The 111,497-nt window shown below is 67.6% G+C and carries 121 protein-coding genes, 5 tRNA genes, 1 other RNA gene and 1 pseudogene (2 of these 128 running past the window's edge); 37 read left to right on the top strand and 91 right to left on the bottom strand.

Annotated elements, in window-relative coordinates; translation table 11 throughout:
- The 6 genes in view from ABD206_RS02855 to ABD206_RS02830 are tightly spaced (at most 2 nt apart) and all read right to left on the bottom strand, a layout consistent with a single transcriptional unit that may run on beyond the window.
- Window positions 1-748, bottom strand: partial view of an ABC transporter ATP-binding protein gene (locus ABD206_RS02855; RefSeq protein WP_228178107.1) — the 5' portion only. Its footprint begins 68 nt before the window's first position; 748 of the gene's 816 nt are visible here — the first part of the coding sequence; the start codon lies at window positions 746-748; its stop codon lies beyond the left edge, outside the window.
- The gene (locus ABD206_RS02850) at window positions 745-2,157 is read right to left on the bottom strand and encodes an amidohydrolase family protein (protein WP_195691670.1); all 1,413 of its coding nucleotides are present in this window, start codon (window positions 2,155-2,157) and stop codon (window positions 745-747) included. The genes ABD206_RS02855 and ABD206_RS02850 overlap by 4 nt, the downstream gene beginning before the upstream one ends.
- On the bottom strand, window positions 2,154-3,182 hold the full coding sequence (gene add, locus ABD206_RS02845) for an adenosine deaminase (RefSeq protein WP_228178106.1): 1,029 nt from the start codon (window positions 3,180-3,182) through the stop codon (window positions 2,154-2,156). The genes ABD206_RS02850 and add overlap by 4 nt, the downstream gene beginning before the upstream one ends.
- A gap of 2 nt (window positions 3,183-3,184) precedes the next feature.
- Entirely contained in the window at window positions 3,185-3,976 is a 792-nt protein-coding gene (locus tag ABD206_RS02840; RefSeq protein ID WP_195691672.1) for an ABC transporter permease, read from the bottom strand.
- Entirely contained in the window at window positions 3,973-4,755 is a 783-nt protein-coding gene (locus ABD206_RS02835) for an ABC transporter permease (RefSeq protein ID WP_195691673.1), read from the bottom strand. The genes ABD206_RS02840 and ABD206_RS02835 overlap by 4 nt, the downstream gene beginning before the upstream one ends.
- Window positions 4,752-5,798: an ABC transporter substrate-binding protein gene (locus ABD206_RS02830; RefSeq protein WP_195691674.1), complete on the bottom strand. Its 1,047-nt coding sequence runs from the start codon at window positions 5,796-5,798 to the stop codon at window positions 4,752-4,754. Before ABD206_RS02830 ends, ABD206_RS02835 begins: the two co-directional genes overlap by 4 nt.
- A 114-nt stretch (window positions 5,799-5,912) precedes the next feature.
- Here ABD206_RS02830 and ABD206_RS02825 point away from each other — a divergent pair, with 114 nt between their 5' ends.
- From ABD206_RS02825 to ABD206_RS02815, 3 genes and pseudogenes are all read left to right on the top strand, one after another.
- Entirely contained in the window at window positions 5,913-6,296 is a 384-nt protein-coding gene (locus ABD206_RS02825) for a histidine phosphatase family protein (RefSeq protein ID WP_267189647.1), read from the top strand.
- Window positions 6,182-6,703, top strand: coding sequence for a histidine phosphatase family protein (locus tag ABD206_RS13620; protein WP_374198017.1), 522 nt, complete (start codon window positions 6,182-6,184; stop codon window positions 6,701-6,703). The genes ABD206_RS02825 and ABD206_RS13620 overlap by 115 nt, the downstream gene beginning before the upstream one ends.
- Window positions 6,636-6,797 (top strand): annotated as a pseudogene (locus ABD206_RS02815) (gamma carbonic anhydrase family protein); the annotation flags it as partial. The gene ABD206_RS13620 and the pseudogene ABD206_RS02815, both read left to right, overlap by 68 nt.
- Here the strand turns inward: ABD206_RS02815 and ABD206_RS02810 are convergent.
- Complete coding sequence (locus ABD206_RS02810; RefSeq protein WP_195691675.1) at window positions 6,794-7,111, bottom strand: hypothetical protein; 318 nt, start codon at window positions 7,109-7,111, stop codon at window positions 6,794-6,796. The pseudogene ABD206_RS02815 and the gene ABD206_RS02810 sit on opposite strands and share 4 nt — an antisense overlap.
- A 10-nt stretch (window positions 7,112-7,121) precedes the next feature.
- Complete coding sequence (locus tag ABD206_RS02805; protein ID WP_195691676.1) at window positions 7,122-8,084, bottom strand: IS481 family transposase; 963 nt, start codon at window positions 8,082-8,084, stop codon at window positions 7,122-7,124.
- Window positions 8,085-8,124: 40 nt separating this feature from the next.
- Here ABD206_RS02805 and ABD206_RS02800 point away from each other — a divergent pair, with 40 nt between their 5' ends.
- Window positions 8,125-8,742 (top strand): aquaporin, encoded by a 618-nt coding sequence (locus ABD206_RS02800; RefSeq protein ID WP_344071390.1) that lies wholly within the window; start codon window positions 8,125-8,127, stop codon window positions 8,740-8,742.
- Window positions 8,743-8,823: 81 nt separating this feature from the next.
- Here ABD206_RS02800 and ABD206_RS02795 read toward each other — a convergent pair whose 3' ends face one another.
- From ABD206_RS02795 to ABD206_RS02760, 8 genes are all read right to left on the bottom strand, one after another.
- Window positions 8,824-9,297 carry a hypothetical protein gene (locus ABD206_RS02795; protein WP_344068949.1) on the bottom strand — a complete coding sequence of 158 codons (474 nt, stop codon included), beginning with the start codon at window positions 9,295-9,297 and terminating at the stop codon, window positions 8,824-8,826.
- Window positions 9,294-10,814 (bottom strand): YifB family Mg chelatase-like AAA ATPase, encoded by a 1,521-nt coding sequence (locus ABD206_RS02790; RefSeq protein ID WP_344068946.1) that lies wholly within the window; start codon window positions 10,812-10,814, stop codon window positions 9,294-9,296. The genes ABD206_RS02795 and ABD206_RS02790 overlap by 4 nt, the downstream gene beginning before the upstream one ends.
- On the bottom strand, window positions 10,811-11,173 hold the full coding sequence (locus ABD206_RS02785; RefSeq protein WP_344068943.1) for a YraN family protein: 363 nt from the start codon (window positions 11,171-11,173) through the stop codon (window positions 10,811-10,813). The genes ABD206_RS02790 and ABD206_RS02785 overlap by 4 nt, the downstream gene beginning before the upstream one ends.
- 94 nt (window positions 11,174-11,267) lie before the next feature.
- Window positions 11,268-11,591, bottom strand: coding sequence for a DUF2469 family protein (locus tag ABD206_RS02780; protein WP_344068940.1), 324 nt, complete (start codon window positions 11,589-11,591; stop codon window positions 11,268-11,270).
- 63 nt (window positions 11,592-11,654) lie between these two features.
- Window positions 11,655-12,308, bottom strand: a complete 654-nt coding sequence (locus tag ABD206_RS02775; protein ID WP_344068937.1) for a ribonuclease HII — start codon at window positions 12,306-12,308, stop codon at window positions 11,655-11,657.
- Entirely contained in the window at window positions 12,305-13,063 is a 759-nt protein-coding gene (gene lepB, locus ABD206_RS02770) for a signal peptidase I (protein WP_344068935.1), read from the bottom strand. Before lepB ends, ABD206_RS02775 begins: the two co-directional genes overlap by 4 nt.
- A 136-nt stretch (window positions 13,064-13,199) precedes the next feature.
- Window positions 13,200-13,547 carry a 50S ribosomal protein L19 gene (rplS, locus tag ABD206_RS02765; RefSeq protein ID WP_344068932.1) on the bottom strand — a complete coding sequence of 116 codons (348 nt, stop codon included), beginning with the start codon at window positions 13,545-13,547 and terminating at the stop codon, window positions 13,200-13,202.
- Window positions 13,548-13,710: 163 nt separating this feature from the next.
- Window positions 13,711-14,199, bottom strand: a complete 489-nt coding sequence (locus ABD206_RS02760) for an MFS transporter permease (protein WP_344068929.1) — start codon at window positions 14,197-14,199, stop codon at window positions 13,711-13,713.
- Between the two features lie 122 nt (window positions 14,200-14,321).
- Here ABD206_RS02760 and map point away from each other — a divergent pair, with 122 nt between their 5' ends.
- Window positions 14,322-15,104 carry a type I methionyl aminopeptidase gene (gene map / locus ABD206_RS02755; protein WP_344068926.1) on the top strand — a complete coding sequence of 261 codons (783 nt, stop codon included), beginning with the start codon at window positions 14,322-14,324 and terminating at the stop codon, window positions 15,102-15,104.
- Window positions 15,105-15,113: 9 nt separating this feature from the next.
- Here the strand turns inward: map and pyk are convergent, their stop codons facing one another.
- From pyk to rpsP, 5 genes are all read right to left on the bottom strand, one after another.
- Window positions 15,114-16,535 carry a pyruvate kinase gene (pyk, locus tag ABD206_RS02750; RefSeq protein WP_344068923.1) on the bottom strand — a complete coding sequence of 474 codons (1,422 nt, stop codon included), beginning with the start codon at window positions 16,533-16,535 and terminating at the stop codon, window positions 15,114-15,116.
- 97 nt (window positions 16,536-16,632) lie between these two features.
- Window positions 16,633-17,337 (bottom strand): tRNA (guanosine(37)-N1)-methyltransferase TrmD, encoded by a 705-nt coding sequence (gene trmD / locus ABD206_RS02745; RefSeq protein ID WP_344068920.1) that lies wholly within the window; start codon window positions 17,335-17,337, stop codon window positions 16,633-16,635.
- Window position 17,338: 1 nt separating this feature from the next.
- Window positions 17,339-17,959: a ribosome maturation factor RimM gene (gene rimM / locus ABD206_RS02740; RefSeq protein ID WP_344068918.1), complete on the bottom strand. Its 621-nt coding sequence runs from the start codon at window positions 17,957-17,959 to the stop codon at window positions 17,339-17,341.
- A gap of 1 nt (window position 17,960) precedes the next feature.
- Window positions 17,961-18,191, bottom strand: coding sequence for an RNA-binding protein (locus ABD206_RS02735; RefSeq protein WP_344068916.1), 231 nt, complete (start codon window positions 18,189-18,191; stop codon window positions 17,961-17,963).
- A gap of 5 nt (window positions 18,192-18,196) precedes the next feature.
- Window positions 18,197-18,616, bottom strand: a complete 420-nt coding sequence (gene rpsP, locus ABD206_RS02730) for a 30S ribosomal protein S16 (RefSeq protein ID WP_344068913.1) — start codon at window positions 18,614-18,616, stop codon at window positions 18,197-18,199.
- Window positions 18,617-18,850: 234 nt separating this feature from the next.
- On the opposite strand from rpsP, the gene ABD206_RS02725 reads away from it, so the two are divergent.
- Genes ABD206_RS02725 through ABD206_RS02710 form a run of 4 tightly spaced genes read left to right on the top strand, consistent with a single transcriptional unit; the run spans window position 18,851 to window position 21,187 of the window.
- The gene (locus tag ABD206_RS02725) at window positions 18,851-19,210 is read left to right on the top strand and encodes a DMT family transporter (RefSeq protein WP_344068910.1); all 360 of its coding nucleotides are present in this window, start codon (window positions 18,851-18,853) and stop codon (window positions 19,208-19,210) included.
- The gene (locus tag ABD206_RS02720) at window positions 19,207-19,527 is read left to right on the top strand and encodes a DMT family transporter (protein ID WP_344068908.1); all 321 of its coding nucleotides are present in this window, start codon (window positions 19,207-19,209) and stop codon (window positions 19,525-19,527) included. The genes ABD206_RS02725 and ABD206_RS02720 overlap by 4 nt, the downstream gene beginning before the upstream one ends.
- A 43-nt stretch (window positions 19,528-19,570) precedes the next feature.
- Window positions 19,571-20,731 carry a glutamate--cysteine ligase gene (locus tag ABD206_RS02715; RefSeq protein ID WP_344068905.1) on the top strand — a complete coding sequence of 387 codons (1,161 nt, stop codon included), beginning with the start codon at window positions 19,571-19,573 and terminating at the stop codon, window positions 20,729-20,731.
- A 3-nt stretch (window positions 20,732-20,734) separates the two neighbouring features.
- Entirely contained in the window at window positions 20,735-21,187 is a 453-nt protein-coding gene (locus tag ABD206_RS02710) for a methyltransferase family protein (protein WP_344068902.1), read from the top strand.
- Window positions 21,188-21,196: 9 nt separating this feature from the next.
- Here the strand turns inward: ABD206_RS02710 and ffh are convergent, their stop codons facing one another.
- Window positions 21,197-22,753, bottom strand: coding sequence for a signal recognition particle protein (gene ffh / locus ABD206_RS02705; protein ID WP_344068900.1), 1,557 nt, complete (start codon window positions 22,751-22,753; stop codon window positions 21,197-21,199).
- A 12-nt stretch (window positions 22,754-22,765) separates the two neighbouring features.
- Window positions 22,766-23,332 carry a TetR/AcrR family transcriptional regulator gene (locus tag ABD206_RS02700; RefSeq protein WP_344068896.1) on the bottom strand — a complete coding sequence of 189 codons (567 nt, stop codon included), beginning with the start codon at window positions 23,330-23,332 and terminating at the stop codon, window positions 22,766-22,768.
- A 103-nt stretch (window positions 23,333-23,435) separates the two neighbouring features.
- Here ABD206_RS02700 and lipB point away from each other — a divergent pair, with 103 nt between their 5' ends.
- A complete protein-coding gene (gene lipB, locus ABD206_RS02695; protein ID WP_344068892.1) occupies window positions 23,436-24,074 on the top strand; it encodes a lipoyl(octanoyl) transferase LipB in 639 nt (212 codons plus the stop codon).
- The gene (lipA, locus tag ABD206_RS02690; protein ID WP_344068889.1) at window positions 24,071-25,102 is read left to right on the top strand and encodes a lipoyl synthase; all 1,032 of its coding nucleotides are present in this window, start codon (window positions 24,071-24,073) and stop codon (window positions 25,100-25,102) included. Before lipB ends, lipA begins: the two co-directional genes overlap by 4 nt.
- Before the next feature lie 18 nt (window positions 25,103-25,120).
- On the opposite strand, the gene ABD206_RS02685 is transcribed toward lipA, so the two are convergent.
- The 3 genes from ABD206_RS02685 to smc are packed head-to-tail and all read right to left on the bottom strand — an operon-like array spanning window position 25,121 to window position 30,078.
- A complete protein-coding gene (locus ABD206_RS02685; RefSeq protein ID WP_344068886.1) occupies window positions 25,121-25,621 on the bottom strand; it encodes a DUF2004 domain-containing protein in 501 nt (166 codons plus the stop codon).
- A 53-nt stretch (window positions 25,622-25,674) separates the two neighbouring features.
- Window positions 25,675-26,547, bottom strand: a complete 873-nt coding sequence (gene ftsY / locus ABD206_RS02680; protein ID WP_344068883.1) for a signal recognition particle-docking protein FtsY — start codon at window positions 26,545-26,547, stop codon at window positions 25,675-25,677.
- Window positions 26,548-26,562: 15 nt separating this feature from the next.
- The gene (gene smc, locus ABD206_RS02675) at window positions 26,563-30,078 is read right to left on the bottom strand and encodes a chromosome segregation protein SMC (RefSeq protein WP_344068880.1); all 3,516 of its coding nucleotides are present in this window, start codon (window positions 30,076-30,078) and stop codon (window positions 26,563-26,565) included.
- Window positions 30,079-30,517: 439 nt separating this feature from the next.
- Here smc and ABD206_RS02670 point away from each other — a divergent pair, with 439 nt between their 5' ends.
- A complete protein-coding gene (locus ABD206_RS02670; RefSeq protein WP_344068877.1) occupies window positions 30,518-30,757 on the top strand; it encodes a hypothetical protein in 240 nt (79 codons plus the stop codon).
- Here the strand turns inward: ABD206_RS02670 and mutM are convergent.
- The 6 genes from mutM to ABD206_RS02640 are packed head-to-tail and all read right to left on the bottom strand — an operon-like array spanning window position 30,744 to window position 35,883.
- On the bottom strand, window positions 30,744-31,661 hold the full coding sequence (gene mutM / locus ABD206_RS02665) for a bifunctional DNA-formamidopyrimidine glycosylase/DNA-(apurinic or apyrimidinic site) lyase (RefSeq protein WP_344068874.1): 918 nt from the start codon (window positions 31,659-31,661) through the stop codon (window positions 30,744-30,746). The genes ABD206_RS02670 and mutM overlap by 14 nt on opposite strands.
- Window positions 31,654-32,340, bottom strand: coding sequence for a ribonuclease III (gene rnc / locus ABD206_RS02660; RefSeq protein ID WP_344068871.1), 687 nt, complete (start codon window positions 32,338-32,340; stop codon window positions 31,654-31,656). The genes mutM and rnc overlap by 8 nt, the downstream gene beginning before the upstream one ends.
- A 14-nt stretch (window positions 32,341-32,354) precedes the next feature.
- On the bottom strand, window positions 32,355-32,564 hold the full coding sequence (rpmF, locus tag ABD206_RS02655) for a 50S ribosomal protein L32 (RefSeq protein WP_127818873.1): 210 nt from the start codon (window positions 32,562-32,564) through the stop codon (window positions 32,355-32,357).
- Between the two features lie 35 nt (window positions 32,565-32,599).
- On the bottom strand, window positions 32,600-33,130 hold the full coding sequence (locus tag ABD206_RS02650; RefSeq protein WP_344071388.1) for a YceD family protein: 531 nt from the start codon (window positions 33,128-33,130) through the stop codon (window positions 32,600-32,602).
- 46 nt (window positions 33,131-33,176) lie between these two features.
- Window positions 33,177-33,674 (bottom strand): pantetheine-phosphate adenylyltransferase, encoded by a 498-nt coding sequence (gene coaD, locus ABD206_RS02645; RefSeq protein ID WP_344068866.1) that lies wholly within the window; start codon window positions 33,672-33,674, stop codon window positions 33,177-33,179.
- 25 nt (window positions 33,675-33,699) lie between these two features.
- Window positions 33,700-35,883, bottom strand: coding sequence for an ATP-dependent DNA helicase RecG (locus tag ABD206_RS02640; RefSeq protein WP_344068863.1), 2,184 nt, complete (start codon window positions 35,881-35,883; stop codon window positions 33,700-33,702).
- A gap of 47 nt (window positions 35,884-35,930) precedes the next feature.
- On the opposite strand from ABD206_RS02640, the gene rsmD reads away from it, so the two are divergent.
- Window positions 35,931-36,488, top strand: a complete 558-nt coding sequence (gene rsmD, locus ABD206_RS02635) for a 16S rRNA (guanine(966)-N(2))-methyltransferase RsmD (protein WP_344068860.1) — start codon at window positions 35,931-35,933, stop codon at window positions 36,486-36,488.
- A 5-nt stretch (window positions 36,489-36,493) separates the two neighbouring features.
- Here the strand turns inward: rsmD and thiL are convergent, their stop codons facing one another.
- Complete coding sequence (gene thiL, locus ABD206_RS02630; RefSeq protein ID WP_344068857.1) at window positions 36,494-37,477, bottom strand: thiamine-phosphate kinase; 984 nt, start codon at window positions 37,475-37,477, stop codon at window positions 36,494-36,496.
- A 33-nt stretch (window positions 37,478-37,510) separates the two neighbouring features.
- Between thiL and ABD206_RS02625 the strand changes: the two genes are divergently transcribed.
- Window positions 37,511-37,987 (top strand): DUF3515 family protein, encoded by a 477-nt coding sequence (locus ABD206_RS02625; protein WP_344068855.1) that lies wholly within the window; start codon window positions 37,511-37,513, stop codon window positions 37,985-37,987.
- On the opposite strand, the gene ABD206_RS02620 is transcribed toward ABD206_RS02625, so the two are convergent.
- From ABD206_RS02620 to ABD206_RS02590, 7 genes are all read right to left on the bottom strand, one after another.
- Window positions 37,988-39,076 carry a D-alanine--D-alanine ligase family protein gene (locus ABD206_RS02620; RefSeq protein ID WP_344068849.1) on the bottom strand — a complete coding sequence of 363 codons (1,089 nt, stop codon included), beginning with the start codon at window positions 39,074-39,076 and terminating at the stop codon, window positions 37,988-37,990. It lies immediately after the preceding gene.
- Window positions 38,982-40,112, bottom strand: a complete 1,131-nt coding sequence (locus ABD206_RS02615; RefSeq protein ID WP_344068845.1) for an NAD(P)H-dependent glycerol-3-phosphate dehydrogenase — start codon at window positions 40,110-40,112, stop codon at window positions 38,982-38,984. The genes ABD206_RS02620 and ABD206_RS02615 overlap by 95 nt, the downstream gene beginning before the upstream one ends.
- Window positions 40,102-40,866 carry a lysophospholipid acyltransferase family protein gene (locus ABD206_RS02610; RefSeq protein ID WP_344068843.1) on the bottom strand — a complete coding sequence of 255 codons (765 nt, stop codon included), beginning with the start codon at window positions 40,864-40,866 and terminating at the stop codon, window positions 40,102-40,104. Before ABD206_RS02610 ends, ABD206_RS02615 begins: the two co-directional genes overlap by 11 nt.
- Before the next feature lie 3 nt (window positions 40,867-40,869).
- Window positions 40,870-42,237, bottom strand: coding sequence for a UDP-N-acetylglucosamine 1-carboxyvinyltransferase (gene murA / locus ABD206_RS02605; RefSeq protein WP_344068841.1), 1,368 nt, complete (start codon window positions 42,235-42,237; stop codon window positions 40,870-40,872).
- A 52-nt stretch (window positions 42,238-42,289) separates the two neighbouring features.
- Window positions 42,290-42,886: a 3-isopropylmalate dehydratase small subunit gene (leuD, locus tag ABD206_RS02600; protein ID WP_344068838.1), complete on the bottom strand. Its 597-nt coding sequence runs from the start codon at window positions 42,884-42,886 to the stop codon at window positions 42,290-42,292.
- 1 nt (window position 42,887) lies between these two features.
- On the bottom strand, window positions 42,888-44,366 hold the full coding sequence (gene leuC, locus ABD206_RS02595) for a 3-isopropylmalate dehydratase large subunit (protein ID WP_344068835.1): 1,479 nt from the start codon (window positions 44,364-44,366) through the stop codon (window positions 42,888-42,890).
- A gap of 189 nt (window positions 44,367-44,555) precedes the next feature.
- Window positions 44,556-45,545: a TerC/Alx family metal homeostasis membrane protein gene (locus tag ABD206_RS02590; protein ID WP_344071386.1), complete on the bottom strand. Its 990-nt coding sequence runs from the start codon at window positions 45,543-45,545 to the stop codon at window positions 44,556-44,558.
- Between the two features lie 277 nt (window positions 45,546-45,822).
- On the opposite strand from ABD206_RS02590, the gene ABD206_RS02585 reads away from it, so the two are divergent.
- Together ABD206_RS02585 and ABD206_RS02580 are read left to right on the top strand one after the other, a co-directional pair.
- Window positions 45,823-46,380, top strand: coding sequence for an RNA polymerase sigma factor (locus ABD206_RS02585; protein ID WP_344068832.1), 558 nt, complete (start codon window positions 45,823-45,825; stop codon window positions 46,378-46,380).
- On the top strand, window positions 46,377-47,450 hold the full coding sequence (locus tag ABD206_RS02580) for a DUF4349 domain-containing protein (RefSeq protein WP_344068829.1): 1,074 nt from the start codon (window positions 46,377-46,379) through the stop codon (window positions 47,448-47,450). The genes ABD206_RS02585 and ABD206_RS02580 overlap by 4 nt, the downstream gene beginning before the upstream one ends.
- A gap of 173 nt (window positions 47,451-47,623) precedes the next feature.
- On the opposite strand, the gene ABD206_RS02575 is transcribed toward ABD206_RS02580, so the two are convergent.
- Window positions 47,624-47,699 (bottom strand) — tRNA-Glu (locus ABD206_RS02575).
- Between the two features lie 116 nt (window positions 47,700-47,815).
- Between ABD206_RS02575 and ABD206_RS02570 the strand changes: the two genes are divergently transcribed.
- From ABD206_RS02570 to ABD206_RS02560, 3 genes are all read left to right on the top strand, one after another.
- A complete protein-coding gene (locus ABD206_RS02570; protein WP_344068826.1) occupies window positions 47,816-48,454 on the top strand; it encodes an MBL fold metallo-hydrolase in 639 nt (212 codons plus the stop codon).
- Window positions 48,455-48,520: 66 nt separating this feature from the next.
- Window positions 48,521-50,491, top strand: a complete 1,971-nt coding sequence (locus tag ABD206_RS02565; protein WP_344068823.1) for an ArnT family glycosyltransferase — start codon at window positions 48,521-48,523, stop codon at window positions 50,489-50,491.
- Between the two features lie 88 nt (window positions 50,492-50,579).
- Window positions 50,580-51,446, top strand: coding sequence for an NYN domain-containing protein (locus ABD206_RS02560; RefSeq protein WP_344068821.1), 867 nt, complete (start codon window positions 50,580-50,582; stop codon window positions 51,444-51,446).
- A gap of 243 nt (window positions 51,447-51,689) precedes the next feature.
- Here the strand turns inward: ABD206_RS02560 and ABD206_RS02555 are convergent.
- The 16 genes from ABD206_RS02555 to ABD206_RS02480 all read right to left on the bottom strand — a co-directional run bounded on the left by ABD206_RS02555 (window position 51,690) and on the right by ABD206_RS02480 (window position 68,579).
- Window positions 51,690-51,761, bottom strand: a tRNA-Gln gene (locus tag ABD206_RS02555).
- 82 nt (window positions 51,762-51,843) lie between these two features.
- Window positions 51,844-53,361 carry a glutamate--tRNA ligase gene (gltX, locus tag ABD206_RS02550; RefSeq protein WP_344068819.1) on the bottom strand — a complete coding sequence of 506 codons (1,518 nt, stop codon included), beginning with the start codon at window positions 53,359-53,361 and terminating at the stop codon, window positions 51,844-51,846.
- A 38-nt stretch (window positions 53,362-53,399) separates the two neighbouring features.
- Window positions 53,400-54,269, bottom strand: a complete 870-nt coding sequence (locus tag ABD206_RS02545) for a formylglycine-generating enzyme family protein (RefSeq protein WP_486348063.1) — start codon at window positions 54,267-54,269, stop codon at window positions 53,400-53,402.
- Window positions 54,266-55,543, bottom strand: coding sequence for an MFS transporter (locus ABD206_RS02540; RefSeq protein ID WP_344068813.1), 1,278 nt, complete (start codon window positions 55,541-55,543; stop codon window positions 54,266-54,268). Before ABD206_RS02540 ends, ABD206_RS02545 begins: the two co-directional genes overlap by 4 nt.
- A complete protein-coding gene (locus ABD206_RS02535; RefSeq protein WP_344068810.1) occupies window positions 55,536-56,303 on the bottom strand; it encodes a fumarylacetoacetate hydrolase family protein in 768 nt (255 codons plus the stop codon). The genes ABD206_RS02540 and ABD206_RS02535 overlap by 8 nt, the downstream gene beginning before the upstream one ends.
- A gap of 20 nt (window positions 56,304-56,323) precedes the next feature.
- Window positions 56,324-57,430 carry a branched-chain amino acid aminotransferase gene (locus tag ABD206_RS02530; RefSeq protein WP_344068807.1) on the bottom strand — a complete coding sequence of 369 codons (1,107 nt, stop codon included), beginning with the start codon at window positions 57,428-57,430 and terminating at the stop codon, window positions 56,324-56,326.
- 48 nt (window positions 57,431-57,478) lie between these two features.
- The gene (locus tag ABD206_RS02525) at window positions 57,479-58,534 is read right to left on the bottom strand and encodes a 3-isopropylmalate dehydrogenase (RefSeq protein ID WP_344068804.1); all 1,056 of its coding nucleotides are present in this window, start codon (window positions 58,532-58,534) and stop codon (window positions 57,479-57,481) included.
- The gene (gene serA / locus ABD206_RS02520) at window positions 58,531-60,135 is read right to left on the bottom strand and encodes a phosphoglycerate dehydrogenase (protein WP_344068801.1); all 1,605 of its coding nucleotides are present in this window, start codon (window positions 60,133-60,135) and stop codon (window positions 58,531-58,533) included. Before serA ends, ABD206_RS02525 begins: the two co-directional genes overlap by 4 nt.
- 127 nt (window positions 60,136-60,262) lie before the next feature.
- Window positions 60,263-60,628, bottom strand: a complete 366-nt coding sequence (locus tag ABD206_RS02515) for a bacitracin resistance protein (protein ID WP_344068798.1) — start codon at window positions 60,626-60,628, stop codon at window positions 60,263-60,265.
- Entirely contained in the window at window positions 60,625-61,113 is a 489-nt protein-coding gene (locus tag ABD206_RS02510) for a DNA polymerase III subunit gamma/tau (protein ID WP_344068794.1), read from the bottom strand. Before ABD206_RS02510 ends, ABD206_RS02515 begins: the two co-directional genes overlap by 4 nt.
- Window positions 61,114-61,150: 37 nt before the next feature.
- Window positions 61,151-62,176, bottom strand: a complete 1,026-nt coding sequence (gene ilvC, locus ABD206_RS02505; RefSeq protein ID WP_344068792.1) for a ketol-acid reductoisomerase — start codon at window positions 62,174-62,176, stop codon at window positions 61,151-61,153.
- Between the two features lie 85 nt (window positions 62,177-62,261).
- Complete coding sequence (gene ilvN / locus ABD206_RS02500; protein ID WP_344068789.1) at window positions 62,262-62,771, bottom strand: acetolactate synthase small subunit; 510 nt, start codon at window positions 62,769-62,771, stop codon at window positions 62,262-62,264.
- A 3-nt stretch (window positions 62,772-62,774) separates the two neighbouring features.
- Window positions 62,775-64,577: an acetolactate synthase large subunit gene (locus tag ABD206_RS02495; protein ID WP_344068786.1), complete on the bottom strand. Its 1,803-nt coding sequence runs from the start codon at window positions 64,575-64,577 to the stop codon at window positions 62,775-62,777.
- Window positions 64,578-64,623: 46 nt separating this feature from the next.
- On the bottom strand, window positions 64,624-66,342 hold the full coding sequence (gene ilvD, locus ABD206_RS02490) for a dihydroxy-acid dehydratase (protein ID WP_344068784.1): 1,719 nt from the start codon (window positions 66,340-66,342) through the stop codon (window positions 64,624-64,626).
- A gap of 42 nt (window positions 66,343-66,384) precedes the next feature.
- Complete coding sequence (gene otsB, locus ABD206_RS02485; protein WP_344068782.1) at window positions 66,385-67,173, bottom strand: trehalose-phosphatase; 789 nt, start codon at window positions 67,171-67,173, stop codon at window positions 66,385-66,387.
- 5 nt (window positions 67,174-67,178) lie between these two features.
- Complete coding sequence (locus tag ABD206_RS02480; RefSeq protein WP_344068779.1) at window positions 67,179-68,579, bottom strand: alpha,alpha-trehalose-phosphate synthase (UDP-forming); 1,401 nt, start codon at window positions 68,577-68,579, stop codon at window positions 67,179-67,181.
- 95 nt (window positions 68,580-68,674) lie between these two features.
- On the opposite strand from ABD206_RS02480, the gene ABD206_RS02475 reads away from it, so the two are divergent.
- Complete coding sequence (locus ABD206_RS02475; RefSeq protein ID WP_344068776.1) at window positions 68,675-68,917, top strand: hypothetical protein; 243 nt, start codon at window positions 68,675-68,677, stop codon at window positions 68,915-68,917.
- Window positions 68,918-68,931: 14 nt separating this feature from the next.
- Here the strand turns inward: ABD206_RS02475 and ABD206_RS02470 are convergent, their stop codons facing one another.
- Genes ABD206_RS02470 through ABD206_RS02460 form a run of 3 tightly spaced genes read right to left on the bottom strand, consistent with a single transcriptional unit; the run spans window position 68,932 to window position 71,547 of the window.
- Window positions 68,932-70,116: an acetyl-CoA C-acetyltransferase gene (locus tag ABD206_RS02470; RefSeq protein WP_344068774.1), complete on the bottom strand. Its 1,185-nt coding sequence runs from the start codon at window positions 70,114-70,116 to the stop codon at window positions 68,932-68,934.
- Window positions 70,113-70,766, bottom strand: a complete 654-nt coding sequence (locus ABD206_RS02465) for a CoA transferase subunit B (RefSeq protein WP_344068771.1) — start codon at window positions 70,764-70,766, stop codon at window positions 70,113-70,115. The genes ABD206_RS02470 and ABD206_RS02465 overlap by 4 nt, the downstream gene beginning before the upstream one ends.
- A gap of 1 nt (window position 70,767) precedes the next feature.
- The gene (locus ABD206_RS02460) at window positions 70,768-71,547 is read right to left on the bottom strand and encodes a CoA transferase subunit A (RefSeq protein WP_344068768.1); all 780 of its coding nucleotides are present in this window, start codon (window positions 71,545-71,547) and stop codon (window positions 70,768-70,770) included.
- Between the two features lie 128 nt (window positions 71,548-71,675).
- Between ABD206_RS02460 and ABD206_RS02455 the strand changes: the two genes are divergently transcribed.
- The 3 genes from ABD206_RS02455 to ABD206_RS02445 all read left to right on the top strand — a co-directional run bounded on the left by ABD206_RS02455 (window position 71,676) and on the right by ABD206_RS02445 (window position 74,211).
- Window positions 71,676-72,464 (top strand): IclR family transcriptional regulator, encoded by a 789-nt coding sequence (locus ABD206_RS02455; protein ID WP_344068767.1) that lies wholly within the window; start codon window positions 71,676-71,678, stop codon window positions 72,462-72,464.
- Between the two features lie 674 nt (window positions 72,465-73,138).
- The gene (locus tag ABD206_RS02450; RefSeq protein ID WP_344068765.1) at window positions 73,139-73,879 is read left to right on the top strand and encodes a hypothetical protein; all 741 of its coding nucleotides are present in this window, start codon (window positions 73,139-73,141) and stop codon (window positions 73,877-73,879) included.
- On the top strand, window positions 73,876-74,211 hold the full coding sequence (locus ABD206_RS02445; protein WP_344068763.1) for a hypothetical protein: 336 nt from the start codon (window positions 73,876-73,878) through the stop codon (window positions 74,209-74,211). The genes ABD206_RS02450 and ABD206_RS02445 overlap by 4 nt, the downstream gene beginning before the upstream one ends.
- A 77-nt stretch (window positions 74,212-74,288) precedes the next feature.
- On the opposite strand, the gene ABD206_RS02440 is transcribed toward ABD206_RS02445, so the two are convergent.
- A tRNA-Lys gene (locus ABD206_RS02440) sits at window positions 74,289-74,361 on the bottom strand.
- Between the two features lie 106 nt (window positions 74,362-74,467).
- Between ABD206_RS02440 and ABD206_RS02435 the strand changes: the two genes are divergently transcribed.
- From ABD206_RS02435 to ABD206_RS02425, 3 genes are all read left to right on the top strand, one after another.
- Complete coding sequence (locus ABD206_RS02435) at window positions 74,468-75,304, top strand: inositol monophosphatase family protein (protein ID WP_344068760.1); 837 nt, start codon at window positions 74,468-74,470, stop codon at window positions 75,302-75,304.
- Complete coding sequence (locus ABD206_RS02430) at window positions 75,304-75,885, top strand: hypothetical protein (RefSeq protein WP_344068757.1); 582 nt, start codon at window positions 75,304-75,306, stop codon at window positions 75,883-75,885. The genes ABD206_RS02435 and ABD206_RS02430 overlap by 1 nt, the downstream gene beginning before the upstream one ends.
- A 77-nt stretch (window positions 75,886-75,962) precedes the next feature.
- On the top strand, window positions 75,963-77,612 hold the full coding sequence (locus ABD206_RS02425; RefSeq protein ID WP_344068754.1) for an MFS transporter: 1,650 nt from the start codon (window positions 75,963-75,965) through the stop codon (window positions 77,610-77,612).
- On the opposite strand, the gene ABD206_RS02420 is transcribed toward ABD206_RS02425, so the two are convergent.
- The 8 genes from ABD206_RS02420 to ABD206_RS02385 all read right to left on the bottom strand — a co-directional run bounded on the left by ABD206_RS02420 (window position 77,591) and on the right by ABD206_RS02385 (window position 83,689).
- Window positions 77,591-78,568: a squalene cyclase gene (locus ABD206_RS02420; protein ID WP_344068751.1), complete on the bottom strand. Its 978-nt coding sequence runs from the start codon at window positions 78,566-78,568 to the stop codon at window positions 77,591-77,593. The two genes, ABD206_RS02425 and ABD206_RS02420, sit on opposite strands and share 22 nt — an antisense overlap.
- Before the next feature lie 122 nt (window positions 78,569-78,690).
- Complete coding sequence (locus ABD206_RS02415) at window positions 78,691-78,915, bottom strand: tautomerase family protein (protein ID WP_344068748.1); 225 nt, start codon at window positions 78,913-78,915, stop codon at window positions 78,691-78,693.
- A gap of 150 nt (window positions 78,916-79,065) precedes the next feature.
- Window positions 79,066-79,436, bottom strand: a transfer-messenger RNA (tmRNA) gene (gene ssrA, locus ABD206_RS02410).
- Between the two features lie 139 nt (window positions 79,437-79,575).
- Complete coding sequence (gene smpB / locus ABD206_RS02405; protein ID WP_344068745.1) at window positions 79,576-80,052, bottom strand: SsrA-binding protein SmpB; 477 nt, start codon at window positions 80,050-80,052, stop codon at window positions 79,576-79,578.
- 59 nt (window positions 80,053-80,111) lie between these two features.
- Entirely contained in the window at window positions 80,112-81,026 is a 915-nt protein-coding gene (ftsX, locus tag ABD206_RS02400) for a permease-like cell division protein FtsX (RefSeq protein WP_344068742.1), read from the bottom strand.
- Window positions 81,023-82,069: a cell division ATP-binding protein FtsE gene (gene ftsE / locus ABD206_RS02395; protein ID WP_344068739.1), complete on the bottom strand. Its 1,047-nt coding sequence runs from the start codon at window positions 82,067-82,069 to the stop codon at window positions 81,023-81,025. Before ftsE ends, ftsX begins: the two co-directional genes overlap by 4 nt.
- A 59-nt stretch (window positions 82,070-82,128) precedes the next feature.
- Window positions 82,129-83,238, bottom strand: a complete 1,110-nt coding sequence (prfB, locus tag ABD206_RS02390; RefSeq protein ID WP_344068736.1) for a peptide chain release factor 2 — start codon at window positions 83,236-83,238, stop codon at window positions 82,129-82,131.
- Between the two features lie 79 nt (window positions 83,239-83,317).
- Window positions 83,318-83,689, bottom strand: coding sequence for a rhodanese-like domain-containing protein (locus tag ABD206_RS02385; protein ID WP_344068733.1), 372 nt, complete (start codon window positions 83,687-83,689; stop codon window positions 83,318-83,320).
- A 59-nt stretch (window positions 83,690-83,748) separates the two neighbouring features.
- On the opposite strand from ABD206_RS02385, the gene trxA reads away from it, so the two are divergent.
- Window positions 83,749-84,123, top strand: a complete 375-nt coding sequence (trxA, locus tag ABD206_RS02380; RefSeq protein WP_344068730.1) for a thioredoxin — start codon at window positions 83,749-83,751, stop codon at window positions 84,121-84,123.
- A 22-nt stretch (window positions 84,124-84,145) separates the two neighbouring features.
- Here trxA and ABD206_RS02375 read toward each other — a convergent pair whose 3' ends face one another.
- Window positions 84,146-84,871, bottom strand: coding sequence for an alpha/beta fold hydrolase (locus ABD206_RS02375; protein WP_344068727.1), 726 nt, complete (start codon window positions 84,869-84,871; stop codon window positions 84,146-84,148).
- A gap of 144 nt (window positions 84,872-85,015) precedes the next feature.
- On the opposite strand from ABD206_RS02375, the gene ABD206_RS02370 reads away from it, so the two are divergent.
- Complete coding sequence (locus ABD206_RS02370; RefSeq protein ID WP_344068724.1) at window positions 85,016-87,745, top strand: cation-translocating P-type ATPase; 2,730 nt, start codon at window positions 85,016-85,018, stop codon at window positions 87,743-87,745.
- Window positions 87,742-88,137, top strand: a complete 396-nt coding sequence (locus tag ABD206_RS02365) for a VOC family protein (RefSeq protein ID WP_344068722.1) — start codon at window positions 87,742-87,744, stop codon at window positions 88,135-88,137. Before ABD206_RS02370 ends, ABD206_RS02365 begins: the two co-directional genes overlap by 4 nt.
- On the opposite strand, the gene ABD206_RS02360 is transcribed toward ABD206_RS02365, so the two are convergent.
- Genes ABD206_RS02360 through ABD206_RS02320 form a run of 9 tightly spaced genes read right to left on the bottom strand, consistent with a single transcriptional unit; the run spans window position 88,109 to window position 94,857 of the window.
- A complete protein-coding gene (locus ABD206_RS02360) occupies window positions 88,109-89,809 on the bottom strand; it encodes an MDR family MFS transporter (protein WP_344068719.1) in 1,701 nt (566 codons plus the stop codon). The genes ABD206_RS02365 and ABD206_RS02360 overlap by 29 nt on opposite strands.
- 40 nt (window positions 89,810-89,849) lie before the next feature.
- A complete protein-coding gene (locus tag ABD206_RS02355; RefSeq protein ID WP_344068716.1) occupies window positions 89,850-90,446 on the bottom strand; it encodes a TetR/AcrR family transcriptional regulator in 597 nt (198 codons plus the stop codon).
- 46 nt (window positions 90,447-90,492) lie between these two features.
- Window positions 90,493-90,897, bottom strand: a complete 405-nt coding sequence (locus ABD206_RS02350) for a pilus assembly protein TadG-related protein (RefSeq protein ID WP_344068713.1) — start codon at window positions 90,895-90,897, stop codon at window positions 90,493-90,495.
- Window positions 90,898-90,917: 20 nt separating this feature from the next.
- The gene (locus ABD206_RS02345) at window positions 90,918-91,370 is read right to left on the bottom strand and encodes a TadE family protein (RefSeq protein ID WP_344068710.1); all 453 of its coding nucleotides are present in this window, start codon (window positions 91,368-91,370) and stop codon (window positions 90,918-90,920) included.
- The gene (locus ABD206_RS02340; protein ID WP_344068707.1) at window positions 91,345-91,698 is read right to left on the bottom strand and encodes a TadE family protein; all 354 of its coding nucleotides are present in this window, start codon (window positions 91,696-91,698) and stop codon (window positions 91,345-91,347) included. Before ABD206_RS02340 ends, ABD206_RS02345 begins: the two co-directional genes overlap by 26 nt.
- Before the next feature lie 47 nt (window positions 91,699-91,745).
- On the bottom strand, window positions 91,746-91,949 hold the full coding sequence (locus ABD206_RS02335; protein ID WP_344068704.1) for a hypothetical protein: 204 nt from the start codon (window positions 91,947-91,949) through the stop codon (window positions 91,746-91,748).
- Window positions 91,950-91,982: 33 nt separating this feature from the next.
- Window positions 91,983-92,858, bottom strand: coding sequence for a type II secretion system F family protein (locus tag ABD206_RS02330; RefSeq protein ID WP_344068701.1), 876 nt, complete (start codon window positions 92,856-92,858; stop codon window positions 91,983-91,985).
- A complete protein-coding gene (locus ABD206_RS02325; RefSeq protein WP_344068698.1) occupies window positions 92,855-93,712 on the bottom strand; it encodes a type II secretion system F family protein in 858 nt (285 codons plus the stop codon). The genes ABD206_RS02330 and ABD206_RS02325 overlap by 4 nt, the downstream gene beginning before the upstream one ends.
- Window positions 93,709-94,857: a TadA family conjugal transfer-associated ATPase gene (locus ABD206_RS02320; protein WP_344068694.1), complete on the bottom strand. Its 1,149-nt coding sequence runs from the start codon at window positions 94,855-94,857 to the stop codon at window positions 93,709-93,711. Before ABD206_RS02320 ends, ABD206_RS02325 begins: the two co-directional genes overlap by 4 nt.
- 116 nt (window positions 94,858-94,973) lie before the next feature.
- On the opposite strand from ABD206_RS02320, the gene ABD206_RS02315 reads away from it, so the two are divergent.
- A tRNA-Leu gene (locus ABD206_RS02315) sits at window positions 94,974-95,055 on the top strand.
- 49 nt (window positions 95,056-95,104) lie between these two features.
- Window positions 95,105-95,809 carry a DedA family protein gene (locus ABD206_RS02310; RefSeq protein WP_344068691.1) on the top strand — a complete coding sequence of 235 codons (705 nt, stop codon included), beginning with the start codon at window positions 95,105-95,107 and terminating at the stop codon, window positions 95,807-95,809.
- Here the strand turns inward: ABD206_RS02310 and ku are convergent.
- The gene (ku, locus tag ABD206_RS02305) at window positions 95,806-96,618 is read right to left on the bottom strand and encodes a non-homologous end joining protein Ku (protein WP_344068688.1); all 813 of its coding nucleotides are present in this window, start codon (window positions 96,616-96,618) and stop codon (window positions 95,806-95,808) included. The two genes, ABD206_RS02310 and ku, sit on opposite strands and share 4 nt — an antisense overlap.
- Window positions 96,619-96,663: 45 nt before the next feature.
- Here ku and ligD point away from each other — a divergent pair, with 45 nt between their 5' ends.
- A complete protein-coding gene (gene ligD / locus ABD206_RS02300) occupies window positions 96,664-97,563 on the top strand; it encodes a non-homologous end-joining DNA ligase (RefSeq protein WP_344068685.1) in 900 nt (299 codons plus the stop codon).
- Between the two features lie 3 nt (window positions 97,564-97,566).
- On the opposite strand, the gene ABD206_RS02295 is transcribed toward ligD, so the two are convergent.
- From ABD206_RS02295 to murI, 4 genes are read right to left on the bottom strand one after another with little or no spacing between them, the layout of a single operon-like run.
- Complete coding sequence (locus ABD206_RS02295) at window positions 97,567-98,481, bottom strand: cation diffusion facilitator family transporter (protein WP_344068682.1); 915 nt, start codon at window positions 98,479-98,481, stop codon at window positions 97,567-97,569.
- 9 nt (window positions 98,482-98,490) lie between these two features.
- Complete coding sequence (rdgB, locus tag ABD206_RS02290; RefSeq protein WP_344068679.1) at window positions 98,491-99,099, bottom strand: RdgB/HAM1 family non-canonical purine NTP pyrophosphatase; 609 nt, start codon at window positions 99,097-99,099, stop codon at window positions 98,491-98,493.
- 1 nt (window position 99,100) lies between these two features.
- Window positions 99,101-99,841 carry a ribonuclease PH gene (rph, locus tag ABD206_RS02285; protein WP_344068676.1) on the bottom strand — a complete coding sequence of 247 codons (741 nt, stop codon included), beginning with the start codon at window positions 99,839-99,841 and terminating at the stop codon, window positions 99,101-99,103.
- Window positions 99,834-100,670, bottom strand: a complete 837-nt coding sequence (gene murI / locus ABD206_RS02280) for a glutamate racemase (RefSeq protein WP_344068673.1) — start codon at window positions 100,668-100,670, stop codon at window positions 99,834-99,836. Before murI ends, rph begins: the two co-directional genes overlap by 8 nt.
- 63 nt (window positions 100,671-100,733) lie before the next feature.
- Between murI and ABD206_RS02275 the strand changes: the two genes are divergently transcribed.
- Complete coding sequence (locus ABD206_RS02275) at window positions 100,734-102,056, top strand: nicotinate phosphoribosyltransferase (RefSeq protein WP_344068669.1); 1,323 nt, start codon at window positions 100,734-100,736, stop codon at window positions 102,054-102,056.
- Between the two features lie 25 nt (window positions 102,057-102,081).
- Here the strand turns inward: ABD206_RS02275 and ABD206_RS02270 are convergent, their stop codons facing one another.
- The 7 genes from ABD206_RS02270 to ABD206_RS02240 all read right to left on the bottom strand — a co-directional run bounded on the left by ABD206_RS02270 (window position 102,082) and on the right by ABD206_RS02240 (window position 108,056).
- Window positions 102,082-102,348, bottom strand: a complete 267-nt coding sequence (locus tag ABD206_RS02270) for a DUF3039 domain-containing protein (protein ID WP_344068666.1) — start codon at window positions 102,346-102,348, stop codon at window positions 102,082-102,084.
- A gap of 42 nt (window positions 102,349-102,390) precedes the next feature.
- Window positions 102,391-103,959 (bottom strand): hypothetical protein, encoded by a 1,569-nt coding sequence (locus tag ABD206_RS02265; protein ID WP_344068664.1) that lies wholly within the window; start codon window positions 103,957-103,959, stop codon window positions 102,391-102,393.
- On the bottom strand, window positions 103,935-104,885 hold the full coding sequence (locus tag ABD206_RS02260; RefSeq protein WP_344068661.1) for an ABC transporter ATP-binding protein: 951 nt from the start codon (window positions 104,883-104,885) through the stop codon (window positions 103,935-103,937). Before ABD206_RS02260 ends, ABD206_RS02265 begins: the two co-directional genes overlap by 25 nt.
- Window positions 104,886-104,969: 84 nt before the next feature.
- Complete coding sequence (locus ABD206_RS02255; protein WP_344068658.1) at window positions 104,970-106,445, bottom strand: S1C family serine protease; 1,476 nt, start codon at window positions 106,443-106,445, stop codon at window positions 104,970-104,972.
- 122 nt (window positions 106,446-106,567) lie between these two features.
- Entirely contained in the window at window positions 106,568-107,377 is an 810-nt protein-coding gene (locus tag ABD206_RS02250) for a carbon-nitrogen hydrolase family protein (RefSeq protein WP_344068655.1), read from the bottom strand.
- Between the two features lie 79 nt (window positions 107,378-107,456).
- Window positions 107,457-107,533: transfer RNA gene (locus tag ABD206_RS02245), tRNA-Met, on the bottom strand.
- Window positions 107,534-107,606: 73 nt separating this feature from the next.
- Window positions 107,607-108,056 carry a MarR family winged helix-turn-helix transcriptional regulator gene (locus ABD206_RS02240; RefSeq protein ID WP_344068652.1) on the bottom strand — a complete coding sequence of 150 codons (450 nt, stop codon included), beginning with the start codon at window positions 108,054-108,056 and terminating at the stop codon, window positions 107,607-107,609.
- Between the two features lie 125 nt (window positions 108,057-108,181).
- Here ABD206_RS02240 and idi point away from each other — a divergent pair, with 125 nt between their 5' ends.
- The 4 genes in view from idi to crtI are tightly spaced (each overlapping or abutting the next) and all read left to right on the top strand, a layout consistent with a single transcriptional unit that may run on beyond the window.
- Complete coding sequence (gene idi / locus ABD206_RS02235; protein ID WP_344068649.1) at window positions 108,182-108,733, top strand: isopentenyl-diphosphate Delta-isomerase; 552 nt, start codon at window positions 108,182-108,184, stop codon at window positions 108,731-108,733.
- Complete coding sequence (locus ABD206_RS02230; RefSeq protein WP_344068647.1) at window positions 108,727-109,782, top strand: polyprenyl synthetase family protein; 1,056 nt, start codon at window positions 108,727-108,729, stop codon at window positions 109,780-109,782. The genes idi and ABD206_RS02230 overlap by 7 nt, the downstream gene beginning before the upstream one ends.
- The gene (locus ABD206_RS02225) at window positions 109,779-110,648 is read left to right on the top strand and encodes a phytoene/squalene synthase family protein (RefSeq protein WP_344068645.1); all 870 of its coding nucleotides are present in this window, start codon (window positions 109,779-109,781) and stop codon (window positions 110,646-110,648) included. The genes ABD206_RS02230 and ABD206_RS02225 overlap by 4 nt, the downstream gene beginning before the upstream one ends.
- Window positions 110,645-111,497: the 5' portion of a phytoene desaturase family protein gene (gene crtI / locus ABD206_RS02220; RefSeq protein ID WP_344068643.1), read on the top strand. It continues 725 nt past the right edge of the window; only the first 853 of its 1,578 coding nucleotides appear in the window; its start codon is at window positions 110,645-110,647; its stop codon lies off the right edge, out of view. The genes ABD206_RS02225 and crtI overlap by 4 nt, the downstream gene beginning before the upstream one ends.

The following is a 111,497-nucleotide window of genomic DNA, read 5'->3' as shown; positions in this document are numbered from 1 at the left end:
CGACGATGCGATGCAAGCGATCATCCCGCAGCAGATCCGGCTCACGGGGTCGCTCGAACCCCACTTCGACGACATCGGCGACCTGCGCCGGTCTGGCGCTCAGCACGACGACTCGGTCGGCGAGGAACACCGCCTCCTCGACGCTGTGCGTGACGAGGAGCGTCGTGATGCGCAACCGCGTCCACACCGCCTGCAGCTCCACATTGAGTCGTCGTCGCGTCACCGCGTCGAGCGCTCCGAACGGCTCGTCCAGAAGCAGAACGGAGGGATCCAGAGCCAGAGCCCGCGCGATCGAGACTCGTTGACGCATCCCGCCGGAAAGCTGGGACGGGCGCGCATCGGCGAAGCCCCGGAGTCCGACCAAGTCGATCAGATCATCTACCTGGTGCCGATCGACGTCACGGCCCGCGACTCGGAAAGGGAGCTCAATGTTCTTGCGCACCGTCAACCACGGCAGCAGTGCGTGGTCCTGGAACGCGACACCCAGGCGATGATCGCGCGCGAGGACTCGCGGATGCTCACCGGCGATCGTCACGGACCCCGAAGTCGGCTCGTCAAGTCCGGCAATCATCCGCAAGATCGTCGACTTCCCCGAGCCCGACGGGCCGATGAGCGCGACGAACTCCCCCTCGGCGATCTCCAGGTCTACCCGCTTGATCGCCTGGACCGACGCTCCGCGCTTCAGCCGGAACGACTTCGAGACCGCCTCGACCCGCACGCTGCGCCCGAGAGGCGCGCCGGCGTTCATCGGCCCACCTGGAGTCGTGCGCGGTCCGCGATGCCGCGGGAACGCTCCGAGGCCTCCCGCACCAGGGCCGCGAGGTCGCCGTCAGCGCCAAGGAAGGTAGGAACGCCGCGTTCGACGACGACCCGACCGTCGACTATCACGGTACGTACCGCGACCGTGGGTTGCAAGAATACGAGCGCCGCGTACAAGTCGGCCGCGGGCGTCATCCGCGGCTCCTCCAGATCAAGGATGACGAGGTCGGCGCGCTTGCCGACCTCGATCGATCCGATCAGGTCATCCATACCCAGAACCCGCGCTCCCTCGATCGTTGCCATTTCCACGACCCGCTGCGGACTGATCGCCCCCGGGTCACGACTCACCGCGCGGTGCAGGAGCGCCAGGAGCTTCATCGAACCGAAGAGATCGACCGCATCCGAGCAGTTCGCATCGTCCGTGCCGATCCCCATCGGGATGCCCGCCCGGAGCATTCGCGGAACCGGCGCGACCCCGGCGCCTAGAAAGGCGTTGCTCGCCGGCTGCGTCGATACCCGGGTGCCCGATTCTGCGAGCAACCGGATCTCACGATCGGAGACGTCGATGCAGTGCGCCGCGAGCAACCTCTCATCGAGCGCACCGACGCTGTCGAGATACTCGACCGCGCCCATCATGTGCTGCACGCGCTCCCGCTCGTCCTCGGCGACGTGCATCGTCCACATGGTTCCGCGCTCGCGCGCGATCTGTCGGCTCCGCTGCAGGGCGCGTCGGGAGACGATTCCGGGGATCGCCGGCGACGGCCACACTCGGATCCGACCCTCACCGGCCCTGTCGTACCTCCGCACGATCTCATCGAGGTCGGCCAAGACGCGATCGGTGTCGACGAAGATGTCGCTGTCCGGAACGTCCGGGGCCTTCGCACGGACCGCGCCGAGATAATCCTCGAAACCCGGCGCAGGCTGGTCGGCGAACATGCGAGCGTATACAGCGCGGATGCCGCTCTCGACGAGGGCCTCGACAGTGCTCGCCGCGGTGGAGACCATGGAACGCGTTCCAGCATCCTCGTTGTCAACGATCGTCGTCACACCGTTCATCAACGCCTCCGTCGCGAACAGCAAGGTCGCGCACCGGATGTCGTCGTTCTCGTACACGCTCAGGCCCGGGTACAGCACGTTGTAGAGCCACTCGTAGAGTGGCCGATCGTGGGAGTAGCCGCCGCGAAGCAGGATCTGCGGCACATGGGTGTGCGCGTTCACGAGTCCCGGGATCACCGCGCGCCCCGCCGCCTCGATCACCCGCGAGCCGACGGGAATCTCGACGTTCGATCCCACTGCGACGATCTCGCCGTCCTCGACCAACACGGTCGCCCGCTCGAGGTCGCGGCGCTCATCGTCCATCGTCAGCACTCGCGCGTCAACGATCGCCACCGCGCTCATGCCCGCGCCTCCTCGCCGGCTGCCACCGCATCGAGCTCCGCGAGCAGCGCGCTACGACGGTCATCGTCGCAGAAGGCCGACTCGATCGATGTTCGCGCGATGGCGAGAAGGTCATCGCGCTGCCAGCCGAACGCCCGCGCGGTCGCGGCGTACTCCTGGTCGAGAATCGATCCCAGGGCAGTGCCGTCGTCGGTGTTGAGGCTGATCCGCACCCCGGCTTGCCGCAACTCCTCGACTGGATGCGCGGCCCGGCTCTCGGTAAATCCAAGAGCGACGTTCGACCCCGGGCAGATGCCGAGCGGGATGCCTCGGTCGGCGATCTCGGCGACCAGCGCCGGTTCCTCGATCGCGCGGAAGCCGTGATCGATACGATCGGCCATCAGGAGGTCGATCGCATCGCGGACACCCTCGGGACCACTGGACTCCCCTGCGTGAACGGTCCGGTAAATGCCACGGGATGCCGCGCGGCGGAAAGTGTCAGCGAACCTTGCGGACACACGCCCGGCAACCGCTTCGTCGCCGTCGATCGACAGGGCGACCACCCGCGGATGGTCCCGCTCCAGCATCCAATCCAGCAGTTCATCGGCCTCAGCGGCGGATTGCTGGCGCAACAAGCTCAGGCACAGGCCAGTCGACGGGAGTCCGTCCTGTTCCGCCTCTCGCCATCCGGCGTCGAGGGCGTCGACGAGTCCCGCGATATTTCCGCGCCAGGCCTCCCAGTGGGTCGGGTTGATGATCACGTCGGTGTAGCGGATGCCGCTGGCCGCCTGCCTCTGGGCGAACCGATAGGCGACGGATGCCGCGTCGTCGGCGGTCCTGACCAGCGACGCACCCCAGTCGAGGAACTGGAGAAATTCGGTGAGTCCGTCGAAATCGAAGAGCTGCTCGGCCGGTCGGCGAAGGGGCACCCCGTACTTGCCGGCCAGTCGCATCAGCTCCTCCCGGTCGATGCATCCGTCCAGGTGCACGTGGACCTCGGCTTTGGGTACCGTCCGTACCCAAGCCTCGTCGATGTTGTCGTTCACGATCATCCCTTCCCATTACTGCCGTCGTGATAAGCCGCTTCGAGCCACCGCGTCACGGCCGAAGCCAGCCCGAAGAATGCGAGAGAGAGCACTGTGGCGACGATGGCGGCACCCCAGGATCGCGACATGTCGTAGGAGACCCGCGACACCACGAAGAGCTGCCCGAGACCCGACGACCCGACGACGAACTCGGCGAGCAGCACCCCGACCACCGACCCGACCGCAGAGAGCCGGAACGCCTCCAAGAGCGAAGGGACCGCGGCCGGGAGATCGAGCCGCCGGAACCTCGTCCATCTCGAGGCTCCCAGCACCGTCAGCAGGTCCTGCTTGCTGCGCGAGGCGGAGGCCAGACCGCGCGACACCAGGACGAACGCTGGAAAATACGCGACCAGTGTGGCGACGACCAGCACGGTCGGCGTTCCGTAACCGACAATCCGCGCGAAGATCGGAACCATCGCCACCATGGGAACAGCGCGGACGATCAGCACCGCGGGCCGCACCGCCGCACGCACGACTCCTGAGAGATGGGCCGCGATGGCGAGTCCGATGCCAAGCAGTTGTCCCAGGACGAGACCCGTCGCGGCCAGCCCGGCGCTCACCGTGAGGTCGGGAAGATACGCATCCGGATGTCCGACCAGGTCGGCGAGAACACTCGCCGGGGAGGGCATGACGACCCGGTTGACCTGCCCGATCACGACCCACAGCGCCCACGCGGCGACGATCGCCACGACCGCCACGTTGTCCCAGGCGAACCGGGCGACCGCTCGCCCGATAGCCGTCACGCGCGCGTTCACAGCCCGAACCTCGCCGCGCTCCGCCGGGCGAGTGACGCAGCGCCGCCGTAGACGATGCTGGCGGGCACTGCGGTCAGGACCCCCGCCGCCCACAGCAACGGGATGTCGTAGTTCTGCATCGAGTTGATCAGCAGGGGCCCGATGCCCCGGGCGGAGCCGAACCACTCGCCGATCACCGCCCCCAACAGGGCCGCGGGAATCGCCAGCTGAAGAGCCGCGAACACCGCTGGGAGCGCCGCGGGCGCTTCCAGCTGCGCGAGCACCGCGATCCGCCGGGCACCCAGTACGGCAAACAGGTCCTCCTGCGCCGCCCGTCGGGTCCACAGCGCGGAGCAGATGACGACAAAGGCAGCGAAGTAGGCCGCTGTCGCCGCCAGCGCCGCGGGCACGACGGCGCGGGGCAGAAGGACCATGAGCAGCGGGCCGAGGGCGACGACCGGAACCGCCTCGACGAGAACCGCGAAGCGCTCCGCCGGGCGACGCGTGACCGGCATCAGGCGGGAGAGCACCGCGGTCGCCACCGCGGCGCTGATTCCGATCACGCCGCCGAGAAGCCCCTCCTGGACGGTCACCCCGAGCGCCCCCCACAACCTCGGCGCACGCGCGGGATCGACGATCACCCACAACACGTCGGTGAGGGGTGGCCAGGAGGTGGAGAGGACCCCGGTCCGGCCGATGATCTCCCACGCCGAGGCGAAGAGGAGCACGCCGATCACGATCTCGATGGTCTTTCGGGACCGCGTCGCCGTGCCGACCGGACCGAGGTCCTGCACAGTCATCGGAGCAGGGTTGCCGATCCGCCGAAGACCTCGTCGAGCAGCGATTCGTCAACGTAAGTCGCGACATCAGGAAGATCGGTCATGCCCGCAGCCCGCAGGATCGGGTACATCTTCTGCTCGATGTCCTCCGCCGAGATCCGCAACAGACCCGACTCCGCGGTGAGATCGCTCGTCGTCATCGGGATCTGATTGATGTTCTCCTTGATCTGCTGGCTCAGCGAGAGTCCCAGGTCGGCTCCCCACACGTCGACCGCGAGCTGCGCGGCCACTTCGGGGTCGTCGGCGTTCTTCTCCCAGCCCTTCACGGTAGCCCGCAACCAGGCGACAACCAGGTCGCGGTTCTCTTCCAGGTAGGTGCGGTCGACGAAGATCATGTTGGAGTAGACATCCAGACCCAGGTCCTGCCACGACACGCTGGTGTAGTCCACACCCTGCTCTTCGAGGATGAGTCCCTGGTTGGTGGCGAAGGCGGTGATCCCGTCGACGTCTCCGTTCACGAGCGCTTGCACGTCGTAGCCGATCGGCACGAACTCGTAATCCGGCTCTAGCCCGTTGATGGTGAAGATGGCATCCAGTTCACGCTGCTGCCCCTGGGGGCTTCCGATGCGCTTGCCGATCATGTCCTCGACCGAGTTGATCGGGTTCTCGGAGAGCGACAGGATTGCCAATGGGCTCTCCTGGTAGACAGCACCGACGAGCACCACGTCGGCTCCCTCCGACACGGCGTCGATGAACGAGGTGAAGTTCGTATCGAGTCCGATCGGTGCGTCACCGGATGCGACGATCTGAACGGTGTTGGAGACGTTGGGGCCGCCCGGCAGCCATTCGGCGACGATGCCCTCCTCCGCGTAGTAGCCCTCGCTCTCGGCGATCCACATTCCGGCGAACTCCACGTTGGTGACCCAGTTCAGCTGTGTCGCCACGACCGGAAGGGACTCTTCCTCGGTCGATGGCTCCGCCGCACAACCGGCGATCGTCAGCATCCCCACCATGGTCGCACCCGCCCAGGCGAGACGCCTATCGCGGTGGCTTGAAGTCTTCATAAGCCTCTCAATTCTCGCGGCAATCATGACGAGATCTCTCGCGTTTTGTATACGATCCATGCTCGCTGGCTGTCGTTACGCGGGCATGGCCTGAACATTTCCAGCGTGTAAAAGATGCTGCGCCGCCCGCAGGGGCGGGTCACCGGCGCCGTTCCCGGCACTGAAGCGTTCGGCGAGCACCCCGAAGTCAGGCGGTCGCTGCGATCCTCAGGATCACAACGCCGACGATCGACGACCCCCGCGATCCGGGAATTCGCGCGGCGATACCTGGGCGTGCTGCCGTGGCGCCTCGCCCACCGGGCGCGGTTCCTCCTGCTGGTGGCGCCCGTGAGGCTCGTCGTCGTGGGCTCCGGGGCGGTCTGGACCCGTGGTCGGCGTGATCGGTGCCTTCACGTCATGATCGTCGCGTTCATCCGGCATTGTCAGGCCGACTGGAACGCCGAGGGACTCATCCAGGGATCGAGCGACATCCGGCTCAACAACACCGGACACCGATAGGTGGCGGATACCCCGATGACCCTGCGCTCACTGCCGTGGATGCGGTCGTGAACTTCCCGCTCCTGCGCGCCCGCGAGACGGCCCGCATCATCGCGGAAGGGCTGAACACCCCGTTCGGCACCGCGTATCCGAAGCTCGCCGAACGCGACTACGGCGAGCTGGAGGGCACCTCGGCCGCCGCCGCGATCGCGCGCTGGCCCGACCGGGAGTATCCGGGCGCAGCGTCGCTCGACTCCGTCGCTGTGCACGGGGTCGTGGCCCTGACCCGCATCGCCACCGACTTCCCGGCAAGGCGGTGCTCGTGGTCTGCCACGGCACGCGAGGTGGTGGTGCTCGAGGGGCACGATCGTGCCGCCGCAGTCGCTCGTCGCGGGCATCCCGGGCAAGGTGCGCCGCGAGCTCACTGACGAGGAGGTCGCGGGGTTGCTCGGCAACTCCGCGCGCTATGTGCCGCGGTCGAAGGTGTACAAGGCGGCGGAGGGTCAGGACGCCGCGGGTTAGGACACCGCCGCGATCCGCAGGATCACGACGCCGACGACCGGCACCAGCGCGACGACCAGCGCCAGGATCGCGATGCCGCGCGCGAGACCGCGCACGAGGCAGACGATCGAGATCACCAGCGCCGCCAGCACGAGCGCGGCTCCGGCGAGGAACAGCACGATGAATCCACCCGCTCCGCTGCCGCTGCCGTCGAGGGCGGCGGGAACCCCGAGCACGAAGCCGGCGTACATGGCGGCGGTGCCAAGCACGGCGAGCAGGAGGGCGATGCCGGCAGGGACGCGGGTGGGGCTGACGTAGACGTCGCTGTCACTCATGGCGACCACCCTAGGTGTAGCGACCCGTGAGGTTGTGAAGGCGGCAGGTGGGGGTGTGGCCTCCGAGGGCGGTGTGGGGTCGTCGGTGATTGTATTCCTCGAGCCAGTCGGCGTAGGTGGCTGATCTTGCCGCGTTCGAGAGGTAGGTCGATGCGTAGGCCCACTCGGCGGCGAGGGTGCGGTTGAATCTCTCCACTTTCCCGTTCGTCTGTGGCCGGTAGGGGCGGGTGCGGATGTGCCGGACTCCCTCGCCGAGGGCCGCGGCGAAGTCGTGGGAGCGGTAGCAGGAGCCGTTGTCGGTCATGACGGCTTTGACGGTGAGGCCGGCTTCGGCGAAGTGAGCGCGGGCGCGGATCCAGAACCCGGCGGCGGTGTCCTTCTGTTCGTCGTCGAGCTCTTCGGAGTAGGCCAGGCGGGTGCAGTCATCGACCGCGTGGTGCAGGAACGAGTAGCCGGTCCCGGCGCGGCGGTTGCGGCGTCCGGCGTGACGGCCGAGCATCCGGTGGCCGCCACCGTCAGGGATCCGACCCAGTTTCTTGATATCGACATGCACGATATCGCCCGGCGCGGCCGCCTCGTACCGGATCGGTTTCGGCTTCCGAACGGGCAGCCCGGTGTTGCGGTCCAGATGCGACAGCCGCGGCATCCGATAGCGGGCAAGCACCCGACCCACGGTCGCCGGGTTCAACCCCAGATGCCAGGCGATCCGCCGAGCACCCCACCGCCGGTTGAAGCGGATCGCGACGATCCGCCGCTCCGTGCGACGGTCAAGCTGGGTCGGCGATCGATACGGACGGGAACTGCGATCAGTCATCGGCTGACCCGCCCGGTATCGATCGGCCCACTTCTTCGCCGTCGCCTGCGAACACTGGAACCGTTCCCCAGCCCGGGCGAGCGACCAGCCGCCGACAACGACCGCACGAGCAAGCCGAAGCCGCCCCCTCGGCGTCAAATGAGCATTAGCGTGAACCACGAAGACCTCCGGTCACCGATGCGAGTTGTCAGATACCCACATCGTCCCGGAGGTCTTCACCTACCCGCGACGCACACAACGTCCCGGGTCGCTACAGCTAGGCCTCGGCGTCCTCATCGTCCTGCTCGCCCCGGTCTCCGGCGCACACTTCAACCCCGTCGTCTCCGCCGCCGACGCCCTCCTCAGCCGCCGCCCCGGCACCGGGCTGCCGGCACGGGAGCTCATGGTCTATCTGCCGGCGCAGGTCGCCGGCGGGATCGGCGGCGCGGTCCTGGCCAATGCCATGTTCGCCACCCCGACCGCGATCTCCACCACCGACCGCGCCACCCCGGCCACCTTCCTCGCCGAAATCGTCGCCACCGCAGGCCTCGTGCTCCTCATCATGGGGCTCACCCGCACCGGCCGGCCCGCACCCGTGATCGCGACGGCGGTCGGCGCCTACATCGGCGCCGCCTACTGGTTCACCAGCTCCACCTCGTTCGCCAACCCTGCCGTCACCATCGGCCGCATCTTCACCGACACCTTCGCCGGCATCGCCCCCACCTCCGTGCTCCCGTTCCTCGCCGCACAACTGATCGGCGCCGGCACCGCGATAACCCTCACCGTCGTGTTGTTCCCCCAGTCGCGGCAGTCGGTCAACGACCCGCTGGCCGACTGAGCATCGTCGCGGTCATCGCGCGAGCGGGAAGTCCGTCCCAATACGCCCGACTCCCAGCCACTCGGCGGTCCCCCACTACGGCTATAGCGCGAGTTCCAACTCCGCAACATGCCAGTCGGTGCCTGCGGTGCGTCGCAGCGCCTCCGGAACGCCGCGGGCCCAGAGGCAGACCGGCATGTGCGGTCCGAGGTCGGCGAGGGCGCCCGGCCATGCCGCGTCCTCGGGCACCAGCAGTTGTGCACGCGCCGCACGCGCGACGCGGAGGACGGATTCGAGCGCGGTGTCCGCCATGCGTGGTCGCCAGCGTCCGAGCGCGGCCTGCTGCGCCTCGGGGTCGATCCCCGCACCCGAGATATCGCCCGTGACTGCTCGCTCGAGCGCCTCGCGCGGACCGTGCGCGGCGATGAGCATCCCCGCTACCGCATCCCCCGGTTCGATCAGCACGCTCCACGCGGCTCGCGCCAGCCGATCGAGAGCCCTCTCCGCCGGCTCCGGCGCACCGAGCTCACCCAGCAGCTCGGCCGCCTGCGTCGGAGTCGCGTGCGCCCACCTCATGCCGCGATCCCTTTCTTCAGGAACAGTGCCCGCCCGATGTGGTCGGCGCTCAACCTGTCCGCGGCATCCAGATCCGCGATGGTCCAGGCCACCCGCAGGGATCTGTCGTAGCCGCGGAGGGTGAGACTTCCCCGCGCGAGAGCCGCATCGAGCGGGGCGCGCACGGGCGGCGGCGGGGCGTAGGGGCCGGTTCGCAGCCATGCCCCGGCCACCTCTGCGTTCGTGCGCCAGGGAGTCGCGGACAGTCGGTGGGCGGCGCGCTCGCGCGCTGCTGCGACACGGGAGCGCGCCTGTGCGGTGCTGGTGACTGCACCGTCAGCGATGTGCGCGTGGGTCACTCGCAACATGGTCACGTCGATGTCGACGCGATCCAGCAGCGGTCCTGACAACCGTCCGCGGTAGCGGCGAAGCGCGGCGGGCGGACACTCGCAGACCGCGGAGCGCAATCCGCGATTGCCGCACGGACACGGGTTTGTGGCGAGCACCAGCTGACAGCGCGCGGGGAACGTCGCGGTATACCCCGCCCGCTGAACGGTGACGCGCCCGGTCTCCAATGGCTGACGCAACGCGTCGAGCACATTCGTCGCGAATTCCGCAGCTTCGTCGAGGAAGAGGACACCCTCGCTGGCGCGCGCAATCGCGCCGGGCCGAGGCGATCGCGAACCACCGCCCACGAGAGCCGCTGCGCTCGCCGTGTGATGAGGGGACTCGAACGGCGGCGTCCGGGACAGCGAGGATACGCCGGTGCCCGCGAGCGAGCGGATCGAGGCCACGGCCAGGGCCGCCTCGTCGTCGAGATCGGGCAGGATTCCCGGGAGTCGCCGGGCAAGCATCGTCTTGCCCGCTCCGGGCGGCCCGGTCATGAGCATGTGGTGACCGCCGGCGGCGGCGACCACCAGAGCCTCGACGGCCTCGTCCTGCCCCACGACCTCGAGGAGATCCGGCTGCTCTTCTGCGGTCACCTCGGACACCCGGTCGGGCATCCGATCAACCTCTGGCACCTCGACGTCCACACCATAGTGCGCGGCGGCGGCGGCGAGGGTGTCCACGGCGACCACCGTGATTCCGGGCACGAGCGCCGCCTCGCTCTCATTGGCACGCGGCACGATGACCGTCCGCACACCAGCGCGCATGGCCGCGGCGACGGCGGGCAGCACGCCCACGACGGGGCGGAGCCTCCCGTCCAGGCCCAGCTCCCCGATGTGGGCTGTCTGCGCCAACCGCTCTCGCTCGATCGGCAGCTCCGTCGCCAACGCCGCCAGCGCGATCGCCACGTCGAAACCCGATCCATGCTTGGGAAGACTCGCCGGGGACAGGTTCACGGTGATGCGACGCCGTGGGAGGGGAAGATCGCTGTTCGCGCACGCGTTCCGCACCCGTTGCACGGCCTCCCCGAGCGCCTTGTCGGGAAGGCCGATGATGCGGAAGTCGGGAAGCTGATCGGACAGATCAGCCTCGACCTCCACCATCATGCCGTCGATACCGACGAGCCCCACGGCCCACGTGCGCGCGATCACGAGATGTCCGGGAGGTGTTCGATACGGCTGCTCCCGCCGGGCAGCTCGGTGATCGCGATCGCGTCGATACGGATCGATCGACGACCGACGGCGGCACCACGCACCTGCACCCACTCATGTGCGATCGCCCTCAAGCGCCGGCGTTTGCGCACGTCGATCGCCTCGAAGGGGTGGCCGAAACGCTCGCCCGAGCGTGTCTTGACCTCGACGAAGACGACCCAATCACGATCACGCGCGACGAGGTCGATCTCTCCTCGGCGACAACGCCAGTTACGATCGATGATCTCGTAGCCGCAGGCCCGCAGGTGTGCTTCCGCACGCCGCTCGCCCGAGCGGCCCAGTTCGTCTTTGCTCGCCATGCACCCAGAGTGGGCGCGACCGACAGCCGGATCGCCGGGAAACGATCAGCGCGCGCGGCGACCAGCGTCGTGGCGCGTTGGGGAGGAGGCGATGTCAGCTGTCGAGCGAGAGCTCGTCAGGAAGCTGGAAGTCCCGACGCTGCAGCTCTTCGACGTTGACGTCCTTGAACGTCAGCACGCGCACAGACTTGACGAAGCGATCGGCGCGGTAGATGTCCCACACCCAGACGTCGTTCATCGTGATCTCGAAATAGAAGTCGTGTTCGGTGTCCCGGCGCACGACATTGACGTCATTGGCGAGATAGAAGCGGCGCTCGGTCTCGATCACATACTGGAACTGCAGAACGACATCGCGATATTCACGGTAGAGCGCCAGCTCCAGTTCGCGGTCGTAGTCCTCGAAGACCTCGTCATCCATGGTGGTTCCAGTCTATGCGCCGAGGTGCGCTCTCATGCACGCTCGCCGATCGCGCCAGCGTGCTCAGAAGAGCGTCGGCGCATCCGCGATAGACCAGGACCGTCGATGATGGACGCTCACCCCGTGCGAACTGATGGCGGCACGATGCTCCGGGCTCGCATATCCCTTGTTTCGGGCCCACTGGTACACGGGCGCCCGCTCATGCAGATCGACCATGACGGCGTCGCGGGCCACCTTGGCGATCACCGATGCGGCGGCCGCCCCGGCGCAATCCCGGTCGGCTTTGACGACCGCCCGGACGGTGTGGCCGGGCTCCACCGGCGTGATGTAGTCGTAGTTGCCGTCGAGCACGATCACGGCGGAGTCCAACGCGACACCGGCTTCTCGCAGCGTGACCAGTGCGCGCGCACTCGCCAATCCCAGTGCTCGCATGATGCCGACCTCGTCGATCTCCTGGGCACTCGCCCACCCGACGCCGCTGGCCCCCGCCCACGCGGCCGCTCGCGCCGCGAGGTCCGCTCGTCTGCCCTCGGGCACCAGTTTGGAATCCCGCAGCCCCTCCGGAATCCGACGGCGCGCTCCGCGCGCGTCGAGCACCGTCGCCCCGACGGCGACTGGCCCCGCCAGTGCCCCGCGCCCCACTTCGTCGCACGACACCACGGCGTCGTACTCGCGCAGCAGTCGGCGCTCAAGAGTCAGGCGGGGGACGGATGTCATTCAGCGGTGTCCGGATCGGGGACGCCGGCGAAGACCTCGGGGTAGCTGCTGATCACCCCGAAGCGATCCAATGGCCACGTGATGAGGAAGGCGCGCCCCACGACGTTGTCCACGGGGACGAACCCGTTGGTGGGCTGGTCCTGGTTGTAACGCGAGTCCCGCGAGTGGTCGCGGTTGTCGCCCATCACCCACAGACTGTCGTCGGGAACGACGATGTCGAACTCGTACGGGTCGGCTGAGGTCTGCCCCTCGGCGAGCTTGATGTAGGGCTCCTCGAGCGGAACGCCGTTGACCGTGAGCTGTCCGATGGCGTTGCAGCACACGACGTGGTCACCGGCCACTCCGATGACACGCTTGACGAGATGGTCCTCGCTGTCCGAGACCGAGAGACCGACCTGGCTCAGCAGCCAGTCGACTCCCTCCGCGATCGGCGAAGACACGATGACAGGTGTGACCGGAAGCCACCCGCCGGGGTCTTCGAAGACGACGACGTCACCGCGCTGATAGCCGGTCCAGGTCGGAGTGAGCTCATCGACCAGGATCCGGTCGTTGATCTGCAGAGTGTTCTCCATCGACCCCGAGGGGATGTAGAACGACCGGACGAGGAACGCCTTGACCATGGCCGAGACCAGCACCGCTACGAGGATCACGATCAGCAGGTCGCGGACGAACACCCACGGGCCACGGCGCGCGCGTCGCCGCTGTGCCGAGGGCGGCATGAGCGAAGCGGACGCCGCCTCGGAGTCGGATGTCATCGAAGTCCCATCGGTCCGCAGCGCGCGGACGCACTTCTCAGGGTGTCATATGTTCGCCACGACCTCGTCGCCGCGGGGCACACAACAGCGCCTCGGGGCAGATGCCCGCGAGGCGCTGTCGTGTGAGGAAAACGCGTCAGTTGTCGCGCTTCTCCTTGATCTTGGCCTTCTTGCCCCGCAGCTCGCGCAGGTAGTACAGCTTCGCGCGACGGACGTCACCACGGGTGACGACCTCGATCTTGTCGATGACGGGGCTGTGCACCGGGAAGGTACGCTCCACGCCGACCTGGAAGCTGATCTTGCGGACGGTGAAGGTCTCGCGCACGCCGTCACCGGCGCGGGAGATCACGACACCCTGGAACACCTGGATGCGCGAGCGGTTTCCTTCGGTGATGTTCACGTGCACCTTGACGGTGTCACCGGGGCCGAAGGAGGGGATGTCGGACCGCAGGGATGCGGCGTCGACGGCGTCGAGGATCTGCATGATCGCTACTCTCTGCGGCCGCCACAGGTCGACCGCGGGTGAAAAGGAAAGGAAGTGGCGTGCCCTTCGCCGTGACGTTCGAGCAACGGCGGATTCCCCTGAGGCAGAATCGTCTCAGGCACAAACAGCTATTCTGCCATGCGCAAGGCGACGGACCAAACCGTCAGCTTCGCGATTCCTGCTCGGTGATGACGATCACTTCGTGAGGGCGCGCAGCCGGCGGCGGCGTGGCGGGCTTTGTATAGCTCATGCCACTCGAGCTGCGGAAGCTCACCATGCCCGGCTTCGCTTCGCGCCACAGCTGCCACAGCATGAGCCAGAAGAGGCTGATGCCCACCGCGACGGTCACCAGGAACAGCGGCAACCACCACTCCTGTGGGTAGAACCCCAGTGCGACCGTGAGCGCGTGCCACACCCCGAACCCGGCGACATCCCACCAGGACACCGCACGCTCGGTGCGCACAGTCGGTCGCGCGCGGACCAGGAGTGAAAGGACAAGCTGACCGACCAACACCGAGGGGACGGCGATGAACAGGACCCACAGCAACGCCCACGCGCCCGCGTTGAAGGCGATCCAGCCGACGAACAGCCACAGGGGCAGCAGAAAGGCCGCCGGCACGAGCCAGCCGTAGAACGCCCGTCTGATCCACATGCTTCGATGCTACGCCTCCCGCTTATGCATCTGCTGTGCCGCCGGCGACGCTCGGCATCCTCCCAGCGCCGGCGCGCGGTCGCCCCGACATCCGGGAGAATGGGTCCGACGAGAGGATGCCGATGATCGAGCTGCGCACAACGGATGAGATCGACGAGATGCGCCCAGCGGGGCGTTTCGTCGCCGAGACGCTGGCGACACTGCGCGATGAGACCCGCGTCGGAACGAACCTGCTGGACATCGACCGGCGCGCGCACGAGATGATCCGGGCAGCGGGCGCGGAATCCTGCTACATCGACTACCACCCGTCCTTCGGCGCCAGCCCGTTCGGGAAGGTGATCTGCACGTCGATCAACGACGCGGTCCTGCACGGGCTCCCCTTCGACTACGTCCTGCGTGACGGTGACCTCGTCTCGCTGGACTTTGCCGTCTCGGTCAACGGGTGGGTCGCCGACTCCGCGATCTCCTTCGTGGTCGGAACCCCGCGCGACGAGGATCTCGCCCTCATCGACACCACCGAGCGCGCGCTGGATGCCGCGATCGCCGCGGCCACGGTGGGCAACCGCATCGGCGACATCTCGGCCGCGATCGCCGCGGTCGCCCGCGGCGAGGGCCTGTCGATCAACACGGACTTCGGCGGTCATGGCGTGGGCCGGGTCATGCACGGTGACCCGCACGTTCCCAACGATGGACGCGCCGGTCGCGGCTACCCGTTGCGTCCCGGGCTCGTCATGGCGCTCGAACCGTGGTTTCTGCAGACGACCGATGTGCTGCGGACCGATGCCGACGGCTGGACTCTGCGCAGCGCCGACGGGTCACGCGGAGCACACGCGGAGCACACGGTCGCGATCACCGAGGAAGGGCCGATCGTGCTGACAGACCGTGCATTCCTCGGCGTAAGGTAGCGCGACCGATCAGGAGCCGTCGAGGGCTCCGACCACGTGCACGCGCACGTTGTTGGTCGACCCGGCGATCCCCGGAGGGGCACCGGCGGTCATGATGACCTTGTCTCCGTGGACCACGTGACCCGACTCGATGAGCACGCGGTCCAGAAGCTCGATCAAACCGTCGGTCGAGGTCGCCCGCGGGACGAGGAACGGCTCGACGCCCCAGGTGAGCGCGAGACGCGATCGTGTGCTCGGCAGATCGGTGAACGCGAGGATCGGCACGTGGTGACGCAACCGCGCCATCCGCTTGGCGGAGTCGCCGGACTGGCTGAACACGCACACGTACTTGGCATCCACGAAATCCGCGATCTTCGCGGCCGCGAGGGTCAGGGCGCCGCCTTGCGTGCGCGGCTTCGTCCCGAGCTCGGGGACACGTTCCAAGCCGGTCTCCTCCGTCGAGGAGATGATGCGGGCCATCGTCTCGACGACAGTGACCGGGTGGGCGCCGACGCTCGTCTCACCGGAGAGCATGACCGCGTCCGCGCCGTCGAGGACGGCGTTGGCGACATCCGAGGTCTCTGCCCTCGTGGGCACCGGGTTCTCGATCATCGACTCGAGCATCTGGGTCGCCACGATCACGGGCTTGGCCCAGCGTCGGGCCATCTCGATGGCGCGCTTCTGCACGATCGGCACCGTCTCCAACGGCAGCTCGACGCCCAGATCGCCGCGCGCGACCATCACACCGTCGAAGGCATCGATGATCTCCTGAAGGTTCTCCACCGCCTCCGGCTTCTCGATCTTTGCGATGACAGGCACGCGCCGGTCCTCTTCGGCCATGATCACCCGCACACGCTGGGCATCCTTGGGCGAGCGCACGAACGACAGGGCGACCATGTCGACGCCGAGAGCGAGCGCCCAGCGCAGGTCTTCCTCGTCCTTGGCGCTGAGAGCCGGCGCGCTCACCGCGACGCCCGGGAGATTCAACCCCTTGTTGTTGGAGACCGGACCACCGACGACCACCTCGGTGCGCACGCGCACGCCGTCGGTGTCGAGCACGGTGACACGGACCTTGCCGTCGTCGATCAGCAGGGTGTCCCCGGCCTTCACATCGGCGGCCAGCTGCGGGAAAGTCGTCCCCACGATCTCTTTGGTGCCCACGACATCCTCGGTCGTGATCGTGAAGACGTCGCCCGGCTCCAGGACGTGGGGCCCGTCGGCGAAGCGGCCGAGGCGGATCTTCGGACCCTGCAGGTCCGCCAGGATGCCGACGGCTCGGCCCGTGGCATCCGCCGCCTTGCGGATGTTCGCGTACGACCGCTCATGGACTGCGTACTCGCCGTGGCTCATGTTGAGACGCGCGATGTCCAAGCCCGCGCGCACGAGGTTCTCGACGACGGCGTAGTCGGAGGTGGCGGGACCGAGAGTGGCAACGATCTTGGCACGGCGCATGAGGGGTCCCTTCGAGACTGGTTCCGTCCCCATCCTGCCGTGCGTGGGCACCGCCCGGGTTTCCTGTACGTAACGCGGCGGTGACCGGCAGCGGGATTCAGACGGTCTCGTCCGGCAGCAGGTCGGGTCGGCGCGCACGAGTGCGCTCCACCTGCTGCTGGTGTCGCCACGCGGCGATCGCACCGTGGTTGCCCGACAGCAAGATCTCGGGGACCGAGCGCCCTCGCCAGTGCGCGGGCTTCGTGTATGAGGGGTACTCGAGCAAACCTTCCTCGTGCGACTCCTCGACGAGGCTGTCCGGATTGCCGACGACGCCGGGGATGAGGCGGCCGATGGCCTCGATCATCGCCATCGCGGCGACCTCTCCGCCGTTGAGGACGTAGTCCCCGAGACTGATCAGTCGCACCCGGCCTCGGACCGCCGCCTCTTCGAAGACGCGCTCGTCGATGCCTTCGTAGCGACCGCAGCCGAAGACGAGGTGGGGCTCCTGCACGAGTTCGCGCGCGAGTGATTGCGTGAACACCTCACCCGCGGGCGACGGGAAAATGAACGTCGGCGCAGCATCGGCACCGGCATCGGTCGCGATGGCATCCAGCGCCTCACCCCAGGGTTCGGGCTTCATCACCATGCCGGCGCCGCCACCGTAGGGGGTGTCATCGACGGTGCGATGTCGATCGTGCGTCCACGCGCGCAGGTCGTGGACCCGCACGTCGAGGATGCCGCGCTCACGCGCTTTGCCGAGCAGGGAGACCCCGAGCACATCGAAGAAGCTCGGGAAGATCGTGACGACGTCGACGCGCACGTCAGTCCTCGGCGACGTCGGGATTCGGCGTCGGAGCGACAGGCTCGTCCTCGGGAAGGTCCTCGAACAGCCCCGCCGGGGGCGTCACGACCACCCGCCCGGCGACCGGATCCACCTCGGGCACGATCGCCTTGACGAAGGGGACGAGAATCTCCGCGCCAGTGGCCGTGCGCACGACGAGCAGGTCCTGCGCCGGGAGGTGGTCCACTCGGATCACCCGCCCGATGGAACTCCCCTCACGCACGACCTCGAGTCCGACCAGCTGATGATCGAACCAGGCGTCGTCCTCGGCCGGGCTGGCTTCGGCATCCTGATCGATCCACAGGATGGCCCGCACGAGCGACTCGGCCGCGGTGCGGTCCTCGACATCCTCGAAGAACGCGACGGGGTGCGAGTTCATCCATTTGAATTCGCGGACGATCAGCGGCTTGCCGTGCCAGGGAGAGGACTCCGGGACCTGCAGCGTGAAGGTGGCACCGGGCGTGAAGCGCCCCTCGGGGTCGTCGGTGTACAGCTCAAGCTTGAGCGCACCCTTCAGCCCGTGCGCCTTCACGAGTCGGCCGACGCGCAACTGCGTCTTGGCCGATCGGGGCGGCAGCGCTCGCCCTTCGGACTCGGCCACGTCAGTCGTCCGCGACGTCGACCCGCACGCGGCGGCCGTCGGCGAGCGCACCGACAACGGTGCGCAGCGCCTTGGCGGTGCGGCCGCCGCGCCCGATCACCCGTCCGCGGTCGTCCTGGTGCACGTGCACCTCGAGGACCTCACCCCGCGGGGTGTCGGAAGACAGGATCCGCACGTCATCGGGGTGATCGACGATCCCCTTGACGACGTGCTCGAGCGCAGCAGCCAGCACGAGGATTACGCCTCGACGGTCTCTTCGGCAGCGGCCTCGGCCTCTGCCTCGGCCGGGGCCTCTTCGGCCTTCTTCTCGGCCTTGGGCTTGATGACCGACTTCTTGGTGGAGTCGGCCTCGAAGGCGGCCTTCGCCTCGGCGGTCTTGAGGGTCGAGGCGGCGCCCTTCTCGCCCTTGTAGGTGCCCCAGTCACCCGTGATCTTGAGGATCGCGAGCACCTGCTCGGTCGGCTGGGCACCGACACTCAGCCAGTACTGCGCACGCTCGGAGTCGACCTCGATGAACGAGGGCTCCTCGGTCGGGTGGTACTTGCCGATCTCCTCGATGACACGACCATCGCGCTTGGTGCGCGAGTCGGCGACGACGATGCGGTAGTAGGGCGCACGGATCTTACCGAGACGCTTGAGACGGATCTTGACAGCCACGATTCTCCTGTGGGGTCGATGCGAACGAACCGGACGCCTGGAGCGTGGGGTGCACACCCGGCGGAAGCTCAAAAGGAGGAGGCGGCACTGGATAGAGGGTCGAGTGCGCCGTCCGACCCTCTATTCTGCCAGATGTCGCGGTGAGGAACGAAACCATGACGACAGCAGCGGCGCGTCATGACTGTTCGCTACCGTGGAAGGCCGTTCCCCGCACGCAAAACCTGAGGTTCACGCATGACCAAGTGGCTCTATCTCCTCGCCGCCATCATCCTGGAGGTGACCGGGACGCTCTCGCTGAGGCTCGCGGTGGACGATCCGCTGTGGTTCATCCTGGTCGTGGTCGGCTACGCGGGCGCATTCGTCGCACTGACACTGCTCCTGCGCGCCGGCGCCCCGATCGGTGTGAGCTATGGCATTTGGGCCGCGTGCGGTGTCGCGCTCACGGCGGTTTTGGCATGGGTCCTCTTCGGCGATGCGCTGACCTGGATGATGGGGCTCGGGATTGTGATCGTTATCGGCGGCGTGCTGCTCGTCGAGATCGGCTCGGCCCGCGGCGAGACCCCGCGGGCGACGGCGAAGGACACAGCATCATGACCTGGCTTCTTCTCGCGGGCGCGATCGTGCTCGAAGTCGCAGGAACGATGTCGCTGCGCGCGTCCGAGGGCTTCCGCAAGCCGGTGTGGATCGCACCGGTCATCGGTGCGTATCTCGTGTCCTTCACGCTGCTGTTCTTGTGTCTGGAGAATGGGATGCCGGTAGGGGTCGCCTACGGCGTGTGGGCCGCCAGCGGCGTGGCCCTCACGGCGATCCTGGCGCGCATCCTGTTCAAGGAACCGTTCACCTGGGTGATGGGTCTCGGGGTCGTCGCGATCGCGGCGGGGGTGCTCCTCATCGAGCTCGGCTCACACTGACGCCGCTCGGATCCGTCGCCGCGTCACGTGTCAGACTGTGCGCATGGCGCTCGCGTTCGCGGACTCTGCCCGCTCGACGGTCGGCCTTGAGTGGGAGTTGATGCTCGCCGACGAGGCTTCGGGGCAGCTCGTGCCGCGCGCACCCGAGATCCTCGCCGACATCGAGCGCGCGAGCGCCACCGAGAACTTCACACTGACCGGTGAACTGCTCACGAATACGATCGAGGTCACCAGCGGCGTGGGACGCACCGTGGCCGACGCCGTCGACGACATCGAGGCGGGGGTGCGCACGCTACGCACGGCCACCGAGCCGCGGAGTGTCGGTCTGCTCTGTGCCGGCAGCCATCCCTTCGCCCAGTGGTACGACCAGCAGGTGACGGACAAGAATCGGTATCACTCGCTCATCGAACGCACCCAGTGGTGGGGGCGGAACATGATGATCTGGGGCATCCACGTGCACGTGGGGGTCGAAGACGTCACGAAGGTGTTCCCCTTGATCCGCGCTCTGTCCACCTACCTCCCCCACCTCCAGGCGTTGTCGGCCTCGAGTCCGTTCTGGGCCGGCGAACGTACCGGTTACGCCTCCAATCGCGCGCTGGTCTTCCAGCAGCTGCCCACCGCAGGCTTGCCCTGGCTGCTCGAGGACTGGTCGCAGTTCGAGGCCTACATGGACGACATGATCGGCACGGGCGTGATGGTGGATGCGACAGAGGTGCGCTGGGACATCCGCCCCGCGCCGCGCTGGGGAACGATCGAGGTACGGGCATGCGACGGCATGTCCACTCTCGCCGAGTTGGCCGCCGTCGCCGCGCTGGTGCAGGTTCTTGTCGAGCACTTCTCTCGGCTGTTGGATGCGGGGGCAGACCTGCACGGCATCCAGCCGTGGTTCCTCCGCGAGAACAAGTGGCGCGCCGCCCGCTATGGGTTGGATGCCGAGGTCATCGTGGACCGTGACGGTACCAGCTGGCCGGTCCGCGACCACATCCGCCACACCATCAGTGACCTGTTCCCGATCGCGGAGCAGCTCGACTGCGCCGAGGAGTTCTCCGGGCTCACCGCGATCATCGACGGCGGTGCGAGCTATGAACGCCAGCTGCGCTGCGCCCACGCGAACGAGGGCGACCTCCGTGCGGTCGTGCATCACCTCATCCGCGAGTTCCGCGAGGGCCCTTCCCTCCGGGACCACCTCCGCGCCACGAGGTGAACCGTGCGTCATCGCTCTGATTGGCTTGTGATCGCCCAATTCACGCTGCTCGCGCTGCTGCTTCTTCCCGGTGCGCCGCTGTGGTCGATGCCCTGGATGACGGCGCTGGCCGTCATCGCTGCGATCGCCGGTCTGGCACTCGCGGCTGCGGGTGTCGTGGCGCTCGGACGCGACATCGTGCCCTGGGTGGCACCGCGCGATCGCGCTGCTCTGCGCACGACCGGTGTCTTCCGGCTGACCCGCAACCCCGTCTACCTCGGCATCCTCACCGGATCTGCCGGGTGGGTCCTCTGGCGGGCACGGATCGAACTGATCGTGGTCTGGCTCCTGCTGGCGGCCGTGCTCATCGTGAAGGCGCATGTCGAGCAGCGCTACCTCGTCGAGGCGTTCGGCGACGACTACCGCGCATACGCCGCCCGCACCCCGCTGATCGTGTGGGGTCGCGGCATCCGCTGACGCGTCAACTCAGCCCTTGCCGAGCAGTTTCTGCAGTTCGGCGAAGTCGGCCTCGCTGGGTGCGGCGCCACCAGAGCCGAGTCCGAAGCCCGAGCCCGAGGGCGTCGCCGACTGGGCCGAAATACCGGCGTTCTCGGCCGCGCGCTTGGCGGGGTTGCCCGAGCGGGATCCCTGCGACTTCTTCTGCTTGCCGCGCTTGGACGACGACCCGGGGCGCCCACCGCCCGGCACCGGACCCATGCCCGGGATGTTGGGCACTCCCCCGCGGGCGACGGTCTTCATCATCTTCGCGGCCTGGTCGAAGCGTTGCACGAGCTGGTTGACGTCGGTGACGGTCATGCCCGATCCCCGCGCGATGCGCAAGCGTCGGGAGCCGTTGAGGATCTTGGGGTTTCGTCGCTCGATCGGGGTCATCGAGCGGATGATGGCCTCGGTGCGGTCGATCTCGCGCTCGTCGAAGTCATCGAGCTGCTGCTTCATCTGACCCATGCCCGGGAGCATCCCGAGCATCTTCTTCATCGAGCCCATCTTCTTGAGCTGCTGCATCTGATCGAGGAAGTCCTCGAGCGTGAACTGCTCCTTGGCGAGCTTCTCGGCGACCTTCGCGGCTTCTTCCTCGTCGAAGGCCTGCTGCGCCTGCTCGATCAGGGTGAGGATGTCACCGAGGTCCAGGATCCGGCTGGCCATCCGATCCGGGTGGAACGGCTCGAGGTCCTCGAGCCCCTCGCCGGTGGAGGCGAAGATGATGGGGCGACCCGTGACCGATGCGACCGAGAGCGCGGCACCACCGCGCGCGTCGCCGTCGAGCTTGGAGAGGACCACGCCGGTGAAGTCGACGCCCTCCTGGAAGGCCTTGGCCGTGTTGACCGCGTCCTGACCGATCATCGCGTCGATGACGAACAGCACCTCGTCGGGATTCGTCGCTGCGCGGATGTCGGCCGCCTGCTTCATCAGGTCGGCATCCACGCCCAACCGGCCGGCGGTGTCGATGATGACGATGTCGTGCTGCTTCTGCTTCGCGAACTCAACACCGTCCTTGGCGACCTTGACGGGGTTGCCCACGCCATTGCCGGGTTCGGGCGCGTAGATCGCGGCCCCCGCACGCTCCGCGACGACCTGCAGCTGATTCACGGCATTGGGCCGCTGGAGGTCACAGGCGACCAGGAGCGGAGTGTGCCCTTCCTTCTCGAGCGAGTGCGCGAGCTTTCCGGCAAAAGTCGTCTTGCCCGAGCCCTGGAGGCCGGCGAGCATGATGACCGTCGGCGGGTTCTTCGCGAACTCGAGGCGGCGCTGTTGCCCACCGAGGATCGCCACGAGCTCTTCATTGACGATCTGCACGACCTGCTGCGCCGGGTTCAGCGCCTTGCTGACCTCATCGCCCAGCGCGCGCTCGCGCACCTTGGCGGTGAAGTCTTTGACCACCGGGAGGGCGACGTCCGCGTCCAGAAGCGCGCGACGGATCTCGCGGACGGTGCCGTCCACATCCGCGGGCGTGAGCTTGCCCTTGGTGCGAAGGTTGCGGAAGGTCTCGGTGAGCCGATCGGAGAGCGTGCCGAAGGTTGCCATGATCGTCCGATTCTACGCGAGCGCTCCCGTCGTCCCGCCCTCCGATGCCGTCAGCAGCGAGCGCGCTAGCAGATCCGGCAGTGATGTCGTCCCGGCACCGGTCCGTGCCCATTGCCAGACCGCGGCGAACACGGCCGCCGCATGGGCGGCCGCGAAGACCTCTGAGCGGAGCGGATCGGACACGGCATCGTCGAGATGCGGCGCGATCAGACGCGCCAGGCGCAGCTGGCGGATAGCGCGTTCGCGCTCTAGTTCCTCCTCCAGGCCCATCGGCGCGGCGTGGACGATGGCGAGCGAGAGGCCGTCGGGCGTGAATCCGTCGGCGAACTCGGTCAGGCTCTGGGAGACCCCGCGCCCCGCGGCCAGCGCGGCGGCCGTCGCCCGCATGCGTTCATCGAATCCGGCCCACAGGATGTCGGACTTGGAGTCGAAGTAGTTGAAGAAGCTCGAACGGCTGACTCCCGCACGGCTTGCGATCTGCGAGAGGGAGGTCGATACGAAGCCCCGCTCGAGAAACAGCTCGCACGCCGCCTCGGCGAGGACCTCGCGCGAGGACGCGCGGGGACGTCCGACACTCACCCCCTCAGCGTACGGTGCGCCGTCGTCATGCCGAGCGGGCGTATTGTTGGACGCAGTGCATCTATCTGCGCCGCATCCACCCCCGATCCCAGGAGGCGAGCCCGTGCTCGACATCCGTATCGCCGGTCTCAACCCTGATTTCGTCCCCTATCAGCGGGGCTGGGATCTGCAGCGAGAAGTCCACGCGGATGTCCTCGCCGGGACCCGTCCCGACACGCTTTTGCTCCTTGAGCACGAGGCCGTGTACACCGCGGGAAAACGGACGGAGCCACAGGAACGTCCCACCGACGGCACTCCGGTCGTGGACGTCGACCGCGGTGGAAAGATCACCTGGCACGGCCCGGGCCAGCTCGTCGGGTATCCCATCGTGAGGCTTGCCGAGCCGGTGGATGTCGTCGCCCACGTCCGACGCCTCGAGCGGCTCCTCATATCGGCGCTCGCGGTGCACGGCGTCGACGGCTACCAGGTGGAAGGGCGATCCGGCGTCTGGGTGCGGCGCCCACTGTCGGAGGACAAGGTCGCAGCGATCGGGGTGCGGGTGCAGCGCGGCGTCACGATGCACGGGTTCGCGATCAATTGCAACAACACGCTCGCAGGATTCCGCGGGATCATCCCGTGCGGCATCACCGACGCCGGGGTCACAACGGTCAGCGAGATCGTCGGAGCCGATGTCGCGCCGCGCGACATCCTGGACACCGTCGTGTCGCGCTTCGCCGATGAGTACGCGGGGGTCGCGGCGTGAGCTCCTGCGGAACCGGCCCGATCAACGAGTCGCAGACCGCGCCCGAGGGACGAAAGCTCCTGCGGCTGGAGATCCGCAACGCCCAGACCCCCATCGAGCGCAAGCCCGAGTGGATCCGGACGAAGGCCAAGATGGGGCCGGAGTACACACAGCTGCAGAACCTCGTGAAGGGCGAGGGATTGCACACGGTGTGCCAGGAGGCCGGCTGCCCCAACATCTACGAGTGTTGGGAGGACCGGGAGGCGACCTTCCTCATCGGCGGATCGCAGTGCACCCGCCGGTGCGACTTCTGCCAGATCGACACCGGCAAACCCGCGGACTACGACACGGATGAGCCGCGCCGGGTCGCCGAGAGTGTGCAGCGAATGCAGCTGCGCTATGCGACCGTGACCTGCGTCGCACGCGACGACCTGCCTGACGGCGGCGCATGGCTGAATGCCGAGACCGTCCGCCAGATCCACGCGACGAACCCCGGTACCGGCGTCGAGCTGCTGGCGACCGACTTCAACGGCGAGCCGCGGCTGCTGGACGAGGTATTCGCCGCGCGCCCCGAGGTGTTCGCGCACAACGTCGAGACCGTGCCCCGCATCTTCAAGCGCATCCGTCCGGCTTTCCGGTACGAGCGTTCACTCGATGTGTTGACCCAGGCCCGCAATGCGGGTCTGATCACCAAGTCGAATCTGATCCTGGGCATGGGAGAGGATCCCGAGGAGGTTGTGCAGGCTCTTCAGGATCTGCGGGATGCCGGCACCGACATCATCACGATCACCCAGTACCTGCGCCCGTCCCCGCGTCACCTGCCGGTGGCGCGGTGGGTCAAGCCGGACGAGTTCGTCGCGTTCAAAGCCGAGGCGGAGCGCATCGGCTTCCTCGGCGTACTGGCGGGTCCGCTGGTGCGCTCGTCGTATCGGGCCGGGCGTCTGTGGGCCCAGTCGATGGTCTCGAAGGGTCGCGACATCCCCGAGAACCTCGCGCACCTGGCGGATGACATCGCGCGCGAGGGGCTCAGCTTCGCCCAGGCGGTCTGAGTCGGCGCGAGGTTCGTCTCAGTCGGCGCTGGTGACCGACAACACCGATCCATCCGAAGACAGGTTCACCAGCAGCACGTCATCGGTCGCGTCCGGATCGAGCGCGTACTCCAGCACGGCGAACGGGTCATCTCCCCCGTGTTCGTCGGCGAGAATCGTCATGCTCATGAACTGCAGCGCCTTGATGACGTCGATGTGGGTGTCACCCGAGACATCCACGAAGAAGTTCTCGATCTCCGCACCCAAGTCCTCCTGCTGCTGCAGGATGTACTCGGTCACCTCACTCGTGCGATCACTCAGCTGAGAGACCATGGCCTCACGCGACGTGCGGTCGATCAGCTCGATCGATGACACCAGAGCCGCGGCCACATCGAGCGCAGCCTGCGACACGTCGTCCTGATCGGGCGCGGTCAAATCGACCGTCACCGACTGATCGCCGAACTCGACGTTCTCGGACCAGAAGATCGACCCGTCGGGGCCTGACTCCAGCAGGCCGAAGAAATCGTGCTCGATCGCCATGAACCCATGAAACCAGCACGCGCCCGGATCGGGTAGTCCCGCGCCGAGAGTGCTCAATCCACGAGTGCGGATGCGAACACATGCGGGGTGAAACCGGTCAGATCCCCGATGCCCTCGCCCTGTCCGAGCAGCTTCACGGGAATGCCGGTGCGCTCCTGCACCGCCAGCACGAAACCACCCTTGGCAGAACCGTCCAGCTTGGTGAGCACGAGCCCGGTCACCCCGGCGTGCTCGAGAAACGCCTCGGCCTGCATGACGCCGTTCTGGCCGGTCGTGGCATCCAGAACGAGCAGGACCTCGCTGATGGGCGCCTGCTTCTCAATCACCCGGCGGATCTTGGTGAGCTCATCCATCAGCCCGCCCTTGGTGTGCAGGCGACCGGCGGTGTCGACCAGGACGATCTCGATGCCGTTCTGCTTGGCGAAGTCGATCGTCTGGAAGGCGACGGATGCCGGATCCTGACCCTCCTGCTGGGGACGGACGATCTGCGCACCGCCGCGCTCCGCCCAGGTCGCCAGCTGATCCACCGCCGCGGCGCGGAAGGTGTCCGCAGCTCCCACGACGACACTGCGCTGATAGCGCTTGAGGAAGTTCGCGAACTTGCCGATCGTCGTCGTCTTCCCGACGCCGTTGACGCCGACGACGAGGACCACCGCCGGGCGCTCGGTGAGCTTCAGGGTCGTGTCGAACTTGGCGAAGTGCTCCTCGAGAGTCTCGCGGAGCATCCGCTGAAGGTCCCGCGGGTCCTCCGTGCGGTACCGCTCCACCTTCTCGCGCAGCTCGTCGACGATGCGTTCGGTGATGTCCGGACCGAAGTCGGCCGTGAGGAGCGCCGTCTCGAGATCGTCCCACGTCGTCTCGTCGATCGTGGGCTTGACGAACATGCCACGCAGCGCGCGACCGAGCGACCAGGAGCTTTCCGCCATGACTCCAGCCTACGGTCAGCTCGCGGCGCGCTCGGCGATGCGCTGGCCGACGACGGCTGAGACACCGTCCTGCCGCATCGAGACGCCGTAGAGCGCGTCGGCGATCTCCATCGTGCGTTTCTGGTGGGTGATGACGATCAGCTGACTCGATGTGCGCAGCTGCTCGAAGACGCCGAGGAGGCGCCCGAGATTCGCGTCGTCCAGAGCCGCCTCGACTTCATCCAGGATGTAGAACGGGCTCGGACGCGCCTTGAAGATCGCGGTCAGAAGCGCGACGGCCGCCAGCGACCGCTCACCGCCGGAGAGCAGCGAGAGCCGTTCGATCTTCTTCCCGATCGGCCGTACCGATACCTCGATGCCCGTCGTCAGGGGGTTGTCGGGATCGGTGAGGGTGAGCGAACCCGTCCCCCCGGGGAACAGGATCGGGAACACATCGTCGAACGCCGCCCGCGTATCTTCGAAGGCCGCCAAGAAGATCGACTGCATCCGCTCGTCGAGCTCTTCGATGATCGTGAGCAGGTCAGCGCGCGTGCGGGTCAGATCGGCAAGCTGCTCCGTGAGGAAGGTATGACGCTGCTCGAGGGCGGCGAACTCCTCCAGCGCGAGCGGGTTGACGCGCCCCAGCTGCGCGAGCTTGCGCTCGGCCTCCTGGAGCCGACGCTTCTGCGTCGGCCGGTCGTACGACTCCTCGATGTGTTCTTCCCCCTCTCCGGAACGGAGGATCGGCTGATCAGGTCCGTATTCGGCGATGAGGACGTCTTCTTCAAGGCTGAGCTCGGAGCGCGCGCGCTCGACGATGCTCGTCGCGTGGAGGCGCTTTTCGTGCATCTGCAGCTCGAGGCCGTGGACGTTCTCGGTCAGCGTCGCGAGCCGCTCGCGCATGCCCGCATCCTCGGCGCGCAACGCCGCGAGCTCGGTGGTGATCGCGCTGCGGGCCGCCTCGGCGGCCTGGCGCTCGATCCGCGCCTCAGCGATCGAACGCGCAACGGAATCAAGCACGGCCGGGAGAGCGTCGGTGACCTCGGCGGCGACCGTCCGCTGACGGCGCCTGATGACGGCTCGCCGCGCGGCCTCTTCCGCCGCCGCGCGCTCCCGCTCGCGCTGACGCTCGAGCTGCTCGACGCGTGTCGTTCCCGCACGAACGCGTTCGCGAAGTGTCTCGACGTCGAGACGAGCGCGCATCTCCCCCTCGCGCGCCGCCTCGAGCGCTGCCAGCAGCCCGTCACGCGCGGAGGCATCCAGGATCGGCCGAGGCGCCTCCAGCGCGTGCTGCAGCTGCGCTTGGGTAGTGCGGGCCGCATCCATCGCCTCCTCGACGGCCGCCTGCGCCTGGGCCAAGCCTGCCGCGAGCCGATCACACTCGGCGACGGCGGACTCGTGACGCACAGTCGCGCGGTTGACCTGCTCGGCGTGGGCGGCGACCGCCGCATCGAACTCGCGCAGCCGAGTCAGGGCCGCGCGCGTCTGCTCCTTCGCGTGGGACAGCTTCGCGCTGGCATCTGTCAGCCCCTCGCGCAGCGAATCGACCACCACCACCAGCTCGTCCCGACGTTCAGCGGCAGCGTCCCGCTCGGCGACGAGTTCCAGACGAGAGCGGGATGACCCGGTGCCGGCGCGCAGAGTGGCGCCGGTGAAGATCTCACCGGCGCGGGTGACGACGGTCAGCGCCGAGCCCACATCCGACAGCCGCTTCTGATGCGCTCGAACCTCATCCAGTGACTCTGCGACAAGAACGTGCATGAGCAGGGAGCGGACGCCGTCCGGGCCGGTGACCACCTCTGCGGCGGGGCGGAGGTCGCCGATCGCGCCGACCGGACGCGCGCCGTGCCCGGCGTCGGCGATGACGATGTCGACCGTGCCTCGATTCGCGCCGCCGACGTCCGCCGCGAGCGCGAACCCGTCGTCGGCCGTATCGACCAAGACGCCCTCAGCCATGACACCCAGCACGGCTGCGATCGCCGCCTCGTAGCCGGGTGTGACCTGCACCGCGTCGCCGACGAGGCCGCGCACTCCCGCGGCTCCCTCCGCGATGAGGTCAGCGGCAGCGCTCTTGACGTCGAGCGCTCGACCAAGAGCCCTGGTCTGGGCCGTCAACGCCTCGGACTCGCGCTCGGCCGCATGCAGACGCTCTCGCAGCGAGGCGACCTCACCCTCGAGCGCATTGGCATGCTGCTGCGCCCGCTCGTACTCCGCGGCATGCTCGGCCGCGTCCCCCTGCGGCACGACATCCGGGTCGAGCCCGGCAAGATCGGCCGCAGTCTGTTCGCGGCGCGACAGGGCACTATCGAGCGCGCCCTGTTGGCGCTCCACCGCGCTCTGCACTGCCGACAGCGCGGATGCCGCCGCCTCCGCCGATCCTCGCAGCGCCGTGATCCTCATGTCGTGTTCCGAGACCAGCGCACTCTGCGCCGAGATGTCGGAGTCGAGGGCGTCCAGCTCGCCTCGGGCTCGCACCACCTCGCGGGCGGCGGCGAGGACAGCCTCTTCGGCGGCGCCGAGCCCTTCGGCGATCTCGTCGATCTCTGAGCGCGCGTCCTCGATCATCGCGGCCGACACCGTCGACACGCCGACCTGGTCCTGCTCGTCCGCCTCGGACAGGAGGGTGAGTCGCTGGCCGGCCAGCGAATAGAGTCCGCGCAGCCTTTCCTGCACACGTTCCAGTGAGAACAGCACCGCCTGTGCGGCATCCACCGCCTCGGACCGCTGATCGGCCTCCAGCTGGGCGACGCGCACCCGCACCTGGTCGAGGCGATCTTGCAGCACGACCTGCTCTGCGTGGTGCTCGTGTTCGGAGCGCGCATGATCTCCGAGCTGCGTGCGCAGCGCGACGAGGTCATCAGCGAGCAGGCGTGCCTTGGCGTCGCGCACTTCCGCGGCGATCGTCGCCGCCTCACGCGCCACCTCGGCCTGACGGCCCAGCGGCTTCAGCTGTCGCCGCAGCTCCCCGGCCAGATCGCTCACGCGCGTGAGATTGGCTTCCATGGCCTCGAGCTTGCGAACCGTCTTCTCTTTGCGTCGCCGATGCTTGAGGATGCCCGCGGCTTCTTCGATGAATCCGCGCCGGTCCTCGGGGGTGGCCTGCAACACGGTGTCCAAGCGACCCTGCCCGACGATCACATGCATCTCACGGCCGAGACCGGAGTCGCTGAGCAGCTCCTGCACGTCGAGAAGACGGCACGTACTGCCGTTGATCGCATACTCACTCGCACCGTTGCGGAACAGCGTGCGACTGATGCTGACCTCGCTGTACTCGATGGGCAGCACACCATCGCTGTTGTCGATGGTCAGCTGCACCTCGGCGCGGCCGAGCGGACCGCGCGTCGAGGTGCCGGCGAAGATGACGTCTTCCATCTTCCCGCCGCGCAACGTCTTGACACCCTGCTCGCCCATCACCCACGCAAGCGCATCAACGACATTCGATTTGCCCGACCCGTTCGGACCGACGATCGCCGTCACTCCCGGCTCGAAGGCGAACGTGGTCGGTTGGGCGAACGACTTGAACCCCTTGAGCGTGACGCTCTTCAGGTGCATTGGTCCTCCCCCACCCCGTTGGCCGACACCGGCTGGATCGATCCACGCTACCCCGGACCCGCGGGCTCGCGTGCGCGCCGAGCGGGCAACCGCTCATTGCGACACGCCCGGAGATCCGCGATTTCTGAGAGAACGCTTGACGCGCAGCCAGCCCGACCGCTAGCGTTCCATCTCGCAGATAGCCGTGAAAGGAGGCCAGCCATGATGATTCGTACGCTCACCGCAGGGATGACCCCGCGACGTCGCGACGTTGCGCTGACCCCGATCACCGCCGCTCCCGCCGTCGCCTGACGCCAGGTAGAGCCCGCCGAGATCCGCTGACTCGGCATCCGGACGATGTCCGGACCCCGCAGTACGGTGCCACCGCATCGCACCGTTCGACACTCCTCCCCTGGTGCGAGGAGTGCGCCTTCGTCATCCTCGACCGTCAAGGTTTCTCATGAACATCGCACTCGAACCGCAATCGATCATCTCGATCGATCCGACCATCCATCGACATCTCACTCTCGCCGAACGACTCAGCCTGCGCCTGACTCTGTGGCTGCTGGAGCGGCATCTCCGTCGCAATGCCGCCCGAGAGCGACAGCACCTGCGGCGACACTACGAAGCGCAGGAGGCACGCGCCTGTCGTCAACGCCAGATCGAGGCGCTCGCCGACTGGCACCTCAACGCACGGTGAGGCGCCGCTGGCATCGGCGGCAGAAGTGGCTGGATCGATTTGTGAATGCCACTCGGACCAGGGGCGTCCCGCACCGCGGACACGGGGCGCCCCCACGTCCGTAGACATTGAGCGACCTGGAGAAGTATCCCGACTGGCCGTTGACGTTCACGTACTGCGCATCGAAACTCGTGCCACCCTCGGCGAGGGCACGCGCCATGACCGCGCGGATCTTCGCGAGGAGGCGATTCACCGTCCGCGTCGACAACGCCCGCGCGGGTGTCTCCGGGTGCACGCGGGCGGCCCACAGCGCTTCATCGGCGTAGATGTTGCCCACACCGCTGATCACCGTCTGATCGAGTAGGACGCGCTTGATGGCGGAGTCCTTGCGCGCCACTGCGGCGCGGAACGCTGCGTCGGGGAACGCGGCATCGAGCGGGTCGCGCGCGATGTGGGCCACCTGTGAGGGCAGCTCCGCGCGGGAGGTCCCCCATCCGGCTGCAGCGCCGTCCGGCGTCGGGACGAGGGTGTCGACGGCGAGAGAGCCGAAAGTGCGCTGATCGACGAACACCACCGCCAGTTCGCCGTGCACCGAGTGGTGGATGTCGAGGCGGACGCGTTCATGACGCACCTCGGGCGCACCCGACTGACGGAGCAGCAGCTGTCCGCTCATGCCCAGGTGCCCGATCAGCGCGCGCGGCCGACTCTCGGCGGCCTCCACACCCAGCGGGATCCACAGGAACTTCCCGCGCCGCGCCGGCTGCTCCAGAACCCGTCCCGTCAGCGCGCGCTCGAAGTCTGCGGCGCCCGCGACATGACGCGTCAGTGCACGGGCATCCGCGATGGTGACCGCCTGGACGGTTGCGCCGGTGACGGCGGGCGTGAGGCCGGCGCGGACGACCTCGACCTCGGGCAGCTCAGGCACGCGCCGTCAGCGAGCGCCACGCATCGAGCGCGGCTGCCATCTCCGCCTGCTTCTTGCTCGTGCCTTCGCCGGTCGAGGTGTGCTCGCCGACTCGCACGGTCGCGACGAACCGTCGGTCGTGGTCGGGGCCGCTGGCGGTCACTTCGTACGCCGGCGGGGTCTCGCCGAGGCGCGCAGCGAGCTCCTGCAGGCTCGTCTTGGGATCGATCGCCGCCCCGTAGCGCTCAGAATCGGCCAGCAGCGGATCGACGAGCCGCAGGACGAAGGCCGTGGCCGCTTCGGGGCCGGCAGACAGGAATGCCGCACCGATGACCGCCTCGGTCGTATCGGCGAGGATTGAGTCCTTGTCGCGCCCGCCGGTCTGGTCTTCACCCCGACCGAGACGGACATACTCTCCCAGGCCGATCCCACGGGCGACCTCGGCGAGGGCGACGGTGGACACCACCGCCGCGCGTCGCTTGGCCAGCGAGCCCTCGTCGAGATCGGGATTTTCCCGGAACAGGCGAACCGTCACCGCTTGGCCGAGGATCGAGTCGCCGAGGAATTCCAGCCGTTCGTTGTGGGCAACACCACCGTTCTCGTACGCCCAGGAACGATGTGTCAGTGCGAGTGCGAGAAGCTCGAGGTCGAAATCGACCTCGAGCTTCTGCGCGAGCTCTTCAGGCCCGCGAGGTGTCACGTGTGAGACGGGTCTCAGACGTCGGCGACCTTGCGGCCCTTGTACTCCAGGAACAGCTCGGTGCCCTGCGAGTCGGTGACGACCTTGGCCTGGTGAGGACGGCTGTAGACGACCTTGCCGTTCTCGACGGTCTTGACGAGCGTGGGGGCCTCGGCCTTCCACTGCGCGCGGCGCGAGCGGGTGTTCGAACGCGAGACCTTGCGCTTCGGGGGGTTACCTGCCATGGTTCAGCTCTTCTCTGTCGTATCTCGGCGCACACTCACGCGGGTGAGTCTTCAGCGCCGTGGTCTGGGGTGTAGTCCTGCAACGCCGCCCACCGCGGATCGATGGGTTCGCTGCTCAGCACGCCGGTGCTCGTGGTCAAACGCTCGCCCGTAGCCGGATCAAGGCCGGGGCAATCCGGCTGACACACCGGCTGAAACGGAAGCGACAGGACAATCGCATCCCTGACCAGATTTTCAAGATCCACGTGGTCGTCTTGAACGTCGAAGTCAGTTGCTTCTCCACCAGGATACGCGAAAAGCTCTTGGAACGCGACGCGGACACGCTCCCGGATGTCGGTGAGGCAGCGCCCACACTCCCCCACGTACTCGGTGTCGGCGTCACCGGTGACGAGAATCCCCTCGTGGACGCTCTCGAGACGGACGTCCAGGCCGATCTCCGAGCCCTTCTCGATGGCGACCATCCCCTCTCCCCACTTCTCGGGGGCCGGGACGTCGATCGAGAATTCGCGCATCTCACCCGGACGGTGGGTGATGTCGCGAACGGGGAAGACGAACGGACCGGAGATGCGTGTGCTCACGGGGATCCATGCTACCCGCGACGCTCACTGCTGATCAGAGGTCGTGACCACCGGTGTCGAGGAAGCGCGCGACTGCCGGCGGGACGTACGGCGAGACATCGCCACCGAGCGCCGAGACCTGACGGACGAGCGAACTCGAGACCATGGTGTGCGCGGGATTGGGCAGCAAGAACACCGTCTCGATGCCGGCGAGGTCCCGGTTGACCACAGCCATCGGGATCTCGTACACGACATCCGCCTGCGAGCGGATCCCCTTCACCAGCACGCCCGCTCCGACGTCGCGCACGTAGTCGACGAGCAGACCCACACTCCATGAGGCGACCACGACCTCGGTGTCGAGATCGCACTCGTCGATCGACTGCTCGAGCAGGGCGAGGCGTTGCGCCAACGGCAGCATCGCCTCCTTGCCCGGGTTGTGGACCACGACGACGTGCAACTGGTCGTAGAGCTTCGCGGCACGCTGGATGACATCCAGGTGACCCAGGGTCGGTGGGTCGAAGGAACCCGGAACGACAGCGATCCGACTGTTCATGTCTCCACCCTATCGACCTGGCGGATCAGTTCTTCGCGAGCGCTGCCCGATCGCCGGAGGTCACGCGCCTGTCGATCTCGGCGGCCAGCGCACGATGCTGCAGCAGTGCCGGATCGCCGATCAGGATCTTCTCGGCCGCGGAGCGCGCCTCGCCGATCAGGTCGGCATCCTTGACAACGCGCAGCAGACGCAGCGATGAACGCACGCCGGACTGGGCCGCACCCAGAACGTCACCCTCACCGCGAAGGTCCAGGTCGGCCTCGGCCAGGGCGAACCCGTCGAGTGTGGCCGCGACCGCCTCGACGCGCGCCCGGCCTGTCGTGCCGGAGTGCGACTCGGTCACGAGCAGGCACAGTCCCGGCACGCTTCCCCGCCCGACGCGACCACGGAGCTGGTGAAGCTGCGAGACACCGAAACGATCGGCATCCAGGATCACCATCGTCGAGGCGTTCGGTACATCGACACCGACTTCGATCACGGTCGTCGCGATCAGCACGTCGATATCCCCGCGGGCGAAGGCCTGCATGATGGCATCCTTCTCCTCAGCGGGCAGCCGCCCGTGCAGCACCGCACGTCGAAGGCCGGTGAACTTCTCATGCGCGGCCAGCAATTCATCGACCTGCACGACGCCCCAACGCGGGCGACGGGGCGTCGCGTCCTCGCCCGCCGCCTCGCCGAGCGGTTCTGGCACATCGGGATCCTCCGACACCGCGGTGGCCGGGTCTGCGGCGTCGATCGCGGGACAGACCACGAAGGCCTGCCGTCCCTGCGCCACCTCTTCGGCCACACGGTCCCAGACCCGCGCGAACCAGGCCGGACGCTCCGCCAGCGGCGCGACGAAGGACTCGATGCCGGCCCTTCCGGTCGGCATCGTGCGGATCGTCGAAACGTCGAGGTCGCCGAACACGGTCATCGCGACCGTGCGCGGAATCGGCGTCGCCGTGAGTACGAGGGCATGCGGACTCGTGCCCTTCGCGCGCAGTGCCTCGCGCTGCTCGACCCCGAACCGATGCTGCTCGTCGATCACCACGAGCGCGAGATCGGCGAATGTCGTGGACGGGCTCAGCAGCGCGTGGGTGCCCACCACGATCAGCGACTGCCCGGATGCCACGCGCAATGCGGCGCGCTTGCGCTCGGCGGCGGTGAGCTGACCGGTCAGCAGCGTCGGGAAGATCTGCGCGGCCAGATCGGGCCCGAGCATCCGCGCAATCGACCGCAGGTGCTGACCGGCCAGAACCTCGGTGGGTGCGATGAGCGCGGCCTGCCCGCCGCTCTGTGCCACCTGGAGCATTGCGCGCAGCGCCACGAGCGTCTTGCCCGAGCCGACCTCGCCCTGCACGAGGCGATTCATCGGCCAGCTGCCGATGAGGTCGCGCGCGATCTCATCGCCCACGAGCACTTGATCGGGAGTGCGCTCAAAGGGAAGGGACGCATCAAAGCGCGTGAGGATCTCGCCGGCGGGCCGCGGGGTGGCGGACATGGCGCGTACGAACTGTCGCTGCTGCAGCAGTGCGGCCTGCAGCACGAATGCCTCGTGCCACCTGAGCGTCTCGACGGCCGGGCCAACCTGCTCGATGAAGTCCGGACGATGCACACGCTCCAGGGCGGTCCGGATGTCGAGCAGACGCCGGTCCTCACGCACCTCGACCGGCAACGGATCGTCGAGCTCACCCAGCCCGTCCAGCACCATCGCGATCAGCTGCGTGATCTTCCAGCTGGCCAGGGCCGACGTCGCCGGATAGATCGGGATCGGGAGATTCGCCTTCGCCTCGGCCGTCATCAGCGCCGTAGCGGTGTCTTCGAACAGTTCGTAGTCGGGATGCGCCAGCTGCAACGTGCCGCGATACTCGCTCACCTTGCCCGCGAAAACGCCACGGCGTCCGGGCGTGAGCTGATCGATCCGCCAGCGCTGGTTGAAGAACGTGAGGGTGAGCTCGCCGTTGCCATCGCTGATGACCACCTCCACGAGCGAGCCCGCCCGACCGCGCATGCGCCGCTCCGAAGCGCGTCGGACTTCGGCGACGATCGTCACCGGCTCACCGAGCGGCAGGGTCGAAATCTGGGTCAGCTCCCCCCGTCTGGCATACCGCCGCGGATAGTGCTCGAGCAGATCGCCGACGGTCAGCATGCCGAACGCGCGGAGCAGGGCCTTGGCGGCCTTCGCCCCCAGCGCGCCGTCCAGGCGCGTCGCAAGCGTGAAGGCGGGCATGGAACGAGTCTAGGGAGCGCCGCCGACGCACGTTCTATGGTGGGGAGGTGACCAGGATCATCGCGGGCGCGGCAGGCTCCCTCCCCCTCGAGGTTCCCGGATCCGGCACGCGTCCCACGAGCGATCGGGTCAGAGAGTCGCTGTTCGGGTCTCTGGAGACGAGGGGGCTCGACGACCTCGCCGTGCTCGATCTCTACGCCGGCTCCGGTGCGCTCGGGATCGAAGCGGTCAGCCGCGGCGCCGCATCGGCGGATCTCGTGGAGAAGGCACCCCGGGCCGTGGCTGTGATCGAACGCAACATCCGCCGGGTCGAACGCGCGATCGGGCCGGGGCGGCTCCGCCCCCATCGTGCCGCGGCCGATGCGTTCCTGGCGTCCACGCGGACGTCGTTCGACCTCGTCTTCCTCGATCCCCCCTACGACCTCGCCGAGACGGAGCTCGCCGACACGCTGACCCTCGTCGCCGAGCGGCTCGCACCCGAAGGCATCGTGATCGTCGAACGAGCGACCCGCTCAGGGGTTCCCGTACTTCCGTCCGGCCTCGTGCTCGAACGAGAGCGCCGCTACGGTGACACGACCCTGTGGTGGCTGCTGTCTGCTGAGTGACCCGCTCAGCCCAGCGTCGCGTCCCAATCGCGGTACGGGTCCCAGCCGCCGCGCCCGTCGAACACCTGCCCGTCGACCCGCACCGGGGCATCCGTCTGCGCGATGACCGTGCCGATCGCGCGAAAGTCGTCCGGGAGGGGGGTCGTCGACGGGAAGGTGGCCAAGAGCGCATGGTCCTCTCCGCCCACGAGCGCGGTCCGGGGATCGGAACCGAGCGCGTCGCTGCGCAGATCGATCGTGACACCTGAGGCCTGAGCCATCCGTTGAGCGTCCCGGACGAGACCGTCGGAGACATCCATCATCGCCGTCGCTCCGGCATCCGCCGCGCGCGGACCACGATCGACCGGCGGTCTCGGCCGCAGCTGCGTCGCGAGGTCGCGGCTCTCCTCGATCGTCAGCTCCTCGGGACGCACCGGGACGGGGTTGCCGTCCTCGTCTCGGAATCTGTCGAACAGCAGCGCGAGGCCGCGCCCCGCTCCCCCGAGATCGCCGCATACGGCCACGACGTCACCGACCCTCGCCCCCGAACGGAGCAGCGGCGCGCGTCCATCGAGCGAGCCCAGCGCAGTCACGGCGATCGTGAGCGTGTCCGATACCGTCAGGTCACCGCCCTCGACGTCGCATCCGGGAGCCAGCATGGCGCAGGCGTCGCGCAGTCCCCGCGCGAGGTCGGCGACGAACGACAGCCTGGTCGCATCGGGCATCGCCAGCGCCACCAAGAGCGCCGTCGGCCGGGCACCCATCGAGGCGACATCCGAGAGATTGACCGCCGCGGACTTCCAGCCGAGGTCGTAGCCACTGGACCAGGCGAGTCGGAAATCGGGGCCATGAACGAGTGTGTCGACGGTGGCGACGACCCGCGCGTCGGGAGCGGCGATCACAGCAGCGTCGTCACCGGGTCCCACCAGTGCCCGTGAGGCGCCGAGACTCCGGGTGATCGTTGCGAGGACCTCGGCCTCGGACAGGTCCCCGACGATCGGATCGTGCATCGTCCCACGCTATCGCGGAGGTAGCCTGGAGCAATGCCGCGCGCACGACGGTCGATCCTGGCCCTGCTCCTCACCGTCGGCGCCCTCACCCTGGCCGCGTGCACGCAGACGGTGTCCCTTCAGCCCGCGCCGGACGCGAACAACCCCTATTGCGCGGATGTCACGGTGCGATTCCCGCAGCAGCTGGACGGCCAGCCGCGACAGTGGACCGACGCCCAGGCGACCGGGGCCTGGGGGGATCCGACAGCGATCATCGTCTCCTGCGGCGTCGACGTCCCCGGCCCGACGACACTGCCGTGTCAGTCCTTCGGCGGCGTGGACTGGATCGTGGATGACAGCGAAGCCCCCTACTACCGGATCACCTCCTTCGGCACCGACCCCGCCGTCGAGATCTACCTCGACAGCGAACGCGTTGCCAGCGCCGAGGTTCTGGACACGTTGTCGGGCATCATGGTCACCACGATTCCGATCAACGGGCTGCAGTGCACGGAGGACGTTCCGGCGGCCTGATCAGCTGCGCTCGAGAGCGGTGTCGATCAATTCACTGATCAGCTCGGCGTAGGTCATGCCGCTCGCGATCCAGCACTTCGGGAACATCGAGATCGGCGTGAAGCCCGGCATGGTGTTCAGCTCGTTGACGAAGATGCCGCCGTCGGTCAGGAAGAAGTCGACGCGGGCGAGTCCGCGGCCACCGACCGCATCGAAGGCGCGGACGGCCTGCGACTGGAGCGCCGCGATCTCGCTCGCGCTGAGGTGCGCGGGACACACCACCTCGGCGCCGTCGCCGCCGAGGTACTTTCCCTCGAAGTCGTAGAACTCACGCGTGGTCAGCACGATCTCGCCCGGCAGCGAGGCACGCGCACCGTCGCCGCCGCGGCCCTCGAGCACGGCGACCTCGACCTCGCGCCCGACGATCGCCGTCTCGATCAGGGCCTTGTCATCCTCGACGAGTGCCGCTTCCACGGCCGCGTCGAACTCGTTCCAGTCGTGCACCTTCGAGACACCGACGCTCGAGCCGGCGCGTGCAGGCTTGACGAAGCTCGGCACGCCGATGGCCTCAGCCCGCTCGCGAACAAGCGCACGGTTGGCCGCCCACTCTGCGCGCGTGACGGTGACCCACGGGGCGACCGTGACACCGGATGCCTGCAGCACGATCTTCATGAAGTGCTTGTCCATGCACAGGGCGGAGTCGAGCACGCCACCGCCGGCGTAGGGGATGCCGAGCGTGTCGAAGAAGCCCTGCACGGTCCCGTCCTCGCCGTGCACACCGTGGAGGATCGGCAGGACCACGTCGACCTCGCCCAGCTGCTGGATCTCCCCGTCGGCGAGACGAACCCGCACGGTCCGGTCCGCGCCGCCTTCGGGCCAGAGCACGCGCGTGCCGTTGTCGACGACGTCGGGAAGGTGCGCGGCATCCAGGGCGAACTTGTCGGGATCGTCGGCCTCGAGCACGAAGATCCCCTCGCGGGTGATGCCGATGGGAATCACCCGGAAGCGCTCGCGGTCAAGCGCCCGGAGCACCCCGCCCGCCGTGACGGAGCTGATCGAGTGCTCGCTGGAACGACCGCCAAAAAGCACCGCCACCGTCGCCTGAGCCATTCTGGGTCCTCTCCCCCTGGGGTGTGTCGTCGTCAGTGGTCAGATGCGGAGCGATGTCCTTCGGGTTCATCGCGCCATCCAGCACCATCTTGACCTGCTCCACGATCGGCATCCCCACGCCCGACTCGCGCGCGAGGGTCAGGATGGGCGCGACCGACGCGAGACCCTCCGCGGTCTGCTGCATCTGCTTCACGACATCCTGGAAGCTGAATCCCTGCCCGAGCAGCCGCCCCGCCGTATTGTTTCGACTCAGCGGCGACTGACAGGTCGCGATGAGATCTCCCAAGCCCGCCAGTCCCTGCAACGTCTCGGGGTGAGCTCCCTGAGCGACGGCGAAGTCGGTCATCTCGACCAGTCCCCGGGTGATGATCGACGCCTTCGTGTTCTCGCCGTATCCCACGCCGTCCACGATGCCGATCGCCACCGCGATGAGGTTCTTGAGCACGCCGCCGAACTCGGTTCCGATCACGTCGGTGTTCACGAAGGAACGGAAGTAGAGATTCCGGGCTCGTCGGGCGACGGCATCCGCCGTCTCCTGGCTCTGCGAGGCGATGACGGCCGCCGTCGGCTGTTCTTTCGCGATCTCCAGCGCCAGGTTCGGACCCGACGCGACCGCGATGCGCATCGGATCGCAGTCGAGCTCCTGCTCGATGACCTGACTCATCCGCAGACCGCTCTCGCGCTCGACGCCCTTCATGAGCGAGACCAGCGGAACGTCGCTGCCCGCGACGAGCGGGCGGATCGTCGCGAGATTCTCGCGCAGCGCCTGGCTCGGAACCGAAAGATAGATCTGCTCGGCACCCGCCAGCGCCTCCTCGAGCGAAGCGGTCGCCGTCATCTGACGAGGCAGGTTGATGCCCGGCAGATAGCGGCTGTTGCGCTTGGCCTCGCTGATCTCCAGCGCGAGTTCGGGTCGCCGCGCCCACATCGTCACGCGCGCCCCACCATCGGCGAGGATCTTGCCGAACGTCGTTCCCCAGCTCCCGGAGCCGACGACCGTGACCCGAGGACGGGCGGCCTCTTCCCTACGACTCAAGGCGGCCCGTCTCCTTCTGCCCGTGCGCGCTCGGATCCCAGCGGTGTGCCGGTGGCTCCTGGTCGCGCAGGACGCCCTGCAGCTGCGAGATGCGCGCCATGACCAGATCGGTCGCGGCGTTCAGTGCCGAGGCCTCCTTCTTGTGTCCCGCGAACTCGCTGAGGTCGATAGGGTCGCCCACGAGCACGACCACACGCTTGCGCAACGGCCACAGGCTCAGCTTGCCGTAGCGCGGCAGCACCCGCTGCACACCCCAGTGCGCAACCGGGATCAGCGGGATGTCACCGGCAAGCGCGAGCCTCACGGCCCCGGTCTTGCCGCGCATGGGCCACAGATCGGGGTCCCGCGTCAGCGTACCCTCGGGATAGACGATGACACCGTGACCGTGTTCGACCAGCTGCTCGGCCTGCGTGATGGTCTGCTTGGCCGCGCTGGCAGAGGATGAACGCGCGACCGGGATCATCCCCGTCGCGCGCAGCACCCAGCCGAGGACCGGCACACGAAACAGGCTCTCTTTCGCCATGAAACGAGGAGCTCGCCCCATTCCCCACACCGCGCGCGCGACGATCACCGGGTCGATCTCGCTCATGTGGTTGGGGGCGAGCACGTACGCGCCTTCACGGGGCAGCTTGTGCGCGTCGCGCAGCTCCACCTTCACGAGGACAGCGAGGAGGGGCACGACGATCACCGCGAGCGGCCAGAAGATGCTGGGGCGCGTCTTCTCCCGCGACGCGCGCAGTCTGCCGGACCCCATCGCTCAGTCGAGAATGTCGAAGTCGGCGCCGAGGTCAGCGAGCTTGGTAAACAGGCGCTCGTACCCGCGGCTGAGGATACCGACATTGCGCACCGTCGACTCGCCGTCGGCGGTCAACGCCGCGATGAGATGGCTGTAGCCACCGCGAAGGTCCGGCACCACGACATCCGCACCGTGCAGCGCCGTCGGGCCGGAGATGACCGCGGCCTGCTCGAGCTCCCGACGGGGAACGCGTCGGTACTCGGCCTCCAGACCCTCATGGTGCACGACGATGTCGGCACCCATCTTGTTGAGGGCGTCGGTGAAGCCGAAGCGGTTCTCGTAGACGGTCTCGTGGACGACGGACCGGCCGTGCGCCTGGGTGAGCGCGACGATCAGCGGCTGCTGCCAGTCGGTCATGAAGCCGGGGTGCACGTCCGTCTCGACGGTGACGGGCTTCAGGTCGCCACCGCGGCGGAACCGGATGCCGTCCTCGCGTACGTCGAACCAGCCGCCCACCTTGCGGTAGACGTTGAGGAAGGTGAGCATCTCCTGCTGCTTGGCGCCCTTGACGAAGATGTCGCCGTCGGTGGCCAACGCCGCACACGCCCACGAGGCGGCTTCGTTGCGATCGAAGATGCACCGGTGGTCATAGCCCTGCAGGGTGTCGACACCCTCGATGAAGATGACCCGGTTGGGCTCGTACGAGATGATCGCACCCATCTTCTGCAGAACAGCGATCAGATCCATGATCTCGGGCTCGATCGCGGCTCCCCGAAGCTCCGTGACGCCCCGGGCACGCACAGCGGTCAACAGCACTTGCTCGGTCGCTCCGACGCTCGGATAGGGAAGCTCGATGTTCGCCCCATGCAGCCCCTCGGGAGCCGAGAGCCGGATGCCGCTGGGGAGCTTCTCCACGACTGCACCGAACTCCCGCAGCGCATCGAGATGGAAGTTGATCGGCCGGTCACCGATGCGGCACCCGCCGAGGTCCGGGATGAACGCCTCGCCCAGCAGATGCAGCAGCGGCCCGCAGAACAGGATCGGGATGCGGGAGGCGCCCGCGTGCGCGTCGATCTCCTCCATGTGGGCCGAGACGGCCGCCGAGGGATCGAGGATCAGGGATCCCGGCTCTGCGCCGTCGGTGACGCGAACGCCGTGCACCTCGAGCAGTGACCTGACGACCTGCGCGTCGCTGATCTCGGGGACATCGCGCAGCGTGCTGGGCGTGTCCCCGAGGAGCGACGCCACCATCGCCTTGGTCGCGAGGTTCTTGGCGCCGGTGACGGTGACATTTCCGATGAGCGGACGTCCACCGCGGACCAGGATCGTCTCCGACGATCCGCCCGGCGTAGGGGCGGATGCGGCGCCGCCGCTCAGGAGTGTCGTCATCCAGGGAACCTCATTTGCGTGTCGAGGGAGAAGGGCCGATGCCGGATCGCGGCTATCGGACCGGAAGGGTCCGGGGCCTCCATGCGGCGCGGCGCGCTTCGAATTGCGCGATCGCCTCTTCGTTCCGGAGGGTCAGGCCGATGTCGTCGAGCCCTTCCAGAAGCCGCCACCTAGTGTAATCGTCGATCTCGAACGGGACCCGGAGATCGCCGATCGTGGCGATTCGCTGCTCGAGGTCGACCGTCATCTGCACACCGGGATCGGCATCCACCGTGTCCCAGATCGCCTGACGGTCCTCCTCACTGATGACGCCGGCAAGGAGGCCCTGCTTACCGGCGTTGCCGCGGAAGATGTCGGCGAAGCGGGGGCTGAGGACGACGCGGAAGCCGTAGTCACGCAGCGCCCAGACGGCGTGCTCCCGGCTGGAGCCCGTGCCGAAGTCGGGACCGGCGACGAGGATCGTCGCACCGGAGAACACGTCCTGGTTGAGGACGAAGTCCGGGTCCTGACGCCAGCTGGCGAACAGCGCATCCTCGAAACCGGTCTTCGTGACCCGCTTGAGGTAGACGGCCGGGATGATCTGGTCGGTGTCGACCGCGGAGCGCTTCAGCGGCGCGACGACACCGGTGTGGGTGGTGAACTTCTCCATCTCAGGCCTCCGATCCAGGTGTCAGCGCGGGCTCTCGCAGCGGCTCGAGGTCGCTCGGACTCGAGAGCGTGCCGCGCACGGCTGTCGCCGCGGCGACCAGGGGCGAGACGAGGTGGGTACGGCCGCCCTTGCCCTGCCGCCCCTCGAAGTTGCGGTTGGAGGTCGACGCACAGCGCTCCCCCGGTGCCAGCTGATCGGGGTTCATGCCGAGGCACATCGAGCAGCCGGCGAATCGCCACTCGGCACCGAAGTCGGTGAAGATCTTGTCCAGGCCCTCGGCCTCGGCCTCGAGCCTGACCCGCGCAGAGCCCGGAACGACCATCACACGCACACCCTCCGCCTTCGTGCGCCCCTCGATGATCGAGGCGAACGCGCGCAGGTCCTCGATGCGGCTGTTCGTGCACGAGCCCATGAACACGGCATCCACCGGAACCTCCTTCAAAGGAGTTCCGGCTTCGAGGTCCATGTACTCCAGCGCGCGCTCGGCGGCGGCGCGTTCGTTCGCGTTCTCGAAGGACGTCGGGTCGGGGACGACATCGCTGAGGGATACGCCCTGGCCGGGATTGGTGCCCCACGTGACGAAGGGCTCCAGCTCGTTCGCGTCGATGTACACCTCGGCGTCGAACACCGCACCCTCGTCGGTCGGGAGGGTCCGCCAGTACGCGACGGCCTCGTCCCAGTCCGCCCCCTGCGGGGCGTGGGGACGGCCCTCGAGGTACGCGAAGGTGGTGTCGTCCGGCGCGACCATGCCCGCCCGGGCGCCGGCTTCGATCGACATGTTGCAGATCGTCATCCGGCCCTCCATCGAGAGGGCGCGGATGGCGGAGCCGCGGTACTCGAGGACGTAGCCCTGGCCGCCGTTCGTGCCGATCTTCGCGATGACGGCGAGGATGATGTCCTTCGCGGTCACGCCGGGCTTGAGGTCGCCCTCGACGGTGATCGCCATCGTCTTGAAGGGCTTGAGCGGCAGCGTCTGCGTGGCCATGACGTGCTCGACCTCGCTGGTACCGATGCCGAAGGCCATCGCGCCGAACGCGCCGTGAGTGGATGTATGCGAGTCGCCGCATACAACGGTGATGCCCGGCATCGTCAGCCCCAGCTGCGGCCCGACGACGTGGACGATGCCCTGCTCTTTGTCGCCGAGGGAGTGGATGCGCACGCCGAACTCGTCGGCGTTGTGGCGCAGCGTCTCGATCTGCGTGCGACTGGTGAGGTCGGCGATCGGCTTGTCGATGTCGAGGGTCGGCGTGTTGTGGTCCTCCGTTGCGATCGTGAGATCCACGCGACGCAGCGGCCGCCCCTCGGCACGCAAGCCGTCGAACGCCTGCGGGCTGGTGACTTCATGGAGCAGGTGCAGGTCGATGTAGATGAGGTCGGGCTGGCCGTTCTCGCCCTTGACGACGAGGTGGTCATCCCAGACCTTCTCTGCCAGGGTGCGGGGCCGATCAGGGACGACGACGTCGGAGATGGGTGCGCTCATTGCTCTTTTCGTTCCGAGAGTTGTGGGTTAGGGCCCGCGACGAACTCCGCGACGAGTGTGGCCTGAGGTTAGGACTCGCCGCGGCCGCTAAGGAGAAGACGAGCGATCCGCACCTGCCCAGGCTACCACCGGGTCATTCGAGGGGAGCGCCAAGCCGAGCCCCACCGACTCGGCGGGAGGCCCGCGGGGCTATTCGACGGGGGTGCGGCGTTCGCGGGCGGAGGCGATGAGACTCGCAACCGTGGCGACGGTCATCGACACCACGATCACCGCCAGCGACATCAGGGTCGAGATCTCCGGAGCCCACTCGATCGGCTCCCCGCCGTTGATGAAGGGCAGTTCGTTCACGTGCATGGCGTGCAGCACGAGCTTGACGCCGATGAAGGCCAGGATGAACGCGATGCCATAGTGCAGGTAGCGGAGGCGGTCCAGCAGATCGCCGAGCAGGAAGTAGAGCTGGCGCAGTCCCATCAGGGCGAAGATATTCGCCGTGAAGACGATGAACGCGCTCTGTGTGATGCCGAAGATCGCGGGGATCGAGTCGATAGCGAAGACGAGGTCGGTCACGCCGATCGTGACGAAGACGATCACCATCGGGGTGAACATCTTCTTGCCATCGACCATCGTGCGCAGCTTCGCTCCGTCGTAGTGATCCGCGATGTCGATCCCGCGACGCAGCAGTCTGACGAGGAAGTTCTCCTTCTTGACCTCGCTCTCGTGGTCGCCGCCCGGGAACGCCTGCCGATACGCGGTCCACACCAAGAACGCCCCGAAGATGTAGAACACCCAGCTGAAGTGCTCGATGACGGTCGCCCCGAGAAGGATGAAGATCAGTCGCAGGACGAGCGCGATGATGATGCCGACCATCAGCACTTCCTGCTGGTAGCGGCGCGGCACGGCGAACTGGCTCATGATCAGCACGAAGACGAAGAGGTTGTCGATCGACAGGCTGTACTCGGTCAGCCATCCGGCGATGAACTGCCCGGCGTACTCCCCGCCGGCGAAAACCCACATGAGACCCGCGAAGATCAGCGCGAGCACGACGTAGAACACGACCCACAGGGTCGATTCCCGGGTCGAGGGGATGTGGGGGCGCTTGAGGATCAGCAGCAGGTCAGCGGCGAGGATCAGCGTCAGCACGACGAGCGAGCCGATCTCGAACCACAGCGGAAGGGACAGGTCCAAAGGTGGGCCTTTCACGGTGAGGGGCACGGAAGATGCCGAAAGTCTCTCCCCCGCCGCAGCGGTGCACGCCCGGGGCTGTGAGCCCGTGATGACGAACGCGCAAGAACGGGATACTCCCTCTCGTCCCTCCAGGGTACCCGAGCCGCTCCGACCCCGCTCTAGCGAGCGATCAGCCCGGCGCGCGACTGTCGTGAGACGATCACGTCCCTCACGACACTTGCAGGGTGAGAGACAATGAGGCGCCGCATCCGGCGCACGGCAGGGGGCATCGATGACCGATACCGGCACGCAGACCGACGCAGAGCTCGTCGCGCGCGCAGCCGCCGGCAGCGACGCGGCCTTCCGGGCGCTGTATCGGCGATATGCGAAGCCCGTGTACTGGCTCGCTCACCGCCTGGTGGGCACGTCGACGGATGCCGAGGATGTCACACAGGAGACCTTCGTCGCCGCCTGGCGCAAGCTCGGTGCTCTGGAGTTGACCGGCGAATCAGCGCTGCCCTGGCTGTCGACGATCTGCCGATTCCAGGCGGCGAACCGGATCCGTCGCCAGCAACGGGATCGGGCACACACATCCGACGCCCTCGACGAGGCGCTGCCGTCGACGGTGGATGTCGAACGCCAGGTGATCGACGACGAGTACTTCCGTGCCATCGCCGCCCAGATTGCCACGCTGTCCGAGACCGACCGCGAGGTATTCCGCCTCTGTGCGGTGGAGGGCTTCGGCTATCAGGCCGCCGCCGACCACCTCGGGCTCGGCCACGGGGCCGTCCGCAACCGTCTCTCCCGCATCCGCACACAGCTGCGGACGACCGCCAAGGAGGACGCATGAACACCCCGAACACCCCCGAACAGGACGCCCCATTCCCCGAGCTCCCCGAATTCACCGCTGAGCGGGTCGACGCCGTCGAAGCGGCCGTGCTCGACGCGATCGAGCAGGATCGCGCGCTCGCGCTCCGCCGGGCCGTGCGTCGCGGCCGTCTCTGGATGGGCGGGGCCGCCGCCGCAGCCGTCGTCGCCGTCGCGGCGATCATCGCCCCGAGCGTGACCGCCGGGCTGTCAGGCTCGTCAGGCGACTTCTCCGCGGCATCCACCGGCGTCGCCGAGACCGAGATAACGGCCATCGACGGATCCGCCGGTGCGGCGGACTCCTCCGGCCTCGCCGAACCGGATCTTGCGTCGGGAAGCCTGGATGACGTGTCCCGCGAGGTCGTCGCCAATGCCTGGGCGTCGCTCATCGTGGACGACATCCGCGGGGCCGCCGACGAGATCGCGACCGCTGCCACCGAGAAGGGCGGCTACGTCGAGTCCCTCAGCCTCGGCACGGGCGTACCGATACCTGTGGATGTCATGTCCGAGAACGCCTCGACGACGGCGATCACCACCGGATGGATCTCCGTGCGCATCCCGGCAGACCAGCTCACGGATGCGGTCGCCGAACTCAGCGTTCTCGGCGAGATCACCTCCTCGAGCATCGACCGGTACGACGTCACCGACCAGGTCATCGACCTCACGGCACGAGTGGACGCCGCCCAGGCATCCGTCGACCGTCTGCTGGAGCTCGTCGCCCACGCAGACAACGTGTCCGACCTCATCGCCGCCGAGTCCGCTCTTGCCGAGCGACAGGCGACCCTCGAGTCGTACCAGCAGCAGCTGGAGAGCGTGCAGAGCCAGGTCGCCATGTCGTCACTGTCGGTCTCGCTGTCGACCACAGCCGAGAACGTGGATGCCGACCCGGCCGGGTTCTGGGATGGGATCGTCGCCGGGTGGAATGGCCTCATCGCCACACTCAACGGCGTCGTGCTCGGGGTCGGGTTCCTGCTCCCCTGGATCGCCGTGGTTGCCGTGCTCGGCGCGATCGTCTGGGGCGTCGTGGCCCTCATCCGCCGCGCCCGCTCCTGACGCGCGACATCGTGAAGATAGGAGAAATAGCCAGAACAGGATGCCACGCGGCGCGTCTGTCCTGTTCTGGCGATTTCTCCTACCTCGGCGAGATGGTCTCGGCGAGGTTCGCTCGCACCGCCGATGTCCGAGAAGAGGAAAAGCCCGGTCGGAAGACCGGGCTTTTCTGGTGTTGGTGACCCCAGCGGGATTCGAACCCGCGTTACCGCCGTGAGAGGGCGGCGTACTAGGCCGCTATACGATGGGGCCGCAAGACAACCGTTCGATTATGCCACGCCTCGAGCGCGCGAGACAAATCGGCCCGGGAACCGATGGCGTCGCCCTGTCGGCTTGCCCGAAGCTCCGCCTGGTTGTTGACTCAGGACATGCGGGTCACCAAACACGAGCACGCAGCTCTCACCCTGCGCGACTCCGGCAAGACGCTCATCATCGATCCGGGATCCTTCACGGATCCGATTCTGGATGCCGGGGACATCATTGCGGTCGTGGTGACCCACGAGCATGCCGACCACTGGACTCCCGAGCATCTGCGTCGCATCCTGTCGCGCGCGCCGATGGCGCGGATCTTCGCGCCCCAAGGGGTCGCGGATGCGGCCGCGGACTTCGAGATCCGCGTCGTCACCCCCGGCGAGCGCGTGGAGATCGGCCCGTTCACGCTGGAATTCTTCGGTGGCCTGCATGAGGTCATCCACTCATCCCTCCCCGTCGTGCAGAACGTGGGCGTGCTCGTGAACGACGGCTTCTACTACGCCGGGGATTCGTACGACCTCCCCACCGGGCATCCCGTCAAGCTTCTCGCCGCTCCTGCGGGCGCCCCGTGGCTGAAGCTCGGTGACGCGATGGACTTCATCCTCGCCATCGCGCCCCGCCTGGCGTTCGCGACCCACGACATGACGCTGTCGACGATCGGCCGCCGCATGGCACGGCAGCGGCTGACCTGGGCGACCGAGCAGGGCGGGGGCGAGTTCCTCGTCCTCGACCCCGGGATGTCGATTGACATCTGAGCGCACACAGGGGACGCATAGGAATCGGATAGCGGGCACCTGAGACCTCTCCCTACCGTCGGTTCCATGACCGCCGTGACAACTGCGTCCAGGCCGGCCAGCGCCACCGCCGCCGCACGCCATCCCCATCTCTCCCGCGCCGTATGGCCAGCGGGTCTCTTCCTCCTCACCATCGGAACCGCCCTGCTCACGATGTGGGCGCTGGATACGGCATCCGAATCGAACTACTACGCCGCCATCGCCGTGTCGATGAGCCAGAGCCCGAGCAACTTCTTCTTCGGCGCATTCGACCCCGCCGGCACCGTCACCCTCGACAAGATTCCCGGGTCCTTCTGGATTCCCGCGCTGTTCGTGGCCGTCTTTGGGTACTCCACCTGGGTGATCGTGCTCCCCAACGCGCTCGCCGCAATCGGCACCGTGCTGTTGGTCGCTTTCACCGGACGACGCCTGTTCTCACCGACCGCCGGCCTCATCGCCGGAGCGGTCGCCGCCACAACGCCGATCTTCATCGCCGTGTCCCGGTCGAACCAGCCCGAGACGTTCTTCGTCCTCTGCCTCGCTCTCACCGCGTGGGCAGCCGCGCGTGCCCTGACCACCCCCCGACTGCGGTGGATCATCCTCAGTGGGCTGTTCATCGCTCTCGCGTTCCAGACGTACATGCTCGAGGCCTGGGCGCTGTGGCCGGCGCTGGGGGTCGCATATCTGTTCACTGCGCAGCCCCTGTGGCGCAAGATCTGGCATCTCGCCGCCGCGGGTTCGATCAGTCTGTTCGCATCGCTGTGGTGGATCATCCTCGTCTCCCTGATCCCGGCATCCGATCGTCCCTACATCGGCAGCACGCTGAGCAACAATCCCTGGGAGATGGTGTTCGGCTACAACGGTCTCGGGCGCTTCTCTGCCACGGCGGACTCCAGCGACTATCTGTCGTTCACTCCCCCGTTCTCGGGTGACGCCAGCGTGTTCAGGCTGTTCAACGAACAACTGGCGGGTCAGATCGCGTGGCTGCTCCCGGCCGCCGTGCTCTCGATCGTGATCTTGTGGATGCTGCGCTTCCCTCGCGCTGTCACGGTGTTCCTCGGCCTGTGGTTGCTCGTGTTCGGCGCCATGTTCTCGGCCGTCGCCGGGATGCACCAGTTCTACACGGCCGCGCTCGCCGTGCCCGTCGCCCTGTCGGTGGGGCTCGCGTTCGGCCTCGCACGCCGTCGCGGCGTCCTCTGGCCGCAGATTTCCCTCGTCTCGGTCGCCGCTGTGACCGCGGTGCTCGTGAGCTTCTGGTATCCGGGCTACTCCACCGTCGTCTCGTGGGTCCAGGCACTCATCGCGGTCGGAGTGATCGTCCTGCTGATCGCCGAGCGCACCCTCACGAGCTTTCCCCGACTGGCGGTGACGGCAGCGGCGGCGGTCGCACTCGTGCTCACGCCCACGGTCTGGTCCGCGGTCACGATCGCGCACCCGAGCAACACCAACCCCGTCGCCGGCGGGGTGTCGGATTCCCCGAGCATGGGCGGGCTGGGCACCGGAGCGGGCGGGCAGAACGCCCAGGGGACTCCCCCCGGGAGCGCGAGCGGTCAGAGCGGGGCGCCCGGCCAGGGGGGCGTACCCGGCGGCGTGAGCGGTCAGGGCGCGGGCCCGGCCCAGGGGGGCGCAGACGGCGCTCTGGGACAGGGAGCGGGGCCCGCTGGAACCGGCGCGACATCCGCCGCATTCGTGGAGTTCCTGGAGCAGAACCAGGGCGACGCAGATTACCTTGTCGCCACCTTCGGCGCGCAGGCCGCATCGAGCATCATCCTCGCGACCGACGGGGGGTCGGTACTCCCGATCGGTGGGTTCAACGGCAACGACGCGGTGCCGTCGCTCGACGAATTCATCGCGATGGTCGACGACGGCGCGGTCCGGTTCGTCATGTCCTCCAGCGCGGCAGGCGGCCAGGCGGCGAGCACCGGATCCTCGACATCGGCCGAGATCCGCGCCTGGGTCGAGGTGAACTGCGAGACGACGGATGCCGCCGGCACCGCCATCTACGACTGCGCACCGTGACCTGATCATCCGATCACGTTCCCAGTTTCGGCTGAGCGCGCGAGACTAGGCTCAACAACCGTCCGACTCCTCATACCCAGGAGGTCCCGTGCCCGAGACATCCGAGGCGCGCGTCGCGGTGTACCTCGACTTCGACAACATCGTCATGTCCTGGTACGACACCGTCCACGGTCGCAACTCCTTCGGACGCGATCGACAGAAGATCGCCAAGGACCCGACCGATGAGGAGATCGCCGCACGCCTGGCCGATGCGACGATCGACCTCGGCGCGATCATCGACTACGCCGCGTCCTTCGGCACGCTCGTGCTCACCCGCGCCTACGCCGACTGGTCGGCACCGATCAACGCCGACTATCGTTCTCAGCTCGTGGCCCGCGCTGTGGACCTCGTCCAGCTCTTCCCGGCGGCGGCCTACGCGAAGAACGGCGCCGACATCCGACTCGCGGTGGATGCCGTGGAGGACATGTTCCGCCTCCCCGATCTCACGCACGTCGTGATCGTGGCCGGAGACTCCGACTATGTGCCTCTCGCCCAGCGCTGCAAGCGCCTCGGCCGCTTCGTGGTGGGCGTGGGAGTGGCGGGGTCCAGCGCCAAGTCGCTGGCGGCTGCCTGCGACAGATTCGACGCCTACGACGCCCTTCCGGGTGTGGATCGCCCGCAGAAGACCGAAGCAGCGGAGCCCGCATCCACGGGGCGTCGCAGCCGTCGCAAGGCCGCCGACCCCGGCGCAGAGCTGCTCGAGCGCGCGCTGCGCCTGGAAGGCGACAAGGAGGGCACCGACTGGCAGCATGCCAACGTCGTCAAGAGCCTCATCACCCGGCTCGACTCCTCTTTCAGCGAGCGCGCGCTGGGTTTCCGTAGCTTCACCGAGTTCGTGAAGGCGCACCCCAAGGTCGCCGAGATCGATGAGACCGAGAACATCGTCCAGATCCGGCTGGCGTCCGACGCCAGATAGGTCGGATGGGCAGGGCTCGTATCGCTACGCAGGCTCCGTCGTCCGCACGAGCCCGCAATTCACGCAGGACCACGCGATCAGGAATCGCTCGTCATCGAGGATCTCGAACCTGAGCCGGTCACCACACGTCGGACAGACCCACGCATCCGGTGTGCGACTCGACATGCGATCAGGCTAGACGACACCCTCGCCGCGAGCTCCCGAGATACGAGAAAACCCCCGGAATTCCGGGGGTTTTGCTTGCTGGGGTACCTGGACTCGAACCAAGAACAACTGAACCAGAATCAGCCGTGTTGCCAATTACACCATACCCCAAGGCGTCTCACCGAGATGAGCACCGAGGATCAAGTCTAGACCACGGAAGGGAGCGCTCCAAACCAGCACGCTCCCCCTCCCGTCACTCCGCGACCGGTCGTGCGGCAAGCGCGCCGAAACGAGCGAGGGAGACGGACTTGCCCAGCAACTCCATCGACTCGAACAGCGGCGGGGATACTCGGCGCCCACTGAGAGCAACCCGCAGCGGGCCGTACGCGACTCGCGGTTTGAGGCCGAGACCGTCGATCAGGGCCACCGAGAGCGCCTCCTGGATGACAGGCGCGGTGAACTCCGACGCGGGGATGCCCTCGATCGCCGCAGCTCCCGCTTGGAGCACCTCCACGGCGTTCTGCGGCAGTGACTTCAGAGCGTCTTCCTCGTAGGCGACCTCGTCGACGAAGAGGAAACCCAGGAGTCCGGGGACATCCCCCAGCAGCTGCACCCGCTCCTGCACGAGGGGCGCGGATGCCGCGATGAGGGCTCGCTCCGCCTCGGTGGGCGGGTCCGACACGATCCCGGTAGCGGCGAGGTAGGGGACGATACGCGCGGCGAAGACGTCGGCGTCGAGCATCCTGATGTGATCGCCATTGATCGACTCGGCCTTCTTCTGGTCGAAGCGGGCCGGGTTCGGGTTGACGTCGGCGATATCGAAGGCGGCGACAAGCTCGTCCAGGGAGAACACATCTCGATCGGCGGAGATCGACCATCCGAGCAGCGCGAGGTAGTTGAGAAGGCCCTCGTGGATGAAACCCTTCTCGCGCTGGAGGAAAAGATCGGCGCGGGGGTCGCGCTTGGAGAGCTTTTTGGTGCCGTCGCCGAGCACGAGCGGCATGTGGCCGAAGCGCGGCACGAAGTCGGTCACACCGGCCTTCACGAGTGCGTCGTAGAGGACCAGCTGGCGGGCGGTGGAGGGCATGAGGTCCTCGCCGCGCAGGACATGCGTGATGCCCATGAGGGCATCATCAACGGGATTGACGAAGGTGTAGAGCGGCACTCCCCCGGCGCGGACGATGACGAAGTCAGGGAAGGATCCTGCGGGGAAGGTCACTTCGCCGCGGATGAGGTCGACGAAGGTGACGTCCTCATCCGGCACCCGCAGGCGCCACGCTGGCTCGCGTCCCTCGGCACGGAAGGCCGCCTTCTGCTCGTCGGTGAGGTCGCGGTCATAGTTGTCGTAGCCGAGTTGCTTCGCTCGCCCGGCGGCCTCGTTGCGGGCGTCGATCTCCTCGCCCGTGGAGAAGCTCTCGTACACGACGCCGGCCGCGATCAGCTTGTCGAGCACACCCTGATAGAGGTCGTGACGCTGAGACTGCCGGTACGGCGCATGGGGACCGCCGACCTCGACGCCCTCGTCCCAGTCGATCCGCAGCCACCGCAGGGCATCCAGCAACTGCTGGTAGCTCTCCTCGCTGTCACGCGCGGCATCGGTGTCTTCGATGCGGAACACGAGCGTGCCGCCGTTATGGCGGGCGTAGGCCCAGTTGAACAACGCAGTGCGCACCAGGCCGACATGCGGGAGCCCCGTGGGCGACGGGCAGAAGCGCACCCGGATGTCAGAGCCGGATGCAGTCGTGGTGGCGGGGTGAGGCAGAGCAGGCATAGAGACCCAGTCTAGTTGGACCCGGCCCTCGGTCCCCGCTACGCCTGGGGCAGACTCACCGTGCGGAAACCGCAATTTCCTGCGGTTGAGTCCGGTGTGTTCCCCGTTCGCGCTGCCACGCGGTAGCGGTTGCAGTAGGAGTCATGGCACAGGTAGGAGCCGCCGCGCATGACGCGCCGCTCCTCCTGCACGATCGGAAGCAATGATCCGCCCCGCCCGGCGGGCGCCGGCGGAGTCGTCTCGAATCGATCGGCGCACCAGTCCCAGACGTTCCCCGCGACATCGAACACCCCGTACCCGTTGGGCGGGAATGCGCCGACCGGTGACGTGGCCAGCCAGCCGTCCTCGGCGGTGTTGTGGTCGGGGAACCTCCCCTGCCAGATGTTGCACATCCACTTTCCACCGGGTGTGAGCTCGTCGCCCCACGCGAAGCGCGCGCCCACGAGGCCGCCGCGGGCCGCCGTCTCCCACTGCGCTTCGGTCGGGAGTGCGCGCCCTGCCCACTCGGCGTACGCCACGGCATCTCGCCACGACACATGGACAACGGGGTGATCGCCCACGTCGGCGAGATCCGAGAGTGGGCCGTACGGCCGCCGCCAACTCGCTCCCCGCACAGCAAGCCACCAGGGACTCCCCGAGGCACGCCCCAACACATCGTCGGCGGAAGCCGCAACCGCCAGGTGGAACACCGCGGAGTCGCCGTACCTTTCGGCATCCGTGAGGTAGCCCGTCGCATCCACGAAATGGGCGAACTGGGTATTGGTGACCGGTGTCGCGTCGATGTCGAACGCCTCGAGGGTGACGTCGCGCTGCGGCCCTTCGGCGTCGAACGGGTATCCCTCGTCGAAGGCGTCGCCGAGCAGGTAGGTTCCCGCCGGTATCGCACACGTGCGGCGCGGCACGCTCACTCCTGCCCCGACACGACGGCGGCAGACCGTGCAGCACGTCCGAACGGCGAGATCACGACGACAACGACGACGACCGCGAGCGATACGAGCGCGAGCCCACCGTAGCCGATCCACCCGAGCAGGAACCCTGCGGCGATCGCCCCCGAGGCGCCCACGAGATTCATCACCAGATCGCTGCGACCCTGGCGGCGCGGGCGCAGTTTCTCGGATGACATCTCGGTCAGGAGCGCAGCACCGGCCACCGTAGCCGCGCTCCAGCCGAGGCCGAGCAGAATCAGTGCGATGGTCACCCCGAGGTTCGACTCCGCGAAGACCGCGGCCACAGCGAGGGATGCCGCGAGCAACGCCTGGCCGATGAGGATCGTGGTCACACGCCCGAGCTTGTCGGCGAGGATGCCGAAGACGGGCGCGAGCGCATACATGCCGGCGATGTGCAGGCTGATGGTCAGACCCACGATCGTGAGGGTCGCGCCGTGGTGCAGCAGGTGGACCGGGGTCATCGCCATGACGGCGACCATGACGCCGTGCGCGCCGGCGATCGCGATGATCGCGAACCGGGCGGCACGGGGGCGATCCTCGTGCGCGATGCCGGCGGTCCGGCGACTTTCGTGGTGCGCGGCGATCCGCTGCGCCAGCAGCAGGGGGTCGGGACGCAGGGCGAAGAAGTAGAGAGCGACGGCGAGGACCTGTGCGGCAACCGTGAACAGGTAGGGACCTGTCAGCGCCGGCATGCCGAGCATGTCACCCAGCACTGTGCCCGGCCCGACCAGGTTCGGACCGAGGACGGCTCCGATCGTCGTCGCCCACACGACGATCGACAGGTCGCGAGCACGGGAGCGGTCGTCGGCCAGGTCGGCCGCGGCGAAGCGGGACTGGAGGTTGGCGGCCTGGCCCGCACCGATCAGGGCGAAACCGATGAGCAGCACCGGGAAGGAAGCGATCGCCGCGGCGAGGATGACGACGCCGACCCCGAGCAGCGCGATGACCATTCCCGACGCCAGCGCCAGGCGTCGGCCACGACGGGCGGCGAGGGCGGCGAGCGGCACTGCCGTTCCCGCTGCCCCGAGGGTGACGAAGGCGGTAGCGAGCCCCGAGAGGGAGTCATCCCCCGCGATCTCGGCCGCCAGCACAGCCCCGAGTGAGATCGTGGCGCCGAACGCGATCCCCCCGAGCACCTGCCCGGTCGACAGCACCGTGATCGAGCGCTGCTGCGTCGCGCGCACCTGCTCATCGGAGGGTTGCCAGGACACCTCTCCCGACGGCGTCTCAGGCATTGCGGACGAGGTTGCGCAGAACCCCGATCCCCTCGATCTCGACCTCGATCTCGTCGCCCGCCTCGAACGGACCGACGCCCGCGGGAGTCCCCGTGAGGATGACATCTCCGGGCAACAGTGTCATCGCCGCTGACGCGTAGGCGACGATCTCCGGCACCGAGTGAATCATGTCTCCGAGCGGCGCACTCTGGCGGATCTCACCGTTGACCCGCGTGACCAGGGTCGCGTCGTCGTCGAGGTCGAACTCCGTCTCGATCACGGGGCCGAGAGGGCAGAAGGTATCGAAGCCCTTCGCGCGCGCCCACTGGCCGTCGGATTTCTGCAGGTCGCGCGCGGTCACGTCGTTGGCGAGCGTGTAGCCGAACACGTGGTCCAGCGCATCCTCGGCCGAGACGTTCTTGGTCACCCGACTGATGACGACCGCGAGCTCGCCTTCATGATCGGTGCGCTCCGACTGCGGCGGGCGCACGATGGCGTCGCCGGGTCCAATGACGGCGGTGTTGGGCTTCAGGAACAGCAGCGGCTGCTCGGGGGCGACCCCGCCCATCTCGGCCGCGTGGTCGTGGTAGTTCTTGCCGACGCACACGATCTTCGAGCGCGGGATGACAGGGGCGAGCAAAGTGACATCCGCGAGCGGGATCCGCTCTCCCGTCGGCTCGTAGCCCGCGAAGAGCGGATCCCCTTTCAGGACCACGACGTCACCCTCGTCGAGGATGCCGTAGGCGAGCGCGTCTTCGTGGCTGAACCGTGCGATCTTCACCGCGCCAGCCTACGCCGCGGTCAACCGTCGAGTCGGACGAGCCAGTTGTGGCGGTCCTCGATGCGGCCGTACTGGATGTCGGTGAGCTCCTGACGAAGCGACAGCGCGAGCTCTCCCGTGGGCTGCTCGTCGATGAAGTCGCGTCCCTTGAGCACGCCGATGGGGGTCACCACCGCTGCCGTGCCGCAGGCGAAAACTTCGACAATGTCGCCGGATGCCACACCCGAACGCCACTCGTCGAGGGAGACCGATCGTCCCTCGATGTGGTGGCCGCGGTCGGCCGCCAGCTGCAGCAGCGAGTCTCGCGTGATGCCCTCGAGGATCGACTCGGACTGCGGGGTCACGATCGTGCCGTCCTTGTAGACGAACACGACGTTCATTCCGCCGAGCTCCTCGACGTTGCGGTTCTTGTCGAGGAAGACGACCTGATCACACTCGTTCTCGTACGCCTCGGACTGCGGGAGCAGGCTCGCCGCGTAGTTGCCGCCCGTCTTGGCCGCACCGGTCCCGCCCTCGCCGGCACGGGCGTAGTGCTCGCTCAGCCAGATCGTCACGGGGTTCACGCCGCCGTGGAAGTAGGCGCCGGCGGGGCTCGCGATCACGTAGTAGCCGACCTTGTGTGCGGGGCGCACGCCCAAGAACGCTTCCTTGGCGAACATGAAGGGCCGCAGGTAAAGGCTCTGGTCCTCACCCGAGGGCACCCACGCGGCATCCACCGCGATCAGCTCGCGCAACGACTGCGTGAAGTATGCGACCGGAAGTTCCGGCAGTGCCAAGCGACGTGCCGAGCGCTGCAGGCGTCGTCCGTTCTGATCGGGACGGAAGGTGTGGATCGACCCGTCCGCATGGCGGTACGCCTTGATGCCCTCGAAGACCTCCTGGCCGTAGTGCAGCACGGCCGCGGCCGGATCCAGGGCGATCGGACCGTAGGGCGTGACGGTCGGGCTGTGCCACCCTCCCTGCACGGTCCACGTCAGCTCGACCATGTGGTCGGTGAAGTTGATGCCGAAGCCGGGGTTGGCGAGGATCTCTTCGCGAACCTCGTCGGGCTTGGCCGCGGGGTTGGGGGTGACCGTGAACTCGAGCGGGGAAAGTCCTGCGTCGGGGTCGGTGTCGAGAAGCGTCATGGCGATTCCTGAGGGTCTAGCGCGACGGCGTCGTGCGATTCGTCCAGGCTACGCCTGGAGACGCTCGACGATCGCGTCGCCGATCTGAGAGGTCGGGCGGACCTGGTCCCCGCGGGAAGCGATGTCGTCCTCGACCGCGCGTGTGACGCGGCCGGCTTCGTCCTGCAGCCCGAGGTGATCGAGCAACAGCGCGACGGACAGGATCGCAGCGGTGGGGTCCGCCTTCTGCTGACCTGCGATGTCGGGCGCCGAACCGTGGACGGGCTCGAACATCGAGGGGAACGCGCCGTCGGGATTGATGTTTCCCGAAGCGGCGAGGCCGATGCCTCCGGTGACGGCGCCGGCCAAGTCGGTGAGGATGTCGCCGAAGAGGTTGTCGGTGACGATCACGTCGAAACGGCTGGGGTTCGTGACCAGGAAGATCGTGGCCGCGTCGACGTGGAGGTAGTCTACGGCCACCTCGGGGTGCTCGGCCGCCACCTCGTTCACGATGCGCTGCCAGATGGCTCCGGCGTGCACCAGGACGTTCGTCTTGTGCACCAGCGTCAGTTTCTTACGACGCCGTTCCGCGAGCGCGAAGGCGTAGCGCACGACGCGCTCGACACCGAAGGCGGTGTTGACGGAGGTCTCATTGGCGATCTCGTGCGGGGTGCCCTTGCGGATCGCGCCGCCGTTACCGACGTAGGGCCCCTCTGTCCCTTCCCGGACGACGACGAAGTCGATCTCGCCCGGGTTCGCGAGCGGTCCTGCGGCCCCGGGATAGAGCTTCGATGGCCGCAGGTTCACATAGTGATCCAGCGAGAATCGCAGCTTCAGCAGCAGCCCGCGCTCGATGTTGGCATCCTTCAGCCGCGGGTCGCCGGGGACTCCCCCGACCGCGCCCAGCAGAATGGCATCGTGCGCGGCGATCGCGACGAGGTCGTCGTCGGTGAGCGTGTCGCCGGTGTCGAGAAAGCGTCCAGCTCCGAGCGAGAACGTCGTCTTCTCGAAATGGACGTCGCTGGTCGCGGTCGCGGCATCCAAGACCTTCTCGGCTTCGGCGACGACCTCGGGGCCGATGCCATCACCGGGGATCAGCGCGAGCCTGACGGTACGCGCGCTCACGGCTCGACGATCTCGATCTGGCGAAACACGTCCGCCCCGACGGCTGTGCGCATGTTCTCGAGAATCACCTCGGGAACCTCCGCATCGACGGTCAGGACCGACAGAGCTCGTCCGGCGGCATCGGAGTGCGCCACCTGAAGGCCCTCGATGTTGATGCCCACCTCTCCGAGCTTCTGACCATAGAGCCCTATGATCCCCGGCCGGTCCGGATAGCGCATGACGACATGGTGCCGGGCGATCGGCACCTCGATCTCGTAGCCGTTGATGTCGACGATCTTGGGGACCATCCGCGTGCCCGCCAGGGTGCCGGCCACGGTGAGGACGGCACCGTCGGAGAGCGTGCCGCGCAGGATCGTGATGTTGCGGTACAGCGGACTCTCGGTGTCGACGATCATCCGCGTCTCGATGCCGCGCTGCTCGGCGAACAACGGAGCGTTCACGTACGAGACGTTCTCGCTGACGATGTTGGTGAAGATGCCCTTGAGCGCGGCGAGGCGGTAGACGCTGACGTCATAGTTCGCGAGCTCCCCGCGCACTTCGATGTCCAGGCTCGTCAGCGCCCCTGCGGCCAGCCCCGAGAAGAACTGTCCGAGCATCTCGACGAGAGCGATACCGGGTCGCACGAACGGGTCGATGACGCCGCCGGCGACGTTCACGGCATCCGGGACGAGATCCCCCTCGAGCGAGAGCTTGACCGACTTGGCGACCGAAATGCCCGCTTTCTCCTGCGCCTCTTCGGTCGAGGCGCCCAGGTGCGGGGTCGCGACAACATTCGGGAGAGCAACGAGCTGCGCGGCGACAGAGTCGGGCTTGGGCGGCTCGCTGGTATAGACGTCCAGTCCCGCCCCGGCGATGACACCCTCGCTGAGCGCGGTGAACAGCGCCTCCTCGTCGATGAGACCACCGCGGGCGACATTGACGACGTAGGCGGAGGGTTTCATGGAGGCCAGCTGCTCGGTGCTGATCATGCCGGTGGTCTCAGGGGTCTTGGGCATGTGGACGGTGAGGAAGTCCGCCTGAGCGACGACCTCGTCGAACGAGAGCAGCTCGACGCCCAGCTGCTGCGCCCTGGCGGGCGTCACATACGGGTCGTAGCCGACCAGGCGCACACCGAAGGCGCGCACACGCTCGGCGACGAGCGCGCCGATGCGGCCGAGGCCCAGAATGCCGATGGTCTTCTCGTACAACTCGGTGCCCGTGAACGAGCTGCGCTTCCACGCCCCCTGGGACAGCGACTCGTTCGCCGCCGGGATGTGGCGGGCGAGGCTCAGGATGTGTCCGACCGTCAGCTCGGCCGCCGAGATGATGTTGGACGTCGGGGCGTTGACGACCATGATGCCCGCCGAGGTGGCGGCCTTGATGTCGACGTTGTCGAGTCCGACGCCCGCGCGGGCGATCACCTTCAGCTTCGCGGAGGCTGCGATCGCCTCTTCGTTCATCTTCGTCGCCGAGCGGATCAGAACGGCGTCCGCGTCGGCCAGAGCGGCGAACAGCGCGGGGCGATCGGTGCCATCGACGGTGCGGACGTCGAAGTCGGATCCGAGAGCCTCGACGGTGGCGGGTGAGAGTTCTTCAGCGAGCAGGACGACCGGCTTGGACACGGGTGGATCCTTCGGAGCGAGGCGCAATTTCGTGCGCGGGTGGATGTTGCGTCGAACGTGCGACGGCCGTCGCCAGCCTATCGCGGGCAGGGTCCCGACCTTTCGGCCGGGGTCCCTCCGGTGCCAGTCAGCCGACCAGCGAACTGGTGTTCAACGCCGTGTAGGCCACGACGTTGAGCCAGAGGACGGCCACGACGGCGAGGCCGGTGACCATGATGAGCAGATGGGCGCCGAGGCGTCGATGCGCCGCCACCGCGAGAGCGATGACGAAGACGACGATCGGCACGAGGATCGCGATGAGCCACACCACCCAGCCGAGCAGTGTGAGGCTGAGCCCGACATCGGATGCCGCGGCGAGGGACTGCACGAGGTTGCCCACGGCGTTCCACACGGCATACGCGTAGAACAGACCGAAGACCCCCGCGACCACGGCGCGGGCGACGGGAGCCATGCCCCGACGCGGTGCGTCGACGGCAGCGATCGGATCGGTCACGCGCTCACCCCCAGCATCGCGAAGGGCCACGGCATGAGCAGGACCATACCTGCAACCAGCGCGACGAAGGACACCCATCGCGGGCGCCCCCGGGTGAGGACGAGGCTCGTCGCGAACCACAGTGCTGGCGCGCACACGGCCAGCCAGAAGCTGCCCTGGAACATGACGTCCGCGACAAGGTAGGACGCGTAGCCCTGAAGGCGCAGACCGCCGACGATCCAGCCCACCGTGAACAGCAGGTAGATGCCCCCGAGCACGCCGAACGACACCAGTGCCGTGTTGCTCAACGTCGGCGACGCCTCGTCGAGGTCAGCTGTGGGGACGTCAACCACCGGCGGCTGGGTCGACGGCGACGGTGCCGCACCGGATGCGGCGACGCCGCTCTCGCGGGGAGTGTCCCCGGCGCGGACGGCGGCAGTGCCGCTGTCCAGCGTCGGATCGTCATCCCCCCACGAGAGGGCGTCGTCGTCGCGGTCCGTGCTCACGTCCCGTCAAGTCCCGTTCGTCGTGTCGAGCCGTCGGTCAGCGCGCCGCGCTGCCCTCGGTGTAGTCGCTGTCCTGCTGCTTCCAGGCGAACAGGGCACGCAGGTCCTTGCCGACGGCCTCGATCGGGTGAGCGGCGGCCTTCGCGCGCAGCTCCTGGAACTCGACGGCGCCGTTATCCTGGTCGGTGATGAACCGCTCGGCGAAGGCACCCGACTGGATGTCGGCGAGCACACCCTGCATGTTCTCCTTGACGCGGGCGTCGATGACGCGCGGGCCCGACACGTAGTCGCCGTACTCAGCGGTGTCCGAGACGCTCCAGCGCTGCTTGGCGATGCCGCCCTCCCACATGAGATCGACGATGAGCTTGAGCTCGTGCAGCACCTCGAAGTAGGCGATCTCGGGCTGGTAGCCGGCCTCGGAGAGCGTCTCGAAGCCGTACTGGATCAGCTGGGAGACGCCGCCGCAGAGCACGGCCTGCTCGCCGAACAGGTCGGTCTCGGTCTCTTCGGTGAAGGTCGTCTTGATGACGCCTGCGCGGGTGCCACCGATGGCCTTCGCGTACGACTTGGCGAGGTCCCAAGCCGACCCGGAGGCGTCCTTCTCGACCGCGATGATGTCGGGGATGCCACGACCGGCGACGTACTCGCGACGCACCGTGTGTCCCGGGGCCTTCGGGGCGATGAGGATGACGTCCACGCCCTCGGGGGCCTCGATGTAGCCGAAGCGGATGTTGAAGCCGTGCGCGAAGGCGAGCGTCTTGCCGGGGGTCAGGTTCGGCTTGATCTCGTTGTTGTAGATACCGCGCTGGTGCTGGTCGGGCGCGAGGATCATGATGACGTCGGCCCACGTCGTCGCCTCGGCGACGGTGAAGACCGGGAACCCGTCCTCTTCGGCCTTCTGGATGGACTTCGACCCCGCCTTGAGGGCGATGGCGACCTCGACGCCGGAGTCGCGCAGGTTCTGCGCGTGCGCGTGTCCCTGCGAGCCGTACCCGACGATCGCGACCTTCTTGGCCTGGATGAGCTCCAGGTCGGCGTCGTCGTCGTAGAACATTTCGGCCATGTCGTGTGTGCTCCTTGTATTGGTGTGTGGTCGTTTCGTCTCGCTGCACTCCCTCAACGACCGGCAGTGAGGCAGCGTGGATCTCTCAGCCGCGCAGGACGCGCTCGGTGATGCTCTTGGGCCCTCGCCCGATCGCGAGAAGGCCCGACTGGGCCAGCTCCTTGATGCCGAAGGGCTCGACGGCGTTCAAGAACGCCTCGACCTTGCCACGATCGCCGGTGACCTCGACGACCAGGGCGTCAGGCGCGTAGTCGACGACCGATGCGCGGAACAGGTTGATCACCTCGAGGACGTTCGAGCGGGTCGAGTTGTCGGTGCGCACCTTCACGAGCATGTGCTCGCGCTGGACGGAGGACACAGGATCGAGCTCGACGATCTTGATGACGTTCACGAGCTTGTTCAGCTGCTTGGTCACCTGCTCGAGGGGCAGACCCTCGACATCCACGACGACCGTGATGCGGGACAGGCCCGGCACCTCGGTGACGCCGACAGCGAGCGACTCGATGTTGAATCCACGGCGGGCGAACAGGCCCGCGACGCGGGTGAGAAGGCCCGGCTTGTCCTCGACGAGGAGGCTCAGCACGTGTTGGGACATGGCTCAGTCCTCTCCGTCGAAGCTCGGCGCGTGCTCGCGCGCGTACTGGATCTCGCTGTTGCCGACACCCTGCGGGACCATCGGCCACACCATGGCATCGGCCGACACGACGAAGTCGATCACGACCGGTCGATCGTTGGTCGCCAGGGCCAGGCGGATGGCGTCATCGACCTCGTCTTCCTTCTCGACCCGGATCGCCAGACACCCGTATGCCTCGGCGAGCTTGACGAAGTCGGGAACGCGCGCCGTGCCGTGGCCGGTGTTCAAGTCGGTGTTCGAGTGTCGGCCCGCGAAGAACAGCGTCTGCCACTGGCGCACCATGCCCAGAGAGGAGTTGTTGATGATCGCGACCTTGATTGGGATGTCGTTCAGGACGCAGGTTGCCAGCTCCTGGTTCGTCATCTGGAAGCATCCGTCGCCGTCGATCGCCCAGACCACACGGTCGGGCTCGGCGACCTTGGCACCCATCGCCGCCGGAACCGAGTAGCCCATCGTTCCGGCGCCGCCGGAGTTCAGCCAGGCGTTGGGGCGCTCGTACTTGATGAACTGCGCGGCCCACATCTGGTGCTGACCGACACCGGCCGCGTAGACGGCCTCGGGCCCAGTGAGCTCGCCGATCCGCTGGATGACCTGCTGGGGAGCGAGCAGCCCGTCGGTGGTCGGGGCGAAGCCGAGGGGGAACTCCTCGCGCAGACCGTTCAGATACGCCCACCACTGGGTGAGGTCAAGCGCCTCTCCCCCGGTTGTCGAGCGGAACGACGCCTCGAGGTCGATGAGGACCTCGCGCAGGTCGCCCACGATCGGCACATCCGCCGTGCGGATCTTTGAGATCTCGGCCGGGTCGATGTCGACGTGCACGACCTTCGCGTTCGGAGCGAAGTGCGAGGCCTTGCCCGTGACGCGGTCATCGAACCGCGCGCCGAGCGCGACGATGAGGTCGGACTCCTGCAGCGCGAGCACGGCGGGCACGGTGCCGTGCATGCCGGGCATTCCGAGCTGCTGGGGATGCGAGTCGGGGAAGGCGCCGCGAGCCATGAGCGTGGTCACCACGGGGGCTCCGGTGGCCTCCGCGAGCGCCAGGAGCTCCTTCGACGCCTTGGAGCGGATGACACCGCCGCCGACGTAGAGCACGGGTTTCTCGGCGTCGGCGATGAGCTGGGCGGCAGCCTGGATCTGCTTGCCGTGGGCCTTGGTGACCGGACGGTAGCCGGGCAGGTCGATCTGCGGCGGCCAGACAAAGGGCGCACTGGCCTGCTGGGCATCCTTCGTGATGTCCACGAGGACGGGGCCTGGCCGACCGGTCGAGGCGACCTCGAACGCCGCTGCGATCGCGCCAGGGATGTCCTCGGCGCGCTTGACCAGGAACGAGTGCTTCGTGATCGGCATCGTGATGCCCACGATGTCCGCCTCCTGGAAGGCATCCGTCCCCATGAGTGTGCTGAAGACCTGGCCGGTGATGCACACCAGCGGAACTGAATCCATGTAGGCATCGGCGATCGCGGTCACGAGGTTGGTGGCGCCGGGACCGGACGTCGCGATGGCGACACCGACCTTTCCGGACGCCGCTGCGTATCCTTCCGCGGCGTGACCGGCACCCTGTTCGTGGCGGACAAGGATGTGGCGGACCGCCTCGTCGTCCATGAGCGGGTCGTAGACGGGCATGATCGCACCGCCGGGCAGACCGAACACGTCGGTCACGCCGAGGAGATCGAGCGAGCGGACAACCGCCTCAGCACCCGTGAGCACGGGCGCGGACGCGGTGCGGGCGGGTGGCCGGGGCACGGCCGTGGCGATGTCGGACGACATGGTGAGCTTTCCTTGCAAGATCGATGGAGGGAATCGAGAGAACGCCTCAGCCCGTCGTCGCACCCTCGGCTGCGGAGCGCACGAGACGGGAGTACTTGGCGAGAACGCCACGGGTATAGCGCGGGGGAAGGGGCTCCCAGCCTTCTCGGCGGGAACTCAGCTCGGTCTCATCGACGAGTAGGTCGAGAGTGCGAGCCGCGATATCGACCCGTATCAGATCACCATCGCGCACGAAGGCGATGGGACCAGCGTCCACCGCTTCGGGTGCTATGTGGCCGATACACAGGCCGGTTGTGCCGCCTGAGAATCTGCCGTCCGTCAAGAGTAGTACATCTTTGCCGAGCCCAGCGCCCTTGATGGCGGCGGTGATGGCCAGCATCTCGCGCATGCCGGGACCACCCTTGGGACCCTCGTAGCGGATGACGACGACATCGCCGGCGTTGATCTCGCCCGCCTCCAGCGCATCCATCGCACCACGCTCGCGCTCGAACACACGCGCGGGGCCCTCGAAGACGGCCGCGTCGAACCCTGCCGTCTTGACGACGGCGCCGTCGGGCGCGAACGATCCGTGCAGGATCGTCAGGCCGCCCGTTGCATGGATGGGGTCGTCGAAGGAGTGGATGACCGTGCCGTCGACCGGATCCGGGTTCAGGTCGCGGAGGTTCTCGGCGAGGGTCTTGCCGGTGACCGTCAACGCATCACCGTGCAACAGGCCCTCGTCGAGCATCGCCTTCATGATGACCGGGATGCCGCCATGGCGGTCGACATCGTTCATGACGTACTGACCGAAGGGCTTCATATCCGCCACGTGCGGCACCTTGTCGCCGATGCGGTTGAAGTCGTGCAGGTTGAGTTCCACCTCGGCTTCGCGGGCAATCGCGAGCAGGTGGAGCACAACGTTGGTCGAACCGCCGAGCGCCATCGCGAGGGCGATCGCGTTCTCGAACGCCTCGGGGGTCAGGATGTCCCGCGTGGTGATGCCGAGCTTCAGCAGGTTCACGACGGCTTCGCCCGAGCGGTGGGCGTAGGCATCGCGGCGACGGTCGGCGGCGGGCGGCGCGGCCGACCCGGGAAGGCTCAGCCCGAGGGCCTCGGCGACGGAGGCCATCGTGTTCGCGGTGTACATTCCGCCACACGCACCCTCACCCGGCGCGAACGCGCACTCGATGCGCTTCAGGTCCGCCTCGCTCATGCGGCCCGACAGGCACGCTCCCACGCCCTCGAACGAGTCGATGATCGTGATGTCCTTCTCGGTGCCGTCCGAGAGTTTGACCCAGCCAGGGGCGATCGAGCCTGCGTAGAGGAAGACGCTCGACAGATCGAGGCGGGCGCTGGCCATGAGCATCCCGGGGATCGACTTGTCGCATCCTGCCAGCAGAACAGTGCCGTCCAGACGCTCGGCCATGACGACGGTCTCGACGGAGTCGGCGATGACCTCGCGCGAGACCAGCGAGAAGTGCATGCCCTCGTGACCCATCGAGATGCCGTCCGACACCGACACCGTTCCGAACTGCAGCGGATAGCCACCACCGGAGTGCACGCCCTCCTTCGCACCCTGCGCGAGGCGATCCAAGCTCAGGTTGCACGGCGTGATCTCGTTCCAGCTGGAGGCGATCCCGATCTGGGGCTTCTCCCAGTCCTCGTCGCCCATGCCGACAGCGCGCAGCATGCCACGCGACGTCGTTGCTTCGATGCCGTCGGTGACGACCCGGCTACGGGGCTTGATGTCGACGGCGTCGCTGGATGTCGAGGAGGTTTCAGGCATGCGTCGAGTCTATTCCCGCGCGGCACCCTCCGTGCGGCGCTGCTACGCCTGCGCGGCGGCGCGGAGTTCCGCGAGCCTCGCGAGCAGGAACGCCATCGAGGGAATGTCGGCCACCGAGACCGTCGCGGCCGTCTCCCCTGCGCCGACATGGACACCCAGATCCTGTGCCTGCAGACTGCGCAGCGCATCCTCGTCTGTGACGTCGTCACCGGCGAAGAGCACCGCGTCGGCACCCAGTCGGGCGCGAAGATTGGCGATCGCCGAGTCTTTCCCCTCCTGCCGGAAGGCGTACTCGACGATCTTCTTTCCGGTGCGTCGACGCCAATCCGGCGCGGCGTCCGCAATCATCGCGTCGACGGCGGCGGACGCTTCGGCACCGTCCTGCTCTGTGGCCGTGCGGGTGTGCACGCCGAAACCGAACGTCTTGGGCTCGATCCACACGCCCGGGAAGTCGGCGACGATCTGCTCCGCCCGCGCGCGCAGGCGGTCGCGCAGATCACGCTCGGCATCGTCCTCGGTCGGCTCGACCGCACCGACGCCCGGAAACCAGAACTCGGCACCGTGCGAGGCGGCCAGAAGGATCGGCGAGTCCTCCGTGTGTTCGGCGATGATGCGCAGGTCTGTGAGGCTGCGTCCCGAGACGAGCGCGACGGGTGTGTGCGCCAGCGCCCCGAGCGCATCGACCGCCCGCCGCGCTGCGGGAAGCATGCGCGCGGTCATGGGATCTTCGACGTGGGGCGAGAGCGTCCCGTCGAAATCCAGGGCGATCAGAAGCGTCGGAACCCCGGCGATCTTCGCGAGGGCGTCATCGAGCGCGGGGGCGGCGGTCATTCGTCTCACACCTTCTTCGTGGCATTGCTGAGGGCGTCGAGGAAGAGCCGCGACCAATCGCGCACGTCGTGGTCGAGCACCCTCCTGCGCAGCGCGCGCATCCGGCGGCCCTGCTCCGCGCGCGGCATCTCGACCGCGCGCATGATCGCATCCTTGAGGCCGTCGATGTCGTGCGGATTGATCCGAACGGCCGACCCCAGCTCGTCGGCCGCGCCCGCGAACTCGCTGAGCACCAGTACACCCTTGTTGTCGATGCGGCTGGCCACGTACTCCTTGGCGACGAGGTTCATGCCGTCGCGCAAGGCTGTGACGAGCATGACGTCGGCGGCCAGATAGAGCGCCACCATCTCTTCTCGCGGGAAAGCCTGATGCAGATAGCGGATCGCCGTATGGCTCATGGTGTCGAAGTCGCCGTTGGTGCGCGCGACCGTGAGTTCGATCTCGTCGCGCAGCTGGACGTACGCCTCGACCCGTTCGCGGCTGGGGCTGGCGACCTGGACGAGGGTGGCGTCCTCGACTCCGAGGCGCCCGTCCTCGAGGAGCTCACCGAACGCTTTCAGCCGGTGACGGATCCCCTTGGTGTAGTCGAGCCGGTCGACGCCGAGCAGAACCGCCCGCGGATTTCCGAGCCCCTCGCGGATCTCGCGTGCCCGCGCTTGGATGTCCGGACGCTGGGCGAGCTCGATGTAGGACTGCGCGTCGATGGAGATCGGGAAGGCCTTCGACAACACGTTGCGGACCGACCCGTCCTCCTGCGGCACGTGGATGCCGGTCGACTTCGTCGTGTAGTGGAACTGGCGTCTGACCGCACGAGCGAAGTTGCCGGCATCGGCGACGCGCTGGAATCCGACCACGTCTGCTCCCAGGAGGCCCTCGAGCACCTGCTTGCGCCAGGGCAGCTGGGAGAAGAGACCATATGCCGGAAACGGGATGTGGTGGAAGTAGCCGATCGTCAGGTCGGGGCGTTTCTCGCGCAGCATCCGCGGAACCAGCTGCAGCTGATAGTCCTGCACCCAGACCGTGGCCCCCGGCGAGGCCGCCGCCGCCGCGGCGTCAGCGAAGCGCTCGTTGACCTCGACGTAGGTGTCCCACCACACACGGCGGTACCGCGGCGCCGCGATCACGTCGTGGTAGAGCGGCCAGATCGTGTCGTTCGAGAAGCCCTCGTAGTAGTTCTGCACATCGTCGGCACTGAGGGTCACGGGAATCAGCCGCGTGCCGTCGAAATCGAAGGGCTCCAGCGTGAGATCGGCCTTACCCGGCCAGCCGACCCAGGCACCGTCGACGCCCTTCATCACCGGTTCGAGGGCGGTGACCAGCCCCCCCGGTGAGCGCCGCCATCCGCCGTTGTCGTCGCGGTCCACAGGGAGGCGGTTGGCGACGACGACAAAGCTGGCTTGGGACACGCGGGCTCCTCTTCGGTGGCGGTTCGCGGTCTTCCCAGGCTATCCGCTCGCAGCCGGGACTGGACACGGTGGCCGGCACCGGTAGCGTGGAGCAGGTGGGCAAGTACATCTTCGGAACCGGCATCATCACCGTCCTGATCACGGGCTTTTCGCTCGTCAGGGAACTGCGCGACGGCGTCTTCGGATGGCGCACGATCCTTGCGTGGGCGAGTTGGGCGATCACGCTCGTGCTCGCCGTCGGCGCAATCGTCGACCTCCGCCGCATCGACAAGGGACTTCCCGTGTCTCCCGACTCGCCGTTCGCCGACGAGATCGAAGCGTCGGTCAAGAAGAAGTAGTCTCCTGCGCTACGTCAGCGGCGCAGGATGAGTGCGTCGCCCTGACCGCCGCCGCCGCACAGGGCGACCGCGGCCGTGCCCCGGCCCCGCCGGACGAGCTCATGCACGGCGTGGACCACAAGGCGGTTGCCGGACGCGCCGATCGGGTGCCCCATCGCGATCCCGCCACCGTGTGGGTTCACCACGTCGTCTGAGAGCCCGAGCACCGCCTGGGAGCGCGCGACCACGGCACCGAAGGCCTCGTTGATCTCGACGACATCCAGATCGGATGGCGCGATCCCCGCCTTCTCGCAGGCCGCCGCGATCGCTCGTGCGGGCTGCTCGTGCAGCGTGTTGTCGGGACCTGCGACCTGTCCCGCCTCCCCCACGACGGCGAGCACCGGCCACCGGTTCTCGTCCGCGTGCGCCCGGGTAGTGAGCACGACCGCGCTGGCGCCATCCGAGATCTGCGACGAGTTACCCGCCGTGATCGATCCGTCCGCGGTGAACGCGGGACGCAGCTTCGCCAGGGTCTCGATCGTGGTCTCGGGTCGGATGCCCTCGTCGCGCGTCGCGAGCACCGGGTCGCCCTTCCGCTGCGGGACGGGCACCGGGACGATTTCGGCGTCGAACACCCCTGCGTCCCAGGCGGCGGCCGCGCGCTGGTGGGATCGCGCCGACACGGCATCCTGCGCCTCGCGGGTGACCGCGTAGCGCTCATTGTGGTGCTCGGTGGATGCTCCCATGCTCTCCCGGTCGAAAGCATCGGTCAGCCCGTCGTAGGCCATGTGGTCCAGCACCTCGATCGAGCCATAAGACCAGCCCTCGCGGGATCCCACCATCAGGTGGGGTGAGCGCGACATCGACTCCATGCCGGCGGCAACGACCACCCGCGCGTCGCCCAGGCGCAGCATCCGCGCCGCATCGATGATCGCCGTCAGGCCCGACAGGCACACCTTGTTGACCGACGATGCCGGGACATCCCAGCCGATGCCGGCGCCGATCGCGGCCTGCCGTGCGGGATTCTGACCGGATCCGGCCGGGAGGACCTGTCCGACGATGACGGCGTCGACCTCTTCCGCCGGGATGCCGCCCTGCTCCAGAGCGCCGCGGATCGCGATGCTGCCGAGCTCGGTCGCGGGAAGCGACGAAAGTTGGCCCTTCAGACGCCCCTGCGGCGTGCGCGCGGCGGCGACGATGACGACGTCTTCGTGGTTCATGAGACAACCCTAAGCTCGTCCGAGATCGTCAGCGGCGGCTCGGTGGCGGCGACCACCTCGTCGACGGTGACACCGGGCGCGAGCTCCACCAGGACCAGCCCGGCGGGAGTCACGTCGATGACGGCGAGGTCCGTGATGATGCGATCGACGACGCCGCGGCCGGTGAGCGGCAGCGAGCATTCGTCGACGATCTTGGCGGTCCCGTCCTTTGCGACGTGCTCCATCAGGACGATGAGCTTTCCGGCGCCGTGGACGAGGTCCATCGCGCCGCCCGGGCCCTTGACCATCTTCCCGGGGATCATCCAGTTCGCGAGGTCTCCCCCGACCGACACCTGCATCGCTCCGAGGATTGCCGCGTCGATCTTCCCGCCGCGGATCATCCCGAAGCTCGTCGCCGAGTCGAAGAACGACGAGCCCGGAAGCGTGGTGACCGTCTCCTTGCCGGCATTGATGAGGTCGGGGTCGACATCCGCTTCCCGCGGATAGGGACCGACACCGAGGATGCCGTTCTCGGACTGCAGGACGACAGTGACGTTCTCGGGAACGAAGTTGGGGACGAGGGTCGGGAGGCCGATGCCGAGGTTCACGTAGGCGCCGTCGGTCAGCTCCTGCGCGGCGCGCGCGGCCATCTCGTTGCGGGTGAGAACCATGTCAGTTCGCTTCCTCCGGTGCGGTCACGGTGCGCTTCTCGATGCGCTTCTCGATGCGGGGGCCGACCTCCACGATCCGGTGCACGTACACGCCCGGCAGATGAACGGTGTCGGGGTCGATCTGTCCGGGTTCGACGAGTTCCTCGACCTGGACGATGCACACGCGCCCTGCCATCGCGGCCAACGGGTTGAAGTTGCGGGCGGCCTTGGTGAAGACCAGGTTGCCGTGACGGTCGGCCCGCCAGGCGTGCACGAGGGCGAAGTCGGTGACGATCGCCTCTTCGAGCACATAGTCGCGGGCAGTGCCGGTGACGTCGAAGCTACGGATGTCCTTCGCGGGCGATGCCACCGCGACCCCGCCCGATCCGTCATATCTGCGGGGAAGCCCGCCCTCGGCGACCTGCGTGCCGACACCTGTCTGGGTGAAGAACGCGGCGATGCCCGCTCCTCCGGCCCGGAGCTTCTCCGCGAGCGTGCCCTGGGGGGTGAGTTCGAGTTCGAGCTCACCCGTGAGGAACTGGCGCTCGAACTCCTTGTTCTCCCCGACGTACGACGAGGTCATCTTTCGGATGCGCTTATCGGCGAGAAGGATCCCGAGGCCCCAGTCATCCACCCCGCAGTTGTTGGACGCGATGGACAGGTCGGATGTCCCCTGCGCGTGCAACGCACGGATCAGTTCCATCGGATTGCCGGAGAGTCCGAATCCGCCGACCGCGATGCTCGCGCCGTCCGGGATGTCCGCCACAGCCTCCTGCGGCGTGGCCCACGTCTTGTCGATCACAGAGAGTCCTTCCTCCGGTCCGAGGTCGTCGCTGCGGTGCGTCGACGTCCCCCATCGTCCGCGCGCCGCCATCGCGTCGGCAATCGGGTGCTTGCCATGTGGACACCCGGGGTCGTAACGTCCACATTATGAACACACCCGCACCCGTCGTCGGCGCCCAGGCTGTCGCGCGCGCGGCGCGCCTGCTGCGCCTGGTCTCCGCGGGAGGGTCAGCGGGGCTGACCGTCACCGACCTCGCCCACCGTGCCAACCTGACCCGCCCCACGACCTACCGGCTCCTGTCGGCTCTGCGCAGCGAGGGACTGGTCGACCAGGACGACGTGCGAGGCACATGGCTCCCCGGTCCGGAGCTCTATCTCATGGGAACAGCGGCGGCGAACCGCTATGACGTGACCGCGGTCGCTCGCGACATCGTGCGCTCCCTCGCCGTGCGGACCGAGGAGAGCGCATTCCTCTCCGTGCGGCGCGGAGATGAGACGGTGTGCCTCCTCCGAGAGGAGGGAAGCTTTCCCATCCGCTCCTTCGTGCTGTCCGAAGGGGTGCGCTTCCCGCTCGGCGTGGCCTCCGCAGGCCTTGCCATCCTCGCGTTCCTGCCCGACCATGATGTGGACGCGTACTTCGCACGGCACACCGACCTCGGCGAGCACTGGGGCAGGCCGCACGGGGAGTCGCGACTGCGTGCCCGCCTTCAGGAAACGAAGGAACGCGGCTACGCCGTCAATCCCGGCCTCATCGTCGAGGGCAGCTATGGAGTCGGCGCCGCCGTCTTCACGCCGGACGGACATCCCCAGTGGGCGTTGAGTCTCACGGGCGTGCACTTCCGTTTTGGGCCCGACCGGCAGGCAGAGCTGGGGCGCACGCTGCTCGCGCATGCCCACCAGCTCACGACGCGACTCACGTCCTCACGCGTCGGCTGAGTCGGCGTGTAGCGGCAGCGCGATCTCGGAAAACTCGCGAGCATGAGATGGGTCGCACGGGCTCTTCTTGTGGTGCGCCTCCTAGGACGCTACTTGAATTCTCAAACAGAGGTGGAACGGATTCGCGACCTCTGTAGGCGGGCGGCATCGGAACACGTGGAGCGCACGCACTCCCCCACTCCTCGAGCACGAGCCCGTCGTTACAGCAGTGACGAGATCGATGAGATCGTCGCGATGTATCACCAGCTTCGTAATACCCATGAGGTCGCCCGCGAACTGGGGGGGGTCACGAACTACCGTGCTCAAGTACCTGTCGGAGCGCGGCGTACGGACCGCCCGCCACAAGAGTGAACCCGAGATCGACCGTGCCGTGCAACTCCATCGCGAGGGTCTGTCGCGTGCGGCGATTGGACGGCAGCTCGGATTCGATGGCAAGACGATCACTAAGGAACTCCGCGGCCGGGGTCGCGTGAGATAGGCGCGGACGTCGGCTGCGGCCCGCCCATCGAATCAGCAGCAGCGGTCCGATCAGCGCTCGCCGACGTGCTTGTGAATGGGTCGGACGACCGCCGCCATCGAGCGGGTAAACCCGCTGTTGCCCACCGAAGAAACATGCTGCTAGATTCTGCTCGCCGAGAGTTCATCGGGGGCGAACCGGCACTGGGGGAGCAACAATGTTCCAAGGATTTGTCGCGTTCGCGGTAGCCATTTCGCTGGGAGTCTCGTTGTCGGCATCGCCGTCGATCGGCCACCTGGACCAGTCGGCGGAGGACACGGCGCTCATCGTCACCGAACCGACTTCCGTAACTGTGCTCGGCATGGACGAACTCGATCTCGGTGAGACCGTGTCCGTCGAAGAGCTCATCACCGAAGCGGAAGACGTCGGTCAGCCCGTCGACGAGGAACTCGCGGAAGTGCTCGAAGAAGTCACCTCGGACAAGCTTGAGGAACTAAGTGATGCGGGAGCGGACCACCTTGCAGACGCGGGCGATGCCACGCGGCCGCGGATGATGGCGACGGTCTACAAGTCAGCCATCGCGAAGACGGCGTCCGATCCAGCCTACGGAATCGTGTCGCAGTGGTGGGATAACAAGAGCATCAGGGTTACCGTACGCAAGGGCACCAGCACCTGGGGGTGGACCCATGTTCAGAAGCACAACGTGAGCATGACAATGATCCAGAAGACGACCAAGTTTCCGAAGACCCGGTCGGTATCCGGCTCCACAATCACATACCAGACTCCCGCGATGAAGTTCACCTGCTGGCTTGCGACGTGCTGGGTCGAGAAGTCGATGGATGTCCGAGTGGTATCTAACAACACGCGCCTTACCGACGGCTCACCGAAAGGTGTAATCACCGCGTATTGCGTGGGACCCACCGTTTGCCCGGCCTGGGTACGCCAGGTGGCCGGATGAGCTATGACCTCGACTTCGTTGACCCGGTGAGGTCGGAGTTCGATGTGGCGGGATATCTCTCCGACTTGCAGCTGATCCGGGTGGATCAAGACGGACACCAACTTAGGATCGAGTTCCGGGCTGATCGCCTTTTCCCAGGTCAGTATGTCGTCGACGTTCCCGTTCCATCTGCCATCGGTGATGACAGATGGAACATGTTCGATAGCGACACCACAGACATCAACGAATGGACGCGGTGGGGAATCGCAGTCCCTTTGATGGAAGCGTTCCATACGCAGGGCGAGCAGACGGAAGGTCGCTCCGACACCCCTATCCACTTCGTCCTCGAATAGTTCACCCGAGCGAACCGTCACGACCCACCGGGATCCTTCGAACCAATTGCAGTTGGCCCTGGAAGGTACCGAGATTGTGCACCCCCAGGGACTTGAACCCTGAACCCACTGATTAAGAGTCAGTTGCTCTGCCGATTGAGCTAGAGGTGCAGATGGTTGCGCGGCGCAGATCGCGTGGCGAACCGAGGGTCAACTCTAGCATCACGATTGCGTCATCTGGAAATCGAGGCAACGACCGCCGCGTATCGTTGACCGGGTGACCGTCTCCCCCGGCGACAGCCCCTTCTCGTCCCCGTTCGATGGCGACCTCTCCGCCGACCTCGCGCTCGCGCTGCGACTGGCCGATGCGGCCGATGATGTCTCGATGTCCCGCTTCGATGCCGCCGACCTCGAGATCAACATCAAGCCGGACGCCACGCACGTCACCGAGGCCGATGTGGCGACAGAGCGCGCGATTCGCGACATCCTCGCCGCGGAGCGGCCAAGCGATGGGATCTTCGGGGAAGAGTTCGGCGCAACCGGCAGCACCCAGCGACAGTGGATCATCGATCCGATCGACGGCACCGCCAACTATCTCAAGGGCATCCCGATGTGGGCGACGCTCATCGCCCTCGCGATCGACGGTATTCCCCGCGTCGGCGTGGTGAGCCAACCCGCGATCGGCCGCCGCTGGTGGGGAGCGACGGGCCTGGGCGCGTGGACGCACTCCCCCGCGGGAGCAGCGGTGCGCTTGCAGGTCTCCGACGTCGACCGGGTGGATGCCGCGAGTGTGAGCTTCCAGAGCATCCAGCAGTGGGACGACGCGGGCCACCTCGATGACCTTGTCCGGCTGAGCCGGGCCGTCTGGCGCGACCGCGGGTATGGAGATGCGTGGCCGTACATGCTGCTCGCCGAGGGGCGCGTGGAGATGGTCGCTGAGTTCGATGTGAAGGAGTACGACATCGCCCCCTACGCGCCGATCGTGCATGAGGCGGGCGGCCGCTTCACGGCGTTCGACGGCACCGACACCCTCTCGGCCCGGTCGAGTCTGGCCACCAACGGGGTGCTCCACCAGGAGTTCCTGTCGCTGCTGCACGCGGATCAGAAGAACTGATGCGCCGCCCTTCTATCGCGGCTTGTGCCGCGCTCACGCTTCTCCCCCTGCTCGCTGCGTGCTCCACCACCCCCGATTCCACGGTCACCGCGACCCCCACGAGCGCGCCGTCGGCGGATGCCGATCCCGCCGCAGCGCCGACACCGACACCGACCGCCACAATGGCCGCGGACGCGGAGCCCACGTGCGAGACGATCATTCCGCCCAGCCTCGTGGAAGAACTCACCGCCGCGGGGTGGACTGCCCGCGAAGATGACTTCTACGCGGTGGATTCGGTGCTCGATGGCGGCATCCTGTGCCAATGGGCCGACTACGACGCTGCGGCCAGCGACCACGTCCTCGTCTACGGCTGGGCGCCGCTCGGGTCCGGCGACAAGACGCGCCTGCAGTCCGAGCTGGTCGCGCAGGGGTGGATCCGTGAGGACGGGCCGGACGGCGTGTACATCACCGAGGACCCGTCGTACTCGGTATCCGTTGACGAGAACGGCTACGGCATGACCTACCTGTTCGGCGAGGACTGGGTGAAAGTCTCGGACACCAAGCAGGGGCTGGTCCTCATCGATTGGCCACCGTCGAGTTGAGCAAGCCCCGCATGGCGGCGGTGTTTCTGCCAAGCTGAAGGTCATCCCCGCACCGCAGTCGAGAGGATCCGGTTCGGATGTCTGAATCCCCCGCAGCCCCACCTGCCGCCCCCGATCGCAAAGCGTGGCTCGCGCTCACCGTCCTGTCGATCGGACTGGGACTCATCGTGCTCGACGGCACGATCGTGGGAGTCGCTCTCCCCGACATCATCGCCGACCTGCAGCTCGATCTCACGGACGCGCAATGGGTCAACAGCCTCTATGCGGTCCTCCTGGCCGCTCTTCTGTTGTCCACTGGACGACTGGCCGACAGATGGGGTCGAAAACTCCTCTTCCTCGTCGGAGTGGTGGTCTTCATCGGAGGCAGCGTCCTGGCCGCAGCGTCCGGGACTGCGGACGCGCTGATCGGCGCCCGAGCGGTGCAGGCGATCGGTGCCGCGCTGATCATGCCCTCGACGCTTTCGACGGTGAACGCGACGTTCCAGGGCCGCTACCGCGCGGCGGCATTCGGGATCTGGGGAGCTGTGATCTCCGGCGCAGCCGCCGTCGGCCCGCTCGCCGGCGGCGCACTCACGCAGTGGGCGAGCTGGCACTGGATCTTCCTGGTCAACATCCCGATCGGCCTGCTGGTCTTCGCGGCCGCGGTGTGGGTGGTACCCGAGACCCGAGGAGTGAAGGGACGCCCCGGCGCGGACGTCGACGGCGCCCTCCTCAGCGCGATCGGCTTCGGAGCGCTCGTGTTCGCGATCATCGAGGGTCCCGACCTCGGCTGGTGGACGCCGAAAGCGGATCTGAACCTGTTCGGGTGGGTGTGGCCGCAGACGGCACCGATCTCGGCGGTGCCGGTCGCGTTCGCCATTGCCGCCGTCGCGCTCTTCCTCTTCGTCATCTGGGAGCGCCATCGCGAGAAGGTGCGCAGATCGGCGCTGCTCGATCTGAATCTGTTCCGACTTGCGACCTTCTCCTGGGGGAATGTGACGGCCGCCGCTGTCGCGGTCGGCGAGTTCGCCATCATCTTCGTGTTGCCGCTGTACCTCGTGAACGCCCTGGGACTGGATGTCATGGGGGCCGGCCTGGTGCTGGCCGCGATGGCGATCGGCGCCTTCTTCTCGGGCGCCTCGGCACGCCACCTCGCCGCGCGCTTCGGGTCACCCGGCACGGTCCTGATCGGACTGTCGCTCGAGGTGATCGGCGTGATCGTCGTCGCCCTCGTCCTGGGCGCGAAGACCTCGCCGTGGCTGGTGGCGATTCCGCTCGTCATCTACGGGCTCGGGCTCGGGCTCGCGTCCGCGCAGTTGACGGGGACCGTGCTGCGTGACGTGCCTGTCGAGGTCTCGGGACAGGGCTCGGCGACCCAGAGTACGGTGCGTCAGATCGGATCCGCCCTCGGCACGGCGTTCGCCGGCGCGGCGCTGTCAGTTGCGCTCGCGATCACACTCCCGTCATCCCTGTCATCCGCGGGCATCACCGGCGACACCGCGACCCAGCTCGCCGACACCACCCGGCAATCGGCGGGGACCACCATCTCCCAGCTGCGCGCCGAGGGGTCCTCCAGCCCGCTCGGCGATCAGACGGCGAGCGCCATCGACGCCCTCGCGAACGGCTTCGCCGACGCGACCCGCTGGTCGCTCCTCGTCGCGTCGCTGTTCCTCGTTCTCGGGCTCGCCGGCGCGTTCCGGCTGCGCAAGGCGGCCGACAGCTCAGATCACTCCGAGCCGCGATCCTGATCCCACCATCGCAGCACACGCAGCGCGATCATGGTCAGCCACGGGGAGGCCTGACCGGCTGCAACGTCGATGTCGATCCATGTCCGACCCGGCAGGCGACGCGACTGCATCCAGGTTCCGTCTGCCTGGCGCTGCGACCTCACCAGATGTACGGCATCGGTCATCCGTTCATCGGGCGCGGACCGGTCCCACTGCGCCGCATCCCGGAAGTAGTCGAGCGTAGCGAGCGCGCTGTAACGATAGCGGTTCGGGTAGAGGAACTCGGCGACGAACGGGGCAACCAATGCGCCGGTCGAGGCTCGGTACATCAGGCGGCGTGACAGCAAGTACTCCTCGCCGCTCTTGCGCGCGTCGCGCAGCGAGGTGTCGCCGGTCGACTTCTCGTACGCGAGGATGCCTCGGAGCGCATTCAGCGTCGAGTGGAAAGACGACCGCACGGAGTCTCCCTCCTCGGCCTCGCAGTTCCATCCGCCGTCGGCGAGTCGGTGTTCATCGAACCAACGCACGAGCTGCGAGATGTCCGCTCCGAGCCATGCGCCCGACGCAAGGGTGAATGCGTTGATGCAGACATCGACCTCGCCGCCCCAGTACGGAAGGTCGTCGTAGTCCCAACGACTGTTGGCGTCGAGACGCGCCGCCGTATCGCCGAGTGCGGATGCCTCCACACCCCACTCGCGAAGATCTTTCAGCGACCAGGTCGTTGCGATCCACGGTTGCCCCGGTGCATCGGCCTCGGGCGATCCGAAATATCCGGCGGGGAAATAAGACCCACCCGCCCACTGACCATCAGCATCCTGATGCGAGAGCAGCGCTGCACCGAGGCCCTCGCGGGTGACGAGGGCACGGGTCGACTGCCAGATGGACGCGTCCTCATCGAGGATGTCGCGCTCGACTTGCCAGCGCAGTGCCGGGTCTGTGTCGAGGAGCCACGCAATGAGCTCAGGTGTCGGGGTCATGCCGGCACCATAACCTGACCTTCCGACCTCGCGTCACGCTGTCCTCACGCGGGCGCCACCCGCGCGCGGAGGACCAGAGACGAGAAGGAGCTTCGTGCTCCTCTGCGCCAGCGTGAGGTGCGTCAGGACGCCTCAGCGGCAGCGGCGGCCTCGCGGGCGCGCTTCTTGTCGGCGAGGGTGACTCCCCCGTTTGCCCAGTGTGTTCCCTCGACCTGCGTGACGATGACGCTGACGGCCTCACGGCGCGCGCCGATCGCCCTCACAGTGGCGTCGGTGAGCTCGGTCACCAGGGTGCGCAGCTGATCTTCGTTGCGGCCGGCGCCGATCGAAATCTGGATGAGCGGCATGTCATGCTCCTTCGCGTGTGGATGCCGGCAGCCCCGGCGTCCCCAGCCAGCCTAGGGACACTCCACCGCGCGAGGGCGGACACGGCGTGCACGCAAAGCCGCACAGATCCTCAGTGTGACAGCGGCATCGGCATCCATCTTCTGGCGCCGTGGTGGAGATGGGGGGAATCGAACCCCCGTCCATCGCTGGGTCATCGCGCCTTCTCCGGGCGCATTCTGTGCGTGCGTTCTACTCGGCCCCGACCTTTGTCACAGACACCTAAGTCGACGGGCCCAGCCTGGGAAGAGTCCCGCGTGATGTCCAGACACCATCACGCAGCAAGATTCCTAGATGACGCCAGGAACCGTAGCGGAATCACCTACGGACTGACGGACTCGGGCTCGCTGCTCAGGCAGCGAGGGCGAAGTCGGACTGCTTCTTTTCGGCAGTTATATTTTTGCGGGGGGCGTTCACGAGATAACCCCGCATCCTCGGCCCGCTTCTCGCGAATTCGCAGACGATGTCGAAACCGATCATCCCCATGGTCTCCGAAAAACTCGGAGGTGTCCCTCGAGTGAGGGGCCGCTGTCACACTGTGGAGTTACCAAAGCCCGGCACGGAAGTACCGGAGCATCCCAGGATACAACGGATGACGACATCCGCGCATTCCTGACGCGGCGTCACTCCCCCATGCGGTTGCGGGTGCGCATCGCCCGCTCGGCTTCGCGCTTGTCCTGACGTTCACGCAGAGTCTGGCGCTTGTCGTACTCGGCCTTTCCCTTTGCCACCGCGATCTCGACCTTCGCGCGTCCATCCGAGAAGTAAAGCTTCATCGGGATCAGCGTGTATCCACCGGCCGAGACAGCGTGGCTGAGCTTGACGATCTCTTCCTTGTGCAGCAGGAGCTTGCGCACCCGCTTCGCGGAGTGGTTGGTCCAGTGACCCTGGGAGTATTCGGGGATGTGCACGGCATCGAGGTAGGCCTGCCCGTTGTCGATGTACGCATAGCCGTCCGCGAGGTTCGCTCGCCCCTGACGCAGCGACTTGACCTCGGTTCCGGTCAGGACGAGCCCTGCCTCGTACGTCTTCTCGATCGAGTAGTCGTGGCGGGCGCGCCGATTGGTCGCGATGACCTTCTCTCCGCGTTCGCGTGGCATGACTGACTCCCTGATCGATGCACCGACACGGACTCCGCGCGGCGCAGCCCGTCAGTCTATCAAGCGCGCAGCCACCGACGGATCGCGAAGCCGGCAGAGAACGCGGCCAACAACACGCCAATCCCGATGATGACGGGGATCACCAGCGCGACGTCCCCGTAGTCCACCCACGTGGCGACGAATGTCACGCGTGAGCGCAGGTACTCCTGCACCCCGAAGCGCACGCCCGCGATGACCGCGAGACTGGCGAGCACCGATCCGATGAGGGCGGCGAACACGCCTTCGAGGATGAACGGCGTCTGGATGAAGCGGTTGGACGCCCCGACCAGGCGCATGATGCCGAGTTCGCGACGGCGGGCATACGCCGACAGGCGGATGGTGGTCGAGATGAGCAACACGGCCGCGACCAGCATCAGGGCGGCGATGCCGACCGCGACGTATGTCGCCACCGTCAGCGCTGAGAACAGCGGGTCGAGGTACTGCAGCTGGTCCTGCACCTCTTCGACGCCGTCCGCGCCGCTGAATGCTTCGGTGATGACATCCGACTGGCTCTGATCGACGAGGTTCACCCAGAACGTCGCGGAGATCTGATCGGCAGTGAGCAGGCCTTCGTATTCATCGCCGAGCAGGTCGAGTGCATCCTGGTAGGCCTCTTCCGCCGTATCGAAGCGCACCTCGCTGATCAGCGGCGCCAGCGCGTCACTGTCGAGGGTCGCCTGCACCGCATCGATCTGCTCCTGCGTGGCCACACCGTCCGCGCAGGTGGCAACCTGAGAGACGGAGCTGCACATGAAGATCTGTACCTGAGCGCGGTCTGCCCAGAAGTCCTGCATCGTGGTGATCTGCAGCTGCATGAGCATCGCCGCCCCCACGAAGGTGAGAGAGACGAAGGTCACCAGGACGACGGAGATCACCATCGAGGCGTTGCGACGCAGGCCGCTGAGCGCCTCGCCGATCACAAGGCCCACTCTCATGAGGTCGGCCCCACTTCGTCGTCCTGCGATCCGCCGAGCCCCAAGCGGTCCGCCAACCCCAACTCAGCGACATCCGCTTCCGCGCGGTCGACGAGCGGGACGGGTTGGGTACGCGGGCGGGCTTCTTGCCCCTCCGGTGTCGCGTGTTGCGGCTCCCCGGTGCCGGCGCTGTGCGAAGGCGGCACCGGAGCGGAAGAAGCCACGGCGTCGGCGACGCCGTTCGCAGAGGCGGTGGCGATCGCGGCGTCAGTGACGGTCGGCTCGATGCCGACCTCGCGCTGCAACTCCAACACGGCGGTGAGCGCCGCGGCTGCGGCCGCACCACGGATCTGCTCGGGCTGCAGCTGGGGCAAGCCCGATGTGTCGCTGTAGCGTCCGTGGCGCTCGTCACGCAACATGACACCGCCGCGCAGCTCGATCACGCGTCGCTGCATCTGGTCGACGAATCCGGCCTCGTGCGTGGCCATGACGATCGTCGTGCCGTTGGCATTGATCCGCGCGAGCAGCTGCATGATGTCGATGGATGTCGCGGGGTCGAGGTTTCCGGTCGGCTCGTCGGCCAGCAGCACCTGCGGGCGGTTGACCAGAGCACGAGCGATCGCGACGCGCTGCTGCTCACCGCCGGAGAGTTCGTGTGGCATGCGCTTCTGCTTGTCGCCGAGCCCGACGAGGTTCAGCGCCTCGGGCACGGCCTGGCGGATGAAGGCGCGAGAGGACCCGATCACCTGCAGGGTGAAGGCGACGTTCTGGAAGACGGTCTTGTTCGGCAACAGCCGGAAGTCCTGGAACACGGCGCCGACGTGGCGGCGAAAATAGGGGACCTTGCGGTTGGCCAGAGTGCGCAGGTCACGCCCGAGCACCATGACATTGCCGCTGCTGGGGGTGTCCTCGCGAAGGATCAGCCGCAGACATGAGGACTTGCCCGAGCCGGACGCACCGACCAGGAAGACGAATTCGCCGCGCAGCACCTCGAAACTCACCCGGTCGAGGGCGGGTTTGGCGGTGCCACGGTAGCGTTTGGTGACGTTCTCGAACCGGATCATGGCCATCTGAGCCTAAGCACGGCGCGACTGGATCCGGGCTGCGACACCCGCTGCGGGATCTACTCGTCGTCTTTGCGCTTGCGCCAGCGGATGCCGGCCGCGATGAAGCCATCCAGGTCGCCATCGAAGACGACCGCGGGGTTGCCGACCTCGTGCCCGGTGCGCAGGTCCTTGACCAGCTGCTGGCCGTAGAGGAAGTACGAGCGCATCTGGTCGCCCCAGCTGGCGGTGATCGTGCCCGCGAGCTCCTTCTTCTTGGCCGCTTCCTCTTCGCGCTGCAGCAGCATGAGGCGCGTCTGGAGAACGCGCATAGCCGCGGCGCGGTTCTGGATCTGCGATTTCTCGTTCTGCATCGAGACGACGATGCCGGTCGGGAGGTGGGTGATGCGCACGGCAGAGTCCGTTGTGTTCACCGACTGGCCGCCGGGACCCGAGGAGCGGAAGACGTCGACGCGGATGTCTCCTTCGGGGACCTCCACCTCCTGCGCCTCTTCCATCACCGGGATGACCTCCACGGCGGCGAAACTGGTCTGACGTTTGTCCGCGCCGCCGAACGGGCTGATGCGGGCGAGTCGGTGGGTGCCGGCCTCGACCGAGAGCGTGCCGTAGGCGTAGGGCGCGTCGACTTCGAACGTGGCGGACTTGATTCCGGCACCCTCGGCATACGAGGTGTCCATGACCTTGACGGGGTACTTGTGACGCTCGGCCCAGCGCAGATACATGCGCATGAGCATCTCGGCGAAGTCGGTGGCGTCGTCGCCGCCGGCGCCGGAGCGGATCGTGACGACCGCCGATCGCGCGTCGTACTCGCCGTCCAACAGCGTCTGGACCTCAAGCTGGCTGATGACGTCTTCCAGATCGGCGATCTCGCGCTTGGCCTCTTCGACGGACTCTTCGTCCTCCATCTCGTTGGCAAGCTCCACGAGCACTTCGACGTCATCGAGACGACGGCCGACGGCCTCGATGCGGGACAGCTCGGACTGACGATGACTGAGGGCGCTGGTCACCTTCTGCGCGTTCTCGGTGTCATCCCAGAGGTCGGGAGCACCAGCCTGCTCGCTCAGCTGCTCGATCTGCGCCTTGAGCGCATCGATGTCGACGACCGCGCTGATCTCACCGAACGTGGTGCGCAGCGCCTGGATCTGGGAAGAGGGATCGAACTCGAGCATGACAGTCCAGAGTAACGCGGATGCCGGACGACGGTGACCCGAGGTCACGGCCGTCCGGCAGTCCGTGCGTACGCAGGCGTCAGTCGGTGACGATCGGTAGCCCCGTGGCCGAGGATGCCGCACTGACCCCGCCGGCGTCGGTGACATCGGTGAACCCGAGCTGGTCCATCGCGGCCACCGCCTGCGAGGACCGGTTGCCCGACTTGCAGTAGACGACGTAGGTGCCATCCACGGGGTAGGCGGCGATGTCGTCGGTGAACGTGCCTGACTGGAGATTGACGTTCACGGCCCCCGCGAGATGGCCCGCGGCGTACTCTGAGGGCGTTCGCACGTCGATGATCACCGTGTCGGAGGTCACCTCGATCGAGGATCCTGCGCTCGAGCAGGCCACGAGAGAGGTGGCCAGCAGCACGGCGGCCAGCGCGGCGAACAGCAGTCGAATGCGTCGCATCGGACGTCCTTTCGTTGAAGAATGCCCGCCCACTATACCCCAGGGGGTATGCTTGGATCATGAGCACGAAAGAAATCACCCTGCAGAACATCGAAGAGACGATCTCGGGCAGTGGCATCGTGCTGCTCGACTTCTGGGCAGCCTGGTGCGGCCCGTGCCGAATGTTCGCGCCTGTCTTCGAGAAGGCGTCTGAAGAGCACCCCGACATCGTCTTCGGAAAGGTGGACACCGAAGCCGAGCAACAGCTCGCCGCCGGATTCCGCATCACGTCGATCCCGACACTCATGGCCTTCCGTGACGGCATCCTCGTCTTCTCCCAGCCCGGGGCTCTCCCCGAGGCGGGCCTGAAGCAGGTCATCACGGCCGTCGAGGGTCTGGACATGGATGACGTGCGTCGGCAGGTCGCGGAGCAGAAGGCCGCGCAGAGCTCGTAACCGCACCATGCGGTCATCGCACTCAGGCCAGAGCGAGCGGCCGCACGTGCAGGACGTCGTCCAGCAGCGCGAGGAGCTCCTGCGGCTTGAGCAGGTGCATCTCGTGGCGGCTGACGAACTGACGGACATCCCACCCGAGCGAGGCAAGCCGATCGAGGTAAGGCACGCGCAACAGCGACGACTGCGTGGCCTTGACGATGGTCGACGGGACCGCGGGTGCGCTCGGCACCACGCGGCGGGCATCCAGCTCCTGCGCCACCTTGCGAGCCATACCGCGGTCCCAGCGACGCGTGCTCGCGCGTAGGCGACGCTTGCCGGCAGCAGGAACGGCCGGGTCGATGATCGAGAGCATGCGCGCCACGATCGGGCCTGTCACGGGCCAGGTCAGCAGGTGGCGACCGGCGGGGCCCGCATCCACATCGAGCGCGGGATCCAGGTAGATCGCCCGTCGCGGGTTCAGGGCATCCACCGCATCGGCCAGCGCGCGGCCGCCCAGCGAGTGCCCGATGGCGACATCCAGCCCCTGCGGGAGTGTGTCGATCAGGTCCTGGCGGAAATCCTGCAGACGGTACTGCTCGGCCCGCGGGCTGCTGCCGTGTCCGCGCAGGTCGACCGCAAGCACGCGCATGCCATGTCGATGCGAGAGACGCTCGGCGAAGTCCTGCCACAGCAGACCCGAGCCGCTGATGCCATGGATGACGGCGGCCGTCCGTTCTCCGGAGCCGAATTCATGGATGGCCAAGCGCATGGCGCGACGCTACGCCGCCACGCTTCGAACTTGCCCAGAGCCGGCTCTGCGCCAGATGGGGAAACGCTCCTTACCGCCACGCGCCACGGGGAGTCCCGCTGGACAGCTCGAGTCACTAGGATCGGCCCCGGCGAAGGGATCCGCATGACCGACCAGACAGCCGCACACAGTTCCGCTCCACCGACCGGGCACGAGACCGCCTGGTGGACGCAGTCGCCCGATGCCACGGTCACGGCCCTGCGCACATCGGCGACCGACGGGCTTTCCCCGGAGGAGGCGGCGCGCCGCCTGGCCGAGACCGGCCCCAACACGATCCCCGCTCCGCCGTCGCCGAACGCATGGACGATCGCCTTCCGGCAGTTCGTCGAGCCGATGAACCTCATGCTGGTGGCCGTCGTCGTCGTCAGCCTCATCATCGGCCAGTTCGCGGTGGCCGTCATCGTCGCGGCCCTCATCGCGCTGAACGTCGTGCTCGGCACCCGTCAGGAGCTCGCCGCCCGCGCCAGCGTGAACGCGCTCTCGAACATGCAGATCCCCCAGGTGCGCGTCGTCCGCGGCGGATCGCTGCGCGAGGTGCCCGCGCCTGAGATCGTTCCCGGCGATCTCGTCCAGCTCGAGGCGGGAGACCTCATCCCCGCCGACGGCAGACTCATCCGCGCGGCCACACTCCAGACGCAGGAGGCGGCCCTCACGGGCGAGAGCGCCCCCATCGACAAAGACACCGCCGTCATCGACCAGGCGGATGTCGCGCTCGGCGACCGCGACAACATGTTGTTCCAGAACACGACCGTCACACGCGGCACCGCATCCCTCATCGTCACCGGCACCGGTATGCAGACCCAGATGGGCCGCATCGCCGCCATGCTGACCTCCGTCGCACCCTCCAAGTCACCGCTGCAGCGCGAGCTCGACGGGCTCACGAAGGTGCTCGGGTTCGTCGCCTGGGGTGCGGTGGCGATCATGATCATCATGGGGCTCCTGCGTGGCGAGACCCTCGCAACCGTGCTGCTGGTCGGCATCGCGATGGCCGTCTCTGCCATCCCCTCCGCCCTCCCGACCTTCGTGCAGGGCATGCTCGCCTACGGCGCGAAGCAGCTGGCCGAACACCGCGCGGTCGTGAAGAACCTCTCGGACGTCGAGACCCTCGGCGCGACATCCGCGATCAACTCCGACAAGACCGGAACCCTCACCCTCAACCAGATGACCGTGACCAAGCTGTACGCGCTCGGCCACTGGTACACCGTGGAGGGCGAGGGTTATCGCAAGTCGGGCGCACTGCGCCATGCCGCCGGCACCACCGTGCCGGACTTCACCTCACTCGCCTACGGTCTGTGCCTGAACTCCGACGCGACGGTCAGCGATTCCGGCGTCGTCGTCGGAGACCCGACCGAAGCCGCCCTCGTCGTACTCGCCGCGAAGCTCGGCGTCGACGCGGAAGAGAGCCGACGGACGTACCCGCGATTCGCCGAGGTGCCCTTCGATTCCGCCTACAAGTTCATGGTCACCTTCCATCACGCGCCCCTGCAGCAGGAAGAGACGTTCCTGGCGACGATGAAGGGCGGCCCGGACGTCGTGCTGGACCGGTGCACGAGCGCCGTCACCGACGATGGCGTGGTGCCGATCGACGAGGTGCGCGAGCAGATCCTCGCCGCCAACGCGGAGCTCAGCGGCAACGGACTGCGAGTGCTCGCCTTCGCCGTGCGCGCCCTCCCGGGGCGCGAAGCGGATGCCGAAGCAGACCCGATGGCACTGGCAGAGGAGTTCACCTTCGTGTCCCTCGTGGGCATCATCGACCCGCTGCGCCCCGAGGCGATCGAGGCAGTACGCGTCGCCGGCGAAGCCGGGATCGAGGTCCGAATGATCACGGGTGATCATGCCGTGACGGCGGCGGCCATCGGTCGGGAGCTGGGCCTCGGCCCCGGCGCGATCAGCGGACCAGAACTTCGCGCGCTTTCCGATGAGCAACTCACCGAGCGACTTCCGGATCTCCATGTCTTCGGCCGGGTCACCCCCGACGACAAGCTGCGCATCGCCCGCCTCATGCAGCAGCGCGGTGACGTGGTTGCCATGACAGGCGACGCCGTGAACGATGCGGCCGCCCTCAAACAGGCCGACATCGGTGTCGCGATGGGATCGGGTAGTGAGGTCACCAAGCAGGCCGGCAAGATGATCCTCACCGATGACAACTTCGGCACCCTCGTCGAGGCGATCAGACTCGGGCGCACGATCTACGACAAGATCGTCAGCTACGTCCGTTACCAGATGGCGACACTGTTCTCTCTCGTACTCCTGTTCCTGGTCTCGAGCATTCTCGACATCAACAGCGGTGTCCCGATCACCCCGCTCATGGTGCTGTTCCTGAGCTTTTTCATCACGTTCTTCCCGGTGCTGATGATCACCCTCGATCCGAGTCCTGCGGGGCTCATGCAACAGAAACCCCGGGACACCAAGGTGCCGCTGGCCAACGCGCGCTCGGTGACCCAGTGGCTCATCTACGGTGTCGCCATCTTCGGTGTGGCCCTGGCTGCGATGCTCCTCTCCCCCGGCACCCCGAGCCAGACCGAGGCGAGCGTGCCGGTGACGATGACCTTCGTCGTCATCAGCCTCGGGTCGGTCTTCGCCGGGCTCGCGATGCGCCGTGATCCCGGATCCGGTTTCGTCTCGCCCATATCGAACGCTTTCAAGTGGCTGTGGATCCCGGTCGTGCTGACGGTCTGCTCAGTCGAGATCGACTTCATGCAGGCAATGCTCATGACGACCTCACTGGATGCCGCGCAGTGGTGGCTGGCTCTCGGTCTGTCGGTGATCCCCGCGCTCGTGGTCGAACTCGACAAGGCGATCCGCCGCGCGGTTCGCCGCGCCAAGACAGCATGAGCGGGCCTGTCCCCTACCTCCATTTCGCCGGTGACGCCCGCGAAGCGCTCACGTTCTACCGCGATGTCTTCGGCGGCGAACTCCAGCTCCACACGTATGCAGACTTCTCCCGCGACGATGGTCCGGCCGAGGCCATCGCCCATGGCGAGCTCGCGGGAGCCGTGACGTTGTGCGCCGCGGATGCCGCCCCCGGCGAGACGACCCTGGCATTGTCGGGGGTCGAGTTCTCACTCCTGGGGACTGCGCCCGCCGACGAGCTCAGCCGGTGGTTCGAGAGCCTGTCAGCGGGCGGCTCCGTCATCGACCCGTTGCAGCGGCGACCGTGGGGAGATCACGACGGCGTCGTGCGGGACCGGTTCGGCGTCAGGTGGCTGATCGGGTACCAGGGCTGAGGTCACCCTCGTCCGCGGCGGCCGACTCCGGGTCCACGACGGCGACACCGTCCTGGCCGGCGATCACCGGCACCTCGCCCGCGCGCTGCGCGGCCTCCAGTCGCTCCGCTTCTTCTCCACCGACGGCTTCTCCACGCGCGACAAGGCCCGCGACATCCGAGAGCGGGATCTGCTTGAGGAACAATGCCAGGACGAAGGCGATGCCGATGAATGGCAGCACATACCAGAACACCGGCGACAGGGCATCGGCGTAGGCGTTGACGATGCCCTCCCGCACCGGGTCGGGAAGCTCGCTCATCACCTGCGGATCGATGGTGGCGGTCGCTTGCGCGGCCTCGTCGGGGCTGACCCCTGCCGCGGTGAACACCGAAAGCAGGTTCTCGCTCAGGCGGGTGGTGAACAGTGTGCCGAACACCGCGGTGCCCAGGGCCGCTCCTACCTCGCGGAAGTAGTTGTTCGTGCTCGTTGCGGCACCGATCTCTGCGGCCGGCACGGCGTTCTGCACGACCAGGATCACGACCTGCATGATGAAGCCGAGCCCGGCGCCGAAGACGAGCAAGTACGCACAGATGAGCCAGATCGGTGTCGTGGCGGTCATGCCCGCCAGCAGCACCAGCGCGCCGGCGGTGATCAGTGTGCCGAGGATGGGATAGATCTTGTAGTGCCCCGTACGGGTGATGAGCAGACCCGATGCGATCGAGGTTCCCATGAGGCCCACCATCATCGGGATCATGAGCAAGCCGGATGCCGCGGCGGAGGTCCCGGAGGCCATCTGCAGGAAGGTGGGGATGAATCCGATAGCCGCGAACATGGCCAGACCCAGCATGAGGCCGATGGCGGTGGCGTTGACGAAGACGGGATTGCGGAAGAAGCTCAGCGGAATGATCGGGTCTTCGGCGCGCGCCTCGACCACGATGAACAGGATCGCCGCCATGACCAGGCCCGCTCCCCACATCCAGGTCGCGAGCGAGTCCCAGCCGTACTCGGCGTCGCCGCCGAAGTCGGTGAAGAAGATGAGGCAGGTCGTCGCGGCGGACAACAGCACGACCCCGAGGATGTCGATCCGCTTCGTGGCCTTCTTCGACGGGAGCTTGAGGGCGACCAGCGCGATGATGAACGCCGCGATCCCGACCGGGATGTTGATGTAGAACGCCCACTGCCAGGTGAGGTGGTCGACGAAGTAGCCACCGAGGAGGGGACCTGCGACCGCGGCGAGGCCGAAGATGCCGCCGAGGGGGCCGAGGTACTTGCCGCGCTCCGAGGCCGGGACGATGTCGGCGATGATCGCCTGCGAGAGGATCATGAGGCCGCCGGCACCGAGGCCCTGCATGGCTCTGAAGGTGACGAACATCCAGAAATCGCCCGCGAACGCGCAGCCGATCGAGGCGAGGGTGAACAGGCCGATCGCGATGAGGAAGAGATGGCGGCGTCCGAGGACGTCGCCGAACTTGCCGTAGATCGGCATGACGATGGTCGTGGCCAGGAGGTAGGCGGTGACGATCCAGACCTGGTGCTCGACGCCGCCCAGTTGGCCGACGATGGTCGGCATGGCGGTGGACACGATCGTCTGGTCGAGGCTCGAGAGCAGCATCCCGGCGATGAGGGCGCTGAAGATGATCCAGATGCGTCGCTTGGTGAGCAAGAACGGCTGTTCTGGTGCCGTGGTGGTCATGCGGTGTCCTTTGTGGGGCTCGATCGGTCGTGCGGGGAGGTCAGGCGGCGGCGAACAGCGCGCGGGCCGCGGAGAGGTGGCGGCGAAGGATGTCGACGAAGGCGGTCTCGCCGTCGGAGCGGAAGAACTCCTCGCCGGTGCTCTTCATGAGCGCCCCGACGATGCGCACCGCCAGGAGGGCGCGATCATCGTCGAGCGCCCACCCCTGACGCTCGACGATGAGAGCGGCGTCGCTGCGCTCGGCATCCAGCAGGTGGGCCATGAAGTGGCGGTGGAGCGCCGGTTCGCGCTCGACGGCGGCGAAGACCAGCGGGATCTCGTCGCGCGTCATGTCGCTGGATTCCCACCGCGCGACCAGCAGCACGACCAGGTCGTCGAGCAGGTCACCCGATCCCTCGACGAACGCCCGATCTTGCTCGGCGGAGTCGGCGCGCACCGGCAGTCCGAGCACCGCATTTTCCTTCGTCGCGAAGTAGTTGAAGAAGGTGCGACGGGAGACACCGACATCCGTGCACAGCTCGTCCACGGTGAACCCGCCGAGGCCGCCCTCGGCGGTCAGCTCGCGGGCGCGGCGCCTCAGGGCGCGCTCGGTCTCGCGAACGCGCTGCTCACGCAGAGAAACTGCACTTTCTGACACATAGTGCAGTTTTGCACGATCTGGCCAATGGTGCAAGAAGTTTGGGTCATCCGAGTGCGTTGCGCGCGGTCGCCGACGAGGTGAGAGAGAGCCCGTCGGAGACGAAAGGCGACAGGATCGGCGGCTTCCACACCGCTCCGACCGTGACCCGCGCCGAAACCCCGTCGGGCGTGGACGCCGAGACCAACCATGCATCGTCGCCCGCATCGGCGATGAACCCCGCCGCGGCGTCCTGTATGCCGCCAGCGGTGAGCACCGCCCGCGGGACGCCCTCGTCGAGCTCGATCTGGAACGAATCGGCGGCGGCGAGCGCGGCGGCATCAGCGAGACTGTCCAAGCGCTTGTGGGCGAGGTAGAGGCTCGTGGCATCCACCGTGACGACAATCAGTGCGAGCGCGAGCACTCCGTAGACCAGGATGAGCGGCAGAATGCTTCCCTCGTCTCTGGACATCACTGCGTCGACACGCCGCATCACTGACCCGAGTAGCGAGAAACGCGCTGCTGCGCGGTCGCCGCAATCGGCACACTCGCGACCTCGGCCATGAACGCAGGAGCGAGGGGCAGCGGGACGCGCGTGGTGACGCGCACGGACACGGTCGCGCCGTCTTGTGGACACGCCCCGGTGGCGGGAGCGCACGTCACCGCGAGGTCGAGAGCGTCCGGGTCGAGATCGTAGGCGTCCGAGACCTCCGCAAGGATCATGCGGGCCCGCGCGTCGGCGCCGACGTGATCCGGCGCCATCGACAGTGCCCGCGCAATGTGGCGCGCGGCCGCCTCGACACCGAGCGCGTGTCCCTGGATCTGTCCGAGTGCGACGATCAGGTAGACAAGCGGCACCAGCAGCAACAATCCGACGGTGAGGAACTCGAGCGTCGCGGACCCACGATCGTCCGTGGCGTCAGCCCAGATATTCGCGCGGGGCATCGCCCACCACCTCCATCGCGATCGGTCCGGACCAGAGACCGACCACAGGAACGGCCGTGCGGACCGTGACGCGAACGGTGCCGTTGACACCCTCGGCCACCAGGGCCGCCTCGACATCCCGCGCGTAATCGGGCCCCACGGCACGCGCGATGAGGTCGGAAGTACGCGCTGCGGCCGCGCCCGGATCGACGTCGGCGAGCGCCCCGTAATACGCCCCCTCGACGGCGGCATCGTGTACGACGTTTCGCACGTAGACGGCGATGCCGAACTGGACCACCCCGAGCGTCAACGCCGTGAGCAGTGCGGCCACCATGGTGAACTCGGCCACGGCCGAGCCGCGCTCGTCAGCGAGACGAGCCCGACCGCGGTGACTGCTCAGAATCCGCTCACGCGCGAGATCGCCTGCTCGAACACCCCGACCAGCGCAGGCCCGGCCAGCGCCCAGATCACGACGACCAGACCTGCGGTCATGAGCGTGATCAGCACCCAGCCGGGGACATCTCCCCTCTCGTCGCGGGTCAGGGCTGTGCATGCCGAGCGCAGCCGCCGCAGAGCGGGAACAGCGAGTGTGAGGGACATGGGTGATTCCTTTCATCGGCGGATCGAACACGGTCACCCCAGGCGCAACATGACGACGCCGGGAAAGATGGCAAAAAGAACACTCACCGGCAGGATGAGGAAGACCACGGGAAGCATCATGAGGATTTCCTTTCGGCCGGCCTGCTCGATCAGAGTGCGCTGCGACCGCGATCTGGCATCCTGCGCCTGCGCGTGCAGGACCTCGACCAGCGGTGTACCCCGATCGATCGCGGCAACGAGGTGATCGACCGCTCGGGTCATCGCGGGACTGCCCAGTCGCGCCGACGCCGATCCGAGTGCGGCCGGGAGCGACTCACCGGTCCCCACCTCGATCGTCGCGGTGCGCAACGCCCCGGCCACGGCACCCCTGCCTCTCTCGCTCACGCGGCGGAGCGCGTCGATCAGACTCTCCCCCGCCGACAGACACAGCGCGAGAAACTCCAGGACGACGGGCACCTCGTCCTCGATGCTCGCCGCACGGGCGCGCTCGCGCGCCGAGGCGATGAACTTCCGGCACATCACGCCGGCAGCACCGCCGAGGATCGGCAGAGAGACCATCACGAGGGGTGAGGTCATCCCACCCGAGGCCGCGACCATGATCAGGATCGCGGCACCGGTCGCGACTCCCCCGCACGTCCAGATCAGCACGTCCGAGCGCACCCAGCGGGCCCGCAGAAGATCCCCCTGCAGCAATCTGTCGGTCGGCACACGGCGATCTCTCGCATCGTCCACGAGCACCGTCGTCGCCAGGCGCGGATCGCCGTCACTGACATCACGGAGGTACGGAGCGAGTCGAGCCGGAAGCGCCCGCGCTCGCCACATCGGGATACATGACAAGAGCAGCATCAGCCCTGAGGCGAGCGCCACTCCGAGCACGGCGGCGGTCGCCGCATCCACCACACCGCTCACGCGAACCACCGCCGAGACTCGGGAAGCCGCCCCACACGAATCATCACGCGATAGGCGACGGCGGTCACCACCGCGCCGGAGAGCACGAGCAGCACCCCGACCGTGGAGGAGTACGCCGCTGCCGCCTCGGGTCGCAGCGCCAACAACGCCAGGATCACCCACGGCGCGAGCGCGGCGAGGATCGCCGCACCCCGGATCCACGACTGGCGGGAAGCCACCTCCGCGCGCAGAGCTGCCTCCGCCCGCACCGCCGCCGACAGCGCGCGCAGGGTCGGGACAAGCTCGGTGCCGCCGACATCCCGCGCCATCCGCAGCGTCTCCATCACGCGATCGCCGACAGGATCGGCAAGGCGACGCTTGAGCTCGACGATGCTCGCATCGAAGTGCCCCGATGCGGCGACATCCGCCGCGAAGTTCGCGAAGGCGTCGCGCAGCGCGAGCGGGCCACTCGCCGCAAGTGCGGCGACGGCATCGGGCAGCGACATGCCGGCACGGATGGAGGAAACGAGAAGGTCGCACACATCCGGCCACAGCGCGCGGTGTTCGGCGCGGCGCCGATATGCGCGCGACCGAAGCCAGACCGTAGGTGCGGCACCCGCGGCGACCCCGGCGAGCACCCAGAGCGGCACCCCCGGGGCGAGCAGCCAGGCGAGGGCCGCAACCATCACAGATCCGCTGACAGTGATGAGGGCGACGGTGCGCGACGAGACAGTGCGAGCCAGCCCGGCGTCATCGATCAGACGCGACAGCACCGTCGTGCGCGCCGCGCGGGCGACCGGCGGCCGCTGCCAGAGCCAGGGCGACACGACGAGGAGCATTCCGCAACCGAGCGACGCCCCGAGAAGGAGGATCATCGCCCGACCCCGTCGATCACCCTCGTCCGGTAGCGGCCCTCATGGACATCCACCGGCTCGGCGACTTCGGCCACCCGTCGTGATCCGTCCGCTGCACGCGTGCAGTGCACGACCAGGTCGACAGCGTCAACGACGGCGGGTGCCACGAAGCCGTGATCGATGTTCTGACCCGCCAGCAGCGGCAGCGCGGCGAGCTTTCGCAGCGCGTCCGCAGCGGAATTGGCGTGGATCGTCGCCGCTCCCGGCACACCGGTGTTCAGCGCGAGGAGCAGGTCGAGCGCCTCCGCGCCGCGGACCTCACCGATCACGAGGCGATCGGGACGCATACGCAGTGCCTCCTTCACGAGGCGTCGCAGCGAGATCTCGCCCGTCCCCTCCAAGCTCGGCTGTCGCCCCTGAAGCGCGACGAGATCGGGCGCCGTCACGGCGAGCTCGAACGTTTCCTCCACCGTGACGATGCGCTGAGCGCGAGCGCACTCCTGCAGCAGCGCGCTGAGCACGGTCGTCTTGCCCGCGTGCGTGGCACCCGAGACCAGGATGCTCCGGCCGGTCCGCATGGCGTCTGCGAGCACCTCGGCGGTAGACGGGCGCAGCGAGCCCCCGCGCACGAGATCATCGAGCGTGCGAAATCGCGGCAGGAACCGTCGGATATTCACTGCCCAGTGCGCTCTGGTGACGTCCGGGATCACAACGTGAAGCCGACTCCCGTCAGGCAGGGCGGCATCCACGAAGGGCTGACTGAGGTCGACGCGACGCCCGGTCGAGTGCAGCATACGCTCGACGAGATCGCGGACGACGGCGTCGGTGAGGACCACCGGAACACGCGACGCCACCCCCGCGCGGGCGATGTAGACGGCGTCGGGCGCGTTGATCCAGATCTCCTCGACCTCGGGGTCTTCGAGGTACGCCTGGAGCGGGCCGAAGCCCGACACCTGCGCGAGGATGTCGCGCACGTGGAACACCTCGTCGTCCAGGAGCGCGCGGCCCTGCGCGAGCGCGGCATCGTTGTGCCGCCGGATCTCGTCGCGCACGATCAGCCGCGCCCGCTGCGGGTCACGACCCGGATCGACCTCGGCCGCGCGCAGCAGGTCCCGCACGCGCTCGATGACATCACCGGCAGCGGAGGCGGGGGCGGAAAGTGTCACGCGAACATGCTCACAGGCCCCCGCCGCACGCATGCGAGTTATCCACATCGCCGGCTCGCACAGCGGTGTCGCCGCCTGAGGCCGGCCGGGTGATCATCAGTAGACTGATGCCACTCGCGGGAGTGGTGAAATTGGCAGACACGCAGGATTTAGGTTCCTGTGCCTCCGGGCGTGTGGGTTCAAGTCCCACCTTCCGCACGACTGACGCAATGCCGCTCCGCTGCCCCTGACACACGACGGGACCCCCGTGCACTCACTGGCTCTCATCCCCTGGCTCGATCCCGAGACGATCATCGAGGCGGCAGGCCCCTGGGCACTGCTCGTGGTGTGCCTGATCATCTTCGCCGAGACGGGTCTGCTGGTCGGGTTCCTGTTCCCGGGTGACACACTGCTGATCATCTCGGGGCTGCTCACCCACACCAACGATGTGTTCGGGGTGAACATCTGGGTCGTCTGCGCGCTGATCGCTCTCGCCGCGTTCCTCGGCGGTGAGCTCGGCTACTACATCGGGCACCGCGGCGGCCCGTCGATCTTCGAGCGCAAGGACTCCGGGATCTTCAGCAAGCGCAACGTCGACCGCACGAACGCCTTCTTCGAGCGCTTCGGGCCGCTCGCCGTCATCCTCGCCCGCTTCGTCCCCGTGGTGCGCACCTTCACCCCCCTCGCAGCGGGGGTCGGACATATGCCGTGGCGGAAATACTCCCTCTACAACGCCATCGGTGCCATCCTGTGGGCGTTCGGGATGACGCTGCTGGGCTACGTCATCGCCTACATCCCCTGGGTGCGGGATCTCGTCACCCAATACATCGACCTCATCCTTCTGCTCGCCGTCGGCGGGACCGCCGCGGTGATCGGTGGCCACTACTTCTACGAGCGCTGGAAGGCGGGCACGTCGCGCACTACTGACGAGAAGGGCGCCGCGGAGACCGAGGAGACACCAGCCGGGTCCTAACCGGTCTCCTCCTGCGCGGCACGGCTCGCGCGCGTGCGCTCGACGCTGGCCTGGAGCGCGGCCATGAGATCGATGACCTCGCCACCCTCCTTCAGACCGCGATCGCCGAAGGTGGCCGCGGTATCGATGGCATCGCCGTTCTCGAGCTTCGCCTCGATGAGGGTGCGCAGCTCCTGCTGATACTCATCGACGAAGGCATCAGGGTCGAAGTCGCCCGAGAAGCTCTCGACAAGGGATGCCGACAGCTGCATCTCCTTCTCGGAGATCTTCACCGGCTCGTCCAGGGCGGGAAAGGCCGCCTCGCGCACCTCGTCCGCCCACAGCAGGGTCTGGAGCACGAGGACATTCCCGCGTACGCGCAGGGCGGCCAGCCGGGTCTTCTGTCGCAGCGAGAAGCGCACGATCGCTGTCCGCTCGGTCTGCTCGAGCGTCTGCCGCAGCAGGACGTAGGCCTTCGGCGAGAGGGAGTCGGGCTCAAGGTAGTACGCCTTGTCGAAGGTGAGTACGTCGATCTGGTCGCTGGGGACGAACTCGACGACGTCGATCTCTCGGCTGCGCTCTGACGGCAGGGATGCGAGGTCCGCCCCGGTGAGCACGACCGTCTGCTCCCCGTCGTCGTACGCGCGGTCGATGTCCTGGTAGGCGACGACCTCACCGCAGACCTCGCACGTGCGCTTGTAGCGGATGCGCCCGCCGTCGGCGGCATGCACCTGGTGGAGTGAGACATCGTGGTCCTCGGTCGCCGAGTACACCTTCACGGGCACATTCACCAGTCCGAAGGTGAGCGCACCCTTCCAGATCGTCCTCATCCCCCCAGTACACACGTACCCGGGCCTGAGGGCTAGCCTGAGCGCATGGCCGGGCGCGAGCAGACCGTGCAGATCGATGGGCGTCGTGTGCGCCTGACGAACCTCGACAAGGTGCTCTACCCCACCACCGGCACGACCAAGGCCGAGGTCATCGAGTACTACACGCGCATCGCACCCGTGATCTTGCCGTTGCTCGCGGGACGCCCCCTCACCCGCAAGCGCTGGCCCGATGGGGTGGGCACCCCCGAGGCATCCAGTGATTCCTTCTTCACCAAGAACATTGAGCAGGGCGCTCCCGAGTGGGTGACACGGATGCCGATCGCGCACTCCACGGGCACGAAGCACTACCCGATCGCCGACTCCGTCGCGACCCTGGTCTGGCTCGCCCAGGTCGCGAGTCTCGAGCTGCACGTGCCGCAGTGGAGATTCGGCTCGGACGCGCATCCGCTCGCGCCGGATCGGATGGTCTTCGATCTGGATCCGGGACCCGGCGTCTCTCTGGCCGACTGCGCGGACGTCGCGCGCATGGTGCGCGACATCCTGCACGGCATGGGAATGGCGGCTGCCGCCGTGACCAGCGGCAGCGCCGGCATCCACCTGTATGCGCCGCTGGGCGGGAGTGTTTCGAGCGACGCGGCATCGACGCTCGCCCACGAGCTCGCCCGGGCGTTGGAGGCAGATCATCCCGACGCGGTCATCAGCACGATGAGTAAGGCCGCTCGCCCGGGGCGGGTCTTCATCGACTGGAGCCAGAACAACGGCAAGAAGACGACCATCAGCCCCTATTCGCTCCGCGGGCGGGTGGCGCCGACTGTCGCCGCACCGCGCACATGGGAGGAGCTCGAAGACCCGGCACTCGGGCAACTCACGATGACGCAGGTGCTCGCGCGCGTCGACGCGGGTGTCGAGCCGTTCGGCGATGCGCTCGCATCGCGGGAGGCGTGAGCGTCAGTCGTGGGTTGCCTCGCCGGCGTCGACATGCCCCGCGGGCTCGAGCTGGAAGGTCGAGTGCTCGACGTCGAAGTGGTCGGCCAGGCACTCCTGCAGGCCGGTGAGGATCTCGCCTGAGCGACCCGCAGCGAACGCCGCCGGTTCGACGACGACGTGCGCGGTGAACACCGGCGCGCCGCGGGTCAGCTGCCACACGTGCACGTCGTGGACATCCACGACGTCGGGCGCCGACAGGATGTGGTCGCGAATCTCGGTGACCTGCGTCCCCTGCGGTGCCGCCTCGGAGAGCACGTGGAACACCTCGCGCAGCAGGCCGATCGCTCGCGGCACGATGAGCGCCGCGATCAGCAGCGAGGCGATGGCATCCGCTGCGTCCCACCCGGTGATCAGCAGCACGACGGCGGCCACGATCACCAACGCGGAGCCGATCAGGTCGCCGAGAACCTCCAGATACGCGCCGCGGACATTGATGCTCGTCTTCTGCGCCGCGCTCAGCAGCCACATGGCCACGGCGTTCGCAAGGAGCCCCACGATCGCGACGACCAGCATGACCCCGCCGAGCACATGCTCGTCGTCGGGCTGCAGCAGGCGACCGATGGCCTCGATCACGACCCAGATCGACAGGCCGATGAGCAGGACGCCGTTCACGAGCGCCCCGAACACCTCCGCGCGCTGATAGCCGTATGTCTGGCGATCCGTCGCCGGACGCGCCGCGATGGTGCTGGCGATCAGCGCGATCACCAGGGCCGCGGCATCGGTGAGCATGTGGACGGCGTCTGCCAGCAGCGCGAGCGAGCCACTCCAGATCGCGCCGATCACCTGAACGACCAGCACGACGGATGTCACGCACAGCGACGCGGTCAGCAGGCGCCGGTTGCTGGCGCCGCGAACACCGGGGGCGTGATCGTGCATGGGCCCAGGCTAGAGTGCGGCCAGCAGGGGCACGAGCGCGTCGAAGGCGCGTGCTCGGTGCGAGGCGGCATCCTTTTCCGCCGGTGACCACTCCCCGACCGTCCGCTCGGCGCCCGGTCGCTGGCCGTCGGGGATGAAGATCGGGTCGTAGCCGAAGCCACCGGCACCGGCGGGCGCGAGAGCGAGTCGTCCGGGCCACCGACCTTCCACCGTATGCTCGCCCTCTCCCGGGACCACCAGCGCGATCGTCGACACGAATTGTGCCGCGCGATGCGGGTCGCGGATGTCGGCGAGCTGGTCGAGCAGCAGCTCAAGGTTGGCGACGGCATCCTTGCGCTGGCCCGCCCAATATGCGGAGAAGATCCCGGGCGAGCCGCCGAGCACATCGACGCAGATGCCGGAGTCGTCGGCCACAGCGGGAAGCCCCGTGTGGATCGCCGCCGCGCGCGCCTTGATGAGCGCGTTCTGCGCGAAGCTCACCCCGTCCTCGACCGGCTCCGGTCCGTCGTAGGCGACGATCTCGACCGGCAGCCGTGCGGCGGTGGCCATGCGCTGCAGTTCTTCGACCTTGTGCGCGTTGTGCGTGGCCAGCACGACCCGCCGGGGTTCGGCACCCACGTCAGACCTCGGCGGCGAGCGTTGCGGCCTGGATGTCGCGCAGGGACGCGCATCCGGCAACGCCGAGATCGAGCAGGGCGTCGAGCTCCCGCTTGTCGAACGGCGCGCCCTCGGCGGTGCCCTGCACCTCGACGAACAGGCCTCGTCCGGTGACCACGATGTTCATGTCGGTCTCGGCACGGACGTCCTCGACGTAGGCAAGGTCCAGCATCGGTTCGCCGTCGATGATGCCGACCGAGACGGCTGACACGGAGTCGATCAGAGGCACCGACTTCTGGCCGATGAACTTCTTCTCGCGGCCCCAGGCGATGGCGTCGGCGAGTGCCACATAGGCGCCTGTGATCGCCGCCGTGCGGGTGCCGCCATCGGCCTGCAGCACATCGCAATCGATGACGATGGTGTTCTCGCCCAGTGCCTTGGTGTCGACGACGGCACGCAGCGCCCGGCCGATGAGGCGAGAGATCTCGTGGGTGCGGCCGCCGATCTTGCCCTTGACAGATTCTCTGTCGTTGCGCGAGTTGGTGGCCCGCGGCAGCATCGCGTACTCGGCGGTGACCCATCCCTTGCCCTTGCCGGTGAGCCAACGCGGGACGCCATTGGTGAACGAGGCCGTGCACAGCACCTTCGTCCCACCGAAGCTCACCAGGGCCGAGCCCTCGGCCTGTGCGCTCCACGCGCGCTCGATCGTCACGGTTCGCAGCTGGTCAACGCTGCGTCCGTCGGCTCTGGTGGTCTCAGTCATGGGTCTCCTCAGATGTGGGGATGTCGATGGCGCCGGTGTGGACAAGGCGGACGTCGCGCACCTCGCGCCCGAGTAGGCGGTGCGCAAGCCTGATGAACTCGTCGGGCGAGCCACCGGTGGTCTCGTAGACATGCGTGGGCTCGGCGTCCGGTCCCGCGAGAAGGTCGCGGCTGACCAGCTGCCGGTATACGTCGTTCGCGGTCTCGGTGTCACTGGCCACGAGCGAAACGTCCGGTCCCATGACGTAGCTGATCGCGCCTTTGAGGAACGGATAGTGGGTGCACCCCAGAACCAGCGTGTCCACGCCCGCATGCCGAAGCGGGGCGAGATACTCCTCGGCGACGGCCAGCACCTCGGGCGAGTCCGTCACGCCGGCTTCGACGAACTCCACGAAGCGCGGGCACGCCTGTGCGTGGACGGTGAGCCGAGCGTTGACCTCGAGCATGTCCTGGTAGGCGCGCGAGCCGATCGTGCCGACAGTTCCGATCACCCCGACCCGCCCGGAGCGCGTGGTGGAGATCGCGGTGCGCACGGCCGGGTTGATGACCTCCACGACGGGGACGTCGTAGCGCTCGCGCGCGTCGCGCAAGACCGCGGCGGATGCCGTGTTGCAGGCGATCACGAGCATCTTGACGCCTTGCGCGACAAGGTCGTCGAGCACCTCGAGCGAGTACCTGCGGACATCTGCAATGGGCTTGGGGCCGTACGGGGAGTGCACGGTGTCACCGATGTAGAGGATCGACTCGCGCGGGAGCTGGTCGGAGATCGCACGAGCGACTGTGAGCCCACCGACCCCGGAGTCGAAGATCCCGATCGGTGCGTTGTCCACGATCCCTCAGCCTACGCCAGCCGATCCTGCCGCCCCGGCGGCCTCGCTCACTAGGCTGACCCCATGACGCCCAGCCCCAGCACGGCACTGCTCACCGACCGCTACGAGCTGACCATGCTCGACGCGGGTCTGCACGACGGCACGGCGCAGCGGCGCTGCGTCTTCGAGGTGTTCGGTCGGCGTCTGCCCGGCGAACGCCGCTTCGGCGTCGTCGCGGGGACCGGCCGGCTGCTGAGCCTGCTGCGCGATTTCCGGTTCGGTGACGACGAGCTGCGGTTCCTGCGCGACAACCGCGTGGTGGATGCCGAGACGCTCACCTTCTTGGAGAACTACCGCTTCTCGGGCACGATCTCGGGATACCGCGAGGGAGAGGTCTACTTCCCCGGGTCTCCGATCCTCACGGTGGAGGGCACCTTCGCCGAGGCGGTCATCTTGGAGACGCTCGTGCTGAGCGTGCTCAATCATGACTCGGCGATCGCCACGGCGGCGGCGCGCATGAGCGTGGCCGCCGGAGACCGCCCGCTGGCGGAGATGGGCTCGCGACGCACCGGAGAGCAGGAGGCCGTCGCCGCCGCGCGTGCCGCGTACATCGCCGGCTTCACCTCGACAAGCAACCTTGAGGCGGGACGGCGCTGGGGCGTCCCCACGATGGGCACCGCCGCCCACGCGTGGACCCTGCTCCATGACAGCGAGCAAGCGGCGTTCGCCGCCCAGATCCGGGCGTTCGGAACCGATACGACTCTCCTGATCGACACCTACGACATCGCCGAGGGGGTCGCGACCGCGGTGCGCGTTGCCGGCACCGATCTCGGCGGCGTGCGCATCGACTCGGGGGATCTTCCCTCCGTCGCGGCGCAGGTGCGCGCACAGTTGGACGACCTGGGGGCAACCCGAACTCGGATCACGGTGACGAGCGACCTCGACGAGTATGCGATCGCCGCCCTGGCCGCTTCCCCTGTCGACGCCTACGGTGTCGGCACCTCCCTCGCCACCGGGTCGGGTTCGCCCACGGCCGGAATGGTCTACAAGCTCGTCGCGCGCGAGGAGACGGGCGGTGGCTGGCGCAGCGTCGCCAAGACCTCGACCGACAAGGGCTCGCGCGGTGGCTGGAAGTCGGCCTACCGCGAGGTACGCCGGGGCGTCGCAACACGCGAGATCGTCGTGGTCTCGGACCCGGACGAGTCCGGCCCGGCAGAGCGTGACGGATGCCGGCGCCTGCAGACCACGCTGGTCGAGGGAGGCGAAGTGAACTCCACATTCGAGGGTCCTGCGGGCGTGACGGCGGCGCGGGCACATCACGCGCACGTGCGCGAGGAGCTGCCGGTGCGGGCACTGGCGCTCAGTCGCTCGGATCCTGCGCTGGAGACGATCTACCTCTCGGCGTGAACGACGCTCGCGCGGCACGTGTGAATCAGGACTGCATCTTCTCGTAGATCTCTTTGCACGTCGGGCACACCGGGAACTTCTCGGGGTCGCGCCCCGGCGTCCACTTCTTTCCGCACAGCGCCTTGACGGGCTTGCCGGTCATGGCGGACTCGAGGATCTTGTCCTTCTTGACGTAGTGCGAGAAGCGCTCGTGGTCACCGGGCTCGACCGTCTCCTCACGAAGGAGCTCCTCGAGCTCGCGATCGAGTGTGGCAAGGCCGCCCTGATCGGGGCTGTCCAACGGGGTGCTCATGGTGTGTCAGTGTAGTCGCGCCATCCGGCGCGCGGGCTGGGCTCAGGTCGCCGCTGCGAACTCCATGATGCGGCGCGAGCGCCGGTTGAAGACCGCCGAACCTGTCATCACACCGACGAAGAGAATGAAGACGCCCATCCCGAGCCCGGACCAGAATGCCAGCTCCGCAGCATCGACCGAGCTGGTCAGGGAGAGCCACGTCCACCACAGCGGCGGCGCCGACAGCACCAGCGCGCCGATCATGACCACGGCCTGTGGCACCGCGCCGGAAGATCCCGTGCGCTGGGGCTGCTGGAACGGGCTCTCTCCCGGCGAGGTCACCGGGTAGGGCGCCGCTACCGACGAGATACTCGAGAGCCCGAGCCCGGACAGGAACAACGACAGACACGCGCCGACGATGGCCGGCGCGATCGCCCACCGCCCGTGCAGCGCCACGGAGACCGGCACCGCGATGGCGAGCACCGGCACCGCGATCAGGACGATCGGGACGAGGCGGCCGACGCGGTCGGGAAGCCCCCGCAGACCGCTGGCCACGTGCATCCAGATCGCGGTGGAGTCGTAGGCGAGGTCATTGTGGGGCAGCCAACCGAAGAACAGCGCGGCGAAGAGCACCGGGACCAGCACGGCGACGTTCAACGGCACACCCGCGACCAAGAGCGGCACCATTGTCACGAGCGCCGCGAACGGGATCACGAGCAGGTTCACGAGATAACGGCGGTCCCTGCCCCAGTAGACGAGGCTGCGCGCGGCTACCGCTCCCGCGGGGGTGCCCGGGACGACGCTGAACCACCCGAGCCCACCGCGCTCGCGCGTCGTGAGGGGACGATCGATCGTCGTGAGCTGGCGATGGACGAGGGCGAGCCACGCGTAGCCGAGGGCTGCCACCGTCACGATCGAGACCGCGAGTGCCAGCCATGCCGTCCCCTCCCCCGCGGCCAGCAGTGCGGGAAACGCCCATGCCGCCCCGAGCGGGGTGAAGGAGATCACACCGACGGCTTCGGCCAGCGCGCCGGGCACGGCCCCGTTCCAGTCCAGCGACGCGAGGAAGACCCCGACCGGCACCACGACGACCACGATCAGGACGAGGAGCAGCCCGGACAGCTCTCGCGAACGGCGCTCGCGGAACATCATCGCCGCGAGCCCGTGTGCGAGCCGCGCCAGCAGCACGCACGTGAGGACGCCGAGCACCCCGGCCGTCACCAGCGCGAGGATGCTGACCCCGGCCTCGGCCCAGACGATGCCTGCGCACACGACGAGCACGATCAGCGCGAACAGCGGGAGACTGAGAAGACTTGCGAGCACGAGCGTCGCGGCGAGCGGCCGCGACGGGAGGGCGAACACGCGGAATCGTCGCGGATCAAGCGGATCGCTGATGGCGGTGACGATAGGGGCGAGGAAGAAACCGAGGGTCACCGCCGACCCGGCGAAGACGGTGAGCGCCCCGATCACATCAACCGACGACGATGCCAGCCCGAGGACGCCCCAGGCCACGACGACGGTGGCGGCAACGACCAGCAGCAGCCCCAGCACGACCCTCGTGACATGCCGCGAGTCTCCGCGCAGCGCGCCCACCAGGAGCGCGAGCCTCAGTCGGAGAACATGTGCAACCACTCGAGCCCCTCCCGCGTGGATGCTGCGCCGACCAGTTCCCGGTAGCGCTCCTCGAGTGTCCCCTCACCGCGCACATCGGCGACCGCGCCCTCGGCGACGAGCTCGCCGCCGACGATCACCGCCACTCGAGAGCAGACGCGCTCGACCAGTTCCATTCCGTGGCTCGAGAGGATGACCGTGCCCCCGTGCTCGACGTAGGCGGAGAGGATGTCGAGGATCGCGGCGCTCGAGACCGGGTCGACCGCTTCGAAGGGCTCGTCGAGCACAAGAACACGCGGGGAGTGGATGAGGGCCCCCGCCAGCATGATCTTCTTCGTCATGCCCGCGGAGTAGTCCGACACGACGCGCCCCAGCGACTCGGTGAGATCGAAGGCGCGCGCAAGATCCGCGGCCCGGCTCTCCACCTCCGCCGCGGGAAGGCCCCGCAGGGCGCCGTAGTAGTAGAGCAGCTGGCGCCCGGTCAGCCGGTCGAAGATTCGCAGCCGATCGGGCAGCACCCCGAGGGCCCGCTTGGCTGCCAGCGGGCGCTCGTGCGCGTCGACTCCCGCGACGACGACGTCTCCGTCGTCGGCGGCGAGCAGGCCGGCGATGATCGACAGCGTGGTCGTCTTTCCCGCACCGTTCGGTCCGACGAGCCCATAGAAGGACCCGGCGGGAACATCGAGGGTGATGTCGGCGAGTGCCTGGAACTCGCCGAACGCTTTGCGGACCCCTGCGAGCCGAACCGCGGGCGCGGCTTCCTCTTCGACGCCGGGAACGACGGGGTCGTCGGTCTCGATGACGACGACCTCCTCGAGTTCGGTGGGGTCCTCGGCCTCGGTGCTCTCCTCCACGTCGGGGAGCTCCTCGACATCGGGGCTTTCCTCTTCGACGACGGGCGGCTCGCTCTCGTCAGCGGCTGCGGAAGTGTCTGTCGAGTCGCTCACCCGTCCAAACTACCAAGCCGATCGGAAGGGAATGAAGAACGCCGCCTCGGATCGAGGCGGCGTTCTTCATTCCCGGTGACGATGTCAGCCGTCGAGCTCTCCGAGAGTCACCTCGATCGTGTGGCTCGAGCCGTCGCGCAGGTAGGTCACGGTCGCCTCGCTGCCGGCCGCGGCAGCACGCACCAGCGCGGTGAGGTCGGTCGCGTCAGCGACCGGCACGCCGTTGAACGCGGTGACCACATCGCCGCTCTGCAGACCCCCGACCTGCGCTGCTCCGCCATCGGTCACCTCGACGACATAGGCGCCTGTCGTGCTCGAGCCATCGACCGAAGCCGCGTCGCGCACGCTCGCGCCGAGCAGACCGTGCGTGGCCGTTCCGGTCTCGATGATCTCCTGCGCGACACGCTGGACGACGTTCGAGGGAATCGAGAAGCCCACACCGATCGAGCCGGAGGTGTCAGAGCTGGAACTCGCGGAAGCGATGGCGACGTTGATGCCGATCAGACGCCCCTCGGAGTCGACGAGCGCACCGCCCGAGTTGCCGGGGTTGATCGCTGCATCGGTCTGGATGACCGAGATCTTGATCGTCTCGGTCGCGGTAGACGTCTGCCCCTGACCGAAATCGAAGTAGAACGGGCTGTCGCTGGAGCTGTCGTCGCTGTCGCTGTCGGTTGAGGATGAGTCGGGCGCTGCCGCGGAGGCGATTTCAATCGACCGGTACAGCGCGCTGACGATCCCGGTAGTGACGGTGTTCGACAGCCCGAGCGGCGCACCGATCGCGACCGCGACGTCCCCGACGTTCAGATCCGAAGAATCGGCGAATTCGATGGGTGTGAGCCCCTCGGCATCGACGAGCTTGATGACGGCCAGGTCGTAGACCGGATCCGTGCCGACGAGCTCCGCGTTGTACACCGCTCCGTCGGAGGTCGTGACGGTGATCACGGCGTCCGAGGTCGCACCATCAAGTGTCACGACGTGCGTGTTGGTGACGACATAGCCGTCCTCGCTGAGGATGACTCCGGATCCGGTACCGCCTCCGGCAGTGGAGGTCGCCGAGATCGTGACGACCGACGGCAGCGCGATCGCGGCGATCGCGGTGGTCTGGTTGACCGACTCGGTGTCGTTGACGGTGACGCTCACGGGGCCGGCGGCGACCGAGGTCGTCTCATCGGCGAAGAGGACGTTGCCGGCGTATGCGCCGCCGACGCCGGCAAGACCGCCGACGAGGGCCGCGGCCACGATGATGCCGGTGACTTTGCCGGCACCGACCTTCGCGCGCTCGGTGCGGGTGGACGGGGGTGTGTAGTACGCGAAGGCGGGAGACTGCGCCGCGCCGGGTGCCTGCGAAGCCTGCGTCGCGCCCGGCTGCTGCGGGTGCGCGTGCCCGGCCGCGGGGTAAGACGGTGCCGCGGCGGGCGCGGCCGCGGATGCCGGTACCAGGGGTTCGGTCGGAAGAGTGTCCCCCGCGGCGGCCGGAGCAACGTTCTCAGGGGTGGTCGCGGGGATGCTGTTGTCGGCGGACGACGAGCCTTCCGGCTCGACGGTGTTGTCGTTGCTCATTGGTGCTCCTTCCAAGCACGACCCACGTTGCCGTCGGATGCTGTGTGAATCCTATGTCGCCGTCGGGAACCACCTATGCAGACGCCATGCAGCACCCGGAGCGCTCCCCGGCGGGGCAGGAGTCAGCGCGGAATCACCTGGAAGCGCCGGAGCCTGAGGGCAGGGTTCACCATGCGTACGCGATCGAGCAGAGCACGGTCGAGATGGGCGACGACGACCTCGGTCCCCGTGCCGATCCCGGCGATCGCCACTCCCTGCGGGTCCACGACCGCGGAGTTCCCCACCCCGAGGGGCGGCGGATGGTCGGCCGCGACCACGTATGCGGTGTTCTCGATGGCGCGCGAGGTCAACAGCGTCCGCCAATGGAACTCCTTGAGCGGTCCCCGCATCCACGCAGCCGGAACGAGCATCACATCCACGTCGACGTCGGCGAGCGTGCGCGCGACTTCAGGGAAGCGCAGGTCGTAACAGGTCATCAGCCCGAAGCGGAAGCCGGCGATCTCGAAGGTCTCGGGAGGAGCGATCTCACCTGCCGTGATCCAGTCCGACTCGCGATGCCCGAAGGCGTCGTACAGGTGCAGCTTGCGATAGGAGGCACGGATGCCGGAGGCATCGACCGCGACAGCGGTGTTGCGCACTCCTGAACCCGTCGACTCGAGAACACCGCAGACGATGACGACTGCCCACCGCTCGGCCAGAGCTGTCAGCGCGGTGATGAACGGACCGTCAAGCGGCTCCGCACGTGCGGCCAGGGACTCGTCGAAAGGGTCGATGAAGACGTTCGAATACTCCGGCAGGAGCACCACGCGTGCTCCGCGCTCCGCTGCCGTTTGGACGCCGTGCGCTATCTGGTCGAGGTTCGCGCGGGAATCTGCCGACGGGGCGAACTGAACGACCGCGACGGCGAGTGAGGCGGCATCGGAGGTGGTCACCCGGCCATCCTCCCGGTCTCAGGCGCCCACGGCAAACGGGAAAAACAAGAGGCCCGCCGAAGCGGGCCTCTTGCGGATTTGGTTGCGGGGGCAGGATTTGAACCTACGACCTCTGGGTTATGAGCCCAGCGAGCTACCGAACTGCTCCACCCCGCGGCACAAGGAAAGAGCCTAGCACGGATCTGCATGCACACGCCACCGGCGCCACCCGCACGCGGTTCGACGAGGATCAGTCCTGCTCGATCGCTTCGCTCAAGCGATCCAGGTAGCCCTCGATCAGCCGGAGATCTTCTTCGCTGTACGGCTCTGTCACCCCGCGCAGCAACTGCAGCCGGCGCGCGAAGTGCTGAAAGAAGCGCTGGCGCGAGAGGTCGGTCAGTGCGACAACGCGCGAACGCCGATCACTGGGGTGTGGTTGACGCTCGAGATAACCGTCTCGCTCCAGCCGATCCAGCAATTTTGTGGTGGAAGCGGTCGAAATCTTGAGATGCTCGGCTACATGGTGCGGACTGACCGACTCACCTCGCTGCTCGCGGATGATCAGCATCCGCAGCGCTGCCAGGTCAGTGACATTCATGTCCATCTCGCCCTTCATGCCGCCGTTCATCCGATCCATGGCGTCATTGAGCGCACGAATGGCAACCAGCACGTCGAACACAGCCTGCTGATGCGCGTCCACCGACTCCGCCCTTTCCCGACTTTCCGCCGACCTGTCCGCAATACTACCTTCCCATTGGCTATTACTAGCTAAACTAGCGAAATAGTGATTAGGTAGAGCCACACCGACCCCAGGGAGCGCACGCGATGACGATGAACGAGGAAGTTGTACTCGTCGACGACGACGGCACGCCGATTGGTACCGCCCCGAAAGCGAGCGTGCACGGCACCGAGACCGCTCTCCATCTGGCCTTCTCGTGTCATGTCGTCAACGAGGACGGTGACGTGCTCGTGACCCGGCGCGCGCTCGATAAGAAGACCTGGCCCGGTGTCTGGACCAACTCCTTCTGCGGACACCCCCGCCCCGCCGAGCCCCTCCTCCACGCCGTCCACCGCCGCGCGGAGTTTGAGCTCGGCATCACCCTCAGCGAGATCGAGCTCGCCCTCCCCCTGTTCCGCTATCGAGCCACGGACGCCAGCGGTGTCGTCGAGAACGAGATCTGCCCGGTGTACATCGCGCGCACCGTGGATGACCTCGACCTGAATCCCCGCGAGGTCCTCGAGGCGCGATGGGTCCCTCCCACACAGCTGCGGGAGGGCCTTGCCGCCACGCCCTGGGCGTTCAGTCCGTGGCTTGTCCTGCAGTCGCAGCAGCTCCACCTGTTCGAGCCGACCGGGCTCCAGCGGATGGCATGCTGATGATCCCCGACCATCTCCACGCCGGAATCGACGCCCAGATCGACGCGTCGCTCGATGCGATCCGTCGACGCGCCGGATCCACCGAGCTGCTTCAGGCGCTCACCGCGGCGATGCGCAGCGCGGTCAGCGGCGGTAAGCGCGTGCGACCGCACCTGGTCGTCGCTTCCTTCCTTGCCTTCGGCGCCGACCCCGACGAGTGCCCGCATCTGCTTCCGGTCGCGGGGGCCTTCGAGCTGCTGCACGGTGCATTCGTCATCCACGACGACCTGATCGATCACGACCTCACCCGCCGCGGCGTCCCGAACGTCGCCGGCCAGTTCCGCCTGCGGGGACGCGCGCGGGGAGCCGAGCCGGCCGGTGCGGCGCTTCTCGGGGATGCCGCGGCGATCCTCGCCGGGGACCTCCTCCTCCATGAGGCGACCGTGATCATCGCGCGCATGCCGGAAGACAGCATCCGCGAACGACTGCTGGATGTGCTGAGCCATGCCGTCCTGGTATCTGCCGGGGGTGAACTCGCCGACGTCGAGAACGCCGTCCTGCCCGAGATCGGGAGTGCGCAGGATCTGTTGACGACGGCACATGACAAGACAGCGGTGTACTCGTTCACGGCCCCCCTCATCGCGGGGGCCGTCCTGGCGGGAGCATCCAGCGCAGAGACCCGCGAATTGGAGAGACTCGGCGGCAAGCTGGGTCTCGCGTTCCAACTCGTGGACGACCTCATCGGTGCGTTCGGGACCGAACAACAGGCGGGAAAGGATGCCGGCAGCGATCTGCGCGAGACGAAACGCACGCCCCTGATCGCCATGGCGCGCGAAAGCAGCAGCTGGCCCCAGGTGACCACGGCCCTGGCACTGGCTCCCACCGGGCCGATCGCGGTGCGCAGCGCTCAGAAGGCTCTGGAGCATAGCGGCGCGCGCCTGCGCATGCAGCAGCTCGTTCAGGAGCGGCTGCACGATGTGCGCGCCGGCGCCGAGGACGCATCGCTTCCGGGGGCGGCGGTCGGGTTGATCCGCCGCCTCGCCGACCTCATCGAGAGACGGATGCCATGAGCCAGAGCCCCACCGGCCTCCAGCTGTACGACGCTGCCGGACGCCGCGCCGCGGCCGTCGTCATCCGTTCGTACTCGACGTCGTTCGGCATGGCGACGCGGCTTCTCGGTGCGAGGCCGCGCCCGCACGTGCGCAACATCTACGCGCTGGTGCGCGTCGCCGACGAGATCGTGGACGGCCCCGCAGCCGAAGCGGGAGTCGACCCCGCCGAAGCCCGGCGCGTGCTCGATGACCTGGAGACGGAGACGGTCACGGCCATCGAGCGCGGCTTCAGCAGCAACCTCATCGTCCATGCCTTCGCGGCCACCGCCCGCGAGTGCGGCATCGACGAAAGTCTCATCGCCCCCTTCTTCGCGGCGATGCGCACCGACCTCGCGACCACGACGCACGACGGCGCCTCACACGACTCGTACGTGTTCGGATCGGCCGAGGTCGTCGGTCTGATGTGCCTCCGGGTCTTCGTGAACGCGGGGCGACCGGGGGGAGATGAGCCGGACGAGCGCTTGACAGAGGGGGCGCGACGCCTCGGGTCCGCGTTCCAGGATGTCAATTTCTTGCGCGACCTCGATGACGATCGCACGCGACTGGGCCGGGATTACCTGGCCATCGACGAGACCACGAACACGCGAACAGACATCCTCGCGCGCATCGAGCAGGATCTGGAGGCGGCGCGTCTGGTGATCGCGCAGCTGCCTGCCGACTGCCGACGCGCCGTCACCGCAGCGCACGATCTGTTCGCCGAGCTGGCGCACCGACTCCGCGCCGAGCCGGTGCCCGGCAGGCGCGTGCGCGTCCCCGACGCGGCGAAAGCCGTGATCCTCGCCCGCGCGTGTCTGGGCCGCCCCGCGAAGCGGCGCGCAGCATGAGCGGCGCGCAGGGAACGGCCGCCGTGATCGGCGCAGGGATCGCGGGTCTGGCCACATCAGCGCTGCTGGCCCGCGAAGGCTGGGAAGTCACGGTCTACGAGGCCCGCGCGCAGGTCGGCGGAAGAGCCGGGAGCTGGGAGAGCGACGGATTCCGCTTCGACACCGGACCCAGCTGGTATCTGATGCCGGAGGTGTTCGACCACTTCTTCCGCCTGCTCGGCACGAGCGCGGCGCAGGAGCTCGACCTGGTCACCCTGGATCCTGCCTATCGCGTGTACCAGGAGCCGGATGACGCGAACGGATCCGCGCCGATAGACATCCGCAGCGGTCGAGATCTTTCGACGGCCCTCTTCGAGAGCATCGAGCCCGGAGCGGGAAAGGTCCTCGGGACCTACTTGGACAGCGCGCGGGATGCCTACGATCTGGCGGTGGGGCGCTTCCTCTACGACACCTACGAGTCGACGGCGGGCCTGCGTGACCCGCAGCTGCTGCGGCGTCTTCCGCAGCTGGCACCGCTACTCACCTCGAAACTCGAACGCCACGTCGAGCGACGCTTCGACACTCCGGTGCTTCGGCAGATTCTCGGCTACCCGGCGGTATTCCTCGGCGGCTCGCCCGACCGCGTGCCGAGTCTGTACCACCTCATGAGTCACCTCGATCTCGCGGACGGTGTGCTCTACCCCCGGGGCGGGCTGTACGAAGTCATCCGTGCCGTCGAACGCGTCGCCCGGGCGCAGGGCGTCCTCATCAGAACCGGCGCCCCTGTCGCCGGCATCGACACCGACGGGCGAGGTGGCCGCACGCGGGCGTCCGGGCTGACCCTGGCGGATGGCACGCACGTGGATGCCG

This window comes from Microbacterium sediminicola, from assembly GCF_039531125.1.
Classification (GTDB): domain Bacteria; phylum Actinomycetota; class Actinomycetes; order Actinomycetales; family Microbacteriaceae; genus Microbacterium; species Microbacterium sediminicola.
This window is presented reverse-complemented; position numbering and strand designations above follow the sequence as displayed.

Coding starts and splice junctions, on each gene's coding strand:
- ABD206_RS02850 (WP_195691670.1), bottom strand. CDS start 2,157: ATGAGCGCGGTGGCGATCGTTGACGCGCGAGTGCTGACGATGGACGAT.
- ABD206_RS02835 (WP_195691673.1), bottom strand. CDS start 4,755: ATGACTGTGCAGGACCTCGGTCCGGTCGGCACGGCGACGCGGTCCCGA.
- ABD206_RS02830 (WP_195691674.1), bottom strand. CDS start 5,798: ATGAAGACTTCAAGCCACCGCGATAGGCGTCTCGCCTGGGCGGGTGCG.
- ABD206_RS02825 (WP_267189647.1), top strand. CDS start 5,913: ATGCTGCGCCGCCCGCAGGGGCGGGTCACCGGCGCCGTTCCCGGCACT.
- ABD206_RS02810 (WP_195691675.1), bottom strand. CDS start 7,111: ATGAGTGACAGCGACGTCTACGTCAGCCCCACCCGCGTCCCTGCCGGC.
- ABD206_RS02795 (WP_344068949.1), bottom strand. CDS start 9,297: ATGAGGTGGGCGCACGCGACTCCGACGCAGGCGGCCGAGCTGCTGGGT.
- ABD206_RS02785 (WP_344068943.1), bottom strand. CDS start 11,173: ATGGCGAGCAAAGACGAACTGGGCCGCTCGGGCGAGCGGCGTGCGGAA.
- ABD206_RS02780 (WP_344068940.1), bottom strand. CDS start 11,591: ATGGATGACGAGGTCTTCGAGGACTACGACCGCGAACTGGAGCTGGCG.
- ABD206_RS02775 (WP_344068937.1), bottom strand. CDS start 12,308: ATGACATCCGTCCCCCGCCTGACTCTTGAGCGCCGACTGCTGCGCGAG.
- lepB (WP_344068935.1), bottom strand. CDS start 13,063: ATGACATCCGACTCCGAGGCGGCGTCCGCTTCGCTCATGCCGCCCTCG.
- rplS (WP_344068932.1), bottom strand. CDS start 13,547: ATGCAGATCCTCGACGCCGTCGACGCCGCATCCCTGCGGTCCGACATC.
- ABD206_RS02760 (WP_344068929.1), bottom strand. CDS start 14,199: ATGTGGATCAGACGGGCGTTCTACGGCTGGCTCGTGCCGGCGGCCTTT.
- map (WP_344068926.1), top strand. CDS start 14,322: ATGATCGAGCTGCGCACAACGGATGAGATCGACGAGATGCGCCCAGCG.
- pyk (WP_344068923.1), bottom strand. CDS start 16,535: ATGCGCCGTGCCAAGATCGTTGCCACTCTCGGTCCCGCCACCTCCGAC.
- ABD206_RS02725 (WP_344068910.1), top strand. CDS start 18,851: ATGACCAAGTGGCTCTATCTCCTCGCCGCCATCATCCTGGAGGTGACC.
- ABD206_RS02720 (WP_344068908.1), top strand. CDS start 19,207: ATGACCTGGCTTCTTCTCGCGGGCGCGATCGTGCTCGAAGTCGCAGGA.
- ABD206_RS02715 (WP_344068905.1), top strand. CDS start 19,571: ATGGCGCTCGCGTTCGCGGACTCTGCCCGCTCGACGGTCGGCCTTGAG.
- ffh (WP_344068900.1), bottom strand. CDS start 22,753: ATGGCAACCTTCGGCACGCTCTCCGATCGGCTCACCGAGACCTTCCGC.
- ABD206_RS02685 (WP_344068886.1), bottom strand. CDS start 25,621: ATGGCGATCGAGCACGATTTCTTCGGCCTGCTGGAGTCAGGCCCCGAC.
- ftsY (WP_344068883.1), bottom strand. CDS start 26,547: ATGGCGGAAAGCTCCTGGTCGCTCGGTCGCGCGCTGCGTGGCATGTTC.
- smc (WP_344068880.1), bottom strand. CDS start 30,078: ATGCACCTGAAGAGCGTCACGCTCAAGGGGTTCAAGTCGTTCGCCCAA.
- ABD206_RS02670 (WP_344068877.1), top strand. CDS start 30,518: ATGAACATCGCACTCGAACCGCAATCGATCATCTCGATCGATCCGACC.
- rpmF (WP_127818873.1), bottom strand. CDS start 32,564: ATGGCAGGTAACCCCCCGAAGCGCAAGGTCTCGCGTTCGAACACCCGC.
- coaD (WP_344068866.1), bottom strand. CDS start 33,674: ATGAACAGTCGGATCGCTGTCGTTCCGGGTTCCTTCGACCCACCGACC.
- ABD206_RS02640 (WP_344068863.1), bottom strand. CDS start 35,883: ATGCCCGCCTTCACGCTTGCGACGCGCCTGGACGGCGCGCTGGGGGCG.
- thiL (WP_344068857.1), bottom strand. CDS start 37,477: ATGCACGATCCGATCGTCGGGGACCTGTCCGAGGCCGAGGTCCTCGCA.
- ABD206_RS02625 (WP_344068855.1), top strand. CDS start 37,511: ATGCCGCGCGCACGACGGTCGATCCTGGCCCTGCTCCTCACCGTCGGC.
- ABD206_RS02620 (WP_344068849.1), bottom strand. CDS start 39,076: ATGGCTCAGGCGACGGTGGCGGTGCTTTTTGGCGGTCGTTCCAGCGAG.
- ABD206_RS02610 (WP_344068843.1), bottom strand. CDS start 40,866: ATGGGGTCCGGCAGACTGCGCGCGTCGCGGGAGAAGACGCGCCCCAGC.
- murA (WP_344068841.1), bottom strand. CDS start 42,237: ATGACGACACTCCTGAGCGGCGGCGCCGCATCCGCCCCTACGCCGGGC.
- leuD (WP_344068838.1), bottom strand. CDS start 42,886: ATGGAGAAGTTCACCACCCACACCGGTGTCGTCGCGCCGCTGAAGCGC.
- leuC (WP_344068835.1), bottom strand. CDS start 44,366: ATGAGCGCACCCATCTCCGACGTCGTCGTCCCTGATCGGCCCCGCACC.
- ABD206_RS02585 (WP_344068832.1), top strand. CDS start 45,823: ATGACCGATACCGGCACGCAGACCGACGCAGAGCTCGTCGCGCGCGCA.
- ABD206_RS02580 (WP_344068829.1), top strand. CDS start 46,377: ATGAACACCCCGAACACCCCCGAACAGGACGCCCCATTCCCCGAGCTC.
- ABD206_RS02570 (WP_344068826.1), top strand. CDS start 47,816: ATGCGGGTCACCAAACACGAGCACGCAGCTCTCACCCTGCGCGACTCC.
- ABD206_RS02565 (WP_344068823.1), top strand. CDS start 48,521: ATGACCGCCGTGACAACTGCGTCCAGGCCGGCCAGCGCCACCGCCGCC.
- gltX (WP_344068819.1), bottom strand. CDS start 53,361: ATGCCTGCTCTGCCTCACCCCGCCACCACGACTGCATCCGGCTCTGAC.
- ABD206_RS02540 (WP_344068813.1), bottom strand. CDS start 55,543: ATGCCTGAGACGCCGTCGGGAGAGGTGTCCTGGCAACCCTCCGATGAG.
- ABD206_RS02530 (WP_344068807.1), bottom strand. CDS start 57,430: ATGACGCTTCTCGACACCGACCCCGACGCAGGACTTTCCCCGCTCGAG.
- ilvC (WP_344068792.1), bottom strand. CDS start 62,176: ATGGCCGAAATGTTCTACGACGACGACGCCGACCTGGAGCTCATCCAG.
- ilvN (WP_344068789.1), bottom strand. CDS start 62,771: ATGTCCCAACACGTGCTGAGCCTCCTCGTCGAGGACAAGCCGGGCCTT.
- ABD206_RS02495 (WP_344068786.1), bottom strand. CDS start 64,577: ATGTCGTCCGACATCGCCACGGCCGTGCCCCGGCCACCCGCCCGCACC.
- ilvD (WP_344068784.1), bottom strand. CDS start 66,342: ATGCCTGAAACCTCCTCGACATCCAGCGACGCCGTCGACATCAAGCCC.
- otsB (WP_344068782.1), bottom strand. CDS start 67,173: ATGACCGCCGCCCCCGCGCTCGATGACGCCCTCGCGAAGATCGCCGGG.
- ABD206_RS02470 (WP_344068774.1), bottom strand. CDS start 70,116: ATGAACCACGAAGACGTCGTCATCGTCGCCGCCGCGCGCACGCCGCAG.
- ABD206_RS02465 (WP_344068771.1), bottom strand. CDS start 70,766: ATGGTTCTCACCCGCAACGAGATGGCCGCGCGCGCCGCGCAGGAGCTG.
- ABD206_RS02455 (WP_344068767.1), top strand. CDS start 71,676: ATGAACACACCCGCACCCGTCGTCGGCGCCCAGGCTGTCGCGCGCGCG.
- ABD206_RS02450 (WP_344068765.1), top strand. CDS start 73,139: ATGTTCCAAGGATTTGTCGCGTTCGCGGTAGCCATTTCGCTGGGAGTC.
- ABD206_RS02445 (WP_344068763.1), top strand. CDS start 73,876: ATGAGCTATGACCTCGACTTCGTTGACCCGGTGAGGTCGGAGTTCGAT.
- ABD206_RS02430 (WP_344068757.1), top strand. CDS start 75,304: ATGCGCCGCCCTTCTATCGCGGCTTGTGCCGCGCTCACGCTTCTCCCC.
- ABD206_RS02425 (WP_344068754.1), top strand. CDS start 75,963: ATGTCTGAATCCCCCGCAGCCCCACCTGCCGCCCCCGATCGCAAAGCG.
- ABD206_RS02420 (WP_344068751.1), bottom strand. CDS start 78,568: ATGACCCCGACACCTGAGCTCATTGCGTGGCTCCTCGACACAGACCCG.
- ABD206_RS02415 (WP_344068748.1), bottom strand. CDS start 78,915: ATGCCGCTCATCCAGATTTCGATCGGCGCCGGCCGCAACGAAGATCAG.
- smpB (WP_344068745.1), bottom strand. CDS start 80,052: ATGCCACGCGAACGCGGAGAGAAGGTCATCGCGACCAATCGGCGCGCC.
- ftsX (WP_344068742.1), bottom strand. CDS start 81,026: ATGAGAGTGGGCCTTGTGATCGGCGAGGCGCTCAGCGGCCTGCGTCGC.
- ftsE (WP_344068739.1), bottom strand. CDS start 82,069: ATGATCCGGTTCGAGAACGTCACCAAACGCTACCGTGGCACCGCCAAA.
- prfB (WP_344068736.1), bottom strand. CDS start 83,238: ATGCTCGAGTTCGATCCCTCTTCCCAGATCCAGGCGCTGCGCACCACG.
- ABD206_RS02385 (WP_344068733.1), bottom strand. CDS start 83,689: ATGCGACGCATTCGACTGCTGTTCGCCGCGCTGGCCGCCGTGCTGCTG.
- trxA (WP_344068730.1), top strand. CDS start 83,749: ATGAGCACGAAAGAAATCACCCTGCAGAACATCGAAGAGACGATCTCG.
- ABD206_RS02375 (WP_344068727.1), bottom strand. CDS start 84,871: ATGCGCTTGGCCATCCATGAATTCGGCTCCGGAGAACGGACGGCCGCC.
- ABD206_RS02370 (WP_344068724.1), top strand. CDS start 85,016: ATGACCGACCAGACAGCCGCACACAGTTCCGCTCCACCGACCGGGCAC.
- ABD206_RS02365 (WP_344068722.1), top strand. CDS start 87,742: ATGAGCGGGCCTGTCCCCTACCTCCATTTCGCCGGTGACGCCCGCGAA.
- ABD206_RS02360 (WP_344068719.1), bottom strand. CDS start 89,809: ATGACCACCACGGCACCAGAACAGCCGTTCTTGCTCACCAAGCGACGC.
- ABD206_RS02350 (WP_344068713.1), bottom strand. CDS start 90,897: ATGTCCAGAGACGAGGGAAGCATTCTGCCGCTCATCCTGGTCTACGGA.
- ABD206_RS02345 (WP_344068710.1), bottom strand. CDS start 91,370: ATGCCCCGCGCGAATATCTGGGCTGACGCCACGGACGATCGTGGGTCC.
- ABD206_RS02335 (WP_344068704.1), bottom strand. CDS start 91,949: ATGTCCCTCACACTCGCTGTTCCCGCTCTGCGGCGGCTGCGCTCGGCA.
- ABD206_RS02325 (WP_344068698.1), bottom strand. CDS start 93,712: ATGATCCTCCTTCTCGGGGCGTCGCTCGGTTGCGGAATGCTCCTCGTC.
- ku (WP_344068688.1), bottom strand. CDS start 96,618: ATGAGGACGATCTGGAAGGGTGCGCTCACCTTCGGACTGGTGAATGTG.
- ligD (WP_344068685.1), top strand. CDS start 96,664: ATGGCCGGGCGCGAGCAGACCGTGCAGATCGATGGGCGTCGTGTGCGC.
- ABD206_RS02295 (WP_344068682.1), bottom strand. CDS start 98,481: ATGCACGATCACGCCCCCGGTGTTCGCGGCGCCAGCAACCGGCGCCTG.
- rph (WP_344068676.1), bottom strand. CDS start 99,841: ATGACTGAGACCACCAGAGCCGACGGACGCAGCGTTGACCAGCTGCGA.
- ABD206_RS02275 (WP_344068669.1), top strand. CDS start 100,734: ATGACGCCCAGCCCCAGCACGGCACTGCTCACCGACCGCTACGAGCTG.
- ABD206_RS02270 (WP_344068666.1), bottom strand. CDS start 102,348: ATGAGCACCCCGTTGGACAGCCCCGATCAGGGCGGCCTTGCCACACTC.
- ABD206_RS02255 (WP_344068658.1), bottom strand. CDS start 106,445: ATGAGCAACGACAACACCGTCGAGCCGGAAGGCTCGTCGTCCGCCGAC.
- idi (WP_344068649.1), top strand. CDS start 108,182: ATGACGATGAACGAGGAAGTTGTACTCGTCGACGACGACGGCACGCCG.
- ABD206_RS02230 (WP_344068647.1), top strand. CDS start 108,727: ATGCTGATGATCCCCGACCATCTCCACGCCGGAATCGACGCCCAGATC.
- ABD206_RS02225 (WP_344068645.1), top strand. CDS start 109,779: ATGAGCCAGAGCCCCACCGGCCTCCAGCTGTACGACGCTGCCGGACGC.